General features: G+C 59.6%; 96 protein-coding genes, 2 tRNA genes and 1 riboswitch (1 of these 99 running past the window's edge). Of the genes, 69 read left to right on the top strand and 29 right to left on the bottom strand.

Annotated features, from left to right (window positions below):
- The 15 genes from rfaC to KGB03_RS02025 all read left to right on the top strand — a co-directional run.
- On the top strand, nucleotides 1-103 hold the final stretch of the coding sequence (gene rfaC / locus KGB03_RS02095) for a lipopolysaccharide heptosyltransferase RfaC (RefSeq protein ID WP_218536928.1). 959 nt of this gene lie to the left of the window's left edge; only the last 103 of its 1062 coding nucleotides appear in the window; its start codon lies beyond the left edge, outside the window; its stop codon occupies nucleotides 101-103.
- Entirely contained in the window at nucleotides 103-1224 is a 1122-nt protein-coding gene (locus KGB03_RS02090; RefSeq protein WP_223526140.1) for a glycosyltransferase family 4 protein, read from the top strand. Before rfaC ends, KGB03_RS02090 begins: the two co-directional genes overlap by 1 nt.
- Complete coding sequence (rfaP, locus tag KGB03_RS02085) at nucleotides 1224-2030, top strand: lipopolysaccharide core heptose(I) kinase RfaP (RefSeq protein WP_192409945.1); 807 nt, start codon at nucleotides 1224-1226, stop codon at nucleotides 2028-2030. Before KGB03_RS02090 ends, rfaP begins: the two co-directional genes overlap by 1 nt.
- Nucleotides 2030-2764 (top strand): lipopolysaccharide kinase InaA family protein, encoded by a 735-nt coding sequence (locus KGB03_RS02080; protein ID WP_223526138.1) that lies wholly within the window; start codon nucleotides 2030-2032, stop codon nucleotides 2762-2764. The genes rfaP and KGB03_RS02080 overlap by 1 nt, the downstream gene beginning before the upstream one ends.
- Entirely contained in the window at nucleotides 2761-3513 is a 753-nt protein-coding gene (locus tag KGB03_RS02075) for a lipopolysaccharide kinase InaA family protein (RefSeq protein WP_223526136.1), read from the top strand. The genes KGB03_RS02080 and KGB03_RS02075 overlap by 4 nt, the downstream gene beginning before the upstream one ends.
- Nucleotides 3513-4964, top strand: a complete 1452-nt coding sequence (locus KGB03_RS02070; protein WP_223526134.1) for a lipopolysaccharide kinase InaA family protein — start codon at nucleotides 3513-3515, stop codon at nucleotides 4962-4964. Before KGB03_RS02075 ends, KGB03_RS02070 begins: the two co-directional genes overlap by 1 nt.
- 225 nt (nucleotides 4965-5189) lie before the next feature.
- On the top strand, nucleotides 5190-5525 hold the full coding sequence (locus KGB03_RS02065; RefSeq protein ID WP_218536934.1) for a YceK/YidQ family lipoprotein: 336 nt from the start codon (nucleotides 5190-5192) through the stop codon (nucleotides 5523-5525).
- A gap of 71 nt (nucleotides 5526-5596) precedes the next feature.
- Nucleotides 5597-6475 carry a DUF3800 domain-containing protein gene (locus tag KGB03_RS02060; RefSeq protein WP_218536935.1) on the top strand — a complete coding sequence of 293 codons (879 nt, stop codon included), beginning with the start codon at nucleotides 5597-5599 and terminating at the stop codon, nucleotides 6473-6475.
- Between the two features lie 227 nt (nucleotides 6476-6702).
- Nucleotides 6703-8460, top strand: coding sequence for a carbamoyltransferase (locus KGB03_RS02055; protein ID WP_111449307.1), 1758 nt, complete (start codon nucleotides 6703-6705; stop codon nucleotides 8458-8460).
- On the top strand, nucleotides 8444-9574 hold the full coding sequence (locus KGB03_RS02050; RefSeq protein WP_218536936.1) for a glycosyltransferase: 1131 nt from the start codon (nucleotides 8444-8446) through the stop codon (nucleotides 9572-9574). Before KGB03_RS02055 ends, KGB03_RS02050 begins: the two co-directional genes overlap by 17 nt.
- Nucleotides 9574-10470, top strand: coding sequence for an antimicrobial resistance protein Mig-14 (locus KGB03_RS02045; protein WP_111449305.1), 897 nt, complete (start codon nucleotides 9574-9576; stop codon nucleotides 10468-10470). Before KGB03_RS02050 ends, KGB03_RS02045 begins: the two co-directional genes overlap by 1 nt.
- Nucleotides 10471-10478: 8 nt before the next feature.
- Nucleotides 10479-11909 carry a PIG-L deacetylase family protein gene (locus tag KGB03_RS02040; RefSeq protein WP_223526132.1) on the top strand — a complete coding sequence of 477 codons (1431 nt, stop codon included), beginning with the start codon at nucleotides 10479-10481 and terminating at the stop codon, nucleotides 11907-11909.
- Nucleotides 11906-12862 carry a glycosyltransferase gene (locus KGB03_RS02035; protein ID WP_192409952.1) on the top strand — a complete coding sequence of 319 codons (957 nt, stop codon included), beginning with the start codon at nucleotides 11906-11908 and terminating at the stop codon, nucleotides 12860-12862. Before KGB03_RS02040 ends, KGB03_RS02035 begins: the two co-directional genes overlap by 4 nt.
- 39 nt (nucleotides 12863-12901) lie before the next feature.
- Nucleotides 12902-13669 (top strand): glycosyltransferase family 2 protein, encoded by a 768-nt coding sequence (locus KGB03_RS02030; protein ID WP_192409953.1) that lies wholly within the window; start codon nucleotides 12902-12904, stop codon nucleotides 13667-13669.
- A 25-nt stretch (nucleotides 13670-13694) separates the two neighbouring features.
- Nucleotides 13695-14822, top strand: coding sequence for an O-antigen ligase domain-containing protein (locus KGB03_RS02025; RefSeq protein WP_223526130.1), 1128 nt, complete (start codon nucleotides 13695-13697; stop codon nucleotides 14820-14822).
- 42 nt (nucleotides 14823-14864) lie between these two features.
- On the opposite strand, the gene KGB03_RS02020 is transcribed toward KGB03_RS02025, so the two are convergent.
- Nucleotides 14865-15506: a toluene tolerance protein gene (locus KGB03_RS02020; RefSeq protein ID WP_218536940.1), complete on the bottom strand. Its 642-nt coding sequence runs from the start codon at nucleotides 15504-15506 to the stop codon at nucleotides 14865-14867.
- A gap of 115 nt (nucleotides 15507-15621) precedes the next feature.
- On the opposite strand from KGB03_RS02020, the gene msbA reads away from it, so the two are divergent.
- Together msbA and hldE are read left to right on the top strand one after the other, a co-directional pair.
- Entirely contained in the window at nucleotides 15622-17424 is a 1803-nt protein-coding gene (msbA, locus tag KGB03_RS02015) for a lipid A export permease/ATP-binding protein MsbA (RefSeq protein ID WP_192409956.1), read from the top strand.
- A gap of 123 nt (nucleotides 17425-17547) precedes the next feature.
- Complete coding sequence (gene hldE / locus KGB03_RS02010; protein WP_223526128.1) at nucleotides 17548-18972, top strand: bifunctional D-glycero-beta-D-manno-heptose-7-phosphate kinase/D-glycero-beta-D-manno-heptose 1-phosphate adenylyltransferase HldE; 1425 nt, start codon at nucleotides 17548-17550, stop codon at nucleotides 18970-18972.
- A 45-nt stretch (nucleotides 18973-19017) separates the two neighbouring features.
- On the opposite strand, the gene KGB03_RS02005 is transcribed toward hldE, so the two are convergent.
- From KGB03_RS02005 to KGB03_RS01990, 4 genes are all read right to left on the bottom strand, one after another.
- Entirely contained in the window at nucleotides 19018-19986 is a 969-nt protein-coding gene (locus tag KGB03_RS02005; protein WP_008146227.1) for a hypothetical protein, read from the bottom strand.
- Nucleotides 19987-20018: 32 nt separating this feature from the next.
- Nucleotides 20019-20831 carry an aldo/keto reductase gene (locus KGB03_RS02000; RefSeq protein WP_223526126.1) on the bottom strand — a complete coding sequence of 271 codons (813 nt, stop codon included), beginning with the start codon at nucleotides 20829-20831 and terminating at the stop codon, nucleotides 20019-20021.
- Nucleotides 20828-22006, bottom strand: coding sequence for an NAD(P)/FAD-dependent oxidoreductase (locus KGB03_RS01995; RefSeq protein ID WP_223526123.1), 1179 nt, complete (start codon nucleotides 22004-22006; stop codon nucleotides 20828-20830). Before KGB03_RS01995 ends, KGB03_RS02000 begins: the two co-directional genes overlap by 4 nt.
- A 215-nt stretch (nucleotides 22007-22221) precedes the next feature.
- Nucleotides 22222-22554: a DMT family transporter gene (locus tag KGB03_RS01990; RefSeq protein ID WP_008146221.1), complete on the bottom strand. Its 333-nt coding sequence runs from the start codon at nucleotides 22552-22554 to the stop codon at nucleotides 22222-22224.
- 103 nt (nucleotides 22555-22657) lie between these two features.
- On the opposite strand from KGB03_RS01990, the gene KGB03_RS01985 reads away from it, so the two are divergent.
- Nucleotides 22658-23560: a LysR family transcriptional regulator gene (locus tag KGB03_RS01985; RefSeq protein WP_223526121.1), complete on the top strand. Its 903-nt coding sequence runs from the start codon at nucleotides 22658-22660 to the stop codon at nucleotides 23558-23560.
- 11 nt (nucleotides 23561-23571) lie between these two features.
- Nucleotides 23572-24849 (top strand): lipid IV(A) 3-deoxy-D-manno-octulosonic acid transferase, encoded by a 1278-nt coding sequence (gene waaA / locus KGB03_RS01980; RefSeq protein ID WP_218536946.1) that lies wholly within the window; start codon nucleotides 23572-23574, stop codon nucleotides 24847-24849.
- 125 nt (nucleotides 24850-24974) lie between these two features.
- On the opposite strand, the gene KGB03_RS01975 is transcribed toward waaA, so the two are convergent.
- A complete protein-coding gene (locus tag KGB03_RS01975) occupies nucleotides 24975-26408 on the bottom strand; it encodes a TolC family outer membrane protein (protein WP_111449291.1) in 1434 nt (477 codons plus the stop codon).
- A 192-nt stretch (nucleotides 26409-26600) separates the two neighbouring features.
- Nucleotides 26601-26706, top strand: a riboswitch (TPP riboswitch).
- A gap of 165 nt (nucleotides 26707-26871) precedes the next feature.
- On the opposite strand from KGB03_RS01975, the gene thiC reads away from it, so the two are divergent.
- Both thiC and cytX read left to right on the top strand, forming a co-directional pair.
- Nucleotides 26872-28761 carry a phosphomethylpyrimidine synthase ThiC gene (gene thiC, locus KGB03_RS01970; RefSeq protein ID WP_218536947.1) on the top strand — a complete coding sequence of 630 codons (1890 nt, stop codon included), beginning with the start codon at nucleotides 26872-26874 and terminating at the stop codon, nucleotides 28759-28761.
- 187 nt (nucleotides 28762-28948) lie between these two features.
- Entirely contained in the window at nucleotides 28949-30241 is a 1293-nt protein-coding gene (cytX, locus tag KGB03_RS01965) for a putative hydroxymethylpyrimidine transporter CytX (protein WP_223526119.1), read from the top strand.
- Here cytX and KGB03_RS01960 read toward each other — a convergent pair.
- Nucleotides 30210-30956, bottom strand: a complete 747-nt coding sequence (locus KGB03_RS01960; RefSeq protein ID WP_223526112.1) for an RsiV family protein — start codon at nucleotides 30954-30956, stop codon at nucleotides 30210-30212. The genes cytX and KGB03_RS01960 overlap by 32 nt on opposite strands.
- Nucleotides 30957-31186: 230 nt before the next feature.
- On the opposite strand from KGB03_RS01960, the gene KGB03_RS01955 reads away from it, so the two are divergent.
- The 9 genes from KGB03_RS01955 to KGB03_RS01915 all read left to right on the top strand — a co-directional run bounded on the left by KGB03_RS01955 (nucleotide 31187) and on the right by KGB03_RS01915 (nucleotide 40608).
- A complete protein-coding gene (locus KGB03_RS01955) occupies nucleotides 31187-31804 on the top strand; it encodes an NUDIX domain-containing protein (protein ID WP_192409965.1) in 618 nt (205 codons plus the stop codon).
- Nucleotides 31795-32247, top strand: coding sequence for a DUF1249 domain-containing protein (locus KGB03_RS01950; protein ID WP_008153350.1), 453 nt, complete (start codon nucleotides 31795-31797; stop codon nucleotides 32245-32247). The genes KGB03_RS01955 and KGB03_RS01950 overlap by 10 nt, the downstream gene beginning before the upstream one ends.
- 98 nt (nucleotides 32248-32345) lie before the next feature.
- The gene (gene cpdA, locus KGB03_RS01945) at nucleotides 32346-33161 is read left to right on the top strand and encodes a 3',5'-cyclic-AMP phosphodiesterase (protein ID WP_223526109.1); all 816 of its coding nucleotides are present in this window, start codon (nucleotides 32346-32348) and stop codon (nucleotides 33159-33161) included.
- 204 nt (nucleotides 33162-33365) lie between these two features.
- Nucleotides 33366-33974: a YqiA/YcfP family alpha/beta fold hydrolase gene (locus KGB03_RS01940; protein ID WP_046056736.1), complete on the top strand. Its 609-nt coding sequence runs from the start codon at nucleotides 33366-33368 to the stop codon at nucleotides 33972-33974.
- 54 nt (nucleotides 33975-34028) lie between these two features.
- Nucleotides 34029-35933, top strand: coding sequence for a DNA topoisomerase IV subunit B (gene parE / locus KGB03_RS01935; RefSeq protein ID WP_223526107.1), 1905 nt, complete (start codon nucleotides 34029-34031; stop codon nucleotides 35931-35933).
- Nucleotides 35933-36922, top strand: a complete 990-nt coding sequence (locus KGB03_RS01930) for an esterase-like activity of phytase family protein (protein ID WP_223526104.1) — start codon at nucleotides 35933-35935, stop codon at nucleotides 36920-36922. Before parE ends, KGB03_RS01930 begins: the two co-directional genes overlap by 1 nt.
- Nucleotides 36919-37443, top strand: a complete 525-nt coding sequence (locus KGB03_RS01925) for a TIGR02281 family clan AA aspartic protease (RefSeq protein WP_223526101.1) — start codon at nucleotides 36919-36921, stop codon at nucleotides 37441-37443. The genes KGB03_RS01930 and KGB03_RS01925 overlap by 4 nt, the downstream gene beginning before the upstream one ends.
- A gap of 7 nt (nucleotides 37444-37450) precedes the next feature.
- Nucleotides 37451-39718, top strand: coding sequence for a DNA topoisomerase IV subunit A (gene parC / locus KGB03_RS01920; protein ID WP_008153344.1), 2268 nt, complete (start codon nucleotides 37451-37453; stop codon nucleotides 39716-39718).
- A 176-nt stretch (nucleotides 39719-39894) separates the two neighbouring features.
- The gene (locus KGB03_RS01915; protein WP_111449281.1) at nucleotides 39895-40608 is read left to right on the top strand and encodes a membrane integrity-associated transporter subunit PqiC; all 714 of its coding nucleotides are present in this window, start codon (nucleotides 39895-39897) and stop codon (nucleotides 40606-40608) included.
- A 176-nt stretch (nucleotides 40609-40784) separates the two neighbouring features.
- On the opposite strand, the gene KGB03_RS01910 is transcribed toward KGB03_RS01915, so the two are convergent.
- Nucleotides 40785-42317, bottom strand: a complete 1533-nt coding sequence (locus tag KGB03_RS01910; protein ID WP_218536953.1) for an AhpA/YtjB family protein — start codon at nucleotides 42315-42317, stop codon at nucleotides 40785-40787.
- Nucleotides 42318-42452: 135 nt separating this feature from the next.
- Between KGB03_RS01910 and serB the strand changes: the two genes are divergently transcribed.
- The gene (serB, locus tag KGB03_RS01905; RefSeq protein ID WP_008153333.1) at nucleotides 42453-43667 is read left to right on the top strand and encodes a phosphoserine phosphatase SerB; all 1215 of its coding nucleotides are present in this window, start codon (nucleotides 42453-42455) and stop codon (nucleotides 43665-43667) included.
- Nucleotides 43668-43886: 219 nt separating this feature from the next.
- Here the strand turns inward: serB and KGB03_RS01900 are convergent, their stop codons facing one another.
- Nucleotides 43887-45665: a molecular chaperone gene (locus KGB03_RS01900; protein ID WP_223526099.1), complete on the bottom strand. Its 1779-nt coding sequence runs from the start codon at nucleotides 45663-45665 to the stop codon at nucleotides 43887-43889.
- Nucleotides 45666-45864: 199 nt separating this feature from the next.
- Between KGB03_RS01900 and KGB03_RS01895 the strand changes: the two genes are divergently transcribed.
- Nucleotides 45865-46266, top strand: a complete 402-nt coding sequence (locus KGB03_RS01895) for a hypothetical protein (protein ID WP_042932429.1) — start codon at nucleotides 45865-45867, stop codon at nucleotides 46264-46266.
- A 57-nt stretch (nucleotides 46267-46323) separates the two neighbouring features.
- Here KGB03_RS01895 and asd read toward each other — a convergent pair whose 3' ends face one another.
- From asd to KGB03_RS01880, 3 genes are read right to left on the bottom strand one after another with little or no spacing between them, the layout of a single operon-like run.
- Nucleotides 46324-47184 (bottom strand): archaetidylserine decarboxylase, encoded by an 861-nt coding sequence (asd, locus tag KGB03_RS01890; protein WP_046045706.1) that lies wholly within the window; start codon nucleotides 47182-47184, stop codon nucleotides 46324-46326.
- Between the two features lie 18 nt (nucleotides 47185-47202).
- Complete coding sequence (gene rhdA, locus KGB03_RS01885) at nucleotides 47203-48018, bottom strand: thiosulfate sulfurtransferase (RefSeq protein WP_223526097.1); 816 nt, start codon at nucleotides 48016-48018, stop codon at nucleotides 47203-47205.
- 42 nt (nucleotides 48019-48060) lie between these two features.
- On the bottom strand, nucleotides 48061-49599 hold the full coding sequence (locus KGB03_RS01880) for an HDOD domain-containing protein (protein ID WP_223526089.1): 1539 nt from the start codon (nucleotides 49597-49599) through the stop codon (nucleotides 48061-48063).
- Nucleotides 49600-49765: 166 nt separating this feature from the next.
- Between KGB03_RS01880 and motA the strand changes: the two genes are divergently transcribed.
- The 3 genes from motA (at nucleotide 49766) to KGB03_RS01865 (ending at nucleotide 52568) form a co-directional block, all read left to right on the top strand.
- The gene (motA, locus tag KGB03_RS01875; RefSeq protein WP_111449276.1) at nucleotides 49766-50617 is read left to right on the top strand and encodes a flagellar motor stator protein MotA; all 852 of its coding nucleotides are present in this window, start codon (nucleotides 49766-49768) and stop codon (nucleotides 50615-50617) included.
- 3 nt (nucleotides 50618-50620) lie between these two features.
- Nucleotides 50621-51655 (top strand): flagellar motor protein MotB, encoded by a 1035-nt coding sequence (gene motB, locus KGB03_RS01870; protein WP_223526087.1) that lies wholly within the window; start codon nucleotides 50621-50623, stop codon nucleotides 51653-51655.
- 643 nt (nucleotides 51656-52298) lie between these two features.
- The gene (locus KGB03_RS01865) at nucleotides 52299-52568 is read left to right on the top strand and encodes a hypothetical protein (RefSeq protein ID WP_223526085.1); all 270 of its coding nucleotides are present in this window, start codon (nucleotides 52299-52301) and stop codon (nucleotides 52566-52568) included.
- A gap of 92 nt (nucleotides 52569-52660) precedes the next feature.
- Here the strand turns inward: KGB03_RS01865 and rsgA are convergent, their stop codons facing one another.
- Nucleotides 52661-53692, bottom strand: a complete 1032-nt coding sequence (gene rsgA, locus KGB03_RS01860) for a small ribosomal subunit biogenesis GTPase RsgA (RefSeq protein ID WP_111449267.1) — start codon at nucleotides 53690-53692, stop codon at nucleotides 52661-52663.
- Between the two features lie 107 nt (nucleotides 53693-53799).
- Here rsgA and orn point away from each other — a divergent pair, with 107 nt between their 5' ends.
- Complete coding sequence (gene orn / locus KGB03_RS01855) at nucleotides 53800-54342, top strand: oligoribonuclease (RefSeq protein WP_223526083.1); 543 nt, start codon at nucleotides 53800-53802, stop codon at nucleotides 54340-54342.
- A gap of 255 nt (nucleotides 54343-54597) precedes the next feature.
- The gene (locus KGB03_RS01850; RefSeq protein WP_008153267.1) at nucleotides 54598-55209 is read left to right on the top strand and encodes a trimeric intracellular cation channel family protein; all 612 of its coding nucleotides are present in this window, start codon (nucleotides 54598-54600) and stop codon (nucleotides 55207-55209) included.
- Here the strand turns inward: KGB03_RS01850 and queG are convergent.
- Nucleotides 55191-56270 (bottom strand): tRNA epoxyqueuosine(34) reductase QueG, encoded by a 1080-nt coding sequence (queG, locus tag KGB03_RS01845; protein WP_223526081.1) that lies wholly within the window; start codon nucleotides 56268-56270, stop codon nucleotides 55191-55193. The genes KGB03_RS01850 and queG overlap by 19 nt on opposite strands.
- A 63-nt stretch (nucleotides 56271-56333) precedes the next feature.
- On the opposite strand from queG, the gene KGB03_RS01840 reads away from it, so the two are divergent.
- The 12 genes from KGB03_RS01840 to KGB03_RS01785 all read left to right on the top strand — a co-directional run bounded on the left by KGB03_RS01840 (nucleotide 56334) and on the right by KGB03_RS01785 (nucleotide 71335).
- On the top strand, nucleotides 56334-57833 hold the full coding sequence (locus tag KGB03_RS01840; RefSeq protein WP_223526079.1) for an NAD(P)H-hydrate dehydratase: 1500 nt from the start codon (nucleotides 56334-56336) through the stop codon (nucleotides 57831-57833).
- Nucleotides 57821-58291, top strand: coding sequence for a tRNA (adenosine(37)-N6)-threonylcarbamoyltransferase complex ATPase subunit type 1 TsaE (tsaE, locus tag KGB03_RS01835; protein ID WP_218536961.1), 471 nt, complete (start codon nucleotides 57821-57823; stop codon nucleotides 58289-58291). The genes KGB03_RS01840 and tsaE overlap by 13 nt, the downstream gene beginning before the upstream one ends.
- Nucleotides 58292-59719 (top strand): N-acetylmuramoyl-L-alanine amidase, encoded by a 1428-nt coding sequence (locus KGB03_RS01830; RefSeq protein ID WP_317851224.1) that lies wholly within the window; start codon nucleotides 58292-58294, stop codon nucleotides 59717-59719. It abuts the gene before it with no gap.
- Nucleotides 59716-61626 (top strand): DNA mismatch repair endonuclease MutL, encoded by a 1911-nt coding sequence (gene mutL, locus KGB03_RS01825; RefSeq protein WP_111449261.1) that lies wholly within the window; start codon nucleotides 59716-59718, stop codon nucleotides 61624-61626. Before KGB03_RS01830 ends, mutL begins: the two co-directional genes overlap by 4 nt.
- The gene (gene miaA / locus KGB03_RS01820; RefSeq protein ID WP_218536962.1) at nucleotides 61626-62597 is read left to right on the top strand and encodes a tRNA (adenosine(37)-N6)-dimethylallyltransferase MiaA; all 972 of its coding nucleotides are present in this window, start codon (nucleotides 61626-61628) and stop codon (nucleotides 62595-62597) included. Before mutL ends, miaA begins: the two co-directional genes overlap by 1 nt.
- A 93-nt stretch (nucleotides 62598-62690) precedes the next feature.
- Entirely contained in the window at nucleotides 62691-62951 is a 261-nt protein-coding gene (hfq, locus tag KGB03_RS01815; protein WP_007902656.1) for an RNA chaperone Hfq, read from the top strand.
- Between the two features lie 12 nt (nucleotides 62952-62963).
- A complete protein-coding gene (gene hflX, locus KGB03_RS01810) occupies nucleotides 62964-64265 on the top strand; it encodes a ribosome rescue GTPase HflX (protein WP_111449259.1) in 1302 nt (433 codons plus the stop codon).
- A gap of 96 nt (nucleotides 64266-64361) precedes the next feature.
- Entirely contained in the window at nucleotides 64362-65531 is a 1170-nt protein-coding gene (hflK, locus tag KGB03_RS01805; protein WP_008156982.1) for an FtsH protease activity modulator HflK, read from the top strand.
- Entirely contained in the window at nucleotides 65531-66400 is an 870-nt protein-coding gene (hflC, locus tag KGB03_RS01800; protein WP_008156983.1) for a protease modulator HflC, read from the top strand. The genes hflK and hflC overlap by 1 nt, the downstream gene beginning before the upstream one ends.
- 319 nt (nucleotides 66401-66719) lie before the next feature.
- Nucleotides 66720-67907: an ATP phosphoribosyltransferase regulatory subunit gene (locus KGB03_RS01795; protein ID WP_111449258.1), complete on the top strand. Its 1188-nt coding sequence runs from the start codon at nucleotides 66720-66722 to the stop codon at nucleotides 67905-67907.
- Nucleotides 67908-67961: 54 nt separating this feature from the next.
- Nucleotides 67962-69251 carry an adenylosuccinate synthase gene (locus KGB03_RS01790; protein WP_074873214.1) on the top strand — a complete coding sequence of 430 codons (1290 nt, stop codon included), beginning with the start codon at nucleotides 67962-67964 and terminating at the stop codon, nucleotides 69249-69251.
- 149 nt (nucleotides 69252-69400) lie between these two features.
- Nucleotides 69401-71335 (top strand): methyl-accepting chemotaxis protein, encoded by a 1935-nt coding sequence (locus tag KGB03_RS01785; RefSeq protein ID WP_223526077.1) that lies wholly within the window; start codon nucleotides 69401-69403, stop codon nucleotides 71333-71335.
- 123 nt (nucleotides 71336-71458) lie between these two features.
- On the opposite strand, the gene KGB03_RS01780 is transcribed toward KGB03_RS01785, so the two are convergent.
- The 4 genes from KGB03_RS01780 to KGB03_RS01765 form a co-directional block, all read right to left on the bottom strand.
- Nucleotides 71459-73024 (bottom strand): ABC transporter permease, encoded by a 1566-nt coding sequence (locus tag KGB03_RS01780; protein ID WP_223526075.1) that lies wholly within the window; start codon nucleotides 73022-73024, stop codon nucleotides 71459-71461.
- Nucleotides 73024-74034: an iron ABC transporter substrate-binding protein gene (locus KGB03_RS01775; protein ID WP_111449255.1), complete on the bottom strand. Its 1011-nt coding sequence runs from the start codon at nucleotides 74032-74034 to the stop codon at nucleotides 73024-73026. The genes KGB03_RS01780 and KGB03_RS01775 overlap by 1 nt, the downstream gene beginning before the upstream one ends.
- A gap of 294 nt (nucleotides 74035-74328) precedes the next feature.
- Nucleotides 74329-74415, bottom strand: a tRNA-Leu gene (locus KGB03_RS01770).
- Between the two features lie 166 nt (nucleotides 74416-74581).
- Nucleotides 74582-74668: transfer RNA gene (locus tag KGB03_RS01765), tRNA-Leu, on the bottom strand.
- A gap of 226 nt (nucleotides 74669-74894) precedes the next feature.
- Between KGB03_RS01765 and rnr the strand changes: the two genes are divergently transcribed.
- The 7 genes from rnr (at nucleotide 74895) to dnaB (ending at nucleotide 82193) form a co-directional block, all read left to right on the top strand.
- Nucleotides 74895-77525 carry a ribonuclease R gene (gene rnr, locus KGB03_RS01760; protein ID WP_223526073.1) on the top strand — a complete coding sequence of 877 codons (2631 nt, stop codon included), beginning with the start codon at nucleotides 74895-74897 and terminating at the stop codon, nucleotides 77523-77525.
- Nucleotides 77522-78289, top strand: coding sequence for a 23S rRNA (guanosine(2251)-2'-O)-methyltransferase RlmB (gene rlmB / locus KGB03_RS01755; protein WP_223526071.1), 768 nt, complete (start codon nucleotides 77522-77524; stop codon nucleotides 78287-78289). Before rnr ends, rlmB begins: the two co-directional genes overlap by 4 nt.
- Nucleotides 78290-78599: 310 nt before the next feature.
- Nucleotides 78600-79022 carry a 30S ribosomal protein S6 gene (gene rpsF, locus KGB03_RS01750; RefSeq protein ID WP_003217491.1) on the top strand — a complete coding sequence of 141 codons (423 nt, stop codon included), beginning with the start codon at nucleotides 78600-78602 and terminating at the stop codon, nucleotides 79020-79022.
- A 28-nt stretch (nucleotides 79023-79050) separates the two neighbouring features.
- Nucleotides 79051-79281 (top strand): 30S ribosomal protein S18, encoded by a 231-nt coding sequence (gene rpsR / locus KGB03_RS01745; protein ID WP_002551829.1) that lies wholly within the window; start codon nucleotides 79051-79053, stop codon nucleotides 79279-79281.
- A 36-nt stretch (nucleotides 79282-79317) separates the two neighbouring features.
- Nucleotides 79318-80211 (top strand): hypothetical protein, encoded by an 894-nt coding sequence (locus KGB03_RS01740; protein WP_056746335.1) that lies wholly within the window; start codon nucleotides 79318-79320, stop codon nucleotides 80209-80211.
- A 19-nt stretch (nucleotides 80212-80230) separates the two neighbouring features.
- Nucleotides 80231-80677 carry a 50S ribosomal protein L9 gene (gene rplI / locus KGB03_RS01735; RefSeq protein WP_003197251.1) on the top strand — a complete coding sequence of 149 codons (447 nt, stop codon included), beginning with the start codon at nucleotides 80231-80233 and terminating at the stop codon, nucleotides 80675-80677.
- A gap of 121 nt (nucleotides 80678-80798) precedes the next feature.
- Nucleotides 80799-82193: a replicative DNA helicase gene (dnaB, locus tag KGB03_RS01730; protein WP_033055553.1), complete on the top strand. Its 1395-nt coding sequence runs from the start codon at nucleotides 80799-80801 to the stop codon at nucleotides 82191-82193.
- A 30-nt stretch (nucleotides 82194-82223) separates the two neighbouring features.
- Here the strand turns inward: dnaB and KGB03_RS01725 are convergent, their stop codons facing one another.
- Nucleotides 82224-86189 (bottom strand): dermonecrotic toxin domain-containing protein, encoded by a 3966-nt coding sequence (locus tag KGB03_RS01725; protein WP_223526069.1) that lies wholly within the window; start codon nucleotides 86187-86189, stop codon nucleotides 82224-82226.
- A 227-nt stretch (nucleotides 86190-86416) separates the two neighbouring features.
- Between KGB03_RS01725 and KGB03_RS01720 the strand changes: the two genes are divergently transcribed.
- From KGB03_RS01720 to KGB03_RS01705, 4 genes are all read left to right on the top strand, one after another.
- On the top strand, nucleotides 86417-88720 hold the full coding sequence (locus KGB03_RS01720; RefSeq protein ID WP_111449251.1) for a YgiQ family radical SAM protein: 2304 nt from the start codon (nucleotides 86417-86419) through the stop codon (nucleotides 88718-88720).
- A gap of 386 nt (nucleotides 88721-89106) precedes the next feature.
- Nucleotides 89107-92382: a DUF2126 domain-containing protein gene (locus tag KGB03_RS01715; RefSeq protein WP_111449250.1), complete on the top strand. Its 3276-nt coding sequence runs from the start codon at nucleotides 89107-89109 to the stop codon at nucleotides 92380-92382.
- Nucleotides 92383-92470: 88 nt separating this feature from the next.
- Complete coding sequence (locus KGB03_RS01710; protein ID WP_223526067.1) at nucleotides 92471-94957, top strand: circularly permuted type 2 ATP-grasp protein; 2487 nt, start codon at nucleotides 92471-92473, stop codon at nucleotides 94955-94957.
- Nucleotides 94957-95847, top strand: a complete 891-nt coding sequence (locus KGB03_RS01705) for a transglutaminase N-terminal domain-containing protein (RefSeq protein ID WP_192409989.1) — start codon at nucleotides 94957-94959, stop codon at nucleotides 95845-95847. Before KGB03_RS01710 ends, KGB03_RS01705 begins: the two co-directional genes overlap by 1 nt.
- A gap of 223 nt (nucleotides 95848-96070) precedes the next feature.
- Here the strand turns inward: KGB03_RS01705 and KGB03_RS01700 are convergent, their stop codons facing one another.
- Entirely contained in the window at nucleotides 96071-96262 is a 192-nt protein-coding gene (locus KGB03_RS01700) for a hypothetical protein (protein ID WP_008157021.1), read from the bottom strand.
- 68 nt (nucleotides 96263-96330) lie between these two features.
- Nucleotides 96331-96918, bottom strand: coding sequence for a TIGR00730 family Rossman fold protein (locus tag KGB03_RS01695; RefSeq protein ID WP_008157022.1), 588 nt, complete (start codon nucleotides 96916-96918; stop codon nucleotides 96331-96333).
- A 343-nt stretch (nucleotides 96919-97261) separates the two neighbouring features.
- Between KGB03_RS01695 and azu the strand changes: the two genes are divergently transcribed.
- Nucleotides 97262-97708 (top strand): azurin, encoded by a 447-nt coding sequence (gene azu, locus KGB03_RS01690; RefSeq protein ID WP_111449246.1) that lies wholly within the window; start codon nucleotides 97262-97264, stop codon nucleotides 97706-97708.
- A 65-nt stretch (nucleotides 97709-97773) separates the two neighbouring features.
- Here the strand turns inward: azu and nadE are convergent, their stop codons facing one another.
- The 3 genes from nadE to KGB03_RS01675 form a co-directional block, all read right to left on the bottom strand.
- Complete coding sequence (gene nadE, locus KGB03_RS01685) at nucleotides 97774-98601, bottom strand: ammonia-dependent NAD(+) synthetase (RefSeq protein ID WP_111449245.1); 828 nt, start codon at nucleotides 98599-98601, stop codon at nucleotides 97774-97776.
- A gap of 4 nt (nucleotides 98602-98605) precedes the next feature.
- Nucleotides 98606-99832: a nicotinate phosphoribosyltransferase gene (gene pncB / locus KGB03_RS01680; RefSeq protein ID WP_192409991.1), complete on the bottom strand. Its 1227-nt coding sequence runs from the start codon at nucleotides 99830-99832 to the stop codon at nucleotides 98606-98608.
- Between the two features lie 231 nt (nucleotides 99833-100063).
- Nucleotides 100064-100975 carry a LysR family transcriptional regulator gene (locus KGB03_RS01675; protein ID WP_074873261.1) on the bottom strand — a complete coding sequence of 304 codons (912 nt, stop codon included), beginning with the start codon at nucleotides 100973-100975 and terminating at the stop codon, nucleotides 100064-100066.
- A 174-nt stretch (nucleotides 100976-101149) separates the two neighbouring features.
- Between KGB03_RS01675 and KGB03_RS01670 the strand changes: the two genes are divergently transcribed.
- From KGB03_RS01670 to KGB03_RS01635, 8 genes are all read left to right on the top strand, one after another.
- Nucleotides 101150-102640 (top strand): aldehyde dehydrogenase family protein, encoded by a 1491-nt coding sequence (locus tag KGB03_RS01670; protein WP_008153370.1) that lies wholly within the window; start codon nucleotides 101150-101152, stop codon nucleotides 102638-102640.
- Nucleotides 102641-102794: 154 nt separating this feature from the next.
- Entirely contained in the window at nucleotides 102795-104078 is a 1284-nt protein-coding gene (locus tag KGB03_RS01665) for an NAD(P)/FAD-dependent oxidoreductase (RefSeq protein WP_223526064.1), read from the top strand.
- 364 nt (nucleotides 104079-104442) lie between these two features.
- The gene (locus KGB03_RS01660; RefSeq protein ID WP_111449242.1) at nucleotides 104443-105576 is read left to right on the top strand and encodes a branched-chain amino acid ABC transporter substrate-binding protein; all 1134 of its coding nucleotides are present in this window, start codon (nucleotides 104443-104445) and stop codon (nucleotides 105574-105576) included.
- A 172-nt stretch (nucleotides 105577-105748) separates the two neighbouring features.
- Complete coding sequence (locus tag KGB03_RS01655; protein ID WP_111449241.1) at nucleotides 105749-106663, top strand: ABC transporter permease subunit; 915 nt, start codon at nucleotides 105749-105751, stop codon at nucleotides 106661-106663.
- Nucleotides 106664-106666: 3 nt separating this feature from the next.
- Nucleotides 106667-107950 (top strand): high-affinity branched-chain amino acid ABC transporter permease LivM, encoded by a 1284-nt coding sequence (gene livM, locus KGB03_RS01650; RefSeq protein ID WP_111449240.1) that lies wholly within the window; start codon nucleotides 106667-106669, stop codon nucleotides 107948-107950.
- On the top strand, nucleotides 107947-108822 hold the full coding sequence (locus KGB03_RS01645) for an ABC transporter ATP-binding protein (RefSeq protein WP_111449239.1): 876 nt from the start codon (nucleotides 107947-107949) through the stop codon (nucleotides 108820-108822). The genes livM and KGB03_RS01645 overlap by 4 nt, the downstream gene beginning before the upstream one ends.
- Complete coding sequence (locus KGB03_RS01640; protein ID WP_008153378.1) at nucleotides 108819-109535, top strand: ABC transporter ATP-binding protein; 717 nt, start codon at nucleotides 108819-108821, stop codon at nucleotides 109533-109535. Before KGB03_RS01645 ends, KGB03_RS01640 begins: the two co-directional genes overlap by 4 nt.
- A gap of 853 nt (nucleotides 109536-110388) precedes the next feature.
- Complete coding sequence (locus tag KGB03_RS01635; protein WP_038978733.1) at nucleotides 110389-111156, top strand: SDR family oxidoreductase; 768 nt, start codon at nucleotides 110389-110391, stop codon at nucleotides 111154-111156.
- Between the two features lie 118 nt (nucleotides 111157-111274).
- Here KGB03_RS01635 and KGB03_RS01630 read toward each other — a convergent pair whose 3' ends face one another.
- From KGB03_RS01630 to ureE, 5 genes are all read right to left on the bottom strand, one after another.
- Nucleotides 111275-112408: an AGE family epimerase/isomerase gene (locus KGB03_RS01630; RefSeq protein WP_223526062.1), complete on the bottom strand. Its 1134-nt coding sequence runs from the start codon at nucleotides 112406-112408 to the stop codon at nucleotides 111275-111277.
- Between the two features lie 262 nt (nucleotides 112409-112670).
- Nucleotides 112671-113243: a HupE/UreJ family protein gene (locus KGB03_RS01625; RefSeq protein WP_223526060.1), complete on the bottom strand. Its 573-nt coding sequence runs from the start codon at nucleotides 113241-113243 to the stop codon at nucleotides 112671-112673.
- 34 nt (nucleotides 113244-113277) lie between these two features.
- Nucleotides 113278-113892, bottom strand: coding sequence for an urease accessory protein UreG (gene ureG / locus KGB03_RS01620; RefSeq protein ID WP_074873292.1), 615 nt, complete (start codon nucleotides 113890-113892; stop codon nucleotides 113278-113280).
- A gap of 37 nt (nucleotides 113893-113929) precedes the next feature.
- Nucleotides 113930-114604, bottom strand: a complete 675-nt coding sequence (locus KGB03_RS01615; protein ID WP_223526058.1) for an urease accessory protein UreF — start codon at nucleotides 114602-114604, stop codon at nucleotides 113930-113932.
- A complete protein-coding gene (gene ureE / locus KGB03_RS01610; protein WP_111449234.1) occupies nucleotides 114601-115101 on the bottom strand; it encodes an urease accessory protein UreE in 501 nt (166 codons plus the stop codon). The genes KGB03_RS01615 and ureE overlap by 4 nt, the downstream gene beginning before the upstream one ends.
- Nucleotides 115102-115343 lie beyond the last annotated feature (242 nt).

Raw genomic sequence — 115343 nt, 5'->3', positions numbered from 1 at the left:
GTTTGACCTTAAACGCGAGTGGCCACTGTGCTTCACGCGTCTGAATCCCGAGCGTGTCGCGACCCGACTGAGCACGTTGTTACTGGCTGAGGAGCTGCGCTGATGCAATTGGCATTCGTCTTGTACAAGTACTTTCCATTCGGGGGCTTGCAGCGCGACTTCATGCGCATCGCTTTGGAATGTCAGCAGCGCGGCCATCAGATTCGGGTCTACACGCTGATCTGGGAGGGCGACATTCCGCCGGGTTTCGAAGTGTTGGTGGCGCCGGTCAAGGCGTTCTTCAATCATCGACGCAACGAGAAACTCAGCGAATGGATGGAAGCGGACCTGGCCAAGCGTCCTGTGGATCGGCTGATCGGCTTCAACAAAATGCCGGGTCTGGACGTCTACTACGCCGCCGATGGCTGCTTCGAAGACAAGGCACAGAACCTGCGCAACTCGCTGTACCGTCGTTGGGGCCGCTACCGACACTTCGCCGAGTACGAGCGCGCCGTGTTCGCCAAGGATGCCAAGACCGAAGTGCTGATGATTTCCGAAGTCCAGCAGCCACTGTTCATCAAGCATTACGACACACCGCTTGAGCGCTTCCATTTGCTGCCGCCGGGCATTTCCCAGGACCGTCGTGCGCCAGCCAATGCCGCCGGGATCCGTGCCGACTTCCGTCGCGAATTCAACCTCAAAGACGATGAGCTGCTGCTGGTGCAAATCGGCTCCGGGTTCAAGACCAAGGGCGTGGATCGCAGCCTCAAGGCGCTGGCCGCATTGCCCGCCGATCTGAAGAAACGCACCCGGCTGTTTGTAATTGGCCAGGACGACCCCAAATTATTCCAGATGCAGAGCGCCACACTGGGGCTCGGCGATAACGTGACGTTCCTTAAAGGCCGCAGTGACATCCCGCGTTTTCTGCTCGGCGCCGATCTGTTGATTCACCCGGCGTACAACGAAAACACTGGGACTGTGTTGCTCGAAGCCCTGGTGGCCGGGTTGCCGGTGCTGGTGAGTGCGGTGTGTGGTTACGCCCATTACATCGCCGAGGCCGACGCCGGTCTGGTGCTGGACGAGCCTTTCGATCAGGCGCAGTTGACCCAGTACCTGACCGGTATGTTGAGCGACGCTCAAGCACGGGCGGCCTGGAGCCGCAATGGTCTGGCCTTCGCCGAGACGGCCGACCTCTACAGCATGCCGCAGCACGCGGCCGATGTGATTCTGGCGGAGCACGCTTAATGAAGTTGATGCTGGCTGAACCGTTCAAGAGCCTCTGGGCCGGACGCGACCCGTTCGCCGAAGTCGAGAACCTCCAGGGCGAGGTATACCGCGAACTTGAAGCGCGCCGGACCCTGCGTACCGAAGTCAATGGCAGTGGCTTTTTCGTAAAGATCCACCGTGGCATTGGCTGGGGCGAGATCTTCAAGAACCTGCTCACCGCCAAGCTGCCGGTGCTCGGTGCCGGCCAGGAATGGAAGGCTATCCAGCGCCTGCAAGAAGTCGGCGTGCCGACCATGACTGCCGTGGCTTATGGCGAGAAGGGCCGCAACCCGGCGGACCAGCATTCGTTCATCGTCACCGAAGAACTGGCGCCCACTGTCAGCCTCGAAGACTTCAGCATCGACTGGGTCAAGCACCCGCCCGAGCCAAAACTCAAGCGCGCGCTGATCGCGGAGGTCGCGCGCATGACCGGCATGATGCACCGCGCCGGGGTCAACCATCGCGACTGCTACATCTGCCACTTTCTGCTGCACACCGACAAACCGGTGACGGCCGACGATTTCAGGCTCTCGGTGATCGACCTGCACCGCGCGCAGACCCGTCCGACGATTACCCGGCGCTGGCGCAACAAGGACCTGGCGGCACTGTATTTTTCGGCGCTGGACATTGGCCTGACCCGTCGCGACAAACTGCGTTTCCTCAAGGGGTATTTCCAGCAGCCCCTGCGCCAGATTCTGGGTGAAGAAGCCGGGTTGCTGGCCTGGCTCGAAGGCAAGGCCAACAAACTCTACGACCGTAAACAGCGATACGGAGATGCGCTCTGATGGCGGGTTGGACACTGGAGCCTGAGTACAGCGATCTGGCAGAAGATTTCGGCAGTCTTGAGGCAGTGTTTGCGCTTCAGGGTGAGCGCCTGACGCGCGACCTGTTGTCCGAGGTCATTCGCGTTCAGCGCAATGGCGTCAACTATTACGTCAAACGCTACGTGGGTGCGGGCAAAGGTCTGCGCCGTTACCTGGGCAAGCCTCGGGTGAAAGCTGAGTGGCAGAACCTCAAGCGCTTCGCCAAGTGGGGCATTCCTACCGCTGAAGTGGTGGCCTGGGGTCTGGAACGTCGCGGTGCGGCGTACGATCGCGGGGCGATGATCACCCGTGAGCTGCCGCATACCGAAGACTTGTCGGCCCTGGCCGAGCGGCATGATCCAAAGCTGGCGGACCGCGCCTGGGTCGATAACGTCAGCCGGCAGCTGGCGGGTTATACCCGGACCATGCACGACCACCGCTTCACCCATAACGATTTGAAGTGGCGCAACCTGCTGATCGACGATGAGCCCCGGCTGTTTTTGATCGACTGCCCCAATGGCGATTTCTGGCGCGGCTTTTGGCTCAAGTACCGGATCACCAAGGACCTGGCCTGTCTGGACAAGGTCGCCAAGTATCACTTGTCGGCGACCCAGCGCCTGCGCTTTTACCTGCAATACCGCCAGTCTGATCGGCTGAATGCCGCCGACAAAAAACGGATTCGGCACGTGGTGAGATTTTTCGAGGGGCGCGAATGACTGATTTTCTGGCGGCCGAAGACCGTGCGCTGCTTGAGCGTCACGGCCTCGGCACCTTCGACGCACTCTGGGCCAAGCAGCTCGACGCTGTGGATGAGCCCAACACCGGTCGCGGTGGCTGGAGTAGCGTGTTTCGGCTGGATCTGGAAGGTCATGGCTACTACCTCAAACGCCAGAGCAACTACCAGATGCGCACCTTGCATGCGCCCTTTGGTGAGCCGAGCTTTGCCCGTGAATTTCGCAATATCAGTCTCTATGAAAAGCTCGGTATTCCAGCGTTGAAAGCGGCGTTTTTCGGTGAGCGCAAAGTCGACGGCGAAGTCCGGGCGATTCTGCTGACCCGTGCCCTGGACGGTTGGGATGATCTGGATTCACTGTTGCAACGCTGGTCGGACCTGAGTTCGGCGCAGCATTCGGCCATTCTGAAGGCCTGTGGGCAATTGGCTCGTCGCCTGCACGGCGCGCGTCAGGTTCACGGTTGTTTCTACCCCAAGCACATTTTTCTCCAGGCCACCGGTGACGGTTACCTGGCCCAACTGATCGACCTGGAAAAGACCCGGCCGTTGCTGTTTGGTCTGCGTGATCGGGCCAAAGACCTGGAGCCGTTGCTGCGTCGGTCGCCTGAGTGGAGCGAAGCGCAGTTGCGCGAGCTGCTGGCTGCCTATCTGGATCAATCGCAAGACAGTTCGCTGATCGACAGCTGGTTTGCACGGCTGACCGCGCGTCGCACTCATAAGGAGACGCGCTGATGCGTTTGTCTGAACTGAAAAACGCAGGACGCAGCCCGAGCCTGCCGCTGAACATTCCATTGGCTGATGCCGCCGGCCCTGCCGAGTTGCAGTTGCTAAGTCTGTTGCGAGTGTTGCCGGGACAGCGTTATGTCGGTGCCGGCGTCTGGCGTGGCCGGCCGGTGCTGGCCAAGTTGCTGGTCGGCAGCAAGGCAGCGCGGCATTTCCAGCGTGAGCTGGACGGCGTGCGGTTGCTGGCGGCTCAGGGGTTGACCACGCCATTGTTGCTGGCTGATGGCCTGAAGGACGGCGAGGGCGGCTGGCTGCTGTTCGAGTTCATCGAGGGCGCCGAAAGCCTCGGTGAAACCTGGAAACAGGTCGAGCATTTGCCGGTGCTGGCGGATATGCAAGGGGCTGTGCTGGCCGAGGCGTTGGGCGCTATCGGCCAAATGCATCGCAAGGGGCTCTGGCAGGAAGACCTGCACCTGGACAACCTCTTGCGCCAGCGCGGCCGGTTGTATTTGATCGATGGCGGCGGCGTCTGCTCCGAAACACCTGGCCAACCGCTGTCGCGGCAGAAAGTCCTGGAAAACCTCGGGGTGTTTTTCGCCCAGTTGCCCAAGTCGCTGGAGCCCTACACCGAAGAATTGCTGGTGTATTACCTGCTGAGCAACGGCGAACATGCCTTGCCGATGGAAGCGCTGCAAAAGCAGATCAGCAAGGTTCGCAGCTGGCGTCTCAAGGACTACCTGATCAAGATTGGCCGCGAATGCACGCTGTTCAGTGTCCAGCGCGGAGCGTTCGGCTTACGGGCGATTCGCCGCGCGGAAGAGGCGGCGATGCTGCCGGTGCTGGCGCAGGCCGATACGTTGCTCGATCAGGGCCATCTGTACAAGACCGGCGGCGCGGCGAGCGTCGGCAAGGTCGAGGTGGCGGGTCGTGCGCTGGTGGTCAAGCGCTACAACATCAAAGGTTTTGCCCACTGGCTCAAACGCTTCTGGCGCCCGAGCCGTGCCTGGCACTCCTGGCGCGAAGGCAATCGCCTGGCGTTTCTCGGCATCGCCACGCCCAAGCCATTGGCGTTGCTGGAGAAGCGTTTTCTCTGGTTGCGCAGTCGGGCTTATCTGGTGACCGAGTATTTACCGGGGCCGGACATCATCGAGCGCTTTGCGCCTTATGTCGAAAGCGGTGAGGCACCGGAAGCCGAATTGCTGGCGCTGGATCATTTGTTTGCCGAGCTGATTGGCGAGCGGATCAGTCACGGGGATTTCAAGGGGCATAACCTGTTCTGGCAGGACGATCGCTGGGCGCTGATCGATCTCGATTCGATGTGTCAGCATGCCTCGCTCAGCAGCTTCGCCCCGGCGTATGCGCGGGATCGGGCAAGGTTCATGCGTAACTGGCCTGAGAGCAGCGCGCTGTATCAGGTCATTGATCAGCGTTTGCCCAAGGATATCTCTAGCGCTGCCTGAATCCCTTCGCGAGCAAGCCCGCTCCCACACTGGATCTATGTAACGCCGAAGATCCCCTGTGGGAGCGGGCTTGCTCGCGAAGAGGCCGGTACATCCAGCGAAAAAGCTGTGAATGTCAAAAGGGGACAGGTTCTTATGAAATGTCCTACATGATCTGAAGAACCCGTGAACTGTGCCCTGAATAGCCGCGATGCTAGTTTGCCTGACGTTCACGGAGGGCAGATTTTGACAATAAAAACGACGGTGTTACTGAGCGCTTTCGCACTGGTTTTATCAGGCTGCGGAACCGCTGTTACGGTGCTGCAGGATGACGAAGACGCGGCTCGTAGTCTTAGAAAGCAAAAGACCTACTGTCAATCCATCCCGCGCATCTACAGCGGCCTGGCCTACGACTTTTGCGTATTGAACGCAGCGCCTGATCCCACGGGTATTCTTTTGCCGTTCGTATTGGTGGATTTCACCCTGTCGGGTGTTTTCGATACCGTCCTCCTGCCCTATACGGTTTACCGCCAGGCTACCGACGGCAATCTCAGCATCTATTGGCGAGCAGGCCGCGGGTAACGCTTTTGTATTCCGGCGTGTCAGTGCTACACCTGACGCACTTGGCTCGAAGAACAAAAGGTGAATAGCTCGTGTCGACCCCGATTTTGCCCTCTCAACAGTTTTTGCTTTTTGAAAACGAAAGCGAAGCTGAAACTAATGTTGAGACGGAAAAGCTCTTACCTCCGTCCGGAAGGTACAGCGATTTCATAATCTATGTGGATGAGAGCGGCGATCATGGGATGCAAACATTAGATCCAAACTATCCAATGTTTGTGCTGGCATTTTGTGTGTTTCATAAAAGGCATTATTGCGAAAAGGTAATTCCTGCCCTTCAGAAGTTCAAATTTAATCATATGGGTCATGACCTGATCGGTCTGCATGAATTGGAAATTCGAAAAGAAAAGGGCGCGTTCTCCAGTCTTTTCACATCAAGGCAACACAAACATGCCTTTCTCGATGAGTTGACGGGAATCATTGAGGCCAGCAATTTCGTCCTGATCAGCTGCGTTATCGACAAAGCCGCTCTTCGCGAAAAGCAAGGTCCTGTCCACAATCCTTATCACCTCGCGCTCGGATTCTGCCTTGAAACGCTTTATGAGTATTTGCAGGAAAAGAATCAACAGAGCGTTTTAACTCATGTGATTTTCGAGCGTCGAGGGAAACGTGAGGATAATGAGCTTGAACTGGAGTTTCGTCGCATGTGCGATGGCGCGAACAGATTGGGCATACAACTGCCGTTCGACATCGTCTTTGCAACCAAACAAGTGAATTCCACGGGGTTACAGCTAGCGGATCTTGTTGCAAGACCCATTGGTATGAGCGTTTTGCGGTCGGGGCAAGAAAATCGTGCCTTTGACGTGCTCAAGCGCAAGTTCTACTGCAGTGGTGGGCGTAACAATGTGGGAGAGGGTTTCGAGAATTGGGGGTTAAAAATTTTCCCTCTCTCAGAAAGCGAAAAGCCCCGGTGAAACTCACCGAGGCCGCAACGCCGACCGGGATCCCCCAGTCCATTTGCGCAGGAGTCTATGTCGAGGTCCGTCATCTGTCAACGCGCCAGCTTGCCACTTCCCGCTAGAGGCTTGCCGTCGCTTTTAAGCTATAATCCCGCCCTTTAGCTGCCACTCGCCCTTTGCGAGGGCACATTAATCTTTGAGGCGCTTTGCGCCTGCATGCAGACTAAAGAGGCTAGACCCCTGTGGCATTGACGATTCTTGGCCTGTCCGGCGCCCTTAGCCATGATCCTTCCGCAGCGTTGTACATCGACGGCAAGCTGGTCGCGGCGGCTGAGGAAGAGCGCTTTGTGCGCGATAAACATGCAAAGAACCGCATGCCCTACGAGTCGGCGAAGTTCTGCCTCGAGCAGGCCGGCATCAAGCCATCCGACGTTGATGTGGTAGCGATCCCGTTCGCGCCGATCAGCCTGTTCGGCAAGGCTCGCTGGCATTACGCCAAACGTTACTGGTACGCCCCGGACCGCGCGCTCGACGCAATCCTGATGGGCAACCGTCGCTACAAGCGCTATCGCAACAAGATTGTCTGGTGCCTCGAGCAATTGGGTTTCGATCCGAAGAAAATCAAGATCGAGCCGGTCGAGCATCACCTGGCTCACGCCTCTAGCGCTTATCACTGCTCCGGTTTCAAAGAGAAAACCGCGATCCTGGGGATCGATGGCAAGGGTGAGTACGCCACGACCTTTTTCGGTTACGGCGAAAACGGCAAGATCCACAAGATCAAGGAATTCTTCGATCCGGACTCCCTCGGCGGCCTGTACGGCGCGATCACCGAGTTCCTCGGTTTCGAGATGCTCGACGGTGAGTTCAAGGTCATGGGCATGGCGCCGTATGGTGACGCCAGCAAATACGATTTCTCGCGCCTGGCTTCGTTCGAGAACGGCGAGCTGGTGATCAACACCGACTACGCCAACGTCATCGGCCTGCGTCGTTATAAAGAGAAAGGCAAAGGTTTCTACTTCTCGCCGAAGCTGATCGAGTGGCTGGGGCCGAAGCGCGAAGGCGACATCGCTGACGAGCCGTACATCCATTACGCCGCGAGCATGCAAGCGCTGTTCGAAAAGATCTCGCTGCAGATGATCGACCATTACCTGGGCGACGTGCTCAAGGAAACCGGCAAGCTGGCCTTCGCCGGTGGCTGTGCGTTGAACGTCAAGCTGAACCAGAAAATCATCGCCCGCGATGACGTTAAAGAACTGTTCGTGCAGCCAGCGTCCGGCGATGCCGGCACCGCGGTCGGCGCGGCGGCCTATGTGTCCCACGCCCGTGGTGTGCCGGTCGAGAAGATGGAACACGTCTACCTCGGCCCGTCGTACACCAACGAAGACGTGCTCGCCGCGTGTGCCCGTCACCCGAGCAAGCCGGTCTGGCGCAAGCTTGAGAACATGCCGGAAAACATCGCCAAAATCATGGTCGATGGCAACCCGGTAGCCTGGTTCCAGGGCCGCATGGAGTTCGGTCCGCGCGCCTTGGGCGGTCGTTCGATCATTGGTTGCCCGAGTGCGACTGGCGTGGCTGACCGCATCAACCACCAGATCAAGTTCCGCGAGCGCTGGAGGCCTTTCTGCCCGTCGATGCTCGACACCGTGGCCCCGCAGATGATCAAGGTCGACCACCCGGCGCCGTTCATGACCTTCACCTTCGAAGTGGCAGAAGAGTGGAAAACCCGCGTACCGGAAGTCGTCCACGAAGACGGTACGTCCCGGGCCCAGGTGCTCAAGCGCGAATACAACCCGCGTTACTACGACATGATGAAGGCGCTGGAAGTACTGACCGGCAACGGCGTGTCGCTGAATACCTCGCTCAACCGTCGTGGCGAACCGATGATCTGCTCGCCAACGGACGCCCTGAACATGTTCTTCGGTTCCGATCTACAGTATCTGATCATGGAAGACATCCTGGTGGTCAAAGAGGGCGCGGACGCATATGACACGCTCGGCTGAACGCCATGTGTTGCAGTTCTGTCACGGCTATGACGGGCCGTTTCTGGACTGCGCCCGGCAGTACGCCAGCCTGTTCGCGGGGACCGGTTATCGGGTGACCACGGTGTTTCTGACCGGGGCTGCCGATGCCGAAGTTGCCGCGGGCTGCGCTTGCGATGAAGTGCTGTTCATGGAATACAGCTCCAAGGCCATTCGTGGCCTGAAGCTGGGCGCCATCAGCGATCTGCGCAAGATCGCTGCCTCGCGCAATTTCAGTTTTTGCATCGCTCACCGTTTCAAGCCTATTTATATCGCCTTGCTCGGCACGTCGTTGCCGGTGATTGGCGTGCATCACGCGTTTGACGATTACAAGCGCGGCACGCGCAAACTCTTCGCCAATATTTTCCGCAAGCGCCTGAGCCTGCTCGGGGTTTCCGATGCCGTGCGCGACGACATGCGCCATTGCCTGCCGAAGTGGCCGACGGCGCGGATTCAGACGCTCTATAACCGTATCGATGTGCAGACCTTGCAGGACAGCCAGGTGTCGGTTCGCGAGGCCCGGGAAACCCTCGGCCTGGCGCCGGATGCCTGGGTTGTCGGCAATGTCGGACGGCTGCATCCGGACAAGGATCAGACCACGCTGCTGCACGGTTTTGCTGCGGCATTGCCGGGTTTGCCGGCGAGCAGTCAATTGGTGATTCTCGGTGCCGGTCGACTGGAACAGGACCTCAAGGCCCTGGCCCGTGAGTTGGGCATTGGCGACCGGGTGCTGTTTCTCGGGCAGGTGCCTGAAGCACGGCGTTATTTCCGTGCCTTCGATGTGTTCGCCCTGAGTTCCGATCACGAACCGTTCGGCATGGTGCTGCTGGAAGCCATGGCTGCCGGCGTGCCCTTGCTCGCCACGGCGTGTGGCGGGGCGAAGGAAGTGGTCGAGGGTGTCGGTATTCTGTTCCCGCTGGGCGATGCCGAACACTTGGCTCAAGGACTGCAACATCTGGCCGCGATGGACGAGCAGCAGCGTCACCAGTGTGCCGAGCTGATGCTCGATCGCTTGCGTGAGCGCTTCTCCGACCGCGCGGTACGCGATGCCTTCTGGCGTTTGCCGCACGTTACCGAACTGGCGCCGAGGGGCTGATGCTCAACCGATTTCAAGGCTGGCGCGAACGTGGCTGGGCGGTAGTCGACGCCTCGACATATGCCCAGGCCTGGCAACGATATGGCGGCAGCGTCGCCACTCATCCCATGGTGGTCGAGCGGCTTTCGCAGTTGGCCGACATTCCTGTGCGCTACCTGGCCTGGGAGCAAAACGGTGAAGTCAAAGCCGCGATCCCGACCTGGGGGCGCGACCTCGCGTTGTCCAAGGACGTACTCAAACGCTGCGGTAAAAAAGGCCTGTTCGACCTCGGTAATGCCGAGTTCATCCTGCCGGCCGCAGCCGATGCACAAGCGCCGCTACGTCATCGTGGACGCTACCTGTCGGCGCTGAATGAAGGCCGCTTCACCGGCATCAAGTTGCAGGCTGAACAGTTGGCGATGGCCCGCACTCCCGAAGAACTGTCGAAGAAGTTTCGCTACAACCAGCGCCGTGAATTGCGATTGCTGGAAGAAGCGGGCGGAGTGGTTCGGCCGGTCGCCGAGTTTTCCAGCAGTGAACTGGCGGCGATCTATTGCGACCTGTTCCAGCGTCGCTGGGGCTTCCCGGCGACGGGGGCCGAGCGCATGGCTGAGGTCATCGAGTTGCTGCGTGATTTGCTGATCGGCTCGGTGATTTTCCTCAACGATGCGCCAATAGCGATTCAACTGGTCTACCGTGTCGAGACACCGCAGTGGATCAGCGTCGAGTACATCAATGGCGGCGTCGATCCTGAAACCCGCGAATTCAGTCCGGGCAGCGTGCTGAGTTTTCTCAATACGCAAAGCGCCTGGGAGCATGCCCGGGCGTTGGACAAACCCTTGCGCTTTTCTTTCGGCCGCGCCGACCGTGAATACAAGGATCGCTGGTGCAATCCTGTGCCGGTGTTCACCGTATGAGTCAGCCCATGAACCGCAAACAGCAATTGCTCAAGCGCCATCGGCGCAACAAACGCATCGGTCTGCTCATCGCGCTGGTGCTTTTGATTGCCATGGGTGTGCTGGTGAGCTGGTGGCTGCCGTTGGTGCTCGCGGTTCTGGGCTGGATTGCCCACGAGGCATGGTTTGCCGACCATTTGTTTTATTCGCCCAAAGACGATTATCAGTACAGCTTTCCACCGTACACCCAGCAGCCCAAGGTTCATCTTGACGGTGAGCGTTTGCGCCTGGACGACGCTGTCATGCTGGTCGACGACGCCACGCTGGTCTTGGCGCTGCGGATAAAAAGCACTTGGCTGGGCCGCTTCATCGATCCCGTGGTCGAGTTGTCGGGGGGGGACCACCCGGACCGGCAAACGTTCGAGCGTGGTGTGAACGGCCTGCGTTACCTCAACCTCAGTGGTCAGGCGCACGTTCTGTCGCAAGGTGAGTTACGCCTGCGCGGGCGATTCTGCCGACTGCTGGGTGAGCCGGTGCTCAGGGTGTTCGAGCATCCGGATTACAGCCGTCAACGGGTGATGGTGATCGCGCCCCATGCCGACGATGCCGAGTTGGCCGCATTCGGCTTGTACAGCAGCGCCAGTCAAAGTTGGATCGTGACCCTGACCGCCGGTGAAATAGAGGCCGGGCACTATCAGCAGATGGGGCTCAATGGTGTCGAAGCGTCTCGGTTGAAAGGCTCGCTTCGCGCCTGGGACAGTCTGAGCGTACCGCTGTGGGGCGGTGTACCTCAGGAACGCTGCATTCAGTTGGGGTATTTCTGCCTGCAATTGCCCGCCATGCAAAGCACGCCGACCGAGGCCGTGGTGTCCCGTGAGGCACAACTGGGGGATACCCGATATTTTCGACGGTTCAATCCGTTTGCCCTGGGCAGTGACGTCGATGGCATACCGTCCTGGAACAATCTGCTGGCCGACCTGAGTGAGTTGATCGAGCGTATCCAGCCTCAGGTCATCGTTTTGCCACATCCGCGTTTCGACCCGCACCCAGACCATCTATGCTCACAGCAAGCGGTGATGCAGGCACTGAACGGTACAGCCTGGCAGCCCGAAACCTTATTGCATTACGCCAATCATCTACACGACAACGATCGCTGGCCAATGGGTGATGCCGGTACCGGTGTAACACTGCCGCCACAGATCAATGATCACGAACCGTTGCGGCCCTGGGCGCTTTGTTTGTCGGCTGAAAAGCAGTGGCACAAGGCTATGTCGTTGGGCATGATGCACGACCTTCAGCCCCGACTTCCCCTCAAGCGTCTACTTCGCCGGGCGATACAACGCTGTCTGGCGGCCCGACGCTGGCCGGCTTTCGGCGAAAACGAGTTCTTCCGTAAAGCGGTGCGACGCCACGAATTATTCTGGGTCCAAGAGCTGTCTGGAAAGAGAGAGACCAATTGAAAGTTCTGTTTCTGGTGCAGAAAGAGCAGCGAGCGATCCTCGATCGACTGTATGACGGTATCGCCGAGCATTGCGACTGCGACAAGCGTGAGCTGACCAGCGCGGAGCAGGACGACTTGCGTGGATATTTTCGCAAGCATGTCGATGTGACCCGCTACGACCGGATTGTTTTTTTCCTGCGCTTCAAAAAAGAAATCAGACAGGTGAGGTTCATACAAACCCTGCCCAATCTGGTTATTCTGGAACACGATGCGTACCAGAACTACATCCCGTGCAAGTACACCGGCAAGTTCAGCGCCCATTACCGCAAGCTGCCTTGGGCGCGGGTGATCAGCTCGGGCTTCATGGTCAGCCAGCGCTTGCGCGAGGAAGGGTTTGACGCGCATTTCGTGCCCAAGGGCTACGATCAGGCACTGTTGCAAAACTGCCAGCGTGAACGGGATATCGAGCTGGGTTTTGTCGGCAGTCTCAACAGCGTGGCGTATGCCGGGCGCAAGGCCATGCTCGAGTCCGTGGCCGAAGTGGAAAACCTGCTGATCACCCGCACCAAGTCGGGTGAAGAATACTGCGAGACGTTGAGCCGGATCCGTTACTTCGTGAGTGCCGACGTCGGCATGGGCGAATACATGATCAAGAATTTCGAGGCCATGGCCTGTGGTTGTGTGCTGTTTGCTTACGATCAAGGGGAAGCCGAGAATCGCGCGCTGGGGTTTGTCGATATGCACAACATCGTGCTCTATCGAACCCGCGACGAACTCAGGGAAAAACTGGCGGTGTTGCGCGAGTCCCCCCAGCTGACCGAGACCATTTCATTGGCCGGACAGGCTTTGGTAGAGCAGCGTTACACGTTCCGGGCTGTAGGGCATGCGATTGTCGACGCCCTGCGTGCGCCGCTGCGCGAGCATGTCCCGCTAGGCTGGAAAGAAAAATTACGCTTGTCGCTGGGGCTGTGAAGCCGGGCAATTAAACAACCTATGGTGCGGTGCAAATAAATGCTGTTCAGCGAGACTAGCGACATTTCGGTTGTAATCACTAGTTGCGGTCGCTTCGATCTGTTGAAGCGTACCCTCGAGACGTTCGACCGGTTCAACACGGCTCCCATCCGTAAGGTGTTCATTACAGAGGACTCCGGCGACAGCGCCGTAGAGGCCTGTATTCCGGAGCACTGGAGGGCGCATACCCAGTTCTTCATCAACAAGCCACGCCTGGGGCAGTTGCGGTCCATCGATGCCGCTTATGCTCAGGTTCAGACATCGTGGATTTTCCACTGTGAAGACGACTGGGACTTCTACCGCGAAGGGTTCATCGAAGAGTCCCAATGCCTGCTGGAGGAAGATCCGCAGGCACTGCAAGTGTGGCTGCGCAGCTTCAATCATGACCTGATGGTTCACAGCCCTTACGTGTTCCTGAACGAGCGCAAAGTCAGCCATGGCATTCCTTTCTACGTACTGGGCTCGCAAAAAGCCGAGTGGCAAGGTTTTTCCTTTAATCCAGGGCTGCGCCGTCGCGCGGATTACTTGATGCATGCACCGTATTCCGGATTTTCCGGGGAGAAAGACCTGTCGCGTCTGTATGCTGGCGAAAACCGCTACGCGTTGATTCTGGAAAATGACGCGGTGTTACACACCGGTTTCGGTGAGCATGTGGTGGTCCCGAAGGAGCGGGAGAACAAATTACGGCGTAAACGTCTCGATCGGCTGAAGCTGATCGCAGCTCTTATCTTGGGTCTGGCAATAGGTTGGGTGCTACATGGAATTTAGCGGCATGAGGCCAGGAAAGAACACCATGGTGTATTTCGGAACGGCGCTCTGTTTGTTCCTTTTGAGCTTTGTGGTGGGCTGGTCGTCGAAGTGGACCAACAACCTGTTCTACGCCTTGATGGTATTGCCGGGCCTGATCTTCCTGATCAAGGAACGCGGTGCGGGCTTGCTCAAGGAGCCGCTGGCGTGGGGTTGGCTGGCGTTCATTCTATGGTTTCTGGTGCCTGCGACGATTGCAGGGCAGATGCAGTTCTACAAACACGTCTTCTATGTACTGATGTTCGTCATGGTGGCCGGCGCCTTCACCGATCCGCAGTTCTTCCGCAGTGCGGCGTTTGTTCGCGCTCAGTTCTGGATTCTGACGTTGTACATTTTCGGCAGCGCGCTCTACGGTTGGGCCACCGGTGAGTTCGCCGTCGGCGGTCGGGTGGCGCTGCTTCCGGCGCGCCTGGAGAACGTCATCTACGCCAGCATTTGGCTGTTCTGTGCGTTGGCGCTGGCGCTGCCAATCTGGCTCAGGGACCGAAAGTACATCGAAGCTGGCCTGGCCATCGTTTTGTCAGTGTTCGCGGTAGCCTTCGTCCTGCAGACGCGTACTGCGTTTGTGGGGGCTGTGTTCCTGTTTAGTCTCTGGGTGCTTTACGGTATTTACCACAAGCCGCGGCTGGTAGGCGGTGCGGTGGCAATTTGCGCAATCGTTTTAGGCCTGCTGTTCCTGGTGGTGCACAACGAAGCCTGGTACCAGTCCCTCTGGAACCGAGGTGATTCATATCGCATCGAGATTTTCCATATCATGGTCGGCGAGTGGCGCCACTGCGGCTGGGCACTGGGCTGTGGCATCAACTTCCACACCACCCAGGTACTCGATGGCTGGATGCCGATTCAGCATCCGCACAACATTTTCGTAGCACTGGGGCTGTACAGCGGCGGAGTCGCTCTGGCGTTGTTCGTAGCGCTGATGGCCGCCTCCCTTTGGCAGGCCTGGCGTCTGCGCGACGTGTGGGGTATGTACCTGGCGTGTGCGCTGGTGATGCTGAACTTCGATGGCAGTTTGCTGATTGGTAACCCTGACGAGTTGTGGCCACTGGTACTGCTGCCCGCAGCGATGATCCTGTCTCGCGTGCTGAAGGCGCGACAACCCGCGCTGGCGTAATGCCTGGCCTTCGCTTCCTCCCCGGAAGCGAAGGCGCTCAGATCATTTTTGCAGGGCGACGCTCAGCTCCTCCGGGGAGCAGATGCTCTGGGTCTGGCCATAATTGTGCATGAAGACTTCGCCGCGATCGTCGAGCAACCATTGCCGATCTTGCGGGTAGCGCACCATATGCTTGAAGTTGCGCAGCCGCAGAGTCTTGCGCAGCGGACGTCGATACACCCGCATGTCGGCGATGTCGATCAGGCCCAGCTGATGCTCGGGTGTGAGCACGATGTTGCCCAGGTGCGCCGAGCGAAAATAAATCCCCCGCTCATGCAAAGTGGCCATGAAGACCCCCAATTGGCCGCGCAACGGATCGGCATCGCCCTCAATGTCCAGCAGCTGACGCAGGGTCTGGCCCGGCAGTGGATCGTAGTGCACGGCATCGCGCTCGATACTCGCAATACGGTAAACCTGACGAATCGACGGGCAGGGGATGTGCCGTTCACGCAACGCATCGCAGTTGTCGGCAAAGCGTTTGGCGTACGGGTACCACGCGGCCGACGTCAGCAGGCGTTTGCGGCGAAACAGTTTGAGTATTGAACCGTCCGTCAACCGCAGAACCTTGTCCCCCGAACCATCCGCTTCAAGGACTTGTGCTCCCTCGCGCAGGGCGAGATATCGGGTGTGATCAAGCGCTTGCATCAATACTCCGGGTTGGGCGCCGTGAGGCATGGATAGCCGGCCATGTTACCGCAGCTCAGCGACTAAAATGGCCTGTGTTACACTCGCGGGCTCTTTTCTCATACAACGGGTTCTCATGACCAGCCCTGATTCGCCTGCGCCGTCGAGCTTGAAGATTTACCTGCGCCTGCTGTCGTATGTGCGCCCGTACTGGGGCATGTTTGCCATCAGTATCGTCGGCTTTGTGATTTTTGCCTCGACGCAGCCCATGCTCGCAGGGATTCTCAAATATTTCGTCGATGGTCTGAGCAACCCTGAAGCGGTGCTCTTCCCGACTGTTCCCTACCTGAAAGACTTGCAGTTGCTGATGGCCGTGCCGCTGCTGATCATCCTGATCGCCGCCTGGCAAGGCCTGGGATCGTTTCTGGGTAACTATTACCTGGCCAAAGTGTCGTTGGGGCTGGTCCACGACTTGCGTGTCGAGCTGTTCAACAAGTTGCTGGTATTGCCCAATCGTTATTTCGACACCCATAACTCCGGGCACCTGATTTCGCGCATCACCTTCAACGTGACCATGGTCACCGGTGCTGCCACGGACGCCATCAAAGTGGTCATTCGTGAAGGCCTGACCGTGGTGTTCCTGTTTGCTTACCTGTTGTGGATGAACTGGAAACTGACCCTGGTGATGCTGGCGATCCTGCCAATCATCGCGATTATGGTGAGCAGCACCAGCAAAAAATTCCGCAAGCAGAGCAAGAAAATCCAGGTGGCGATGGGCGACGTGACTCACGTGGCCTCCGAAACCATTCAGGGCTATCGCGTGGTGCGCAGCTTCGGTGGCGAGAGCTATGAAGAACGTCGTTTCGCCGAAGCCAGCCAGGGCAACACCGACAAGCAACTGCGCATGACCAAGACCGGTGCGGTCTACACGCCCATGCTGCAATTGGTGATCTACACCGCCATGGCAGTGCTGATGTTCCTGGTGCTGTTCCTGCGCGGCGATGCCACCGCCGGTGACCTGGTGGCCTACATCACCGCGGCGGGCCTGCTGCCCAAGCCGATTCGGCAGCTGTCGGAAGTCAGCTCGACAATTCAGAAAGGCGTTGCCGGTGCCGAGAGCATTTTCGAGCAACTGGACGTCGAGCCCGAGATTGACCAGGGTACCGTCGAGCGTGATCGCGTCAGCGGCCACCTGGAAGTGCGCAACCTGAGCTTCACCTATCCAGGGACCGAGCGTGAAGTGCTGAAGAACATCAGCTTCACGGCGGCACCGGGGCAAATGATTGCCCTGGTCGGTCGCTCGGGTAGTGGCAAGTCGACCCTGGCCAGCCTGATTCCGCGCTTCTATCACCACGAAACCGGCGAAATCATGCTCGATGACGTGGAAGTCGAAGACTATCGTCTGCGCAATCTGCGTCGACACGTGGCGCAGGTGACGCAGCATGTAACCCTGTTCAACGACACCATCGCCAACAACATCGCTTACGGTGACCTGGCCGGCGCACCACGTGCCGACATTGAAAAGGCTGCCAAGGATGCTTACGCGATGGACTTCATTGCGGAGATGCCGCAGGGCCTGGACACCCAGGTCGGGGAAAACGGCGTGTTGCTGTCCGGTGGCCAGCGTCAGCGCCTGGCGATTGCCCGGGCCTTGTTGAAGAACGCACCGTTACTGATTCTCGACGAGGCAACGTCGGCGCTCGACACCGAGTCCGAGCGGCACATTCAGGCGGCACTGGATCAGGTCATGAAAGGTCGCACCACACTGGTGATTGCTCACCGGTTGTCGACCATCGAGAAAGCCGACCTGATCCTGGTCATGGATCATGGCGAAATCGTCGAGCGCGGCACCCACGCTCAACTGCTGGCGCAAAACGGCTACTACTCCCGCCTGCATGCTATGGGCCTGGACGAGCCGGTTACTGCGGGTATCGCCTGACCCCCGCTGGCCGCCACCGAGGGGTGGCGGCCGCAAAAAATCCTCTCATTAATGCCATGCGCAAGCCCACGCCAACCCTGTGTTAATATCGCGCCCCTGTTCATTTTGTATGTGGGTTGCTCCATGAAGTTGTCCATGCCGCGATTCGATCAAGCCCCTGTCTTGGTGGTCGGCGATGTCATGCTCGACCGTTACTGGCATGGTGGTACCTCACGGATTTCCCCTGAGGCGCCGGTACCGGTAGTCAAGGTCGAGCAAATCGAGGACCGCCCGGGCGGTGCCGCCAACGTTGCGTTGAACATTGCCGCCCTCGGCGCACCGGCCTCGCTGGTCGGCGTGACCGGCGACGATGAAGCCGCCGACAGTCTGGCCAATAGCCTCAAAGGCGCTGGCGTACGGGCGTTGTTCCAGCGCATTGCGCACCAACCGACCATCGTCAAGCTGCGGGTCATGAGCCGTCACCAGCAACTGCTGCGTATCGACTTCGAAGAACCGTTCGCCACCGACGCGCTGGCGTTGGGCGAGCAAGTCGACGAATTGCTCGAAGGCATCAAGGTGCTGGTGCTGTCCGACTATGGCAAAGGCGCGCTGAAAAACCATCAGGTGCTGATCCAGGCGGCCCGTGCCCGTGGCATTCCGGTGCTGGCCGATCCCAAGGGCAAGGATTTCTCGATCTACCGTGGTGCGAGCCTGATCACCCCGAATCTCAGCGAATTCGAAACCATCGTCGGCGGTTGCGCCGATGAGCACGAACTGGTGAGCAAGGGCGCGCAGCTGATGCACGACCTTGACCTTGGCGCATTGCTGGTCACCCGCGGCGAACACGGCATGACCCTGTTGCGTCCGGATCATCCGGCGCTGCACCTGCCGGCCCGTGCCCGTGAAGTGTTCGATGTGACCGGTGCCGGCGACACGGTGATTTCCACCTTGGCGGCCGCCATTGCCGCTGGTGAAGAACTGCCCCACGCGGTGGCCCTGGCCAACCTGGCGGCGGGTATCGTGGTCGGCAAACTCGGTACGGCAGCCATCAGCGCGCCGGAACTGCGTCGCGCCATCCAGCGTGAAGAAGGTTCGGAGCGCGGCGTACTCGGCCTGGAGCAACTGTTGCTGGCGGTCGATGATGCGCGTGCGCATAAAGAGAAGATCGTCTTCACCAACGGCTGCTTCGACATTTTGCACGCCGGCCACGTGACCTACCTCGAACAGGCGCGGGCTCAGGGCGATCGCTTGATCGTTGCGGTCAACGACGATGCGTCGGTCAGCCGCCTGAAAGGCCCGGGTCGTCCGATCAACAGCGTCGACCGTCGCATGGCCGTACTGGCAGGTCTGGGCGCCGTGGATTGGGTGATCAGCTTCGCTGAAGGCACTCCGGAAAACCTGCTGCGTGAGGTCAAGCCGGATGTGCTGGTCAAGGGCGGGGACTACGGAATCGAGCAGGTTGTCGGCGCGGACATCGTGACCGCTTACGGCGGAAAGGTGAAAGTGCTGGGGCTGGTGGAAAACAGCTCGACTACCGCGATTGTCGAGAAGATCCGCAAGTCCGAGTAACACTGATCGTTCCCACGTCGAACACGTCTGCGTGGGAACGATCAATCAGGAGCTGACCTTTTTCCGCGGTACGATTCTCTTCAACAATTGCTTCGCCTTCCCACGTAATCGCGCCAAACCTGAATCTTTCCCCGGCGGGCTCAAGCCCTGCTGCCGCACCCAATCCTTCCAGCGAATCCGCTCATCCCTCACCAGCCAGCCTTCCTGCTGGGCAAAACTCTCTGCCAGGTACAACCCGCGAGTACTCGCCGGGTACAGCTGATCCTTTTTCAAGGTGTAGAGCTCGGCCATCGGTTGGCCATCCTGCAGCGGCATCAAGTACAAATCGGGACGTTTCCGATCGAGCCGGGCCACCAGTTGATCGCCTTCCAGTCGCTCGTCGACATGGAACAGGCTCAGGGATTTAGCCTCCTTGGGCACGTCGAGGCGCAAGTCATAGATCAATTGCAGCGAGGCCGTCGGCAAATGCACGTAAGCCCGCGGACGTTCGATCAACTGCATCTTGGCGCAACGCACCGGCCGCGCCGAACCGGACAACGGCGTCAGGCGAAACGGCAGGGCTTCACGGTAATGCAGCGCGGACGAGTAGGGCGCCGGCAGCCAGGTGTCATTGAAGCGACCGCCGAGCCAGCCTTCCGGGGTTTCCAGCAGGCACTCTTCGGCAATTTCCTGAATCGCGGTGTGCAGCGGCAGGTTCAGCTCATGGGCGGGCACGTAACCGGAGATCAGCTTGAGCACCACGTCGCCGCGGTCTTGCCGACGCTGACGCACCAACACCCAGTAATCGCGGTTCTGCCAATGCAGGGTCAGGCGCACCGAAACCCCGAGATTGGCCAGCTCAAGCGAAAACCGCTGAGTGTCGGCGACCGTCACCGGGCGGCGCCGTTGCAGCGTCTGGGAGAAATTGAGTGGCATCCCGACGCTTTGATAACTCAGGCCTTCGGGAGTCGCTTCGACGAATAACGGCAGGGTCTTGAAGTTGCTCGGGTTCTTTCTTATGAGCGTACGCGGCATGTCGGCTCCTGCTTAAGGCCGCGTGGGCGGCATCAGTTTCGACGTAGGACCTGGGCAACGGTCGCGACGTTATGGGCGAGGTGCAGCGGATTGATGGTCCCGACAATAGCACTGGCAACACCCGGATGTTCAAACAACAACTCGAAGCTGGCGCGGACAGGGTCCACCCCCGGGCTCAGGCAAACATGACCGCTGGCGAGGGCTTTTTTGACCAGAATGGCTTTGCCGTGAGCAGCAGCATAGTCAATGACCGGCTTCTCGTTCTGCTGGTTCAGATTGTAGGTGACCATCGCGCAATCACCTTGTTCCAGAGCCTTCAAACCACCTTCGACGGTTTTGCCGGAAAAACCGAAGCCGCGAATCTTGCCTTCGCTCTTCAGCTCGGCGAGGGTCGCATAGACTTCACAGTCGTTGAGGATGGCCAGGTCGTTGCCGTCGGAGTGCACCAGCACCAGATCGATGAAATCCGTTTCCAGCCGTTGCAGACTACGTTCCACCGACCGCCGGGTGTGGGCGGCGCTGAAATCGTGCCTCGACTGGCCGTCGGCAAACTCTTCGCCGACCTTGCTGACGATCACCCAGTCCTGGCGCTGACCCCGCAGCAACGGACCTAGGCGTTCTTCGCTGCGACCATAGGCCGGGGCCGTGTCGATCAGGTTGATGCCCAGGTCGCGCGCGAGTTTGAGCAGCATGCGCGCTTCGTCGTCATCGGGAATCTGGAAGCCGTTGGGGTATTTCACGCCTTGGTCACGGCCGAGTTTGACCGTGCCCAGCCCCAGTGGCGAAACCAGTAGGCCGGTGCTGCCCAACGGGCGGTGCAGATTGTGCAGGGTCGGTTGGCTCATGGCAGCAATTGCTCCCAGGCAGGGACGCCCATCGGCGGTTTTGGCAGGTCGGGCAGCGGCGCCACCGGATGGCTTGGCTGGATGCCGTCGCGCTGCAAGGACGCGATGACGCGATCAGCAAAGTCCGGAGCCAACGCCAGTTTGGTTGGCCAACCGACCAGCAGCCGGCCTTCTTCGGCAAGGAATGCATTGTCAGGACGGGTCAGTCCCGATTGCAACGGCTCGGCGCGATCCACTCGAAGGGTGGCCCATTGCGCTGTGCTCAGGTCGATCCATGGCAGCAACTGGCCGAGTTCTTTCTGCGCGGTGGCAATTTGCTCGGCGGGTTCGCGGGCGACACCTTCGGCTTCAGCGATATCGCCGCCCAGGTACCAGACCCATTGACCATCGGCGGCCGGATGGGTGGTCACGGTAATGCGCGGCTTGGTGCCGCCACCCAGGCAGTGGGCATACAGCGGTTTGAGCCCCGGACCCTTGACGATGATCATGTGCAACGAACGGCGTTGCATGGCGGGCTGGCTCAATCCCAGGGCTTCGAGCAGCGCTGCCGTGCCAGCGCCGGCGCTGAAGACGATGCGCTGGGCACGAATCTCGCGCTCGTCGACCTTCAGGCCGACCAGTTTTCCACCCTCCAGCAACGGTTCGATGTTCTGACCGGCAAGCAGGCCGTCACCCGCCAGATCGGCCAGGCGCCGGATCAGGCTCGGCACATCGATCACCAGTTCCGCCAGACGATAGACCTTGCCCTTGAAGCGCTTGTCTTGCAGGGCGGGCGGCAATTGCTCGCCCTTGACCTGATCGACACGGCCGCGCACGGCCTTGCTGGCGAAGAAACTGGTGAGATTGCCGGCGATCGTGCCGGGGGACCAGAGGTAATGGGCTTCGGACAGCAGGCGCACGCCGGTCAGGTCCAGTTCGCCGTTACCGGCCAGGGCTTCGCGCCAGCGCCGAGGCATGTCGGCGATGGCTTCCGAGGCGCCGGTCAAGGCGCCATGCAATGCGTACTTGGCGCCGCCATGGATGATGCCTTGGGATTTCAAGCTTTGCCCGCCACCGAGGCTGGCGCTTTCCACCAGCACGGTCGAAAAACCCTGGCGGCGCAGGCGCGCATTCAGCCAGAGGCCGGCGACACCAGCGCCGACAATCAAAACGTCGGTGGAAATAACGGATGGCATGCAGCGACCTCAGTATTCAAGACGAGGGCGCAGTATACAGACTCGACGAAGAGGGGATTTGTTGGTGATCAACAGGTCAAACGCAAAACCCTGTGGGAGCGGGCTTGCTCGCGAAAGCGGTATGTCAGGCGACATTTGTGTCGGCTGGCACACTGCATTCGCGAGCAAGTCGGATCGCCGCACCGCCGCTCCCACACTGGATCGTGATTCAGGTCTTAATGCCCGGCGGTTTTGGAGAAGAGTTGGATGACAACGACGCCCAATACGATCAAGGCCATCCCCATCATCGCCGGCACATCCAGTTTCTGCCCGTAGATGAACAGCGCCGCAACGCTGACCATCACGATCCCCATGCCGGCCCACACCGCGTAAGCCACGCCCACCGGAACGCTGCGCACCACCAGCGTGAGCATCCAGAAGGCGATGCCATAACCGACAATAACCAGAATCAGCGGCAGCGGGGTGCTGAAGCCTTTGACCGCTTTCATCGAAACGGTGGCGATCACTTCGGCGCAGATGGCAATGGCCAGGTAGTAGTAAGCGGTCATAGGTGCATCCTCGTGTGAAGTGTTGCTTTCTGAGGTCGGCATTTTAGAGATTCCCCAGATGCGGTAAAGTCATTACCTATCTGTTCTGAAGATGGGTTGAGCCATGAACACGCAATGGAATCTGGAGCAACTGCGGCTGTTTGTCAGCGTAGCGGAGCAGCGTTCGTTTTCTGCGGTAGCGCGGGATCAGCGCAAGGCGCAGTCGGCGGTCAGCAGTTCGATTGCGCTGCTGGAAGAGGACCTGGGCGTCAGCCTGTTCGACCGTAGCAGCGGCCGCCAGCCGAAGCTCACCGCGGCCGGTAACGCGTTGCTGGATGAGGCGCGTGAAGTGCTGCGTCAATGCGAACGCCTTAACGGTCGGGCGCTGGCCATGATGCGCGGCCAGGAGGCGCGTTTGCGTGTGGCCCAGGATGAGGCGATGCCTTATCAGCCGATCATCGAAAGCTTCGAAGCCCTGGCTCAACAATTTCCCAGCCTTGAAGTGCAACTGACCAGCGCGGCCCAGGGCGATGTCGCGCGCAAACTGGTGGAGCGTCGGGCCGATCTGGGGTTGCTGTTTTATCACGACCAGATTCCCGAAGCGCTCGAGCGGCGGGTGTTGGGCAGCGTTGAAATGGTCACGGTGTGCGGCGTCGGGCATCCATTGGCGAAGCAGGCTCAGGTCGATTGTCAGCAACTGGCGCAGCATCGTCAGTTGCTGATGTCCACACAGTCGAGTGTCTATCCCGGAAGCGAACCGGCCAGCCCGCAAGTCTGGCGGGCCGACAGTTTTTACGTGATGGCTGAATGGCTGGTGCGCGGCCTCGGCTGGGCCTGGCTGCCGCGCCACGTGGTGCAGTACCCGGCGTATCAGGGCCTAATGATTGAACTGGTCAGTGAATGGACCCCGCCAGCGCTGGTGGTGGAGCTGGTCTGGCGCCGCGATGAGCCTCTGGGGCCGGCGGCTCGTTGGCTGGCGGAACGTTTTGCCGTGCACTTGCAGACGATCGGTGAAAAAAGCCGATAAACTCCGCCGCCATGAATAGAACTCTCTACACCGCGCTGTTTTACCTGGGGCTGCCACTGGTAGCGATTCGGCTGTGGCTGCGGGCGCGCAAGGCGCCGGCGTACGCCAAGCGCATTGGCGAACGTTTCTCCCTCGGGTTACCGGCGATGAAAACGGGCGGCATCTGGGTGCACGCGGTGTCGGTGGGCGAAAGCATTGCCGCGGCGCCGATGATTCGCGCCTTGCTGCAACGTTATCCACAGTTGCCCATTACCGTGACCTGCATGACCCCGACCGGATCGGAGCGCATCCACGCGCTGTTCGCCAATGAACCGCGCATCCAGCACTGCTATTTGCCTTACGACTTGCCTTGCGCAGCGAAGCGATTCCTTGATCGGGTCCAGCCGAAACTGGCGGTGATTATGGAAACCGAGCTCTGGCCGAACCATATCCATCAGTGCGCCAGGCGTGGGATTCCCGTGGCCCTGGCCAATGCGCGACTGTCCGAGCGTTCGGCCAAGGGCTATGGCCGCTTCGGCAAACTGACCCAGCCGATGCTCGCCGAGATGAGCCTGTTCGCGGTGCAGACCGAGACCGAGGCCCAGCGCTTCCGCAATTTGGGTGCGCGTTCGCAAACCGTGGAAGTGACCGGCTCGATCAAGTTCGACCTGACCATCGACCCGGCACTGCTTCAGCGTGCCGCCGAGTTGCGTGCGCAATGGCAGGCGCAGGAGCGTCCGGTGTGGATTGCGGCCAGTACGCACGAAGGCGAAGACGAAGTAGTGCTGGCGGCTCATCGCCAGTTGCTCGCCAATCATCCCGATGCGTTGCTGATTCTGGTGCCGCGTCATCCAGAGCGTTTCAACCCGGTGTTCGAGCTGTGTCGGCAACAGGGTTTCGCCACGGTCCGTCGCTCCACTGGCGACCCGGTCACCGCGCAAACTTCGGTGCTGCTGGGCGACACCATGGGCGAGTTGCTGTTTCTGTATGCGCTGGCGGACAGCGCGTTTGTCGGCGGCAGTCTGGTGCCGAACGGCGGGCACAACCTGCTGGAGCCGGCGGCTCTGGCCAAACCGGTGTTGAGCGGACCGCACCTGTTTAACTTCCTCGAAATCGCCGCGCAACTGCGCAGTGCCGGGGCGTTGCAGGAAGTGGAGGATGCCGAAGGTCTGGCGCTGGCGGTGCAGCGGCTGTTCGAGTTGCCGCGCGATGCGCAGCGGATGGCGGAGGCGGGGCTGAAAGTCATGCGCACCAATCAGGGCGCGTTGCAGCGGTTGCTGGATGGGTTGGGGCGGTTGATCGAGCGTTAGACCGGGTTGTCTTCATTCGCGAGCAAGCCCGCTCCCACATTGGATCTCCTGCGAACACAAAATTTGTGTAGGGCAGGGGCTAATGTGGGAGCGGGCTTGCTCGCGAATGCTTTTTGCTTTTGCTGTCAGGGGCGGGCTTTGAGTTGCTCCGCCGCAGCCTTCGCCAGATCCGGCGGCAGGAAGTCTTTATCCGGGTTGTAATCAGCCTTGAGATAGCGCGCCAGGTCCTGCAAATCCCCTGGGTTCAACGTGCCCGCGGCCTGTTTCAAACGCAGGTTGTCGAGGATGTAGTCGTAACGCGTGTTGTTGTAGTCGCGCACCGAGGTGTACAGCTGACGCTGGGCATCCAGCACGTCGACGATGTTCCGTGTGCCCACCTGATAACCGATTTCGGTCGCTTCCACCGCGCTCTGGTTGGAGATGATCGACTGCTTGCGCGCCTGTACCTGCTCAACGTCGGTGTTCACTGCGCGATGCAGATTGCGGGTGCTTTCCACCACTTGCCGGCGCAGGGATTCACGTTGCTGCTCGGACTGATCCAGCTGCGCATACGATTGACGCACCTGGGAATTGATCAGGCCGCCGCTGTAGATCGGGATGTTCAGTTGCAGGCCAACCGTCGTTTGCTCGACGTTGCCACCGTAAGGCTGGCCGAAGGCGTTCGGGTTGCTGAAGCCCAGAGCGTCGTTGTCACCTTTCTCGTATTTCGCCACGGCATCCACGGTGGGCGCATGGCCGGCCTTGCGCTGCTTGAGGGTTTCTTCGGCGGCGCTGACGGCGTAGTTGCTCGCGAGCAGATTGAGGTTCTGTCTGGCTGCCGTATCGACCCAGGCCTTGGCGTCGTTCGGTGCTGGCGGCAGGATCGGCAAGGTATGGGCAATGCCCCAGATCGAGTTGTACTGACGGTTGGTCAGGGTGATCAGCGCTTCGAACGCATCATCGACCTGGCGCTGGGCGACGATTCGGTTGGCGCGGGCGGTGTCGTAGCTGGCTTGCGATTGCAGCACATCGGTTTTGTCCGAGAGACCGACGTCGAAGCGTTCGTTGGACTGATCGAGCTGGCGTTTGAACGCGGCTTCTTCGGCCTTGGTTGACGCCAGGTTGTCCTGGGTTCGCAAGACATTGAAGTAGCTGACGGCAGATTGCAGGATCAGGTTTTGCTGGGTTGCCGAGAGCTGCAACGCAGCCTGTTCGTTAACGTCTTTGGCGGCCTGGAACTGGAACCAGCGATCAGCACGGAACAGCGGTTGCGCCAGGGTCGCCTGATAGGAATGAGCATTGCGGTTGGCGGTAGCCGAAGGCTGATCGATCACCGTGCGTACGTTGGCAAGTTCGGCGCCGCCAGAGAGATTGGGCAGCAGCCCGGCGCGGGCCTGGGGCACGACTTCTTTCTGGGCGCCATATTGAGCGATGGCTGCAGCAAGGTCGGCGTTGTTGTCCACCGCTTCCTGATAGACGCTGACCAGATCGTTCTTGGTCGATAAGGGCGCTTCTGCTGCCCAGGCCATTCCATTGGACGCACAAGACACGGCAAGGGCCAGTGAAAGTTTGCGCAGCATGAGGCCATCCCTAAAAAATTACGCTGATAATTTGAGCGCCAAGGCTACGGCGCGGCTCATACAGCGTCAAGGTGCGGTATGGCGTAGCGAGTGTAGTTGTGCGCAACGGCCGCAACAATCCTGTAATTGCGCCATTCATCATGGTGTTTACTGCGGTGTTGGCGTTCTTTGCCGGTTGTGTCTAGACTGACCGGGTTCTTGTCGGGGTGCCTTGCTATGAGGCTGAGATCGAATAATTTCGGATCCCGTTGAACCTGATCAGGTTAGCGCCTGCGTAGGGAACAAGATTTCTCGTCACCCGGCGAGTCCTCTTGTGCTTCGTCCGGGATGTTGTTCGACAATCGAACACCCCTCGAGCACTGAGCACAGCACAGCTGGTTTTCCCAGCGCTCGTGCGTCCATTCGTTACAGGTTCGCTCCGACAAAAAATCCACTGCCTGGATGTGTGTCTGGAGAGCCCGTGATGACTACAAAATCAAAAATCGCAACCAACTTGAGTGACTCGGCCAAGGTCGATCAGCAATCGGTTCAGCCGTTTACCCGCTCGCAAAAAATCTATGTTCAGGGCTCTCGCCCGGACATCCTCGTGCCGATGCGCGAAATCAGCCTTGATGTGACCCCGACCGACTTCGGCGGTGAGGTCAACGCGCCGGTCGTTGTGTACGACACTTCGGGCCCGTACACCGACCCCAACGTCATCATCGACGTGCGCAAAGGTCTCGCCGATGTACGTTCGCCGTGGATCGAATCCCGTGGCGACACCGAGCGCCTGCCAGGTCTGAGTTCCAGCTTCGGTCAGGAGCGCCTCGCCGATGCGGAGCTGACCAAGCTGCGTTTCGCCCACGTGAACAACCCGCGCCGTGCCAAGGCCGGTGCCAACGTCAGCCAGATGCACTACGCCCGCAAAGGCATCATCACCGCCGAGATGGAATACGTCGCCATCCGCGAAAACATGAAGCTTGAAGTGGCCCGCGCCGCTGGCCTGCTGGACCAGCAACACGCCGGTTACAGCTTTGGCGCCAGCGTGCCGAAAATCATCACCCCCGAATTCGTCCGTGAAGAGATCGCCCGCGGTCGCGCGATCATTCCGGCCAACATCAACCACACCGAACTGGAACCGATGATCATCGGCCGTAACTTCCTGGTGAAGATCAACGGCAACATCGGCAACAGCGCTTTGGGTTCGTCCATCGAAGAAGAAGTGGCGAAACTGACCTGGGGCATTCGCTGGGGTTCGGACACGGTCATGGACCTGTCCACCGGCAAACACATTCACGAAACCCGCGAGTGGATCATCCGTAACTCGCCGGTGCCGATCGGTACCGTGCCGATTTATCAGGCCCTGGAAAAAGTCGGCGGCGCCGCAGAAGACCTGACCTGGGAGCTGTTCCGCGACACGCTGATCGAACAGGCCGAGCAGGGCGTCGACTACTTCACCATCCACGCCGGAGTACTGTTGCGCTACGTGCCGCTGACCGCCAAGCGCGTGACCGGCATTGTGTCCCGTGGCGGTTCGATCATGGCCAAGTGGTGCCTGGCGCACCACAAAGAAAACTTCCTCTACACCCATTTCGAAGACATCTGCGAAATCATGAAGGCCTACGACGTCAGCTTCTCGCTGGGCGATGGCCTGCGTCCGGGCTCGATTGCCGACGCCAACGATGCGGCGCAATTCGGTGAGCTGGAAACCCTCGGCGAGCTGACCAAGATCGCGTGGAAACACGACGTGCAATGCATGATCGAAGGCCCGGGCCACGTGCCGATGCAGTTGATCAAAGAGAACATGGACAAGCAGCTGGAATGCTGCGACGAGGCGCCGTTCTACACCCTCGGCCCGCTGACCACGGACATCGCACCAGGCTACGACCACATTACCTCGGGTATCGGCGCGGCGATGATCGGCTGGTTCGGTTGCGCAATGCTCTGCTACGTGACGCCCAAGGAACACTTGGGTCTGCCGAACAAGGATGACGTGAAGACCGGGATCATCACCTACAAGATCGCCGCGCATGCCGCCGATCTGGCAAAAGGGCATCCGGGCGCGCAGATCCGCGACAATGCCTTGAGCAAGGCGCGTTTCGAATTCCGTTGGGAAGACCAGTTCAACCTGGGCCTCGATCCGGACACGGCTCGTTCGTATCACGATGAGACCCTGCCGAAGGATTCGGCCAAGGTCGCGCACTTCTGCTCCATGTGCGGGCCGAAATTCTGTTCGATGAAGATCACCCAGGAAGTCCGCGAATACGCGGCCAACCAGCGCATCGAAACCGTTGATGCCGAAGTCGCCCAGGGATTGGCGGAACAGGCCGAGCGGTTCAAACAGGAAGGCAGTCAGCTGTACAAGAAGGTTTGATCTGACCTGTGATTGACGGCGTCTGTGCTGCCGTCTTCGCGAGCAAGCCCGCTCCCACATTGGATCTCAGTCGTACACAAGATTTGTGTTCGCAGGAGATCCAATGTGGGAGCGGGCTTGCTCGCGAAGGCGTCAGACCAGGCACCGAATATCTCAATGACACACTTATCCCTCTGAGATAACACCCTTGAGCATTCAACCCAGCACGTATTCCCCTGATATTGCGGTGCCCACAGACAAACGTGTCTTCGGCGGCCGCGATCTGTTTTCCTTGTGGTTCTCCCTCGGCATCGGCCTGATGGTCCTGCAGACCGGCGCTCTGCTCGCGCCAGGTCTGGGCCTGTCCGGCTCGTTGTTGGCCATCTTCCTTGGCACGCTGGTCGGTGTTCTTTTGCTGGCGGCGGTCGGCGTGATCGGCAGCGACACGGGTCTGTCGTCGATGGCCGCGCTCAAACTCAGCCTCGGTGCAAAAGGCGCGAGCCTGCCGGCCGTGCTGAACCTGCTGCAACTGATTGGTTGGGGCTCGTTCGAAATCATCGTCATGCGTGACGCCGCCAGCCTGCTCGGCGCGCGGGCGTTCAGCGAAGGCAGCCTGCTGTCGAATCCACTGCTGTGGACTGTGTTCTTTGGCGGTTTGGCGACCTTGCTGGCCGTCAGTGGTCCGCTGACGTTCGTCCGTCAGATCCTGCGCAAGTGGGGCATCTGGTTGCTGCTGGCCGCGTGCATCTGGCTGACCTGGAACCTGTTCGCCAAAGCCGATCTGGCTGCGTTATGGGCGCAGGCCGGTGATGGTTCGATGCCGTTCGCCGTGGGCTTCGACATTGCCATCGCCATGCCGCTTTCGTGGTTGCCGCTGATTGCCGACTACTCGCGTTTCGGCAAGCGTGCGAAAAATGTGTTTGGCGGCACGGCAGTGGGTTTCTTTGTTGGCAACTTCTGGCTGATGAGCCTGGGCGTGGCCTATACCCTGGCGTTTGCGCCGAGCGGTGAAGTGAATGCCTTGCTGTTGGCATTGGCGGGTGCGGGTCTGGGGATTCCGCTGCTGCTGATCCTGTTGGACGAGTCGGAAAATGCCTTCGCCGACATTCACTCGGCGGCCGTTTCCAGCGGAATTCTGCTGCGCATGAAGGTCGAGCATCTGGCGCTGGCCATCGGCGTGATCTGCACGCTGATCGCGTGCCTGGCGCCGCTGGCCCAGTATCAGAACTTCCTGCTGTTGATCGGTTCGGTGTTTGCGCCGCTGTTCGGCGTGGTGCTGGTGGATCACTTCATCCTGCGCAAACGCAGTGCTCGCGTTGCGTCAGCCGCATTGCGCTGGCCGGCGTTGCTCGCCTGGTTGGGCGGGGTAAGCACCTATCATTTGCTGGCTAATCTGTACCCGGACATCGGCGCAACCCTGCCGTCACTGATTCTGGCAGGGCTGCTGCAACTCGTACTGGGTCGGGCCTTCAGTTACGGCCAGGAAACAGCTCGGGCTTGAGAATGCCGTTCAGGCGAGGGTAAGGGATCTTCAGTTCGACGTGACCCAGCGCGTAAGGTGCGATGGAGCTCACTTCGTACTTGAGGATCACCCCGCCGTACGTCAGCGCAACGTTTTGGGTTTTGACGAAGGGCCAGCTCTTCACGAACTCTGGCTCCTGATCGAGTTTGGTGCTGATCAGCCAACTGTTGTGCGCCACCTGCGCGGCTTTCCAGAACGCCTCTTCCTGCCCCGGCACCAACATGTCCGACAGCGTCAGCACTTTGTGTTGCTGGCGCGAATAGTTGATGAAACTGCGGCCCGGCGTGCCATGGGCGCCGCCGGTGTCCAGGTAGCTGGAAAATTCGACGATCACCAAGCCGTCATGCTGCTCACGTACCTTGGCTTGCAGGTAGCTGCTGTTACGCGGGCCGGCACTGCTCAAAAATTGCTCGCGATACGCTGCCAGCGTCGGCGCCACCGGGGCGTCGGGCGAGGTGCGGGTCAATTGCAGCAGGCGTTTTTCGACGATGCCGTCCAACTGCGGTTCGGCAGGGAAGTGCAGCGTATCGATGTTCACCAGCGGGCAGTCAGCTGTTGTGCAACCCGGTTTCAGCTGTTCGGATGCATCGCGGGTAGTTTCCAGCGGCGTCCGGTAGTTGGGTTGGAACAAACTCTGGCAGGCGCCCAGGGTCAGGGCGATTGCAGCCACGGAGGCGATTTTAAAAAGCGACATGGGCGTCCTTCATAAAACAGGGAAAGGCAAAAAGTTATCCGCTTCGACTATCAACGAAGCAGTCAGTTCGCCACTAAGCTAATTAGAGTTGGTTTCGCCCTCACCGTCTATCCCGCTGACTGGAAAGGGGCTGCATCAAAGGTCGCGGGCGCGTTAGGATGGCGCGAAGTCGAGGTTGCAAGTAACAAACAAGGAGCCTCATAACGGATTTGCAGTAAACGAGGATTGTCATGACTGATTTTGCCAACGCCATACCGACCGCCATTGATATCGTTCGGCGCGAAAAGTGCTATGAGGGCTTTTACAAGCTCGATCGTGTGCACTTGCGCCACGAATTGTTTGCCGGTGGCATGAGTCGCGAGATCAATCGTGAAGTGTTCGTTCGCCACGATGCGGTGTGCGTGCTGCCGTACGATCCGCAGCGCGATGAAGTGGTGTTGATCGAGCAGTTTCGCGTCGGCGCTGTGGGCAAAACCGACAATCCATGGCTGATCGAACTGGTCGCCGGTCTGATCGACAAGGATGAAGTGCCGGAAGAAGTTGCTCACCGCGAAGCGCAGGAGGAAGCTGGGCTTGTGTTCGGGGCGCTCTGGCCGATGACCCAATATTTTCCATCGCCGGGCGGCAGCAATGAATTTGTGCACTTGTACCTGGGTCGTTGCGACAGCACCGGCGTCGGCGGCCTGCATGGGCTGGAGGAAGAAGCAGAAGATATCCGCGTCACGGTCTGGGCGTTCGAAGATGCCCTGCAGGCCGTACGCGACGGACGAATTGCCAACGCGGCCAGCATCATTGCCTTGCAATGGTTAGCTTTGAACCGCGTTGAAGTGAGGGGGTTATGGTCGTAAACAAACTGCGCGATCGCTACAGGGTCGACCTCGTGGGGCTGCAAGCCTCCTGCGAGGCCAACTACGCGCGCCTGATGCGACTGCTGCCGGACATGCGCAACGAGCCGGAGGCGCGGCGCATTGCCGTGACCCACGGCGACCAGATGCTCGGCGTGCTGGCCCTCGAAGTCCTTCAAGTCTGTCCGTACACCACAACCTTGCAAGTGCGCCAGGAACACAGCCTGCCGTGGCTGCCGGTGCCGCAACTGGAAGTTCAGGTCTATCACGACGCGTGCATGGCCGAAGTCGTCAGCGCCGAACATGCACGACGCTTTCGCGGCATCTATCCTTACCCGAATGCCTCAATGCATCAGCCGGACGAAAAGGCCCAGCTGAATATGTTCCTGGGTGAATGGCTGAGCCATTGCCTGGCCTGCGGACACGAGTACGCCGTCGTTCGATAGATGTGAACTGCGTCAGCTTCACAGGTTTCCCCTTTTGATCATCCCCCAGCATAATTGCGGCACTCATCCATCCCGTGATTCAGCCCTGGGAGAACGCCTTGCCGAGCGTATCCACATTGACCACCGCCGATTCGGCGTTGCTGGTGCAACTGTCCGACAGTCATCTGTTTGCCGAGGCGGACGGGACGTTGTTGGGCATGAATACCCGTGACAGCCTGCAAAAAGTCATTGAGCTGGTGCGGCTTCAGCAGCCGCAGATCGACCTTATCATTGCCAGCGGTGATCTTTCTCAGGACGGAACGCTGGAGTCCTATCAACTGTTTCGCGACCTGACGCGGCAACTCGATGCGCCAGCGCGCTGGATTCCCGGCAATCATGATGAGCCGCAGATCATGGCTGAGGCTGCCGTGCAGAGTGCCTTGCTGGAGCCGGTGGTGGATATCGGTAACTGGCGCGTCACGTTGCTCGATTCAGCCGTACCGGGTTCGGTGCCGGGGTATTTGCAGGATGAGCAGCTACAGTTGCTGGCCCGCTCGTTGAGTGAGGCGCCGGAGCGGCATCATCTGGTGTGTTTTCACCATCATCCAGTGTCGATTGGCTGTGCGTGGATGGAACCCATTGGATTGCGCAATCCAGACGCTTTGTTTGCCGTGCTGGATCGGTTTCCGCAGGTGCGCGCTGTTTTATGGGGGCATGTGCATCAGGAGATCGACCAGGATCGCAATGGCGTCCGGCTGATCGCCTCGCCTTCGACGTGTATTCAGTTCGAACCGGGCAGTGATGATTTCAAGGTCAGTGATCAGGCACCGGGGTATCGGTGGTTGCGACTGTTGCCGGATGGCCAGTTGGAAACCGGCGTGGAACGTGTCACCGGCTTCGACTTCCAGGTGGATTACGGCTCCAACGGCTACTGACTTTTTTGTCATTCAGCAGGACCGAGTCGCGGCTTTCGCGAGCAAGCCCGCTCCCACAGGGGATTTGTGAACGACACAGATCCAATGTGGGAGCGGGCTTGCTCGCGAAGACGTCGGCACAGACACCCTCATTTCTGCGGATGTCCCCGATTCCCCCGACACCCTGTAAACTGCGCCTCTTTACCCGACGCACAGGGAGCTCAAATGTCTGGTTCGATCCTTTATATTCACGGTTTCAACAGCGCGCCTTCGTCTAAAAAGGCCACGCAGTTGGTACAAGTAATGGAACGTCTGGGCTTGAGCGATCAGTTGCGCGTCCCGGCCTTGCATCACCATCCGCGTGAGGCCATCGGTCAGCTAAACAAGGCGATTGAGGAGCTTGGGCGGCCACTGCTGGTCGGCAGCTCACTCGGCGGCTACTATGCGACTCACCTGGCCGAGCGCCATGGCCTCAAGGCCCTGTTGATCAACCCTGCCGTCAGTCCGCACCGGATGTTCGACGGGTATCTGGGGACGCAGAAAAACCTGTATACCGATGAGGCCTGGGAATTGACCCACGACCACGTGACGGCCCTGGCCGAGCTGGAAGTGCCGGCGCCCCAGGACCCGCAGCGGTATCAGGTGTGGTTGCAGACCGGCGATGAAACGCTGGACTACCGCCTCGCCCAGCAGTATTACCGGGCCTGTGCCTTGCGCATCCAGGCCGGCGGCGACCATAGCTTCCAGGGTTTTGCCGCGCAATTGCCGGCAATGTTGAGTTTTGCCGGCATCGGCGCAGATTTGTATCAGGCGATTGATTTCACTGCACTGTGAGTCGTCACCTCTTTTTCACAGAACACTCTTTTTACAGGCGGACGACGAGACCCCATGGCCACTCCCAGCGCTAGCTCTTATAACGCAGACGCCATCGAAGTCCTCTCGGGCCTCGACCCGGTGCGCAAACGCCCCGGCATGTACACCGACACCAGTCGGCCGAACCACCTCGCCCAGGAAGTCATCGACAACAGCGTCGACGAAGCCTTGGCCGGGCACGCGACCTCGGTGCAGGTCATCCTGCACGCCGATCACTCCCTGGAAGTCAGCGATGACGGCCGTGGCATGCCGGTGGATATCCACGCCGAAGAAGGGGTGTCGGGCGTCGAGCTGATCCTCACCAAGCTCCATGCGGGCGGCAAGTTTTCCAACAAGAACTACCAGTTCTCCGGCGGTCTGCACGGGGTAGGTATTTCTGTGGTCAACGCCTTGTCGAACGAAGTCCGGGTGCGCGTAAAGCGTGACGGCAACGAATACCAGATGACTTTCGCCGACGGTTACAAGAAAACCGAGCTGGAAATCATCGGTACCGTCGGCAAGCGCAACACCGGTACCAGCGTATTCTTCGCGCCGGACCCGAAATACTTCGATTCGCCGAAATTCTCCATCAGCCGCCTCAAGCACGTGCTCAAGGCCAAGGCCGTTCTGTGCCCGGGGCTGCTGGTCAGTTTTGAAGACAAGGCCACCGGCGAGAAAGTCGAATGGCATTACGAAGACGGCCTGCGCTCCTATCTGGTGGACGCGGTCAGCGAATTCGAACGCCTGCCGGACGAACCGTTCTGCGGCAGCCTGGCCGGTAACAAAGAAGCGGTCGATTGGGCGCTGCTGTGGTTGCCGGAAGGTGGCGACAGCGTTCAGGAAAGCTACGTCAACCTGATCCCGACGGCGCAGGGCGGTACCCACGTCAACGGGCTGCGTCAGGGCTTGCTCGATGCGATGCGTGAGTTCTGCGAATTCCGCAGCCTGCTGCCACGCGGCGTGAAGCTGGCGCCGGAAGACGTCTGGGAACGCATCGCTTTCGTGCTGTCGATGAAGATGCAAGAGCCGCAATTCTCCGGCCAGACTAAAGAGCGTCTGTCGTCCCGTGAAGCGGCGGCATTCGTTTCCGGTGTGGTCAAGGACGCGTTCAGCCTGTGGCTCAACGCCAACCCGGAAACCGGCCTGTTGCTGGCGGAACTGGCGATCAACAATGCCGGCCGTCGTCTGAAGGCCAGCAAAAAGGTCGAGCGCAAGCGCATCACGGCGGGGCCGGCACTGCCGGGCAAACTCGCCGACTGCGCCGGGCAGGACCCGATGCGTTCCGAGCTGTTCCTGGTGGAAGGTGATTCCGCCGGCGGTTCGGCCAAGCAGGCGCGAGACAAGGAATTTCAGGCGATCCTGCCGTTGCGCGGCAAGATTCTGAACACCTGGGAAGTCGATGGCAGCGAAGTGCTGGCCAGCCAGGAAGTGCACAACATCGCCGTGGCCATCGGTGTCGATCCGGGCTCGGCGGACATCGCTCAGCTGCGTTACGGCAAGATCTGCATCCTCGCCGACGCCGACTCCGACGGTCTGCACATCGCCACGTTGCTGTGCGCGTTGTTCGTCCAGCATTTCCGCCCGTTGGTGGATGCCGGTCACGTCTACGTCGCGATGCCGCCGTTGTACCGTATCGACCTGGGCAAAGAGATTTACTACGCCCTGGACGAAGCCGAGCGCGATGGCATCCTCGATCGTCTGGTGGCCGAGAAGAAACGCGGCAAGCCGCAGGTCACACGATTCAAAGGTCTGGGTGAAATGAACCCGCCGCAGCTGCGCGAAACCACCATGGACCCGAACACTCGGCGTCTGGTGCAGCTGACGCTGGACGATTTTGAAGCGACCTCGGAAATGATGGACATGCTGCTGGCGAAGAAACGCGCCGGTGACCGCAAATCCTGGCTGGAATCCAAAGGCAATCTGGCCGAGGTTCTTGGCTGATGCGGGTTGGCTTTGCCCTGGCGTGTGCGTTACTTCTGACCTCGGTTTCGGTGTTTGCCGAACCGGTGCCGGAACTGCGCCTGTTGTCCGAGCATCCCGTTGACGGTATGCGCGGCGGCAACCTGTCAGGGTTGGCCCAGTGCGGCAAGGATATGTGGACGGTGTCGGATCGCGACGACGATCAGATTTACCGGCTCGATACCCGCGACAGGGTATGGCAAGCCGAAACCGTGGGCATCGGCGTGCCGCCGGTGCCAGACAGCGGTTTGCCCTGGGGCCTGCGTTCGCGGACCTGGCTGGCGTCGTTTGTCCGTGGCGGGGATCTGGATTTTGAAGGCATCACCTGCGACAGCGCCGGTAACCGCTATATCGTCAGCGAATCCCATGCGGCGATTCTGCAAGTGCCGCCCGTTGGGCCATCGTCCTGGCTGAAGATCTCGCCGATGCTGATTCGCGAAGCCCGGGCCAGCGGCATGCTGCTGCACTTCAATGCGTTGTTCGAGGGCCTGGCGATCAATCCGGCGGGCGATCAATTGTGGCTCGCCGCCGAGCGTCAAAGCCGTGGCTTGTTGTTGATCAAGCGCAAACAGACGGTATGGGATTGCGATGGTGGCTGTGTGTTGCTGAGCGAAGCCGGGAAAGAAATGCAGCCGGCGCAGTTTCCCCAAGCCAAAGCAGTGTCCAGAGACTTTTCCGACCTGTCGCTGTTCAACGGCAAGCTGTTTACCCTTGAGCGCAACGCTTACCAGATCTGCCGCCGTGATCCGGTGACGGCCAAGGTCGAGCGCTGCTGGTCGTTTGCCGATGAAGCCTTGCAGGCGCATCGCCGCTATTCAAATCCTTACGGCCTGACCGAAGCGTTGATTGTTGACGCCGAGGGCGCGTGGATTGGCACCGACAACAACAACGATGCCCGTGCCGATGGCGAGGAACGTCCGATCGTTTGGCGCTTTGCCGCGCCTGAAGGCGGCTGGAGCGCCAAGCCGTGAGCCAGCAAACGCCGGGTAAACGCGCCGGTCGGGTATTTATGGTGTTGGCCTGGTGCGCGGCGCTGTTTCTGGCGACGCGGTTTTTCGGTCAGAGGGAGGCGCGTCAGCAGAACCCCAACACCGTCATCAGCTCTGAGCAGGGCGAAGGTTTTATCGAAGTGAAACTGGCCAGCAACACACAGGGTCACTTCGTCGCCAGCGGCCAGATCAACGGCCAGCCGGTGGATTTCATGCTCGATACCGGGGCGACCGACGTGTCGATCCCGGCGGAATTGGCCGAACGGCTGAAACTGGAAAAAGGCTTCGGGGTGACCCTGAGCACAGCCAACGGTCGAACCCAGGGTTACCGAACCCGCATCGACCGGCTGCAACTGGGCGACATTGTGCTGCGTGATGTGCGCGCCCTCGTCGTGCCAGGCCTGGATGGCAAGCAAGTGCTGCTCGGTATGAGCGCGCTGAACAAACTTGAATTTACCCAGCGCGGTGGCACCATGCTGCTGCGCCAGACAACGAACCGATGAGGCCCGCATGAGCGACTCCCTTGATCTCAGCCTGGACGGTGTAGAACGCCGGTCACTGGCTGACTTCACCGAAAATGCCTACCTCAACTACTCCATGTACGTGATCATGGACCGTGCCTTGCCGCATATCGGCGACGGCCTGAAACCGGTACAGCGGCGCATCATCTACGCGATGAGCGAGTTGGGGCTGGACGCCGATTCCAAGCACAAGAAATCGGCGCGTACCGTCGGTGACGTGCTTGGTAAATTCCACCCGCACGGCGACTCGGCCTGCTACGAAGCCATGGTCCTGATGGCTCAGCCGTTCAGCTATCGCTACACGCTGGTCGACGGCCAGGGTAACTGGGGTGCGCCGGATGATCCCAAGTCCTTCGCCGCCATGCGTTACACCGAAGCGCGGCTGTCGCGTTATTCCGAAGTGCTGCTCAGCGAACTGGGCCAGGGCACTGCGGACTGGGGGCCGAACTTCGACGGCACCCTCGACGAGCCGCTGGTGTTGCCGGCGCGTTTGCCGAACATCCTGCTCAACGGCACCACCGGCATCGCGGTGGGCATGGCCACCGACGTACCGCCGCACAACCTGCGCGAAGTCGCCACGGCGTGCGTGCGTTTGCTCGATGAGCCCAAAGCCACGGTCGAACAGCTCTGCGAACACATCCAGGGCCCGGATTACCCGACCGAAGCGGAAATCATCACGCCGCGCGCCGACCTGCTGAAAATGTACGAAACCGGCAAGGGCTCGGTGCGCATGCGCGCCGTGTACCACATCGAAGACGGCGACATCATCGTCACGGCGCTGCCGCATCAGGTGTCTGGCGCCAAAGTGCTGGAACAGATCGCGGCCATGATGCAGGCCAAACCGTCGAAAGCCCCGCAGATCGCTGACTTGCGAGACGAATCCGACCACGAAAACCCGTGTCGGATCGTGATTATTCCGGGCGCACGCAAAAACTTTGACCACGATGCATTGATGACCCACCTGTTCGCCAGCACCGAGCTGGAGTCGAGCTACCGGGTCAACATCAACATCATCGGTCTGGACGGCAAGCCGCAGTTGAAAAATCTGCGCGCGTTGTTGGTCGAGTGGCTGGAATTCCGGGTTCAGACCGTGCGTCGTCGCCTGCAATTCCGCCTCGACAAGGTTGAGCGTCGCCTGCACCTGTTGGACGGTTTGTTGATCGCCTACCTCAACCTGGATGAAGTGATCCACATCATCCGCACCGAGGAGCACCCGAAAGCCGCGCTGATCGCACGTTTCGCCCTGAGCGAAATCCAGGCCGACTACATCCTCGACACCCGTTTGCGTCAGTTGGCGCGACTGGAAGAAATGAAGCTGCGTGCCGAGCAGGATGAACTGCTCAAGGAGCAGGCCAAGCTGCAAGCCCTGCTGAGCAGCGAAGCCAAGCTGAAAAAACTGGTGCGCACCGAGCTGATCAAGGACGCCGAAACCTACGGCGACGACCGTCGCTCGCCAATCGTCGAGCGCGCCGAAGCCAAGGCCCTGACCGAGCACGATCTGCTGCCGAACGAGAAAGTGACCGTCGTCCTGTCGGAAAAAGGCTGGGTTCGTTCCGCCAAGGGCCACGAAATCGACGCCACCGGGCTTTCCTACAAGGCCGGGGATGGTTTCAAGGCCTTGGCGCCCGGACGCTCCAACCAGTTTGCGGTGTTTATCGATTCCACCGGTCGCAGCTATTCGGTGGCCGCGCACACGCTGCCATCGGCCCGAGGCCAGGGCGAACCGCTGACCGGTCGTCTGACGCCGCCGCCAGGGGCGAGCTTCGAATGCGTGCTGATGCCGGAAGACGATTCGCTGTATGTAATTGCGTCCGACGCCGGTTACGGTTTCGTGGTAAAAGGTGAGGACCTGCAAGCCAAGAACAAGGCGGGTAAGGCGCTGTTGAGTCTGCCGAACAACGCCAAGGTGATTCTGCCGCGTCCGGTGGCTGATCGTGAGCAAAACTGGCTGGCCTCGGTGACCACCGAAGGTCGCCTGCTGATCTTCAAAATCAGCGATCTGCCACAATTAGGTAAAGGTAAAGGTAATAAGATCATCGGGATTTCCGGCGAGCGTGTTGCCAGCCGGGAAGAATATGTCACGGACATCGCCGTTCTGCCGGATGGCGCCACATTGGTGCTGCAGGCCGGAAAACGTACCTTGTCACTAAAAGCGGACGACCTCGAACACTACAAAGGTGAGCGTGGACGTCGTGGGAACAAATTGCCACGTGGCTTTCAGAGGGTAGATGCGCTGCTCGTCGAAAACCTCAATTAGGCGTCCTAGAGCGCTCGATCTACGATTTAACGCGTAGATCGACGCTTTGGCGCTGGAGTCGGAACGCATATTCACGGATGATATGGCCTTTCAAGCGCCGGCGTGGCCGAGCGTTCTTCATATTTATTGAGTATTTTCACTGTGGTTAGCCTTGTGGCAACCACCTGGATGGGACGATGACTGCTCTGCGCCTTCCTTTTATTTTGATGCTCGCTGGCGTACTTGGCCTGGCGGGTTGCAGCGTTCACCAACCGGTGTCGCTGTATCAGCTGGACAGCGGAAGTCCGGCTCAGCCTGCGCAAAGCGCGGGCATGGCTGTATTGCTGGGTCCGGTAACGGTAGCCGATTATCTGCAACGCGAAACGTTGTTGCAGCGACAGCCGGATGGCAGCCTGCAAGCGTCGGCTGACGGTCGTTGGGCGGGTAGCCTGTCGTCGGATATCGATCAACTGCTGCTGCGTCAGGTCGCCGGTCATCTGGACAGCCAGCGCGTAGTGCTGGCGCCAGCGACAGTGGGCTTCACGCCGGATGTGCAGGTTCTCCTGACGATTACTCGCCTGGACTCGGGTGAGGCGCAACCGGCGATCCTTGATGCGCAATGGCGTCTGATCGACCGTCGTGGCCAGGTTCGTGATAACCGCATCATTCACCTGCAAGAGCAACATGCCGGTGGCACGGCGGCTCAGGTTCAGGCTCAGGGTGTGTTGTTGCAGCGTCTGGCCCAGCAACTGTCGACGGCGCTCAAGCCGCTGGCGAATCAGCCGCCGATTGCCGAAGCGCCGCGCAAACCATCGCCTAAGCCTGTGGCCCCTGCTGCCGAGCAGGACAAACAACCGAAGATCCCGATGGCTTCGCCGATTCGGACCGATATGGAAGTGTTCAGGTTCTAAGCCTGGATGGATTCAACACAAAGCCTGCAGAGATGCGGGCTTTGTTGTTTCTGCAGGTTGGGGATCTTCGGTGCTTCTGAAGGCCTCATCGCGAGCCTGCTCGCGATGAGGCCAGAGCAGGCAATAAAAAGCCCGCAGACGATTACTCGTCTGCGGGCTTTTTCATAACGGGGCTATTACGCCCGACGTTCGTGCATCCGCGCCAGTTGCCGCTCAAGCATCGACGGATAAGGCTCCATCAGCCGCTCTACGCAACAAGCGCCTTCCGGGCTTGCGATCGGTCGGATTCGAGCGCGCTGGCGGATCAGCGCGTCGTCACCGATCTTGCGCTCCACCAGCAACAGGTTGCGGCTGTGTTGCGACAGGGCCAGCGCATCCTGGGCGGTTTCGGTCAGCAGTAGATCGATCTGGCTCAGGCCAAACAGTTCGTCACCCAGGGTCAGGCCCAGTTGCAATTGCAGAGTGATGCCGCTGTCGGCGACTTCGATCTGCAACTGATGGCCCAGAGCCCGCAACAATTCACCGCAGCAGATGGCATTGGTCAGGTAGTCGTCGCCGCTGTCTTCGGTATGGAACAACATCAGCGTGCTGCCATCGTTCAGGGTGTGCAGCTCGCTCTGGTAGAGCGAGGCGGCCTGATCGAGGCAGTCGCGATAGCGTTTGAGCAGTTCTTCCAGGCGTGTGCGGGGCAGACGACGCAGCTGATCCTGAGCGCCCAGTTGCACGGCCAGCACTGCGCTGTGCTGCGGCACGTTCGACAGTTGCGGTTTGGCTAGCGGTTTCGGTGCGGTCGAAGCTGATTCATCGCGCAAGTCGGCAAATGCATCGTCGTCATCATCGTCTTCAACGGTGCTGACAATGCGCCGTGGCGCAGGTTTGAGACCGGCCACAGGCTTGGATTCATCGAAACTCGGGTCACGCAAATTGCGCACTTCGAAGGTTGGCTCGTTATCGTCGGCGTCTTCGTAGTCGCTTTCGTCGTATTCAGGCTCGGGAGCAGGTTCCGGCTCGGCGGGCTCTGGTGCGAAGTCGGCGTGCAGCTGACGGGCCAGATCGCCGATCTCATCCTGACGCTCGGTGGCCGGGGTGTGTTCGTCGATATGGCGCAGCCACACCCGCAATTGCAGCAACGGCGTGGAGATGTGCCGACCCAGGCGCAGGCTCAAGGCCAGGGACAGCGCCAGCAGAATCGCGCTCAAAATGCCCATGCTTTGCAGGCTGATGGTCATCGGCTGCTGGAACTGATCCATGTCCAGGCTGATACGCAGTTGCCCGGCGGTCACATCCTGGAAAGTGATCTTGCTCTGGTACATGCCTTCGGCTTCGCCCAGCAGGCTGTGCTTGGGGCGCTGACCGGCTTCGGCGAGGATGCGGTTATCCACGCTGTAGATGGCAGCGTGAGCCACCAGCTTGTTTTTGGTCAGGTTGTTGAGCAGTACATTGAGACTGAGGATGTCGTTGGACACCAACAGCTCCGTGGCGGACGTGGCAGTCTGGGTGGTCAGGCTTTCGCCCAGCGCATCCGCCTGCTCGTGCATGGCCTGCTTGAACTGCAAACCCATCACGCAGGCATAGATCACCAGGGCCAGAGCGACCAGGATCACGTTATGGCTGGCGATGCGCAATGCAATCGGTACACGGCGGTGGCGCAGTGCACGGAAGATCAGCAGAAAGAAGTTATCGGTTTTTACTGGCGTGGGCCGGTTCACTTGAGCTCGGCTCTTTTGTCCGTGGAGTTGACGCGCAGTATAGCGACAGGCCCTAGACCGTCAAAGCGCTCACGGTGCCCGATGGTCACTGAAAGTGGGTAGAATGCGGTTTTTTTCCACCTGCGGGGGTGCGCCTTGCGCGAAATCGTCCTGATAAACATCACGGGAGTCGACCGTCCGGGTCTGACTGCGGCCATTACCGGCGTTCTGGCCCAGGGTGGTGTGAACATTCTCGACATCGGTCAGGCGGTGATCCACGACACCTTGTCGTTCGGCATCCTGGTTGAAATTCCTGACACCGAGCAAGGCAAGTCGGTGCTCAAGGACATCCTGTTCACGGCGTATAAGCTCGATCAGCAGGTGCGTTTCACGCCGGTGTCCGAAGAGGATTACCAGCAGTGGGTTGGCAATCAGGGCAAGAAACGCCACATCGTGACCCTGCTGACTCGCAAAGTGACCGCCGGGCAATTGCAGGCCGTGAGTTCGATTACCGCCAAATATGGCCTGAACATCGACCACATCGATCGTCTGTCGGGGCGCATGCCGCTGGACACCCCGGCCGATCAGGGCAAGGGCTGCATCGAGTTTTCCGTTCGTGGCGAAGCGGCGGATCCGCAAGCGCTGCGGGCCGAATTCCTCAGCGTCGCGCAGGAACTGAACGTCGACATCGCCTTCCAGGAAGATTCACTGTTCCGTCGTAACCGTCGCCTGGCGGTGTTCGACATGGACTCGACGCTGATCGAAGCCGAAGTCATCGACGAACTGGCCAAGGCTGCCGGTGTGGGCGATCAGGTGTCTGCGATCACCGAGCGGGCGATGGCCGGCGAATTGGACTTCCGCGCCAGCTTCAAGGAGCGCCTGGCCTTGTTGAAAGGGCTGGACGTCAGCGTGCTGGATTCCATCGGCGCCTCCCTGCGTCTGACCGAAGGTGCCGAAACACTGTTCGCCGAACTCAAGCGTCTGGGCTACAAGACCGCCATCCTGTCGGGCGGCTTTACCTACTTCGCCAAGCAATTGCAGGCCAAGCTGGGCATCGACTACGTGTTCGCCAACGAACTGGAAGTCGTGGACGGCAAAGTGACTGGCGTGGCGGTCGAGCCGATTGTTGATGCGCAACGCAAGGCGGATCTGCTGAAGGAACTGGCGCACAAGGAAGGTTTGCGTCTGGAGCAGACCATTGCGGTCGGCGACGGCGCCAACGATTTGCCAATGCTGGCGATTGCCGGGTTGGGCGTGGCGTTCCGTGCCAAGCCGCTGGTCAAGCAGTCGGCGAAGCAGGCGATTTCGACCCTTGGGCTGGATGGCGTGCTGTATCTGCTGGGTTTCCGGGATCGCGACGGGCAGCTTTAAGTCTTGCATTGACTAAAAGGGCCTCTGTGGTGAGTAATGCTGTTCACTTAAGCGCGGGTGTTCACATTTGTGGCGAGGGGATTTATCGGAATGCCGCACCACCCCGTTCGGCTGCGAAGCAGTCGTAATCCAGACAACTTAGTCTGTCTGAAAAGACGCTGGGGCCGCTTCGCAGCCCAACGGGGACAAGTCCCCTCACCACAGGGATCTGCTACTCCCTCAAAGTGTTTTCCACAACGAATCAAAATCCTCCTCAGCGCCGCTCACTGCGGCGTTGTCGTTTTTCGCGGCCTCCAGCGGGCGGTAGGCGAACTGATTGAAGCTGTTGGTGCTCGCCACCCGCCGCTCCAGCCCGACCCGACGTTCCTCGCCGTGGGTATTGATCATGACCTTGTTGCCCTCCTGAAAGGGCAGGCGCGGCGCGAGCAGGGTGGCCGGCAGGTCGATGGCGCTGATTTGCGGCAACAACAGGCCTCGAAGGTACTGGCTGTGGTCATCACGGGTGCGCACCAGTTGCAGGCCGCAAGGCTCGGCGCAGGGCGCAACCTGCTCGATGCCCATTTGCGTGCCGCCACCGCGCACCTGGCGGATCCAGCGCACCACCGCGATGCTCCAACCCTGACCGGCAGAATCCTCAATGCCGACCATCTCGCCCGCCTGTAACTCGGCCGGCACAGCGCCGGGCCAGGCCAGGCAGTAACCGCCGGGGCTGTGATTGATCACTGACAGAACATGGGTCGGGAAGTGCTGATTGCGGTCGGATGCTGCGTGGCTGTCGTCATTCTGAAGCTGCGGGTATTCGATCTCTTCGTAGGGCAACAGAGCATCTGCATTGCCTTGGGGCGCGGCGTCGAAGGCCTGGTGCCATTGGTCCTTTTCCCGGCCGGTCGCTGACGTTACCGAAAATTGTGCAGGCCGGGCGCCGTGGTTTTTCAGGATGTCGCTGAATGAGCGTTGCCCACCCAGATAAAAGTGCAGCGCACTCATGCCAATGCACAGGGTCAACGTGCCTTGGCCAACGGTGCGCTGGAAACTGCGCTCGGCCGTCTGGCCCCAGGCGGCATGAAGGTGTTGCAACGTGTCCAGGCTTAACCCTGTCGGCACGGGCAATGGCGATGAACTGTCGTTTTTTTGCAAGTGAGCTTCAATTGCCGCGACCAACGGCTGCGGATCAATCCCCAACAAGCTCTCCTGCTGCTCGGCGCGGAACTTGGTGCGGTAACGCGGTCCGGTGTCGAGGTCTGGCGCGACGGCAAATAACCCAGTGGCCGGTTTGCCGGGTTGCAGCTTGATCCATTGGCTCCAGGGTTCCAGCACTTCGGCCACCCGGGCAATCTGGTGCTGGCGCAGTTGGTTGCAGCGTGAGGCGCCCAGCAGCAAGGCGACCACGTACGTCTGTTCGATGCTCAGGGTTTGCGTCTGATTGGCCAGCTCATCGCGCAGGCTCGTGTGCTGGAGCCGGTGCGCGCAGGCGATCCGGTAGAGTTGATGCAGCTCAAGCCACAGGCCTTCCGGCACGGGGCAATAGAGTTTGGTCGCGCGAATCAGCGACCCGTTCAGGCAATGGAGCGCCCGTTGCAGCGCCTGGGTCAGCAGCGGCGCACGGTCCTTGCTGAACGTTGGTGTGATGCGCACAACGATCTGTTTATAACCAATGGCCAAGTGACTTTGCAGCGCCTGGCAGAGGTTGGCGATCTTGCGGGAACGCTCGTCGAGGACAATCGACTGATGCAGGAAATGCTGCTCAAGGTGTTTGCAGACGTAATACACCTCGGGCCGCAGCAGCTCGAGCAATTGCAGGCGATTGTCACTGGGCGTGAATAGCTGGTTGAGTTCGCTCAAGCCTTGATACAGCTGGCGAGCGGTTTCGCCGATGTTGGCTTTGGGCAGATTGGCGATCCAGCGCTTGAGGTCGCGCGGGGTGGCTTCACAGAATGACAGACGCACCTGCAGCGGGACGGGCGCGCGTAGCAAAAGATGGGGGCTGGTCTCATTCATGCCGTGGAAAAACTCCAACCGGTAAATGGGCAGTGAATGACCTGACTGTAGCAGCTATGGGTTTTTACCGTTTGTCTGTCAGTCGAGTGTCATCCGGGCGTACTACTAATCTGACAGTCGTGCGACTGGATACGCACGGTCGTACGGCCTGCTGCCTACGCAGGGCAGGTCTCTTTGTAACTTCAAGGAGATGAAGTTTATGTCTAGATATGTAGTGGCAAATCAATGGGGCGGTAGTTCGGCACCCTGGCATCCGGGCGGAGACTGGACGCTAGGCGCGCGGGACAACCAGAACGTTGTCGCGATCGAGATCAAATCGGGCGATGGCGGCAAGAGTTTCACCGGCACCATGACGTATGCGGGTGAAGGTCCCATTGGCTTCAAGGCTCAGCGCACGGGCCAGAACCAGTACAACGTTGAGAATCAGTGGGGCGGCAACGACGCTCCATGGCATCCGGGTGGCAAATGGGTCATCGGCGGCCGTGATAATCAGAACGTTGTGGCGTTGAGCGTGACCTCCAGTGATGGAGGGAAAAACCTCAGTGGCACCAATACCTACGCCAACGAAGGGCCGATCGGCTTCCGTGGACAGATAGAGTAACGGCACCCACCGAAATGTCCGGCCCCGCGAAGACGTTCGCGGGGTTCGGATCAGTGATCAGGCTTTTGCCAGGCCCATGCCCTGGCCCATCTGCACCGGCGAACCGGCCGCCAGTTCTTCAGCCCACTTCACTTGATCAGGCCCGAACAGCACGACAGCGGTCGAACCCAGTTTGAAGCGGCCCAGTTCTGCACCTTTCTCCAAATGGATCGGTGCACGGGCAGCTTCGTCGTAACGGAAGGTTTTCAGCTCGCGTTTCGGCGGCGTGACCAACCCGGCCCAAACGGTTTCGATCGACGCAACGATCATCGCGCCCACCAGCACCACGGCCATCGGCCCGCGCTCGGTGTCGAAAATGCACGCCACACGCTCGTTGCGGGCGAACAGTTCCGGAACGTTTTCGGCGGTGGTCTGGTTGACCGAGAAGATCCGGCCGGGGATGTAGACCATCTCGCGCAGGGTGCCGGCCAACGGCATGTGCACGCGGTGGTAGTCCTTCGGCGACAGATAAATAGTCGCGAAGTCACCGCCCATGAACGGCGCTGCGTTGGCAGCGTCGCCGCCCAGCAATTCCAGCACGCTGAAGCTGTGGCCCTTGGCCTGGAACACTCGACCGTGTTCGATCGGGCCCAGTTGGCTGACCGCGCCGTCGGCCGGGCTGAGGATCGCGCCAGGCGTCTCGTCCAGCGGGCGAGCGCCGTCTTTCAAGGCGCGAGTGAAGAACGCATTGAAGTGCTCGTAAGCGGTCAGGTCTTCGACCAGCGCCTGCGACATGTCCACCTGATAACGCTTGGCGAACCAGGCGGTGAAGGCGTTCTTGAACCAGCGTACGCGGCATTCGGCGATGCAGCCGGCCAGGCGCGACAGCAGGTGATGGGGCAGCAGGTATTGGCTGAGGATAAACAAACGCTTATTCATTAACTGTCCTTAAAAACCTTAAATCTCTACGGGCGTATCGGGGTGGTTGCCCCATTCGCCCCAGGAACCGGCGTAGCCTTTGACCCGCGGATAACCGAGGGATTTGGCCACCAGATAGGTGAAGCCAGAACGATGGTGTGTCTGGCAGTGGGTAATCACTTCTTTGTCTTTGCTGATCCCGAGTTTTTCCAGGATCTGCGGCATGTCGGTGCGGATACGCAGGTTGCGCGCCTGATCCATGCCCGCGGTCCATTCGAAATTGACCGCGCCGGGAATGTGCCCGGCCTTGGCTGCCAGGACTTTCTCTCCGGAGTACTCCAGCGGCCCGCGTGCGTCCCAGATCGCCAGATCGGCGGCACCGAGACGGCTTTGCAGGTACTCGCGGGTGGCCGTGGGTTCGTCGTGCAGGGTCAGCGCAACCGGGCCGCCGACCGGCGCCGGGATCTGGATCGACATGGGCAAGCCTTCTGCCAGCCAGGCCTTCAGGCCGCCGTCGACATAGTGGTACTTGCTGTGGCCGATGACATCCAGCAGCCAGATAAAGCGCCCGGCCCAACCGCCGCCTTCGTCGTCATAGACGACATAGACCGCATCGGGGTTGTGTCCCAGCTCACCGAACAATGCTTCGAGCGCCGCTTGCGGCGGTATCAGCCCCGGCGCAGGTGGGTGACCGAGTTGCGTGCGTTTCGGATCGACAAAGCGCGCACCGGGGATATGCCCTTCGGCATAGCGGGCGCTGCTGGTCAGGTCCACCAGAATCAGTTCGCGGGCGTCAAGACGAGGGAGCAAGTCGCTCGGCTCGATCACCAGCGGCAAGCCAGAGAAGTCAGGCATGTGAGGTCTCCAGAGCACAAAAGGGAGGATTGTATAGCAGCGTCATTGGCCGCGCTGACTAAAGCTGTGCAGTGCCTTTTCGATGCACTGCGCGGTTTTGCCGAAGGCTTGTACGGTGATTTCCGAGAACGGCCCGCCGCCCTGATCCGCCACTACAATCATGATCACCCGACCATTATTGACCAGTGAACGCAGCAGCAAGTGTTCGCCGCCGAACTGTGAGCGCAGGCTGGCCGGCAGCATGGCCGAGAATTGTGCGTTGTTGGCCGGCGTCAGGCGTACCTGGGCCTGTTGCGAAAGCAGGCGTTGCAGCACGGTGCTCTGGCTGACGACGAAGTTCAGACCGGCCACTTCTTTTGGCAGCCCGGCCGTCTGATGCACCCGCAGATTGGCGTGAGTACGGTCGGCCATCAGGATCATCACCCGCCGCATGCCGCACGCGACCAAAGCGTCCCGGGCAGAGGTGGTCAAGTGCATGGCATTGGTGAAGCGGCTGGGCTCGACCAGCAACTCGGCACACTGTCTGCGCCATTTCGCCAGGTCTTCGGCCGTCGGCGCCGGGGCCGGCAGCAAGCCTGCGTGCACGCGGTTCATGCCCCACGGCCAGATCAGTGAAACGGCCGGGTGCCAAAGATCTGGCATGGCGTGATGGCGGGCGCTGTTGGCGGCCTGTTGGTGCAACTGCTGCTGCACCTCGTCCATCGGCATTTGCAGGTAAAGGCTGGTCAGGTACTGCCAGCGTTCACTGTGCGGACTGTCCCAGGCCTGTTGCGCCGACAGCGCCAGACCGTTGGCCAGCAGCACCGTATTGGCCGGTTGATTGAGCCAGCGGCGCAGGGTCGGATCGTCATCGAGGCGGTTCTGCTGGCGCAATGGATGATCGCTGTCGCGCGCGATGCGCAGCACTTTCACCAGCTCACGTTGCTCGTTGAGCAGCAGCCGGTACCCCTGCTGCACCCAGATCGGCAGGCGCCAGATGTCCACGAGCGCCAGGCAGATATCCAGCAGGCGCACGCCGAACAATTGCTTTTCGACTTTGTGCGCCGACTCGCCTTTGTGGATGACCCGCAGCTCCCATTCTTCGAGCAGCTGCGGATGAGTCAACGCCATCGGCCACAGCGGCGAGAGAAACAGCAGGCTGCCCCAGTGGATGTCCTGCCACAGCCGCGCCAGGCGACTGGCGAAAAAACCGTTGGCCTGTTGGGTCGCGTGCTGGCTGATCAGCTGTAGCTGACGCAGGGCGATCGGGATCTCCGATTGCGGTTGGGCAGGCAACCGGGCGAGCAGTTCTTCGGTGCGCTTCAAACCGAGGCGATTGATCGCCACCTCAAGGTTTTCCGCAGGCTCGGTCATGCTGCCGTGGGTGTGGCGATTGGCTTCGCGAATCACGCTCAAGGCCAGCGCCGGGCTGTCCTGTATCAGTTCGGCGATATCGCGCAGGGAGCTGCGACTGTTGGCGATGGCCTTGCAGACACGGTCATGACTGGCTTGCGGAACCGGCAGGCGCACGCCATCGAGAAGCTTGACCCAGCCTTCGAGAGTGGTCGGTTTTGGAGTTGGAACGTTCGTTTCGTTAGCCATGTCTGGACGCGATCATCGTCTGCATTACCTATGCCCGGAGCGGGCCAAATTGGCTTTTCGCCTGAACTGGCTATAGTCTGGCGCAGTTTTGCCGATAAGTAGAAGAAGAGATTTTTTAACTTCCGAATATGACCTTGAACCCGACTCAGTAAGTGCTCTCCTACCTATGGCTAAATTAATCGGCATCATCGTCGTATTCGCGAGCGTGCTCGGCGGATACGTGCTCTCCCACGGCAAAATTGCCGCCCTGATTCAGCCCTTCGAGGTGATGATTATTGGTGGTGCGGCCCTCGGTGCATTCCTGCAGGCCAACCCTGGTTACATGACCATGCACGTGCTCAAGAAATCCTTGGGCATGTTCAGTTCGCGTTTCAACCACACTTTTTATCTGGAAGTGCTGGGCCTGATCTACGAGATCCTCAACAAGAGCCGCCGCGAAGGCATGATGGCTATCGAGGGCGACATTGAAGACGCCGCTGCGAGCCCGATCTTCGCCAAATACCCTGCGGTATTAAAAGACGAACGCATGACCGCGTTCATCTGCGATTACCTGCGCATCATGTCCTCCGGCAACATGGCGCCCCATGAGCTTGAAGGCCTGTTCGACATGGAGCTTTACAGTCTCAAGGAAGACCTCGAGCATCCATCCCACGCGGTGAACGGCATTGCCGACGCCATGCCGGGTTTCGGTATCGTCGCGGCGGTACTCGGTATCGTGGTGACCATGGCTTCCCTGGGTGAAGGCGATCAGAAATCCATCGGCCTGCACGTCGGTGCGGCCCTCGTCGGTACCTTCTTCGGTATTCTCGCGGCGTATGGTTTCTTTGGTCCGCTGGCTCACTCCCTGGCCCACGATGCCAAGGAAGAACTCAACATCTACGAAGCCATCAAGGCCTCGCTGGTCGCTTCGGCTTCCGGCATGCCGCCATCGCTGGCGGTAGAGTTCGGTCGTAAAGTTCTGTACCCGGCGCACCGTCCTAGCTTTGCTGAGCTGGAACAAGCGGTCCGCGGACGTTAAGTCATGGAAAATAACCAGCCGATAATCATCAAGCGCGTCAAGCGCATCGCCGGCGGGCATCACGGGGGCGCCTGGAAAATCGCCTTCGCGGACTTCGCGACGGCGATGATGGCGTTCTTCCTGGTGCTGTGGCTGCTGTCGACCGCAACGCCTGAACAGAAGATCGCCATCGCCGGTTACTTCAAGGACCCGGTCGGCTTTTCCGAAAGCGGCACGCCGTACATCATCGACCTGGGCGGCACACCGACCCTGGCGCCGGAGAACACCCTCAACCCCGAGGTGAAATCCCAGCCGCAGCCAGACAAGGTGACCATCGACGCCGAGCAGGTTGAAGGCATGGCCGAGCAGGTCGAGAAGGAGCGTCTCGAACTGTTGCTGCAAGAACTGCAGACCAAGGTCGAAGAGAACCCGCAGCTGAAGAAATTCAAAGACCAAATCAGTTTCGAAATCACGCCGGACGGTTTGCGCATCCAGATCGTGGACGCCGAAAACCGGCCGATGTTCGACTCAGGCTCAGCTCGTCTGAAACCGTACTTCGAAGACATCCTGCTGGCCATGGCCGACACCATCAAAGCAGTGCCGAACAAGATCAGCATCAGCGGCCACACCGATGCCAAGCCGTACACGGGCACCGGTGACTTTGGTAACTGGGAGCTTTCGGCCAACCGTGCCAACGCCGCCCGTCGTGCGCTGGTCGCCGGCAGCTATCCGGATGCGCAGGTGGCGCGCGTCGTCGGTTATGCCTCGTCGGCGTTGTTCGATCGCGAGCACCCGTTCAATCCGGTCAATCGCCGTATCGACATTATTGTGCTGACCAAGAAAGCCCAGCGTGCCATCGAAGGTTCGCAAGGTGCGGAACCGGCTCCAGAAACAACGCCGGCGCAAGGGCAGGGCGGCCCGGGCGAAGTACCCGCCAAGCCAGCCGACCCGAACGCGTTACCGGCAGATAAAGAGCCGTTGCCGGCGCATGAGCTTCGTGAACGGTTGAATTTGTTCGACAACCCGGCGCCGAAGCCGGGTGAACCGCCCAAGCAGTGAGCCATGAAAAAGCCGACAGAGATGTCGGCTTTTTTTTGCGGCTTTCACTGGTTTGGAAGCCACTTCATTTTCAGCGTGGGCACGGTCCCTGTGGGAGCTGGCTTGCCTGCGATAGCGGCCTTATGGCTGGCGTGAGTTTTTGGGTACATATCTATTTCTGCGGTAACGGCCGCCTATGGTTTCGCTTTTACAGCGAGTCACTTGGAAAAGCGCCAAGTAACCAAGCGCTTTTGCCCCTTTCGATCGGTGCCTCGCCTAGGCTCGGCATGCCCTCGCTCCGGTCCTGCTCCGTGGGCCCGCCGCCATCGGCCATCCATGGCCGGGGGCGGCTAACCCGGCATCCATGCCGGGTTGCCCACTGCGCAGAACCTCCACTCGGCCTCTCGATATAGGTTGTCCGTTCCTTCCTCTTTCATACTTCGGTGTCTGGAAGTCAGTTTTGATCAAGGAAGGAACATGCACCTGTGGGCGCCGGCTTGCTGACGATGATTAGTAGTTGTAGGAACGATCTGAAAATTTGTGTCGGGGTTTTCAGTCGTACAAGCATCAGCCTATAGTTCCGCCGTCGCTGCCAACGCGGTGACCGATCTTAGCCGGTCGGACCACAGATGAAATCTCTCGAAATTATCCGGAGTTTTGACCCATGGCTAAGTATCACCCGCTCCAAGGCAACTTCAGCGTCGGCCCGACGCTGTACATCGACACCGAAGCCCGCGCTTCCGATCTCCTCGAAACCGCCGTCCACCGACTCAAAGCTGCGCGCAATCTGCTCAACAGCGTCACCTGCCTGTGCGTCAAAGAAGCCGAAGGTCACGACCTGGAGCATTTCGCCAACGCCGCTCACATGCTGGTTCAGGATGGCTGTGACGCCTTGGATGCGTTGGGCTGGAAGCTGGAAAAAGCAGGATCCTGAAACCAAAAAAGCCGCGAGATGATCGCGGCTTTTTTATTTCTGCAGGAAGCTGCCGATCATTTTCGTGGCGTCACGAAAATGATCCCGGCTACTTAATAGCTGGTTTCCGGCAAACTCGCGATGATCGAGCGATAGCTGTTCATCCGCTGCTGCTGCACGCGGCCTTCTTCGAGAGCTTTGAGCAAGGCGCAACCCGGCTCGCGGTCGTGCTTGCAGTCGCGAAAGCGGCAGGTGCCGATCAAGTCGTTGAACTCGATGAAGCCGGCTTCGACGTCGGCACGGCTGACGTGGCCCAGGCCGAATTCGCGGATACCCGGGGAGTCGATCAACTCGCCGCCGCCGGGGAAGTGGAACAGCCGCGCGGTGGTGGTGGTGTGAGTGCCCTGGCCGGAGAGCTCGGACAGCGGGCCGACACGGGCTTCGACTTCAGGCAACAGGGTGTTGACCAACGAGGATTTGCCGACGCCGGACTGGCCGACGAACACGCTGATGTGCCCGTCCAGTTGTGCCTGCAATAACTCCATGCCGTTGCCGTGGTGCGCCGAGACTTCCAGCACCGGATAACCCAGCGTGCGGTAAACCGCCAGCAAGGCATTCAGCGCGGGGGCGTTCTGCTCGTCGATCAGGTCGAACTTGTTGAGCAGCAGCAGCGGACGAATCCCTGCGTGCTCAGCAGCGACCAGATAACGGTCGATCAGGTTGGCATGAGGCTCGGGCAGCGGCGCGAAGACGATGACGATCATGTCGACGTTGGCCGCTACAGGCTTGAGCTGGCCACGGCTGTCCGGACGGCAGAGTTCGGTTTTACGCGGCAGTTGCGCCACGATCACGCCGATGCCCTGGTTGCCGGCACGCCAGACCACCTGATCGCCGGTCACCAGCGCCGGCAGGTTGGCGCGCAAGTGACAACGGAATACCTGGCCGGCCAGATCGCCATCGAGGGCTTCGACTTCGACCTGCACACCGAAGTGCGCGATCACCAGGCCGGTCTGTTCCGGACCCAGATCGCCACCCTCAAGTGCCTCGACAGCCGAGGACTCGCGTTTGGCGGCGCGGGCAGCGCGTTCGCCCTGAATCTTTTCGATGCGCCAGTTTTGACGACGATTGAGTTGGCGTTTGGCCATGGGTGTTCCGTATCAAGAATGCAGCGATTAGGTAAAACGGCCGCGAGTTTAGCACGCCCGGCCGCCGCCCTAGGCTAAACTGCGCAGCATTGCCTAGGAGCCGACACATGCAAAACCCGCAGAATCTGATCTGGATCGACCTGGAAATGACCGGTCTGAACCCTGATGCCGACGTCATCATTGAAATGGCCACCATCGTTACCGACAGCGACCTGAACACCTTGGCCGAAGGTCCGGTGATCGCTATCCATCACAGCGACGAAATTCTCGCTGGCATGGACGAGTGGAATACCCGTCAACACGGCGGCTCCGGGCTGACCCAGCGCGTTCGCGACAGCCGCATCAGCATGGCCGAAGCTGAAGCCGAAACCATCGCTTTCCTGGAAAAATGGGTGCCGAAGGGCAAGTCGCCGATCTGTGGCAACAGCATCTGCCAGGATCGTCGCTTCCTTTATACGCACATGAAATCCCTGGAAAGCTTCTTCCATTACCGCAACCTGGATGTGTCGACTCTGAAAGAGTTGGCCGCACGCTGGGCGCCGGACGTGCGCGACAGCTTCAAAAAGGGCAGCACTCACCTGGCCCTGGACGATATTCGCGAATCGATCGCCGAGCTGCAGCACTATCGCAAGAACTTCATCAAGTTCTGATGCAGAGCAGCGAAGGCCTTTGTGGTGAGGAGGCTTTCTGTGGTGAGGGGATTTATCGAAACGTCGCACCGCCCCGTTCGGCTGCGAAGCAGTCGTAAAACCGGCGAATGCGTTGCCACTGAAAGAATGCAGGGGAGCGCTTCGCACTCCAACGGGGATAAATCCCCTCGCCACAGGTCTCAGTGTCTGTTTTGCCCTCTTTTGGTGCCGGGACTAAATGGCTAGACTGCGCGCCTTCCTGCAAGGACCGCCACCATGTTGCTGATGCTTTACCTGATCGCCATTACCGCCGAAGCCATGACCGGTGCTCTGTCTGCTGGCCGTCGCGGAATGGACTGGTTTGGCGTGGTGCTGATTGCCTGCGTCACGGCTTTGGGCGGCGGTTCGGTGCGTGACGTGCTGCTTGGCCACTACCCGCTGACGTGGGTCAAACACCCGGAATACCTGGTGCTAACCTCGGTGGCGGCGATGTTCACGGTCTTCGCCGCACGCTGGATGCGCCATCTGCGCTCACTGTTTCTGGTGCTCGATGCCGTGGGCCTGGTGGCATTCACCCTGATCGGCTGCATGACCGCGCTGGAAATGGGCCACGGCATGCTCGTCGCGTCCGTCAGCGGTGTGATCACCGGGGTTTTCGGCGGCATCCTGCGCGACATTTTCTGCAACGACATCCCGCTGATCTTCCGCCGCGAACTCTACGCCAGCGTCTCGTTCGCTGCGGCGTGGTGCTACATGCTCTGCATTTACCTGCAATTGCCGGGTGAACAGGCGATTTTGATCACGCTGTTTGGCGGCTTCCTGCTGCGGTTGCTGGCGATCCGGTTTCACTGGGAAATGCCGAAGTTCGTTTATAACGACGAAGCCTGACGTTTGGCGTGTTGCTTGAGCGCCCACTCCACATGCTCTCGCACCAACTCCGACGGGTAATCCTTACGAGCCTTCAACGCTTCCAGCACTGGAATGCTCGACGGAGCATTGCCCAGGCCAACCGCCAGGTTTCGCAGCCAACGCTCATAACCCGCCCGGCGTAACGGCGAACCTTCAGTGTTGCTGAGAAACTTCTCCTCATCCCACATGAACAGCTCTGCCAACTCCGCGTTGTCCAGATTGTGCCGTGGCTTGAAGTCGCTTTCGCCGGACGGACGGGCGAAGCGGTTCCACGGGCAGACAATCTGGCAGTCATCACAGCCAAATACCCGATTGCCGATCAGTGGCCGCAAATCTTCCGGGATCGCGCTTTTCAGTTCGATGGTCAGGTAGGAGATGCAGCGTCGGGCATCCAGCATGTACGGGCCGACGAAGGCGTTGGTCGGGCAGATGTCGAGGCATGCGGTGCAACGGCCGCAATGTTCGGTAGCGTGAGGCGGGTCAACCGGCAGCGGCAGGTCGACGAACAGTTCGCTGAGAAAGAAGTAACTGCCGGCCTTGCGATTCAAGACCAGGGTGTTTTTGCCGATCCATCCCAGACCGGCCTGTTCCGCGATGGCTTTTTCCAGCACCGGCGCGCTGTCGACGAAGGCGCGGAAACCAAACGGGCCGATTTCGGCCTGGATTTTATCGGCCAGTTGTTGCACGCGTTTACGGATCAATTTGTGGTAATCGCGGCCCAAGGCATAACGCGAGACGTAGGCTTTTGCAGGTTGTGCCAGGCGTTTGGCCATTTCGGTGTCGCCCGGCAGGTAGTCCATGCGCAGGGAAACCACCCGAAGCGTGCCGGGCACCAGCTCTTCCGGGTGTGAGCGTTTGCTGCCGTGAGCGCCCATGTAGTCCATTTCGCCGTGGTAGCCGGCCGCGAGCCAGCGTTCCAGGTGCTGCTCATGCTCGGCCAGGTCGAGGCCGCTGATGCCGACTTGCTGAAAGCCCAGCTCGCGGCCCCAGTCCTTGATGGATTGGGCGAGGGCGGGCAGGTCTGTGGTAATTGCGGGCATGAGGCGAGAGAAACCGGAGCTGAGGTGCGTATAATTCTGCCAGACATCGGAGCCCGAAGACGCATGCCGCACACTAAAGATGATTTACCCGACGCGCTGTATAGCGCCGCGCAAGTGCGAGCCCTCGATGCAAGCCTCATCGCGGCCGGCACACCGGGCTTCGAATTGATGCAGCGCGCGGCGCGGGCGACCTGGCGTGCGCTGGTCCGCCATTGGCCGTCGGCGAATGAATTGAGTGTCATGGCCGGTCATGGCAATAACGCTGGCGACGGTTATCTGGTGGCCGTACTGGCCCGACGTGCCGGCTGGCATGTGCGGGTGTTGGCGGTCGGTGATCCCAAGCGTTTACAGGGTGATGCGGCATCAGCCCATGCCGAGGCCGTGTCCGAAGGTGTCGCGGTGCAAGCTTTCAGTGCACAGTCAGAATTGCGCGGTGTCGTACTGGATGCCTTGCTCGGCACCGGTCTGACGGGTGAAGTGCGAGCACCCTACGCGGGCGCCATTGCGGCGATCAACGGCAGCGGGCTGCCGGTTGCGGCGGTGGATATCCCTTCGGGGGTGTGCGCTGATACCGGCCGAATACTCGGCGCTGCGGTGCGGGCTGACCTGACGGTGACGTTCATCGGCCTGAAACTGGGTCTGTTCACTGGCGATGCTGCAGACGTGGTTGGGGCGTTGGTGTTCAACGATCTGCAGGCCTCCCCCGAGTCGTTTAACGGCGTCGCCATCAGTGCACGTCGCCTGACGGCCAGTTCGTTGCCGCGTCTGGCGGGCCGTGCTCCAACCTCCCATAAAGGCAAATTCGGCCACGTCCTGCTGGTCGGCGGTGATCGCGGCTTTGGTGGCGCCATCCTGCTGAGCGCACAAAGTGCCCTGCGCAGCGGTGCGGGCATGGTGTCCGTGGCCACGCGCAGTGAACATGTTCCGGCCGCGCTGGCGAGAATTCCTGAAGCCATGGTGTTGGGCACTTCGTCGGCCAATCAACTGATGGAACTGCTGCAAAAGGTTTCCGTGCTGGTTGTCGGCCCAGGCTTGGGTCAGGCTTCCTGGGGGCGCAGCCTTTTGTCGGCGGCTGCCAAGGCGCCGCTGCCGCAAGTCTGGGACGCTGATGCATTGAATCTGCTGGCCGCAGAGCACGTGAGCTTGCCCAAGGACTGCGTGATCACGCCGCATCCAGGCGAAGCGGCGCGCTTGCTGGGGGTGAGCACTGCCGTAGTGCAGGCCGATCGTCCTGCGGCAGCTCACGCATTGAGCAAAAAATATACAGCTGTCGTGGTGCTCAAAGGCGCCGGCAGCCTGATCGCCAGCCCCGATGGGCGTCTGGCGGTGTGTCATCAGGGCCATCCTGCGATGGCCACCGCCGGTTTGGGTGATGTGCTGGCCGGTCTGGTCGGCGCGTTGCTGGCGCAAGGCATGGAGGCGTTCGACGCCGCCTGCCTGGCCGTCTGGCTGCACGCCAATGCTGGTGCGCAAGAAGGTAAATCGGGCCGTGGGCTGGCGGCCAGTGATCTGATCCCAGCCATTCGTCAGTTGTTGGAGGAGCAAGCACCGTGTCTGAAATAACCCTGTACCTGGCTGATGAAGAGGCGATGACCGCATTTGGCGGGCGCATCGCAAAAACCACTCAAGGGCACGGTCTGATTTTTCTGGAAGGGGACCTGGGGGCGGGGAAAACTACGCTGTCTCGGGGCATCATTCGTGGCTTGGGGCATGTAGGCGCGGTAAAAAGTCCGACCTTCACCCTGGTCGAACCCTACGAGATTGGCGAAATCCGGGCCTTCCATTTCGACCTCTATCGCTTGGTCGACCCTGAGGAACTGGAATACCTCGGTATCCGCGACTACTTCGAAGACGACGCGTTGTGTCTGATCGAATGGCCCGAAAAGGGTGCAGGCTTTTTGCCAAAGCCTGACCTGACCATTACCATTGGCCCGCAAGACAGCGGGCGTTCGCTGAAAATTTTGTCCCAGGGCTCGCGTGGCGAGTCGTGGTGTGCCGCTTTGGCATTGGAAACCAATTAAATGATGGGGTTAGGTATGCGCTTTCGCGCGATGGTAGCTGCCGTAGGATTGTTGTTTTTGGCGGTGACCGTCGACGCTGTGGCCGAGACGAAGGTCAACAGCGTTCGCCTGTGGCGGGCTCCGGACAACACACGACTGGTGTTCGATCTGAGTGGTCCTGTCCAGCACAGTGTATTTACCCTGACCGCCCCGGATCGGCTGGTCATCGACATCAATGGCGCGACTCTGGGGGCGCCGCTGAGCGTCAACAGCTCGAACACGCCGATCACCGCCATGCGCTCGGCTCAACGTACGCCAACCGATCTGCGGGTGGTCATCGACCTGAAAAAAGCCGTGACGCCGAAAAGTTTTACCTTGGCGCCAAACGCCCAGTACGGCAATCGCCTGGTGGTCGACTTGTTCGACAACGCCGCCGATGCCGCGCCAATTCCGGCGCCGACCAACGTCGCGACGGTAGCCCCGGTGCCGGTCACTCCGGTAGAGCCTGCGGTGAAGCTGCCGCCAGCTCCGGCCGGCAAGCGCGACATTATTGTGGTCATCGATGCCGGTCACGGCGGCGAAGACCCGGGCGCCTCCGGCTCTCGCGGTCAGCGCGAGAAAGACGTGGTGTTGGCCATCGCCCGCGAATTGCAGCGTCAGGTCAGCGGCATGAAAGGCTTCCGCGCCGAACTGACCCGCACCGGCGACTACTTCATCCCACTGCGCGGCCGTACCGAAATCGCCCGCAAGAAGGGCGCCGACCTGTTCGTTTCGATCCACGCCGATGCCGCGCCTTCGGCCGCAGCCTTCGGTGCCTCGGTGTTTGCCCTGTCTGATCGCGGTGCTACCTCGGAAACGGCCCGTTGGCTGGCCGACAGCGAAAACCGTTCCGACTTGATCGGTGGTGCCGGCAACGTCAGCCTCGACGACAAGGACCGCATGCTGGCGGGCGTGCTCCTTGACCTGTCGATGACGGCTTCCCTGACTTCTAGTCTGAACGTCGGCCAGAAAGTCCTGAGCAACATCGGCCGTGTCACGCCGCTGCACAAACAGCGCGTGGAGCAGGCCGGGTTCATGGTGCTGAAGTCGCCGGACATTCCATCGATCCTGGTGGAAACCGGGTTCATCTCCAACGCCAACGAAGCGTCCAAGCTTGCCGCCGCGAATCACCAGCAAGCGCTGGCGCGTTCGATCAGCAGCGGCGTGCGCCAGTTCTTCCAGCAGAACCCGCCACCGGGCACCTACATTGCCTGGCTGCGTGATTCCGGCGGGATCGCCCAAGGTCCTCGTGACCATCGCGTGAGCCCCGGCGAGACGCTGGCGATGATTGCCGTGCGATATCAGGTGTCTGCGGCCACGCTGCGCAGCGCCAACAACCTGTCGAGTGATGAGCTCAAGATCGGTCAGCACTTGACCATCCCCGGCACTGAACTGGCGGCCAAAGAATGAACCAGGTGCTGACCAACACGGCTCGCATCGAGCTGCTCAGCCCGCGACTGGCGAACCAGATTGCCGCCGGTGAGGTGGTTGAGCGCCCGGCTTCGGTGATCAAGGAGCTGCTGGAAAACAGCCTCGACTCCGGCGCCAGGCGTATCGATGTCGATGTGGAGCAGGGCGGCGTCAAGCTGCTGCGGGTGCGCGACGATGGCAGCGGCATTTCTGCCGATGACTTGCCGCTGGCCCTGGCGCGACACGCCACCAGCAAAATCCGCAACCTGGAAGACCTCGAGCAGGTCATGAGCCTGGGCTTTCGCGGTGAAGCCCTCGCGTCGATCAGCTCCGTGGCGCGCCTGACCCTGACGTCCCGCACCAAAGAGGCTGATCAGGCCTGGCAGGTCGAAACCGAAGGCCGGGACATGGCGCCTCGCGTGCAGCCGGCGGCCCATCCGGTGGGCACGTCGGTGGAAGTGCGTGACTTGTTTTTCAACACCCCGGCGCGCCGCAAGTTTCTGAAAACCGAAAAAACCGAATTCGATCACCTGCAAGAAGTGATCAAGCGTCTGGCGTTGGCGCGTTTTGACGTGGCGTTCCATCTGCGCCACAACGGCAAGACCATCCTCAGCCTGCATGAAGCCCATGACGACGCGGCCCGTGCCCGGCGTGTGGCGGCGATTTGCGGCTCGGGTTTCCTCGAGCAGGCGCTGCCGATCGAGATCGAGCGCAATGGCCTGCATTTGTGGGGCTGGGTTGGCTTGCCGACGTTCAACCGCAGCCAGGCAGACTTGCAGTATTTCTTTGTGAACGGCCGTGCGGTACGCGACAAACTGGTGGCCCACGCGGTGCGTCAGGCCTATCGCGACGTGCTGTTCAACGGCCGGCACCCGACGTTCGTGCTGTTTTTCGAAGTCGATCCGGCAGGCGTTGACGTCAACGTGCACCCGACCAAGCACGAAGTGCGCTTCCGTGACGGGCGCATGGTTCACGATTTCCTCTACGGCACCCTGCACCGCGCCTTGGGCGATGTGCGGCCGGAAGACCATCTGGCCGCGCCTGTCGCGACGGCCATCGTTCGACCTACCGGCATTGATGCTGGCGAGTTCGGGCCACAGGGCGAAATGCGTCTGGCGGCCAATGCCTTGCTGGAACAGCCTCAGGCCCAGCCGTCGTTCAATACGCCGGCCGGCTCGGGCGCGGGTGCCGGTTATCAATATCAGTACTCGCCGCGCCCTCAGTCCGGCGTGCCGGTGGCTGAGGCCCAGGCAGCTTATCGCGAGTTTTTTGCGCCATTGCCAGAAGCCAACGCAGTAGCGCTGCCGGCCGGGCAGGACGACATTCCGCCGCTGGGTTATGCACTGGCGCAGCTCAAAGGCATTTATATTCTTTCGGAAAACGCCCAAGGCCTGGTGCTGGTGGACATGCACGCGGCTCACGAGCGGATCATGTACGAACGCCTGAAAATCGCCATGGCCAGCGAAGGCCTGAGCGGTCAGCCGCTGCTGGTGCCGGAGTCCCTGGCGGTCAGTCAGCGTGAAGCCGATTGCGCCGAAGAACACGTCGCGTGGTTCCAGCGCCTGGGCTTTGAATTGCAGCGTCTGGGCCCGGAATCCCTGGCCATCCGGCAGATCCCGGCACTGCTCAAGCAGGCAGAAGCCAATCGATTGGTCAGTGACGTCCTCGCGGACCTGATGGAATACGGCACCAGCGACCGGATTCAGGCGCACCTGAACGAGCTGCTCGGGACCATGGCTTGCCATGGCGCGATTCGGGCGAATCGACGCCTGGCCCTGCCGGAAATGAACGGTCTGCTGCGGGACATGGAAAACACCGAACGCAGCGGTCAATGCAACCATGGCCGACCGACCTGGACCCAATTGGGCCTGGACGATCTGGACAAACTGTTTTTGCGCGGTCGTTGATGAGCCAGCTCCCTCCTGCGATTTTCCTGATGGGGCCGACCGCCGCCGGCAAGACCGACCTGGCCATCGAACTCACCAAAGTCTTGCCTTGCGAGTTGATCAGCGTCGATTCGGCGCTGGTCTACCGTGGCATGGACATCGGCACCGCCAAGCCTTCAAAAGAGCTTCTGGCTGAATTTCCACACCGGTTGATCGATATTCTCGACCCGGCAGAGAGCTATTCGGCCGCCGATTTCCGTCGTGATGCCCTCCAAGCCATGGCCGAGATCACCGCGCGGGGCAAAATTCCGCTGCTGGTGGGCGGCACAATGCTCTATTACAAGGCTTTGGTTGAAGGTCTGGCAGACATGCCGGCGGCCGATCCGGATGTCCGCGCACAGATCGAAGAAGAAGCTGCACGCCTTGGCTGGCAAGCCTTGCACGATCAATTGGCAGTCATCGATCCGCAATCTGCGGCGCGTATTCATCCGAACGATCCGCAGCGACTTAGTCGAGCACTGGAAGTTTATCGTGTCAGCGGTCAGAGCATGACTGCACTAAGGTTGCAACAATCTGCGCAAAGTACTGAAGCAGCCGCCTCGGGACTGCAACAATTGCCCTATACTGTCGCGAACTTGGCCATTGCTCCGGCAAATCGCCAGGTATTGCACGAGCGAATTAAACAAAGATTCACGAATATGCTGGAACAGGGATTCATTGACGAGGTCGTAGCCCTGCGTAAGCGAAGTGACCTGCATGCCGGGTTGCCGTCTATACGTGCAGTAGGCTACCGACAAGTCTGGGACTACCTGGATGGCAAGCTGACGCAAGCCGAGATGCAGGAGCGTGGAATCATTGCCACGCGCCAATTGGCAAAGCGTCAGTTCACCTGGCTGCGCAGTTGGGCTGATTTGCACTGGTTGGACAGCCTCGATTGCGACAATCTGCCGCGCGCCTTGAAATACCTTGGGACCATCTCCATATTGAGCTGAGTCCTTGCAATTGCCGTCTATCCTTGGGGGTGTGACGGCCACAAGCCATTGTTTACCTATTTTTTATTTTGAATCCTTAAAGGAGTGCGGCACATGTCAAAAGGGCATTCGCTACAAGACCCTTACTTGAATACTTTACGTAAAGAGAAAGTGGGGGTTTCCATCTACCTGGTCAACGGGATCAAGCTGCAAGGCACGATCGAGTCTTTCGACCAGTTCGTTATCCTGCTGAAAAACACCGTCAGCCAGATGGTTTACAAACACGCTATCTCTACAGTGGTGCCGGTTCGTCCAATTCGTCTGCCTAGCGCAACCGAATCCGAAGCAGGTGACGCTGAGCCAGGTAACGCCTGATAGGAGTCTCCTTTGTTCTTTGAGCGCCACGGTGGTGGTGAGCGAGTAATCCTCGTTCACTTGGATGGACAGGACCCTGAGGCGCGCGAAGATCCGCAGGAGTTTCAGGAACTGGCTAATTCGGCGGGCGCCGAGACCGTTGCGTTTTTTAACGTGCCGCGTCATCGGCCAACCGCCAAATTCCTGATTGGCAGCGGCAAGGTCGAGGAACTGCGCGACCTGGTCAAGGCCGAAGAGGCCGATCTGGTGATTTTCAATCACATCCTCACGCCCAGTCAGGAACGTAACCTCGAACGTGTTTTCGAGTGTCGCGTGATCGACCGTACCGGTCTGATTCTCGATATTTTCGCCCAACGCGCCCGTACCCATGAAGGCAAGCTCCAGGTAGAACTGGCCCAGCTTGACCACATGAGCACCCGGCTGGTTCGTGGCTGGACCCACCTTGAACGTCAGGGTGGTGGTATCGGCATGCGTGGCCCGGGTGAAACCCAACTCGAAACCGACCGCCGTTTGCTGCGGGTTCGTCTGCGGCAGATCAAGGGTCGGCTGGAGAAAGTGCGCAGTCAGCGCGAACAGTCGCGACGTGGGCGTATGCGTGCGGATATCCCTACGGTGTCGCTGGTGGGGTATACCAACGCCGGTAAATCCACGCTCTTCAATAACGTGACGAAATCCGACGTTTACGCGGCTGACCAATTGTTTGCCACGTTGGACCCGACCCTGCGCCGTCTGGAGCTGGACGATCTGGGGCCGATTGTCCTGGCGGACACTGTAGGTTTCATTCGCCATTTGCCCCACAAGCTGGTCGAGGCCTTTCGGTCTACCCTCGAAGAGTCGAGCAACTCAGACCTGCTGTTGCACGTGATCGATGCGGCCGAACCCGATCGCATGTTGCAGATCGAGCAGGTGATGGTGGTGCTGGGCGAGATTGGTGCCCAGGACTTGCCGATCCTCGAGGTCTATAACAAACTCGATTTGCTTGAAGGCGTTGAGCCACAAATCCAGCGCGACGAAAACGGCAAACCCCAGCGGGTATGGCTGTCGGCGCGTGATGGCACTGGTCTGGAATTGCTTGAACAAGCCATTGCCGAGTTACTCGGCAGTGATTTGTTTATCGGCACCTTGCGCTTGCCGCAACGTTTTGCTCGACTGCGTGCGCAGTTTTTCGAACTCGGTGCGGTGCAGAAAGAAGAACACGACGAAGAAGGCATCAGCCTGCTGGCCGTTCGCTTGCCGCGGGTCGAGTTGAATCGACTGGTGAGTCGCGAAGGTCTGCAACCGATGGAATTCATCGAACAACACACTTTGCAATAAAAGCCTGAAAAAGCGGTTGTGCCGCGGTGACAGGCATTCTGTAGCATTGGTCGGCGCGCCGTGGGTGCGTCTTTGCTTTATCAGATGGAGAGCGCTATGGCTTGGAATGAGCCGGGTGGCAACTCGAATAATCAGGATCCTTGGGGTGGCAAACGCCGCAATAACGGCGACCGCAAGGGACCACCGGATCTCGACGAGGCCTTCCGAAAGCTGCAGGAAAGCCTGAACGGGTTGTTCGGTGGTGGTAAGAAACGCGGTGATGACGGTGGCGGTTCGGGCAGGAGTGGCGGCTTCGGCGGTCTGCTCGGCATCGGCCTGGTCGTGTTGGCGGCCGTGTGGCTGTACAGCGCGGTCTATGTAGTCGACGAGCAGGAGCAAGCCGTGGTGCTGCGCTTCGGCAAGTACTACGAAACCGTTGGCCCGGGCCTGAACATCTACTTCCCGCCGATCGATCGCAAGTACCTGGAAAACGTCACGCGTGAGCGTGCCTATACCAAGCAGGGTCAAATGCTGACTGAAGACGAGAACATCGTCGAAGTGCCGCTGACCGTGCAGTACAAGATCAGCAACCTGCAGGACTTCGTGCTGAGCGTTGATCAGCCGGAAATCAGCCTGCAGCACGCGACCGAAAGTGCCTTGCGCCATGTGGTGGGTTCCACCGCGATGGACCAGGTGCTGACCGAAGGTCGTGAATTGATGGCCAGCGAAATCAAGGAGCGTCTGCAACGCTTCATGGATACCTATCGCACCGGTATCACCGTCACTCAGGTCAACGTACAGAGCGCAGCCGCACCGCGTGAAGTGCAGGAAGCCTTCGATGACGTGATCCGCGCCCGTGAAGACGAGCAGCGTTCGCGTAACCAGGCTGAAACCTACGCCAACGGTGTCGTGCCGGAAGCCCGTGGTCAGGCTCAGCGCATCATTGAAGATGCCAATGGTTACCGTGACGAAACCGTCTCGCGCGCCAAGGGTGAGGCTGATCGCTTCACCAAGCTGGTGAGCGAGTATCGCAAGGCACCTGAAGTGACCCGTCAGCGTCTGTACCTGGACACCATGCAGGAAGTCTTCAGCAACACCAGCAAGGTTCTCGTGACCGGCAACAAGAATGGCCAGAGCAATCTGCTGTACTTGCCGCTGGACAAGATGGTCGAAGGCGGTCGCAACACCAGCACTTCGGTGACCGGCGCGGCAGCCACCAGCAATGAAGCGAATGTGCGTGCAGCCGATCTGCAGCAACAGCAAGCACGTACCAGGGAGAGTCGCTGATGAGCAATAAATCGCTGATCGCCCTTATTGTCGGCGTCGTCGTGGCGATCGCTGCCTGGAACTGCTTCTACATCGTGGCTCAGACCGAGCGTGCGGTGCTGCTGCAGTTCGGTCGTGTAGTCCAGACTGATGTTCAGCCGGGCCTGCATGTGAAAGTGCCTTACGTTAACCAGGTGCGCAAATTCGACGCACGCCTGATGACGCTGGATGCACCGACACAACGCTTCCTGACGCTGGAAAAGAAAGCCGTCATGGTCGATGCCTACGCCAAGTGGCGCGTGAAAGATGCCGAGCGCTTCTACACCGCGACTTCCGGCCTCAAGCAGATTGCTGACGAGCGTCTTTCCCGTCGTCTGGAGTCGGGCCTGCGTGACCAGTTCGGTAAGCGCACGCTGCATGAAGTGGTTTCCGGTGAGCGTGATGCGCTGATGACCGATATCACGGCTTCGCTGAACAAGATGGCGGAAAAAGAGCTGGGCATCGAAGTTGTCGATGTTCGGGTCAAGGCCATCGATCTGCCGAAGGAAGTGAACCGCAGCGTGTTCGAACGCATGAGTTCCGAGCGTGAGCGTGAAGCTCGCGAGCACCGCGCCAAGGGTAACGAGCTGTCGGAAGGCATTCGTGCCGACGCTGATCGTCAACGCCGCGTGTTGCTGGCTGAAGCCTATCGTGAATCTGAAGAGGTTCGTGGTGATGGTGATGCCCAGGCCGCTGCGATCTACTCCAAGGCCTACGGCCAGGATCAGGAGTTCTACGGTTTCTACCGTAGCCTGCGTGCCTACCGTGAAAGCTTCGCGAACAAATCCGACGTCATGGTCCTGGACCCAAGCAGCGACTTCTTCCGTTACCTGGAAAAAGCCAAGCCTTGATACGTCGTTGACCTGAATCATCCCCCGCCTGGCGGCTAACGCCTCGGGCGGGGTGATCCTTTGGGAAAACGTGTGTATGATGCGGCAGCCGGGAAATTCCCGGCTTTTTTGCGTCTGCACGTTTGATTGCTGTTTTTTATGCAGGCGTCCGAGTTGAAATGACTCGACAGGTTTTTCGAGGAAAGTGGTTGGTGAAGCCGATTTCAGGCTTTTCGCCGCGTCGTTCATGCGCGTTGTTTGTGCGCATGAGCCGATCATTTTCTGCTTCACTCAAGGCTCGCCCAAAGGCTTGCCGCCCGGATCATAGGGGAATGGCGTAATGGCAACGGTAGACCGCTGGCTGCTGCCAGATGGCATCGAAGAAGTACTGCCACCAGAAGCGGCGCGCATTGAAGTCGCGCGTCGTCAGGTGTTGGATCTGTTCCAGAGCTGGGGTTACGAGTTTGTCGTGACTCCCCATATCGAGTACCTGGAATCCCTGCTGACCGGCGCGGGCCAGGACCTCGATCTGCGTACCTTCAAGGTCATCGACCCGCAATCGGGCCGGCAGATGGGGTTCCGTGCCGACATTACGCCGCAAGTGGCGCGCATCGATGCGCACACCTTGCGTCGCGAAGGCCCGAGCCGTCTGTGCTATGCCGGTAGCGTGCTGCACGCTCAACCGCGCGCCTTGTCGTCCTCGCGCAGCCCGATCCAGCTGGGTGCCGAGTTATACGGCGATGCCAGCCCGAGCAGCGACGTGGAAGTCATCAGCCTGATGTTGGCTATGCTGCAACTGGCCGATGTGCCGGATGTGCACATGGACCTCGGTCATGTGGGTATCTACCGCAGCCTGGCTCGCGCCGCCGGTTTGTCCGGTGAAGTCGAGCAACAGTTGTTCGACGCGTTGCAACGTAAGGCCATCGACGAGGTCATTACCTTGACCGAAGGCCTGCCTGCCGATCTGTCGGGCATGTTGCGGGCGCTGGTTGACCTGTGTGGCGGCCGTGAAGTCTTGAGCGCTGCCCGCGAGCGTCTGGCGGATGCGCCGGCGCCAGTACTGGCCGCTCTGGACGACTTGCTGGCGATTGCCGAGCGTCTGTCCACGCGTTTCCCCGAGTTGCCGTTGTATTTCGACCTGGGCGAGTTGCGCGGCTACCACTACCACACCGGTGTGGTGTTCGCGGTGTTCGTACCGGGTGTTGGCCAGTCCATTGCTCAGGGCGGTCGTTACGACGACATCGGTGCCGACTTCGGTCGTGCCCGTCCGGCAACCGGCTTCTCTACCGATTTGAAAACCCTGGTGACCCTGGGGCGTGCTGAGATCGAGTTACCGTCTGGCGGTATCTGGATGCCTGACAGTACGGATGCAGCACTCTGGCAGCAGGTTTGCCAGTTGCGCAGTGAGGGTCAGCGTGTCGTTCAGGCGTTGCCTGGGCAACCTTTGGCCGCCGCCCGTGAAGCGGACTGCGACCGGCAATTGATTCAGCAGAACGGGCTTTGGCAAGTATCGCCACTGGCTTCTTGAGTTTTCCTGTCGGCTGCGGCCGGCACCAAGTTTGCGCGAATGAGGACAAGTGTTATGGGTAAGAATGTCGTAGTCCTGGGCACCCAATGGGGTGATGAGGGCAAAGGCAAGATCGTTGATCTGCTGACCGAACATGCTGCCGCCGTAGTGCGCTACCAGGGTGGCCACAACGCTGGTCACACCCTGGTGATCGATGGCGAAAAAACCGTCTTGCACCTGATCCCGTCGGGCGTGCTGCGCGAAGGCGTGCAGTGCCTGATCGGCAACGGCGTGGTGGTTGCACCCGACGCTCTGCTGCGGGAAATCATCAAGCTGGAAGAGAAAGGCGTACCGGTGCGCGAGCGCCTGCGTATCAGCCCGTCCTGCCCGCTGATCCTGTCCTTCCACGTAGCGCTGGACCAGGCCCGTGAAAAGGCCCGTGGCGAACTGAAGATCGGTACGACCGGTCGCGGCATCGGCCCGGCGTACGAAGACAAGGTTGCACGGCGTGGCCTGCGTGTGGGCGACCTGCTCAACATGCCGCGCTTTGAAGACAAGCTGCGCGAACTGGTGGACTACCACAACTTCATGCTGGTGGGTTACTACAAAGAGCCTGCCATCGAGTTCGAAAAAACCCTGGCCGAGTGCAAAGAATACGCTGAACTGCTCAAGCCGCTGATGCTGGACGTGACGGCCGAGCTCCACGACCTGCGTCGCGCTGGCAAAGACATCATGTTCGAAGGCGCCCAAGGTTCGTTGCTCGACATCGACCACGGTACCTATCCGTACGTGACCAGCTCCAACACCACCGCTGGTGGCGTGGCGACAGGTTCGGGCGTTGGTCCGATGTTCCTGGATTACATTCTGGGCATCACCAAGGCTTACACCACTCGCGTAGGTTCGGGTCCATTCCCGACTGAGCTGTTTGACGAAGTGGGTGCTCACCTGGCCAAACAAGGTCACGAGTTCGGCGCTACCACCGGCCGTGCCCGTCGTTGCGGCTGGTTCGACGCCGTTATCCTGCGTCGTGCTATCGATGTGAACAGCATCTCGGGCATCTGCCTGACCAAGCTCGACGTGCTCGACGGCCTCGAAACCATCAACATCTGCGTCGGCTACAAAGATGCGCAAGGCAATGCCGTTGCCCCGACTGATGCTGACAGCTACGTGGGCCTGCAGCCTGTGTACGAAGAAGTGCCGGGCTGGACCGAGTCGACTGTGGGTGCCAAAACCATGGAAGAGCTGCCAGCTAACGCCCGTGCTTACATCAAGCGCGTCGAAGAGCTGATCGGTGCGCCGATCGACATTATTTCGACGGGCCCGGACCGCAACGAAACCATCGTTTTGCGTCATCCGTTCGCTTAATAAGTCGTTGATGTAAAACACAAAGGCCCCTCATTTGGGGCCTTTGTCGTATCTGCCTGTCGGGCGGCACGACCTTTGCTGTGATGTTGATTAAAAGCATCGCTTCCAGTGCGCCATCAATTTAATGGCGCCAAGCAGAGGGATTTTAAGTGTCAGCCATTCTCTCACTGTTACAAAGCCGTCTTCTGCGGCCGGTGTTCGTTACCCTTGGTATCGCCCTTTTGGTGCAAGTGCTTGTAGCTGTCGCCCTGACCCGGAGCACAGTGACCGCACTGGAAGCTGATTTAGGTGTTCGCCTGGGTGCTGACAGTCAAAAGCTCTCCGGGGAACTGGAGCAGGCAGGGCGTGAAGTCACGTCGAGCCTCGACAGCCTCTCTACCAGCACGCGTCAACGTCTGACGGCGGGTTTGTCCTCGCGATTGAAGGACGAGCAAGCACAACTGCGTGCAACGCTGGAGAAGGATCTGAAGGACTCCGCCAACGATATGGCGCAGCTTCTGGCTTCGGTCGCACCTCGCGCCATGTGGGACAGCGACGTTCCAACCTTGTCCGAATTCGCCCGCCGGGCCCAGCGCAATCCCAACGTGCTGTTCGTGATCTACGACGACGCTACTGGCCAGCACCTGACGCGCTATCTGAACCGCGAGAACCCGATCAACAAAGCGCTACTGGAGAAAGGCCAGGGCGAGCGCGCATTGGACAAAGTGCTGGATGCGGCGAAGAGCGATCCATCGGTCTACTACCTCGAAGCCTCAATCAGCCCCAATGGCGTGGAAATCGGCAAGGTCTTGATGGGGGTTTCCACCGCTTCCGTGGAAGTCGATCTGGCAGCCCTCGACAAACGCTTTTCGGCACTGATCGCCAGCAGTGATCAACTGGTCGGCGACAGCCTCAAAGGTGCGGCGGCTGATAGTGCTGCAGCGATGGGCGCGCGTCTGAAGTCGGCGCAGTCCACGGCTTCAGCGATGCAGGCCAACACCACCAGCACCGTGCAGGAGGCGGCAGGTACTTTGCGCTGGCGCATCGGCATGGGGCTCGCGTTGGTCGGTTGCGGTGTGCTGCTGTTGCTCGCGGTGGTGCTGGGTCGTCGAGTGGTCAATCGCTTGAAGCTGCTCATCGCTGCCATGGATGACCTGGCGGCGGGCGAGGGCGACCTGACCAAGCGGGTGCAGATCAACAGTAAGGACGAAATCGGCGACATGGCCTCGGCGGTCAATCGCTTTGTGGATAAGTTGCAGCCGATCGTGCGCGAAGCGGGCGATGTGGCTCAGCGTACCGGTGTGGAAATCGGCGCGATGACCTTGCGCAATGCCGGGGCCGATAAAGCGGCGGGCATGCAGCGCGATGAAGTGGCCGAGAGCCTGCGTGCGTTGTCGCAAATGGCTGATGAAGCCCAGTCAGAAAGTCATGCCATGCAGGCGGCCTTGCAGCAAGTGGTGGATATTCGTTCGGCGACGGATGAAAACACGCGGACGTCGGCGAAAGTCGGCAGCCTGATCGAGGCGTTGGCCGGGCAGGTCGACACCGGGGCGAAAGTCATCGAGCGGCTGGCGCAGCAGAGTGAGCAAATTGAAGTGGTGTTGACGGTGATTCACGGGATCGCCGAGCAGACCAACCTGCTGGCGCTGAACGCGGCGATCGAAGCGGCGCGTGCGGGCGAGACCGGTCGCGGGTTTGCCGTGGTCGCCGATGAAGTGCGAGCGCTGGCGAGCAAGACGCAGAGCTCCACTGGCGACATTCAGGCGCACATCGTTGCCTTGCAACAAGGTGCGCGTGAGGCGGTGGCAGCGATCGGTCAGGCCGGGCGCCAGGCCAGCGAAGGTTTGCTGGTGCTGCGTGACAGTGCGCGGTTGCAGCAATCAGTGCAGGCGTCGGTCGAGCAGGTTCATGCGGCGATTGGTCTGGCAACGCAGGCAGCGGCGCATCAGGCGCAAGGCGCGCAAGCGGTGCGTGGTCGGGTTGAAACCATTCATGCGCAGGCTGAGAAAGCGGCTCAAGCGGTGGTGGAAACCACGGCCAGCGGCAAGGTACTGGATGGATTGGCGGCGCAGTTGAAGGCGAGTCTGGGGCAGTTCAGGGCTTAAATGTGTATCGACTGGGCGGGCCTCTTCGCGAGCAAGCCCGCTCCCACAGTGATTGTTGGTGGACACAAGATTTGTGAACACTTCAGATCAAATGTGGGAGCGGGCTTGCTCGCGAAGGCAATCTCAGCGGCTCAGATACATCCGGGTAGTCAGCAGATAAACCGGCAACCCCGACACCAAAATCAACAACGCCGCATAAGGCGCCGCCGCCGCAAACTCCACATTCGCGGTATGCGCCCAGACTTCCGTCGCCAGGGTGTTGAGCCCGGTCGGGCTCAGCAGCAGCGTCGCCGTCAGTTCCTTCATCGCATCCAGAAACACCAGCGCAAACGCTGCGCCCAGCGCAGGGAAAATGATCGGCAACGTCACCCGATAAAACGCACTGAAAGACGATGCGCCCAGCGTGCGCGCAGCCTCTTCCAGTTGCGGCGCAGCCTTGTTCAGCGCCGTACGAATCGGCGCCTGAGCCAGCGGCAAAAACAGCAACGCATAGGCGATCAGCAACAATGCCGAAGTCTGGTACAGCACGGGCACATAGTGCAGGGCGAAATACACCAACGTCAGTGCGATCACCAGTCCTGGCAGCGCATGCAGCAGATACGGCAAGCGTTCGGCCCAGATCGCCAATTGGCCCTTGTGGCGCACCACCAGCAATCCCACCGGCACTGCCAGCACCAGGCACAGCGCCGCGCCGCCCAGTGACAACGCCAGGGAGGAGAGCAGCGCCTCGCTGATCGCCGCCACCGGGAATGCTGCCGACGAACCCACTGCTAGCCAGTACGCCAGCATCCCGAGCGGAATACCGCTGCCGATGATCGCCAGCGCCAGGCAATAAAGTTGTCCGGCGGCAGCCCAAGGCCCCAGCCGAACCTGCTCCGCATGCCGAGCCGCGCCCTGACCGGTACGCACGTGTCGACCCTTGCCGCGTACGCGCAGTTCCAGCCACAACAGCATCAGACACAGCGCCAGCAACACGGCGGAAAGCATCGCAGCATTCGCGTTACTGAATTCCAGTTCGAACTGTTGATAGATTGCGGTGGTAAACGTCTGCAGGCCGATGATCGATAGAGCACCGAACTCCACCAGCATGTGCAGCGCGATCAGCAGCGAGCCGGCGAGCAGTGATGGCCAGAGCAGCGGCAGGGTAATTCTGAAAAACACGCCCCAGCGATTCTGCCCCAGTGTACGGGCGGACTCTTCGAGGGAGGGATCGAGATTACGCAGGGTCGCCGCGATCGGCAGAAAGATCAGCGGATACTTGGACAGGGTCATCACCAGGATCGCCCCGCCCAAGCCTTCGAAATGTGCACTCAGTGAGACCCAGGTAAAGCTGCTGACAAACGCCGGTACCGCGAACGGCAGGCACAGAATCACGCCCCACAAGCGCCGCCCCGGCAAGTTGCTGCGCTCAAGCAGCCAGGCCAGTGACAGGCCGATCACGCCACAAGCGAGCGTCACACCGACCATCAGCGCCAACGTGTTGCGCAGCAGGCCAAACACATAAGGGCGCCACAACAAATGCAGCGCCTCAGCCCAGCCGGCCTGCCAGGTTTTGAGTCCGACATACGCCAGTGGCAACAGGCTGAGCACCACCAGCAGCAAAACCGGTAGCAGCAGCCAGATCGATGGCCGCTTGCGCCGTGGCACGTAACCCCCGCGCGCGACGGGGGCGGATAACGATACGCTCATCAGTTCAAGCCAACGTCACGTTCCAGGTCCAGGGCTTGCTCGGCATTGCCGAGATCGGCTGGCGTGACCTTCGGTGCCTCAAGTTCGCTGAACGGCTTGAGCCCGCGATCCGATTCCATGCCTTTGTGCAGCGGGTATTCGGCGGTGGTCTGGGTGATCACGCGCTGACCTTCTTCGCTGGCCATGTAAGCGAGGAATTGCTGGGCTTCTTTTGGATGTTTGCTGGATTTCAGCACGGCCGCACTGGAAACAGTGATCAGCCCGCCGACGTCGCCGCCGGTGAAGTAATGCAGTTTCGAATCGAGCTGACCTTTTTCACGCTGCAAGGCGAACCAGTAGTAGTTGTTCACCAGCACGGTAGCGACTTCGCCGTTTTCCACTGCCTTCAATGCAACCATGTTGTTGCTGTAGGTCTTGCCGAAAGCACGCAAACCGGTCAGCCATTCTTCGGCCGCGTCCATGCCGTGCACTTTGATGATTGCCACGGCCTGTTCCTGGAACGCGCCACTGGTGGGCACGAAGCCGACCTTGCCTTGCCATTTCGGATCGGAGAACTCCATGACCGACTTGGGCAGGTCTTTTTCGTCAATCAGCTTGGGGTTGTAGGCGACGACGCGGACTCGCGCGGTGATGCCGATCCAGGTGCCGTTGCCGGCGACGTAGTCTTTGGGCAGAACGGCCAGGGTGGCAGCATCGGTCTGCGCCAGCAGGCCTTGTTCGCCGAGTTTGTTCAGTGGTGGCGATTCTTCGGTGTAGATCACGTCGGCAGGGGAGCGAGCACCTTCTTCGACGACCTGGCTGGCGAGCTGGTTGCTGCTGCCTTTGCGCACATTGACGTGAATCCCGGTCTTGGCTTCGAAGGCTTTGGCGATGGCATCGCCGACTTCTTTGTGTTGACCGTTATAGAGTGTCAGGGAAACCGGTTCGGCGGCTTGGGTGAGGGGGGTGGCGAGTGCCAGGCCGAGCAGGGTCATGGTCAGGCCGCGGCGCAGGGTATTTCGAAACATCATTCGCAAGGTTCCTCACTATCGCATTGCAAAAACTTGAAACAATGATAAACGATATTGTTTCTCAAGTGCGCCTTGCGGGGCGAAGACGGCTCTGCTAGAGCGGGCTCGGGCATAACGCTCAACCTGTAGGAGCTAAGCTTGCTCGCGATGGCGATCTCAAGGACGCCATCGCTGGCAAGCCGTGCTCCTACAGAAGGCACGCAGTGGCTCTCATAAGATTTTTGAAAGCCAGAAACGCAAAAACCCGCTTTCGCGGGTTTTTGTGAAATTTCAGATCGACTCTGAAATTTGAATTGGTGCCCAGAAGAAGACTCGAACTTCCACGACCTTGCGGTCACCAGCACCTGAAGCTGGCGTGTCTACCAATTTCACCATCTGGGCATAATCTTCAGCGTCGCCGCTGTTGATGTGGCGCACTATACGGAGAGCTTTTTGATCTGTAAACCCCTGATTTAGTTTTAATAATTCAGGGGCTTAGAATGCAAAAAACCCGCTTTCGCGGGTTTTTGTATGAGCCTTGAAATTGATCTAATCTCAAGCTCGAAATTGGTGCCCAGAAGAAGACTCGAACTTCCACGACCTTGCGGTCACCAGCACCTGAAGCTGGCGTGTCTACCAATTTCACCATCTGGGCATTATCGACAATGCGTCTGCGTCGTCGATGGCGCGCACTATACGGAGCGTCTTTTTAACTGTAAACCCCTGAAGTCGAAAAAACCTGGAAAATTTTACCAGTGGCATTTAATTCAGCTTCGCGCTGTCGATAAAGGGCTTTAGATGGGCTCTCATAGCCTGAAATTTCCCGTTTCATTACGCCTATGCCAAACTAACCCGCATATAGACAAGGTGAAAACTCTCTAATGGCCGATTGGCAGTCCCTCGATCCCGAGGCCGCTCGTGAAGCGGAAAAATATGATAACCCTATTCCTAGCCGCGAACTGATCCTTCAGCATCTTGCTGATCGGGGTTCGCCTGCTAACCGCGAGCAGCTGGTCGAAGAGTTTGGTCTGACCACAGAAGACCAGATCGAAGCCCTGCGCCGCCGCCTGCGCGCCATGGAGCGCGACGCTCAACTCATCTATACCCGTCGCGGCACCTATGCGCCGGTGGACAAGCTCGACCTGATCCTGGGCCGCATCAGCGGTCACCGTGACGGCTTCGGCTTTCTGGTCCCGGACGACGGCAGTGACGACCTGTTCATGAGCCCGGCGCAAATGCGTCTGGTGTTCGATGGCGATCGTGCCCTGGCCCGTGTTTCCGGCCTCGACCGTCGCGGTCGCCGCGAAGGCATGATCGTAGAAGTGGTTTCACGTGCCCACGAGACCATCGTTGGCCGTTACTTCGAAGAGGGCGGTATTGGTTTCGTCGTTGCGGACAATCCGAAGATCCAGCAAGAAGTGCTGGTGACCCCGGGTCGTAACGCCAACGCCCAGATCGGTCAGTTCGTCGAGGTGAAGATCACTCACTGGCCGACGCCACGCTTCCAGCCGCAAGGCGATGTGGTTGAAGTCGTGGGTAACTACATGGCGCCGGGCATGGAAATCGACGTTGCCCTGCGCACGTACGACATTCCTCACGTCTGGCCTGAGGCTGTGCTGAAAGAAGCCGCCAAGCTCAAGCCTGAAGTCGAAGAGAAAGACAAAGAGAAGCGCATCGACCTGCGTCATCTGCCGTTCGTGACCATCGACGGTGAAGATGCGCGTGACTTCGATGATGCGGTCTACTGTGAAGCCAAGCCGGGCAAGCTGCGCCTGTTCTCCGGCGGCTGGAAGTTGTACGTGGCGATTGCCGACGTTTCCAGCTACGTGAAAATCGGTTCGGCGCTGGACAACGAGTCCCAGGTTCGTGGCAACTCGGTGTATTTCCCCGAGCGCGTCGTGCCGATGCTGCCTGAGCAGCTGTCCAACGGCCTGTGCTCGTTGAATCCGCACGTCGATCGTCTGGCCATGGTTTGCGAGATGACCATCTCCAAATCCGGCGAGATGACCGACTACTGCTTCTACGAAGCGGTGATTCACTCCCACGCTCGCCTGACCTACAACAAAGTCAGCGCGATGCTGGAAACGCCGAAACTCACCGAGGCGCGTGAGCTCCGTGGCGAGTACAACGACGTTCTGCCGCACCTCAAGCAGCTTTACGCGCTGTACAAAGTGCTGCTGGCCGCTCGTCACGTGCGTGGCGCGATCGATTTCGAAACGCAGGAAACCCGGATCATCTTCGGGACCGAGCGCAAGATTGCCGAAATCCGTCCGACCGTTCGTAATGATGCGCACAAACTGATCGAGGAATGCATGCTGGCGGCCAACGTGGCCACCGCCGAATTCCTGAAAAAGCACGAAATCCCAGCGCTGTACCGCGTCCACGATGGCCCGCCACCGGAGCGTCTGGAAAAACTGCGCGCTTTCCTTGGCGAGCTCGGCTTGTCCCTGCACAAAGGCAAGGACGGCCCGTCGCCGAAGGACTACCAGGCATTGCTGGCGAGCATCAAGGATCGTCCGGATTTCCATCTGATCCAGACCGTTATGCTGCGTTCGTTGAGCCAGGCGGTGTACAGCGCCGATAACCAGGGCCACTTCGGCCTGAATTACGAAGCCTATACCCACTTCACCTCGCCGATCCGCCGCTACCCGGACTTGCTCACGCACCGGGCGATTCGCAGCGTCATCCATTCGAAAATGGACACCCCGCACGTTCGCCGTGCTGGCGCGATGACCATTCCGAAAGCGCGCATCTACCCGTACGACGAAGCGATCCTGGAGCAGCTCGGCGAGCAGTGCTCGATGAGCGAGCGCCGTGCCGACGAAGCGACCCGCGACGTCGTGAACTGGCTCAAGTGCGAGTTCATGAAAGACCGTGTGGGCGAGTCGTTCCCGGGTGTGATCACTGCCGTGACCGGTTTTGGTCTGTTCGTCGAACTGACCGATATCTACGTCGAAGGCCTGGTGCACGTCACCGCGCTGCCGGGCGATTACTACCACTTCGATCCTGTGCACCACCGCCTGGCCGGTGAGCGTACCGGTCGCAGCTTCCGTCTTGGCGATACCGTTGAAGTGCGCGTCATGCGCGTCGATCTTGACGAGCGCAAGATCGACTTCGAGATGGCTGAAAAAACCATCAGCGCGCCGATTGGTCGCAAGAAGCGCGGGACTGAAACCTCTGCTCCTGCTGCAAAAACAGCCGCGGAACCGGCCCCGGCTAAAACCGGTCGTCGTCCTGCCAAGGAAAAGGCTGTCGAAGCCTATCGCCCGAGCGATGCTGCGGCGAAAAATGCCGAATTGCGCAAAAGCCGCGAATTGAAGCAGGCGTTATTGTCTGAAGCGAAAAGCGGCGGTAAAGCGGCGTCTGGGGGAAAGACCGGACGGTCGGCGCCTGACAAGGCTCCCGGCGGCAAGCCAGCCAAACCGAGCAAACACCGTAAAGGCCCGCCAAAAGCGGGTTCTGCGCCAGCCGCCAAAAGCGGCGGGGCGCGTAAACCGAAGGCCAAGTCATGAGTCAGTTGGAAAAGATCTACGGCGTGCACGCTGTAGAAGCGTTGCTGCGTCACCACCCAAAACGCGTCAAGCAGATCTGGTTGGCCGAAGGCCGCAGTGATCCGCGTGTTCAGACGCTGATCGAGCTGGCTAACGAAAATCGCGTGGCCGTTGGCAACGCCGAACGCCGTGAGCTGGATGCCTGGGTTGAAGGCGTGCACCAGGGCGTGGTGGCAGAGGTGAGTCCGAGCCAGGTCTGGGGCGAGGCGATGCTCGACGAGTTGCTCGATCGCACCGAAGGCGCACCGCTGTTGTTGGTGCTCGATGGCGTGACCGATCCGCACAACCTCGGCGCTTGCCTGCGTTCGGCCGATGCGGCCGGTGCTCTGGCGGTGATCGTTCCGAAGGACAAGTCGGCGACGTTGACCCCGACGGTACGTAAAGTGGCTTGCGGCGCGGCGGAGGTGATTCCGTTGGTTGCGGTGACCAATCTGGCGCGCACCCTGGAAAAGCTCAAGCAGCGTGGCTTGTGGGTTGTCGGTACGGCGGGCGAGGCTGAGCAGAGTCTGTATCAGCACGACATGACCGGCCCGACCATCCTGATCATGGGTGCTGAAGGCAGCGGTATGCGTCGCCTGACCCGCGATCTTTGCGACTACCTGGTGCACCTGCCGATGGCCGGTAGCGTCAGCAGCCTCAACGTTTCCGTGGCGACCGGCGTCTGCCTGTTTGAAGCCCGGCGCCAGCGCGTCGTCAAGGCTGCCGGAACCGCCAAGAAGTCCTGATCCAGCGGTAACCCCCTCCTGTGGGAGCTAGCCTGCTAGCGATGGCGGAGTCACATTCAACATCAATATTGAATGTTTTTTCCTCATCGCTAGCAGGCTAGCTCCCACAGTGGTTTGTGTTTTGGGCAAATAGTCGTGGCTGTTCAAATAATCACCAATTGCCTTGCACCTCTTCTGTCCCTTCTCTACAATTGCGCCCCTTGCTGTGACGGCAGGCACGCATGTGTCTATCGCAAGCAAGTCCATAAGTGTCATTCACTCCTTGTCTGACCGCTTTTGAGCGGCAGGCTACAACCCGTAAGGAGCATTCATGCGTCATTACGAAATCATCTTTTTGGTCCACCCGGATCAAAGCGAGCAAGTCGGCGGCATGGTAGAGCGTTACACCAAGCTGATCGAAGAAGACGGCGGCAAAATCCACCGTCTGGAAGATTGGGGTCGTCGTCAACTGGCCTACGCAATCAACAATGTTCACAAGGCTCACTACGTGATGCTGAACGTTGAATGCACTGGCAAGGCCCTGGCCGAGCTGGAAGACAACTTCCGCTACAACGATGCAGTGATCCGTAACCTGGTCATCCGTCGCGAAGAAGCCGTTACCGGCCAATCCGAGATGCTCAAGGCTGAAGAAAACCGCAGTGAGCGCCGTGAGCGTCGCGACCGTCCTGAGCACGAAGGCGCTGAAAGCGCTGACAGTGATGACAGCGACAACAGCGATAACGCTGACGAGTAATCCACGGACCTTTTGAGGAGCCTATTACATGGCACGTTTCTTCCGTCGTCGTAAATTCTGCCGCTTCACCGCTGAAGACGTGAAAGAGATCGATTACAAAGATCTCAACACTCTGAAAGCTTATGTATCCGAGACCGGCAAAATCGTTCCAAGCCGCATCACCGGTACCAAAGCACGTTATCAGCGTCAGCTGGCCACCGCTATCAAGCGCGCCCGCTTCCTGGCCCTGCTGGCCTACACCGACAGCCACGGCCGCTGAGACCGGGCAGTCGACACGTAGCAAAGGATTGAAAGCATGCGTGCCATAGCTGAGTTCATCATGCGCGGCCGTATGCAGGCCACTCTGGTAGTGGCCGGATGCGCAACATTGCCGTTGTTGTATTGGTTGGGTGCTGCCGCGGGTTGCCTTGTGCTCCTGCGGCGCGGATTGAAGGACGCCCTGGGCGTTCTTGCTCTGGGACTGCTGCCGGCGTTGATCTGGTGGCTTTACTCCGATGACCCACGGGCACTTCTGGTGCTGCTGGGGTCTTGGAGCCTTGCGTTGGTTTTGCGCGCAAGCGAATCCTGGAACCGCGTGCTGCTGGTCAGCATAGCGATGGGAGTGGTGTTTTCAGTGGTGCTGGGGACGGCTTTTGGTCCCCAAATCGAGATGCTGGCGCAGGCTTTGATAAAAGTCATGCCGTCGCTACTCGGTGATGTCTACCAGAAGTTGTCGGTAGACGAGCAAGCGCATTTTGCGTCCCTGATCGCACCGGTCCTGACCGGCCTGATTGCGGCCTTGTTGCAAATCGTCAGTGTGCTGAGCCTGCTTGTCGGGCGCTACTGGCAGGCGTTGTTGTACAACCCGGGTGGTTTTGGTCGCGAGTTTCGCGCCATCCGATTCCCGCTGGGGCTGGCGATGTTGCTGCTGGCGTTCATGCTTCTGGGACCGAACATCGGTCCACAGATGGCCATGTTGACGCCGTTGTGCAGTGTACCGCTGGTGTTCGCCGGGCTGGCCCTGATTCACGGGCTGGTGGCGCAAAAGCGACTGGCCAGGTTCTGGCTGGTGGGGTTGTACGTCACGCTGTTGCTGTTCATGCAGCTGATCTATCCGTTGCTGGTGGTCTTGGCCATCGTCGACAGCCTGATTGATTTTCGCGGTCGTTCGACGCCGAAAGACGTCGATAGCGCGAACGGTGAAGGTTAAAAGTTAAGAGGATTTTCACATGCAACTGATCCTTCTGGAAAAAGTCACCAACCTGGGCAACCTGGGTGACAAAGTGAACGTTAAGGCTGGTTACGGTCGTAACTACCTGCTGCCTTACGGCAAAGCTACCGCTGCGACCGCTGCCAACCTGGCTGCGTTCGAAGAGCGTCGTGCTGAGCTGGAAAAAGCCGCAGCAGATCGTAAAACTTCGGCTGAAAGCCGCGCTGCCCAACTGGCTGAGCTGGAAGTGACTATCACTGCCACCGCTGGCGACGAAGGCAAGCTGTTCGGTTCGATCGGTACTCACGACATCGCTGATGCACTGACCGCCTCTGGCGTTGAAGTTGCAAAAAGCGAAGTTCGTCTGCCGAACGGCACTATCCGCAACGTAGGCGAATTCGACGTAGCCGTGCACCTGCACGCCGAAGTTGAAGCCACCGTACGCGTTGTCGTGGTAGCGGCTTAAGCAGCACTTGTCGGCTGGTGCCCTCGGGTGCTTGCCGGTAACATCGGGCACGATCCTGTTTACAGGTCGTGCCCTTTGTCTTTCTGCAGTTCCTGATTTTCACATCTAATTCCAAGTGGCCATGAACGATATCTCCGCTCCCGAGCAATACGATCTGCAAACCGCTGCCCTGAAGGTGCCGCCGCATTCCATCGAGGCCGAACAGGCCGTGCTCGGTGGTTTGATGCTGGACAACAACGCCTGGGAACGCGTGCTTGATCAGGTGTCGGACGGCGATTTCTATCGACATGACCACCGTTTGATCTTCCGCGCGATCGCCAAGCTCGCTGACCAGAACTCGCCGATCGACGTCGTGACCCTTGCCGAGCAATTGGACAAGGAAGGTCAGACGTCGCAAGTCGGCGGCCTCGGATACCTTGGCGAACTGGCAAAAAACACGCCGTCCGTCGCCAACATCAAGGCATATGCCCAGATCGTTCGTGCGCGGGCGACGTTGCGGCAGTTGATCGGCATCGCCACCGAAATCGCCGACAGCGCCTTCAACCCGGAAGGCCGCTCGGCTGAAGAGATTCTCGACGAAGCCGAACGGCAGATTTTCCAGATCGCCGAGGCTCGGCCAAAAACCGGCGGCCCGGTGAGCGTGAACGACCTGTTGACCAAGGCCATCGACCGCATCGACACCTTGTTCAACACGGACAACGCCATTACCGGCCTGTCCACCGGTTATACCGATCTCGACGGTATGACCAGCGGCCTGCAGCCGTCTGACCTGATCATCGTCGCCGGCCGTCCATCCATGGGTAAAACCACCTTTGCGATGAACCTGGTGGAAAACGCCGTGCTGCGCAGCGACAAATGCGTATTGGTTTACTCGCTGGAGATGCCAGGCGAATCGCTGATCATGCGTATGTTGTCGTCCCTCGGCCGGATCGATCAGACCAAGGTTCGTGCCGGTCGCCTGGAAGACGACGATTGGCCGCGCCTGACATCGGCGGTCAACTTGCTCAACGATCGCAAGCTGTTCATTGACGATACGGCCGGTATCAGCCCCTCGGAAATGCGCGCACGGACCCGGCGTCTGGTGCGTGAACACGGCGATATCGCGCTGATCATGATCGACTACCTGCAATTGATGCAGATCCCGGGTTCTGGCGGTGACAACCGGACCAACGAGATTTCCGAGATTTCCCGTTCCTTGAAAGCCCTGGCCAAGGAATTCAACTGCCCGGTGGTGGCGTTGTCCCAGCTCAACCGCTCCCTGGAGCAGCGACCGAACAAACGCCCGATCAACTCCGACCTCCGGGAATCCGGAGCGATCGAGCAGGATGCCGACGTCATCATGTTCGTGTACCGGGACGAGGTGTATCACCCGGAAACCGAGCACAAGGGCATCGCCGAGATCATCATCGGCAAGCAGCGGAACGGCCCGATCGGTACGTCACGACTGGCGTTCATCGGTAAGTACACCCGCTTCGAAAACCTGGCGCCGGGCAGCTACAACTTCGACGACGAGTAACGTCAAGGGTGTCCGGTTGATAGCTGTGTTTCAGGCGAACAGGGCTCTGATCGCTTGCTCGGTGTAGCCATAGTTCCAACGCAGCTCGTTATCGACGGGAATGTCGTCGGTGGCAAAGAAGGCGTACAGCAAGTATTTTTCTTTGCTTGCGCCTTGGGCTTGAACCACCACATGGAACGGCACGGCTTCGACGTTGTAACCCGTTGTTGCCTGTCGTGCCGGCTTGCCCTGTTCATACTCGAAGAGAGTATTCATTCGGGATAGCACATTGTCTCCAGACAACAGAACGGTAGAGGGTCTGGCGTGGGTGAACAGCTTCCCGGGCAGTACATCGATGAGGAATGGGTCCTTTCTGGCGACACCGACATAACCGGGTATCAATCCTCCCCCATAGACCCCAAGAATCTCCCCTTTAACCAGCGGCTTTTTGTTGCTCACCATGTCTTGCCCGATCAAGGTCCTTTCCTCAGGCATCTTGCAGTCGGCGGCGGTGAATGTGCGTAGTGTCAGCTTCTCTTCGTACAGGTTGGCTACGTCTTCGAAGCCCTCCCATTGAATGTAAGGTTTGATTGCCGCGGCCTGGTAGCGGGTACCCCCATCAGCCGATCTGGCCTGCTGCTGAATTTGTTTGATGCGTAACGGTTGCCCTTTCAAATCACGGAGGGGGTAACGGCCGTTGTTGGCACGATCATAATTGCCGCGTGTGTTGATGGCCTGTTGAAAGGATCTGATGCTGGACATTCGCTCTCGTTCGGCGGCAGTGAATGGCACAGGCATGATGTATTCGGTGGCGCTGTGATAGCTGCCGCTTGCCTCCTCCGGAATATCGAGGTGCCTGGACGAGCCAACGCCCGGAGTGCCGCCCGGTAAGCCGCTATCGGTATCGATCTCCCAACCACCCCCAGCCTTTTTCCGCACATAGGGCTTGTACGCTCGATAGGGGCTGCGCGCATCGATGACTTGCCAACCCGGTTTGGCGTATTGCACTTGATAGTACAGGCGGTTTTCCTGCACGTAATACGTGTGCGTGCCGCCTTGTAGGGGGCGCTGTTCATAAACGCCATCTGCGCGCAGCGACAGGTTCGTCGGTGTTTCTTGCCGGGCAAAATAGGTATCAAGAGGCAAGCCTGGGGTTACGGGCTCGGTAGCCCATGACGCATCAGCTTCCCGAATAGCCAAAGGTTGTTTGTGTAAATGCTCAATGACGTTGTTGAGCGCGGTTTTGACACGGTCAGTCCAGCGATTGGCGATGGCAAAGCGTTCGGCTTCAGGCAGGGCCGCTTTGATCGAGGTATAGAGGTCGGCCAATCCATTAAGCGAATTTCCCGCCGCATCGTAAGCCCTGTACTGCGTGCCGACTCGAACCAGAACTCTGCGATGAACGGCTGTGTCACTGCCGACGCTGCTCAGCAATGTGCCGTTGAGAGTTGCATCACGCATTTCGATGTGCACCGAGTCGGCCCAGTCAGGCAAGTGCTTGAGGTTCGTGAGGATGAGTTTGTCGGTGTCGAGCGGGCGAGCCGAATCAAGATAAAGCCCCTCATAAGTACGTGCTGTTTCGACTTCTTTGGAATATTCGGCTGCTTCCTTTTCCATGAGTGGCAGCAACTGCCGTTCCCGCACGATTTGTTGTTTTTCCAGTGCGCTGAGGCTGAGTGTCATTTGTTGCAGATAGCTTTTTGGCAGCGTTGGATACTTGGTGCGAATGTGTTCCTGAATCGAGTTTTCCGGTTGATCGGTCAACGCATAAACTTTTGAAAACAGCAGAGCTTTTGTTGCCGCAAGTTTGATCTCGAGACACTGCGCCAGGCGCTCTGCGTTAGAGGCAGTGGAGGGCGCCAGCCCTTTGAACAGCTCACTGAGCTCTTCAGTTTCCAGCTTCTCGACAACAGCGTCAGTCAGTTCGCCGTTTCTGAGTTGGGCATAGGTCAATCTAAGTTCTGGCAGTGTTGCATTGGCGGAGTCACCAAAAGCAAAGAGTGTTTCAGTCCCGTCGACTACGGTCAGGTATCGAGTGGTTGGCCAGCCGCTCAGTGTGGTGAGCAGGTGCAGCAAGATGAACGGTGAGTAAGCGCCGGTTTTAGTACCTTTGCTGCGTTCTATCTTGAAATCATTTATTTCCTGCCTCAAATCAAAGCGCTTCAACACATCGGTCAGCAGGGCCGGCGGACGTTGGGTGTTCAGATGAAGTTCAATGAGAGCCAATCTGTCTAATCCGCAGACCAGCAGAATGGGCTCGACGGCTTCTTGGCGGATATTGCGTGCGACAGGGCCAAGACGCCTGATCAGTTTCAACCCATCCCAAGTGCGCGGGTCCTCGTGCAGATGGCGCCATCCGGCGGCATCGTTTTGTACCATCTGTGGTGCATACCCGTTTGGATCAGAAGGGTGTTGCAGCTCCCACTGCCGGGTGGCGATGTTGACCTTTACTTCATAGAAATGGTCTTCCAGTGCTACATAGGTTTTTGCGTTGTGTTTATACAAACCTTGAGCGTTGGGATGGATGTTTTCAGGGAGTTGAAGTGTATTCCGATAGGGCATCAGATCGGGGTGCCAGAGTCGTTCGCTATTGTCGCTCAACCTGATTTTCACCAGGTGAGTGGCGATCCCGGTGGTTTTTATTGCGCCTGCCGTGATGATGCCCAGAGCCGCGGCGTCTGCGACGTCGAGCAGATCATTCAACGCTTCATCGGTATCGCCACGACTCCAGGCGGCAACGCCGTGATAGACCGAGTGAAGTAACTGCAACGCTGTTACCGCCAGCATCACTTCACCGATGACCGGTATGAAGGACGCGGCGAAAAATAACAGCGACTCTCCTGCTGCCTCGAGCTCCTGACGTTTTTTCAAGCTGCTGGCGGTGTTGGCATCTGCCGTGGGGACCGCCAGTACACGTGCATCAGCTTTCAGGTGGGCAATGCGTTGCTTGAAGGCCGTTTCATAGATGTCACCGGCCATATCGACACGCACTAAGGGTTTGGCAAAAGACGGATTACCAAGGCGGGTTTCGCCTGACCACAAAGTGCCTGTGGTCAGCGGCGTTCCCTGGCGCTCAAACGGAATGAAGCGATTGAAGAATTTGCGGTAAGAGGGTGTGTCCAGCTTAATTGCCAAGGCTTTTTGAAGCGCGTTATATGAGTCATATCGTTTGATCGCGTTATCGGGATCATCGGGAATGTAAAGGACGTGTTTGATCTGAGGCCATTTATCCCGAAGTATCACGATGCCCGGAAGGGCTATGCCGTCCAGAGTCAGCTGTGAACAGATCAAGTCCTTGTGGCTGCCGGCGTGGCTCAGTTCGAGTAATAGCGTGTAAAGATCTTTGTTGATGGATTTCTTCATCAGGGCGATGTGGATCGCCGCCTCAAAAGTATTTTGATCGTCGTTCCTGATCAGGGCCTTTATCTGGTTTGCCGAGTGAGTGGCGGTTGTTCCCGCCGTTGCGCAAGGTTCCAGTATTTCGCTGATGTGTCTCTGGTACTGCATGCCGATGTCCAGCTCGCGACAAACCCCGGCGAAGTTTTCTGGGCTGACAGCGCTTTTTTTCTTTTCGACGTACCCGGACAAATAGATGGCCGATCCCGCTTCAAAACCACCGCTCTGGGCTTCGGAAGGTTCGAAGTTCTGCAAAGCGGCGTCTACAAGCGTTTGTTCGGTGGTTTTATGATGTGTTTTGATCAGCCCCAGGAGATGGGAGTTCTTCCACTCGCGCAGCAGTGTGGATTTTTCAGCGTCCAGCGATCCCAGGTGCCCTGTAAGCTTTTCACTCAACAAGGATCGGGCAAAGTTCACGGGGTTTTTCAGATCCTCGAAGACTGAGGCCAACGCCTGCCTGGCGGCATTGCTTTTGAGCAGGCAAGCGCGAAACGTTTTGCGTTGTTCGGCGGATCCCTCGACTAGCCAGCCAGGCAGCTTGCTCTGGATGAAACTTGCGTGAGCAGATAGGGCCGCAGGGGTAGGTGCGGGGGCTGTATTGTGTAAAGTCGAATCGTTCAAGGGCGCTCCGTGGCTCTGGATAAGCCAGTCTGATAATTGAAGCGCCAGATTACTCGCGGGTTTTTTGCTTGAAGAATCTCTATGTAGTGACCTGTGCCCGGCGAAATGTGCTGTATCGGTCAAGGGGGCAGGCCTGAGGGTAAAAGCCGACCGCTGTTGTCGGAATTGGTTATTTTTTGTGCTATATTCCGCGCCCGCGATTTTTCATCTCAACACCGGTCATCGTCATGCAAACAGCCAAGCCGTTATTTGACTATCCCAAGTACTGGGCCGAATGTTTCGGTCCAGCGCCATTCCTGCCGATGAGCAGGGAGGAGATGGATCAGCTTGGCTGGGATTCATGCGACATCATCATCGTCACCGGTGATGCGTACGTTGACCATCCGTCGTTCGGCATGGCAATCATCGGCCGGCTGCTGGAGTCGCAAGGCTTCCGCGTCGGGATCATTGCCCAGCCGAACTGGCAGTCCAAAGACGACTTCATGAAGCTCGGCGAGCCGAACCTGTTCTTCGGTGTCGCGGCCGGCAACATGGACTCGATGATCAACCGCTACACCGCCGACAAAAAAATCCGCTCCGATGACGCCTACACCCCTGGCGGCATGGCGGGCAAACGTCCGGACCGCGCGAGCCTGGTTTACAGCCAGCGTTGCAAGGAAGCCTACAAGAACGTGCCGATCGTTCTCGGTGGCATCGAAGCGTCCCTGCGCCGCATCGCCCACTACGATTACTGGCAGGACCGGGTTCGCAACTCGATCCTGATCGACGCCAGCGCCGACATCCTGCTCTACGGCAACGCCGAGCGTGCGATCGTCGAAGTCGCCCAGCGTCTGTCCTACGGTCACAAGATCGAAGACATCACCGACGTACGCGGTACCGCATTCATTCGTCGCGACACCCCGAAAGACTGGTACGAAATCGATTCCACACGTATTGACCGTCCGGGCAAGATCGACAAGATCATCAACCCGTACGTGAACACCCAGGACACCCAAGCCTGCGCCATCGAGCAGGAAAAAGGTCCGGTTGAAGACCCGAGTGAAGCCAAGGTCGTGCAGATTCTGGCCAGCCCGAAGATGACTCGCGACAAGACCGTGATTCGTCTGCCTTCGGTTGAGAAAGTCCGCGGTGACGCAGTTCTGTATGCTCACGCCAACCGCGTGCTGCACCTGGAAACCAACCCGGGCAACGCCCGTGCGCTGGTGCAGAAGCACGGCGAAGTCGACGTCTGGTTCAACCCGCCTCCAATTCCAATGACCACCGAAGAAATGGACTACGTGTTCGGCATGCCCTATGCGCGCATTCCGCACCCGGCGTACGGCAAGGAAAAGATCCCTGCCTACGACATGATCCGCTTCTCGGTGAACATCATGCGTGGCTGCTTCGGTGGCTGCACTTTCTGCTCGATCACCGAGCACGAAGGCCGGATCATCCAGAACCGTTCCGAAGAGTCGATCATTCGCGAAATCGAAGAGATCCGCGACAAGGTCCCCGGCTTCACCGGCGTCATTTCCGACCTCGGCGGCCCGACCGCGAATATGTACCGCATCGCCTGCAAGACCCCGGAAATCGAATCCGCGTGCCGCAAGCCTTCGTGCGTGTTCCCGGGCATTTGCCCGAACCTGAACACCGATCACTCGTCGCTGATTCAGCTGTACCGCAGCGCCCGTGCCTTGCCGGGTGTGAAGAAGATCCTGATCGCTTCCGGTCTGCGCTATGACCTCGCGGTCGAGTCGCCGGAATACGTCAAAGAGCTGGTGACCCACCACGTCGGTGGTTACCTGAAGATCGCCCCGGAACACACCGAGGAAGGTCCGCTCAATCAGATGATGAAACCGGGCATCGGCAGCTATGACAAGTTCAAGCGCATGTTCGAGAAGTACTCCAAGGAAGCCGGGAAAGAGCAGTACCTGATTCCGTACTTCATCGCCGCTCACCCGGGCACCACCGACGAAGACATGATGAACCTGGCCCTGTGGCTCAAGGGCAATGGCTTCCGTGCCGACCAGGTGCAAGCGTTCTACCCGTCGCCGATGGCCACCGCCACCGCGATGTACCACTCGGGCAAGAACCCGTTGCGCAAAGTCACTTACAAGAGTGACGCCGTGACCATCGTCAAGAGCGAAGAGCAGCGTCGTCTTCACAAGGCCTTCTTGCGTTATCACGACCCGAAAGGCTGGCCGATGCTGCGTGAGGCGCTGACCCGCATGGGCCGCGCCGACCTGATCGGGCCGGGCAAGAACCAGTTGATCCCGCTGCACCAGCCGGCAACCGACAGCTACCAGAGCGCCCGTCGCAAGAACTCGACGCCGGCTGGCAGCCACAAAGTTGCGGGTGAGAAGACCACCAAGATCCTGACCCAGCACACAGGCTTGCCACCGCGCGCCAGCGATGGCGGCAATCCGTGGGACAAGCGTGAACAGGCCAAGGCAGCGGCATTCGCCCGCAACCAGCAGGCGGCCAAGGATCGCAAGGACGCGGCCAAAGGCAAGGGTCCGAAGCCTGCGCGCAAGCCGGTTGTACCGCGCTAAACCTCGCTTGAGCTGAACAAAACGCCAACCTTCGGGTTGGCGTTTTGCGTTGTGCGCCACGGAAAACCGGGGCGATGGGCCGGAAGCTGTGTTGGGGCAACTGGCCTCTTCGCGAGCAAGCCCGCTCCCACAGTGATCTCTGTCGTTCACAAATTCTGCATCCACAGAAAACCCTGTGGGAGCGGGCTTGCTCGCGAAGAGGCCTGTATTGGCGCCGACAATGCAGCTGAACGCCACAAATCCGTGCAATCGACGCAAACCAAATTCCCGCATCGCCCGATTTTGGTGCTGTACTGCCTCAAGCAACCGGAGAAAGCGCCAGCGCTGCTGGATGGCATAAGTCTTGCGCGCTTTCCAATACGCTTAAGGCTCGCAGGAGGCACGCCGTGTCGATCCATGTCGCATTGCACCACGTCACGCATTACCGCTACGACCGCGCCGTCGAGCTCGGTCCGCAGATCGTTCGTCTGCGCCCGGCCGCCCACAGTCGCACGCGGATACTGTCCTACGCGCTGAAAGTCTCGCCCGAGCAGCACTTCATCAACTGGCAGCAGGACCCCCAGGGCAATTACCTGGCGCGGTTGGTGTTCCCGGAGAAAACCGATGAGCTGCGGATCGAAGTCGATCTGCTGGCAGAGATGGCGGTCTTCAATCCGTTCGACTTCTTCCTTGAGCCCTACGCGGAAAAGATCCCTTTCGCCTACGCCGCGGATGAGCGCAAAGAACTGGCGCCGTACCTGGAAACCTTGCCCCTGACGCCAAAGTTCAAAGCGTATCTGGATGGCATCGACCGCACGCCGCTGCCCAGCGTCGATTTCCTCGTCGCACTCAACCAGCGCCTGAGCGAAGACATTGGCTACCTGATCCGCATGGAACCAGGTGTGCAAACGCCCGAACACACCCTGGAACATGCCTCCGGTTCCTGCCGCGACTCCGCGTGGTTGCTGGTGCAGCTGTTGCGCAACCTCGGTCTGGCGGCGCGTTTCGTCTCCGGCTACCTGATTCAACTGACCGCAGACGTTAAAAGCCTCGACGGCCCGTCGGGCACTGACGTGGACTTCACCGACCTGCACGCCTGGTGTGAGGTCTATTTGCCCGGTGCCGGCTGGATCGGCCTGGACGCGACCTCTGGGCTGTTTGCCGGTGAAGGACACATTCCGTTGGCCTGTAGTCCCGATCCGGGCTCTGCGGCACCGATCAGTGGCTTGGTTGAACCGTGCGAGTGCGAATTCACCCACGAAATGTCCGTGGAGCGGATTTGGGAAGCGCCACGGGTAACAAAACCCTACAGCGAAGACCAGTGGCTGGCGATCCAGGCCTTGGGTCGGCAGATCGATGCCGACCTGTTGGAAGGTGACGTACGCCTGACCATGGGCGGCGAACCGACGTTTGTTTCCATCGACGATCCAGACGGCGCCGAGTGGAACACGGCGGCACTGGGGCCAGACAAGCGGCGTCTGTCCGCCGAACTGTTCCAGCGCATGCGTAAGCACTACGCGCCCAAAGGTCTGGTGCATTTCGGTCAGGGCAAGTGGTACCCCGGCGAGCAATTGCCGCGCTGGTCACTGAACTGCTACTGGCGCCGCGACGATGTGCCGATCTGGCACAACAGCGCGTTGATTGCCGATGAGCAGCAAGACTACGGTGCCAATGGTGAGTTGGCCGGACGCTTTCTGGCGAGTGTCGCCGAACGCCTGAAAATTCCGACACGTTTTGTGTTTCCGGCCTACGAAGACAATTTCTATTACCTCTGGCGCGAAGGCACTTTGCCGCAGAACGTCAGCGCCGAAGACTCACGTCTTGAAGAGCCTCTGGAACGTGCACGCCTGCGCAAAGTCTTCAGCCAGGGTCTGGACAAAGTCATCGGCCAGGTCCTGCCGCTGGCGCGCACCGCCAAGGGTGATCAATGGCAAAGCGGCCGCTGGTATCTGCGCGATGAGCATTGCCGACTGGTGCCGGGGGATTCGCCGCTGGGCTATCGCTTGCCGCTCGGCTCGCAGCCTTGGGTGAAAGCGGCGGAGTACCCGTTCATTCATCCTGTGGACCCGAATCAGGATTTCCCTGCACTGCCCGACACTGCGCAACTTCAGAGCCAAGGCGAGCCTGCAGTTGCTGATGAGCGCACGCCAAAGATCGACGAATCCGCCGACTGGCTGACCCGCACGGCGTTCTGCGCGGAAGCACGAGAAGGGCGGTTGTACCTGTTCATGCCGCCGCTGGACCGGGTCGAGGATTATCTGGAACTGGTCAGCGCCATCGAAGCCACCGCCGAAGAATTGCATTGCCCGGTGTTGCTGGAAGGCTATGAACCGCCGAGCGATCCGCGCCTGAGCAACTTCCGGATCACGCCCGACCCGGGTGTGATCGAGGTCAACGTGCAGCCGTCCGCCACATGGGATGAACTGGTCGAACGCACCGAATTTCTTTATGAAGAAGCGCGCCAGACCCGACTGACCACCGAGAAATTCATGATCGATGGCCGGCACACCGGCACCGGCGGCGGTAACCATTTCGTACTGGGCGGCGCGACACCGGCTGACTCACCGTTTCTACGCCGCCCCGATCTGCTGCGCAGCCTGATCAGCTACTGGCATAACCACCCGTCCTTGTCCTACCTGTTTTCGGGATTATTCATCGGCCCGACGTCTCAGGCGCCACGGGTCGATGAAGCGCGCAATGATGCGTTGTATGAACTGGAAATCGCCTTTGCCCAGATGCCTGAACCGGGCGAGGAGTGCGCGCCGTGGCTGGTGGATCGGTTGCTGCGCAACCTGCTGATCGACGTGACCGGCAACACGCACCGTGCCGAGTTCTGCATCGACAAGCTTTATTCACCTGATGGGGCGACGGGGCGTCTGGGGTTGCTCGAATTGCGCGCCTTTGAAATGCCGCCCCATGCGCGCATGAGCCTGGCGCAACAGTTGTTGCTGCGGGCGCTGGTGGCGCGGTTCTGGCGCGAGCCCTATGCACCGCCGAAGCTGGCGCGCTGGGGCACTGAGCTGCACGATCGTTTCCTGTTGCCACACTTCATCGAACAGGATTTCGCCGACGTCATCGTCGACCTTAATGCCGCCGGTTATCCCGTGCGCGCCGAGTGGTTTGCGGCGCATCTGGAGTTTCGTTTCCCCAAGGTCGGCGATTACGCGGTCAGCGGGATCGAGCTGCAATTGCGCCAGGCGCTGGAGCCCTGGCATGTGCTGGGTGAGGAGGGCGCAGTCGGCGGCACGGTGCGTTATGTGGATTCGTCGCTGGAACGCTTGCAGGTCAAACTCACGGGCCTGCCGCCGCAGCGTTATCTTCTGACCTGCAATGGCATCCCGGTGCCATTGCAACCCACCGGCCGGGTCGGCGAGTTTGTCGCTGGCGTGCGCTTCCGCGCCTGGCAACCGGCCAACTGCCTGCAGCCGACCATCCCGGTCCACGCGCCACTGGTGTTCGACCTGCTCGACACCTGGATGCAGCGCTCGCTGGGTGGCTGTCAGTACCATGTTGCCCATCCGGGCGGGCGCAACTACGACAGCTTGCCGGTGAACGCCAATGAGGCGGAGAGCCGTCGAATGGCGCGTTTTTTCCGCATCGGACATACGCCTGGGAAACTTCCTATACCCAATATGGAAATTAACGACGAGCTACCGATGACTCTCGATTTACGACGTTTCTAAACCGTACGCGACGCTCGGATTTTTCGTATATCCGGGCGTCATGAGCCTGCGTTAGTCTGACCGTTCTTTGCTGTCTGCCGAGCTTTCCATGCCTGACCTGCTTGACCGCTACCCGCTGACGGCGGGCACTTATCATGAACTGCTCGACGACAGCGGCGCGGTGCGCCCGCACTGGCGTCGGTTGTTCGACCAATTGCAACGCAGCACACCAACGCAATTGGTGCAGCGTCAGGCGTTGCTGACCCGGCAGATCCAGGAAAACGGCGTGACCTATAACGTCTACGCCGATCCCAAGGGGGCGGATCGACCTTGGGAACTTGATCTGCTGCCGCACGTGATTGCGGCTGATGAATGGCAGCAGTTATCGGCCGGAATCGCCCAGCGGGCACGCTTGCTCAATGCTGTGCTGGCAGATCTGTACGGCCCGCAACGGTTAATCGCTGAAGGTCTGCTGCCTGCCGAGCTGGTTTTCGGTCACAACAATTTCCTCTGGCCCTGTCAGGGCATTACGCCCCCCGACGGGGCTTTTCTGCATCTGTACGCCGTGGATCTGGCGCGTACGCCCGACGGTCGCTGGTGGGTCACGGCGGATCGGACGCAAGCACCGTCCGGTGCCGGTTATGCGCTGGAAAACCGCACCATCGTGTCCCGGGCCTTTCCCGAGCTGTACCGCGACCTGAAAGTGCAACACCTGGCCGGGTTCTTCCGCACGCTTCAGGAAACCCTGGCCCGTCAGGCGCCCAGTGATGACGAAGCGCCGCTGATCGTGCTGCTGACGCCGGGACGTTTCAACGAAAGCTATTTCGAACACCTCTATCTGGCGCGCCAGCTCGGTTACCCACTGGTAGAGGGCGGCGACCTGACCGTTCGTGATGCCACGGTGTACCTGAAAACCTTGAGCGGACTGCGCCGGGTCCACGCGATCATGCGGCGGCTCGACGATGATTTCTGCGATCCGCTGGAGCTGCGCACTGACTCGGCCCTTGGTGTGCCGGGGTTGCTGGAAGCGGTACGCCGAGGTCGGGTGCTGGTGGCCAACGCCCTCGGTAGCGGCGTGCTGGAGTCGCCGGGGTTGTTGGGCTTCCTGCCGAAGATCAATCAATTCCTGTTCGGTGAAGAATTGATCCTGCCTTCCATCGCGACCTGGTGGTGCGGTGAAGCGCCGGTGCTGGCCCAGGCCCTGGAAAAATTGCCGGAGTTGTTGATCAAACCGGCTTTCCCGTCACAGAGCTTTGCTCCGGTATTTGGCCGTGATTTGAGTGAAAAACAGCGTCAGGAACTGGCTGAGCGCATGCAGGCCCGGCCTTACGCCTATGTCGCGCAAGAATTGGCTCAGCTTTCTCAAGCGCCGATCTGGCAGGCTGAAGACGGTTATCTGCAACCTCGGGCCATTGGCATGCGCGTGTACGCAGTGGCCAGCCGTGAGGGCTATCGGGTGTTGCCCGGCGGCCTTACCCGGGTTGCCGCCGAGGCTGACGCCGAAGTGGTGTCGATGCAGCGCGGTGGCGCGAGCAAAGACACCTGGGTGTTGGGCGATCGCCCGCCGAGCGGTGAGCAATGGAAAACCCAACGCACGATCGGTGTGCACGACCTGGTAAGGCGTGATCCGTACCTGCCGTCGCGGGTGGTGGAAAACCTGTTCTGGTTCGGCCGTTATTGCGAACGCTGTGATGACAGCGCGCGGCTGCTGCGAATCATGCTGGCGCGGTATGTCGATGGCGATGACCCGCAAGCCCTGGAGGCGGCGGTCGATCTGGGCGAACGGTTGATGTTGTTGCCCGATGAAGGGGAGTTGCCGCAGCGTTTGCTGGCGGCATTGCTCGGCGATGACTGGTCGTTCAGCCTGCGCTCCAACCTGCAGCGTTTGCAGTGGGCGGCCTCGCAGGTGCGCGGCAAGCTCTCGCGGGAAAACTGGCAAGCGCTGGTGGAGCTGCAGCGCGAGGCCTTGGAGCTGGAAGCCGAAGAGCCGGATTTCGGCGAGTTGCTGGATTTCCTCAACCATCTGGTGATGTCCCTGGCGGCGTTATCCGGTTTCGCCCTCGACGACATGACCCGGGACGAAGGTTGGCGCTTCCTGATGATCGGGCGCCGGATCGAACGTCTGCAATTTCTCAGCGCCAGCCTGGCGGCATTTCTGCGCGGCGCCGGTGCTTTCGATCAGGCCGGGCTGGAGTGGCTGCTGGAACTGGGCAACAGCAGCATCACCTACCGATCGCGCTATCTGGCGGTGGCGCAATTGATCCCGGTGCTTGACCTGTTGCTGCTCGACGAGCAGAACCCCCACGCCGTGCTGTTTCAGTTGAAACTGGTGACTCGTACCTTGAAACGCTTGAATGACGACTTCGGCGTGCCTCGCGAAGCGGGGTTGCCGCAGTTGGTGGAACGCCTGGCACAGTTCGATCTGGGATGTCTGGAGAACTCGCTGTTTGGCGCAGCCAGCGTTCGGGCCGCCATTGAGGGGCTGGCCGATCTGTTGCAAGAGATCGCCGACGCCAGCGGGCAAGTGTCGGATCGTCTGGCCCTGCGCCACTTCGCCCACGTCGATGATGTCAGCCAGCGCACGGTGTCCGTCTGATGAGCGCCCATTACCAGATTCTCCATGACACCCATTATCACTACGACAGCCCGGTGTCCCTGGCTCAGCAGCTCGCGCACCTGTGGCCGCGTGCATGTGCCTGGCAGCGCTGCACCGAGCAACAATTGCAGATCAGCCCCGACCCGACGACCCGCCGCGATGAACTGGATGTGTTCGGTAATCCGCTGACCCGGTTGGCGTTCGAGCGGCCTCATGATGAATTGCTGGTCAATGCCCGGCTCACCGTCGAAGTGCTGGCCCGGCCTGCGCTGGATTTCAATCAATCCCCCGCGTGGGAAGAAACCCGCAACGCGCTGACCTACAGCAGTCAGCCGCTTTCCCCCGAATTGCTGGAAGCGTGTCGTTACCGGTTCGAATCGCCCTACGTGCATTTGAAGCGCAACTTCGTCGAGTTTTCCGAAAGCTGCTTTCCATCGGGTCGGCCGCTACTGTTGGGTGTTCAGGCGCTGATGGAGAAGATCTTCAGCGAGTTCACCTTCGATGCCGAGGCGACCCAAGTGGCGACGCCGCTGGTGGAAGTGCTGGAGCGCCGGCGCGGTGTTTGTCAGGACTTCGCTCACCTGATGCTCGCCTGCGTACGCTCCCGTGGGTTGGCGGCGCGGTACATCAGCGGCTACCTGCTGACCCGGCCACCATCGGGCCAGCCGCGCCTGATCGGCGCCGATGCGTCACATGCCTGGGTTTCAGTGTTTTGCCCGGTACTCGGTTGGGTGGATTTCGACCCGACCAACAACGTGCAGCCGGCGCTGGAACACATCACCTTGGCCTGGGGCCGGGATTTTTCCGATGTATCGCCGTTGCGCGGGGTGATTCTGGGTGGCGGTAATCATGACCCGGAAGTCCGCGTCACAGTGATGCCGCTGGAGTGACCACGATCCACTGTGGGAGCGAGCCTGCTCGCGATAGCGGAGTATCAGTCAAATAATTGCTAAATGTGCCGCCGTCATCGCGAGCAGGCTCGCTCCCACATGGGAATGTGCAAGTCAGTTCTGGAGGGGACATTTCAGATGGGACTGTGAGGGTCAGCAAAAGAACTGCTGACCCTGGACACAGATCCGGTGGGCCTGATCAGATCATCGGGCCCTGAGGGTCTCAGGCGTCGGGCGCCTGATCTTTCGGTGCTTCAACAGCGTCTTCTGCGGCCACTTCACCTTCTGCATCCGGGTTCAGTGCGGCGGCTTCTTCTTCAGCTGTAGCTTTCTTGCGCTGAAGCTTTTCCTCTTTCTTCTGCTCCTTGGCCAAGTCTCTCTGACGTTTGGCGAAGGAATAATTGGGTTTAGCCATGGGCGATCCTCTGGGGTCGAAGGTGAGGTTGAGCGGCGCGTATTCTGCCCTGTATCGATGCCCAGCCGTTAGCTGGGTTTTTGCTCGATCCACTTTGGCACCACTGTCGGCTGCCAGGCATCCAGCTCATCAAGCAGGGTTTGCGGCGATTCGCTCACTTGCAGCATGTCACGGTGCGGTTCGCGAACGAAGCCTTCACCGACGATATGATCGAGAAAAGACGTCAACTTGCTGTAGAAACCGTTCACTTCCAGCAGCCCCAGCGGTTTTCCATGATAGCCGAGCTGGCCCCAGGTCCAGACTTCGAACAGTTCTTCCAGCGTGCCCAGGCCGCCGGGCAGGGCGATAAAGGCGTCGCTGAGCTCGGCCATTCGCGCCTTGCGCGCATGCATGCCGTCGACCACTTCCAGGCGAGTCAGGCCGCTGTGACCGATTTCCTTGTCTTTGAGGCTTTGCGGGATGATCCCGATCACTTCACCACCGGCCGCCAGCGCAGCATCGGCGACGATGCCCATCAGCCCGACGGCGCCACCGCCATAGACCAGAGTCAGCTTACGCTCGGCCAATGCTCGCCCCAAGGCGACAGCCGCTTCACGATAAGCCGGGTTGGTGCCAGTGCTGGCACCGCAAAATACACAAACGGACGCTAAAGACATGCCTTACTCCATGGTCAGGATGGTCACAGAGTAAAGGCAGGCACGCGGCGTTCCAAGGTCTACACTTCGCGTTCAGGTGTTTCAAAGGTTCCGCTGGCGCCACAGGCATAGGCGGCGAGCAAACTGCGCAACAGGCTGTTAAGGGACATGACTGACACTCCAGATGGGTGAGGACGAGCTGATGATAGGGCCGCCCCAGACGTCTGGCTGGTAGATTGTTTCGATAGGTGTCATAGCCCGAAAGTTGTATACAATTTTTGATTCAGGTCATAGGAACTTGCGAAGTTTTCAGGCAGTCTTCTGTCCATTCGCACTTTTATTAACCCTGCCTTGGAGATTCACCATGTTTGCCAAACTTGTTGCAGTATCCCTGCTGACACTGGCCAGCAGCCAATTGATGGCTGCCGAGTGCAAGGTCACTGTCGACTCGACTGACCAGATGTCCTTCGATACCAAGGAAATCAGCATCGACAAGAGCTGCAAGACGTTCACCGTGGAGCTGAAACACTCCGGCAGCCTGCCGAAAAACGTCATGGGGCATAACTGGGTGCTGAGTAAAACAGCTGATATGCAGCCAATTGCCACCGATGGTCTGAGTGCAGGTATCGAGAAGAACTACCTGAAAGAAGGTGATGCTCGCATCATCGCGCATACCAAAATCATTGGTGCTGGCGAAACGGATTCGGTGACCTTCGACATCTCGAAACTGGCTGCTGGCGAAAGCTACGGTTTCTTCTGCTCGTTCCCGGGCCACATCTCGATGATGAAAGGCACTGTTGTCCTGAAGTGATCGAATCGAACGCATAAAAAAAGCGTCCCAAGTGGACGCTTTTTTGTGCCTGTCTGTTCGCCCAATCAAGGTGCAAACGGCATCACTCGCTTGTGATGAGTCTTTTTATAGGTGTCGCAGATGATCTTGAACGCTTCCTCGCGCACCGGTTCGCCGTGCAGGAACGCGTCGATCTCGGCATAGGTCACGCCGTGGGACGCTTCATCCGGCTTGCCGGGCGACAAGTCTTCCAGGTCGGCCGTGGGGATTTTTTCCACCAGCGACTCCGGCGCGCCGAAGCTGCGGGCGATGTCCCGGACCTGGTTTTTCACCAGACCGCTCAGTGGAGCCAGGTCGCACGCGCCATCACCGAACTTGGTGAAGAAGCCCATCACCGCTTCCGCTGCGTGGTCAGTGCCGATCACCAGGCCGTGGGCTGCGCCGGCGATGGTGTATTGGGCGACCATGCGCATCCGCGCCTTGGTGTTGCCGAGCACGAAATCCACCGAGACTGCGTGCTTGCCTTCAAACGCTGCGACTTCACTGGCCAGGGATTTGACCGCCGGGCCAATGTTCACGGTGTGGCGCTCGTCCGGGGCGATGAAATCCACCGAGGCCTGGGCGTCGTGTTCGTCGAACTGGGTTTCGTACGGCAGGCGCACGGCGATGAACTTGTAGCTGTTGTCGCCGGTGCGTGTGCGCAGTTCGCGCATGGCACGCTGGGCCAGCAGACCGGCGGTCAGGGAATCGACGCCGCCGCTGATGCCGAGCACCAGGGTCTTGAGCCCGGAATTGACCAGGCAATCCTGGATGAAGGTAATCCGCCGGGTGACTTCAGCCTCGAGGGCGGCCTGGTCGGCGAACGGCGGCTGGACCTTGAGCTGTTCAGCAATCTCACGCTGTTCGGCTTGCATGAATTCACTCCTTGCTTGATGTGCTGGAAATGGCAGCAGGTACTTTGAAAACGTGTCGCAAATAGGCGACGAAATTCGGGTCTTTGCAGTGAGTCTTGCCAGGCTCATCGGAAATCTTTGCCACGGGCTGGCCGTTGCAGGCGGCCATTTTAAGCACGATATTCATCGGTTCGACACCCGGAATATCGCACGTCAGGTTGGTGCCGATACCAAAGCTGACATTGATCCGACCGCGCAGCGCCCGAAAAATCTCCAGGGACCTTGGCATTGTCAGGCTGTCGGAGAACACCAGCGTCTTGCTCATCGGGTCGATACCCAGCTTGTGATAATGCGCGATGGCCTTTTCCGCCCAGAGCACCGGATCCCCGGAATCATGGCGCAGGCCGTCAAACAGTTTGGCGAAGTACAGGTCGAAATCGCTGAGAAAGGCATCGGTGGTGATGCAGTCGGTGAGGGCGATCCCCAAAAGGCCACGGTACTCGCGGACCCAGCAATCGAGGGCGGCAATCTGACTGTCGATCAGCCGCGGGCCGAGTTGCTGATGGGCCATGATCCATTCGTGGGCCATGGTGCCCAACGGTTTCATGTCCAGTTCCCGTGAAAGGTGCACGTTGCTGGTGCCGACAAAACGACCGGGGAAATCGTGCTTGAGCACGTTCACCACTTCTTCCTGCACGCGGTACGAGAAGCGACGACGAGTGCCGAAATCGGCGACCTGCAATTCGGACAATTCCTGCGCGCTGGCGTTGGCGGTGAGCCAGTCGAACTTGCGGTAGAGCTGCTCACGCGCCTGTTCCAGGACGACTTCACGGTAGCGATAGCGGTTGCGCACCTCGCTGACGATGGACAGCAGCGGCACTTCGAACAGGATCACGTGCAGCCATGGCCCGCGCAGGCGGATGAACAGCTCGCCGTTTTCGATACCGGTGTGGATGTAGCGCAGATTGAAGCGGAACAACCCGAGAAAACGCAGGAAATCCGGCTTCATGAAGCTGATGCGCTCCATGAAGCTCAACTGGTCGGCGCTCAGGCTCAACTCGGCAAGGCGCTCGATCTGGAAGCGGATTTCCGCCAGGTACGGGCGCAAATCTTCACTGTTACGGCAACGAAACTCCCATTCGACTTCCACGTTCGGGTAGTTGTGCAGCACCGCCTGCATCATCGTCAGTTTGTAGAAGTCGGTGTCGAGCAGGTTCTGCACGATGCGATCGCCAAACACGCTCTCGCTCATAACGGGGGTTCTCCAGGCTGGCCGCGGCCCGTGGCAGCGACGTTGCAGCTGTTTCAATGAATGGGGCTAGTGGCGCATATCAGCAGTAAGGATTGCCAGTGATTTTTTAAACCGCCACGGTTTACTGTGGGAGCGAGCCTGCTCGCGAAAGCGGTCTTTCAGTCACATCTATGTTGAATGTGCCGCCGTCTTCGCGAGCAGGCTCGCTCCCACAGGTATTGTGGTGTAACCCTAAATTTGTGCTGTCTCCGGGCTATCAATCTGCTCCAGCATCCACTTCACAAAATCGCGCACCTTCGGCACTTCCGCCGAGTGCTCCGGATACGCCAGGTAATAGGCGTCGGTGCTGGGCATCGCGTGCTGCCAGGGTATGACCAGTTTGCCGTCGGCCAATTCCTCTTCCACCAAAAAACGCGGCAACAGCGCCACACCGCAGCCGACCTGGGCTGCGCGGATGCACATATAAAAGGTTTCGAAACGCGGGCCGTGGTAGCTGTGTTCGGTGTGGTAGCCCTGACTGTCGAACCAGTCGTGCCAGGCCTGGGGCCGGGAGGCGTTTTGCAGCAGGACCAGGTCGGTGAGTTGCGTAGGATCGGTGAACGGCGTGTCCGGCAGGCTGCCCGGTGCGCAGACCGGCACCAGTTCTTCGCCGAACAGCTTCAGGCATTCAGTGCCGGGTCGTGAGCCCTGGCCGAAATAAAACGCCAGGTCGCTGCGACCTTGCAACAGATCGTCGGCTTCCTGTTCGCTGCACAGGTCCAGGTGGATCGAGGGATGGCGCAGACGCCAGCCTTTCAGACGTGGCACCAGCCAGCGCGCGCCGAAGGTCGGAGGCGTCGAGACGCGCAGGACTTCGGTTTCACCGCCGTAGGAGCGCAGGTAGTGGGTCGACATCTCAACCTGTGTGAGGATTTTTCTTACCTCCACCAGGTACAAGTCGCCGGCCGGGGTCATTTGCAGGCGTCGGCGCACCCGGCGGAACAACAGGTGCTGCAGCAATTCTTCGAGTTGCGCGACCTGTTTGCTCACAGCGCTCTGGGTCAGGTTCAGCTCTTCAGCCGCCCGGGTGAAGCTCAAATGCCGGGTGACGGCCTCAAAACACTGCAGCGCGGTGATCGACGGCAAGTAGCGTTTATTCAGCATGGGTTGTCCTTTTTCTTGTTTCTTTCTTACCAGCAATTCGCAGCATGAATAAACGGAATGATATCTCTCTTAAAGGTCGTTTGTTGGGTAACGTCGGGAGCGCTAAAACTACAGGCCTCACCAGCCGAATCAATCCGGCTGCACGTTTTCTGTTTTTTGCTTGAGGAGTGACCCATGGTTGCCGCATTGCTTGATCGTCTTGGTGTGAACCCGGCCCTGTACCAGAACGGCAAAGTGCCGGTGCATTCGCCGATCGATGGCAGCCAGATCGCCGCCGTGAACTGGGAAGGCGCCGCTGAAGTCGAGCAGCACATCAGTCGTGCAGATCATGCGTTCGAATTGTGGCGCAAGGTCCCGGCCCCGCGCCGTGGCGAACTGGTCCGCCAACTGGGCGATATCCTGCGCGAGTACAAGGCCGACCTCGGCGAGTTGGTGTCCTGGGAAGCCGGCAAGATCACTCAGGAAGGTCTGGGTGAAGTTCAGGAAATGATCGACATCTGCGATTTCGCCGTCGGCCTGTCCCGTCAGCTGTACGGTTTGACCATCGCTTCCGAGCGTCCTGGCCACCACATGCGCGAAACCTGGCACCCGCTGGGCGTCGTTGGCGTCATCAGCGCATTCAACTTCCCGGTCGCAGTCTGGGCCTGGAACACCGCGCTGGCGCTGGTCTGCGGCAACCCGGTGATCTGGAAACCGTCGGAGAAAACTCCACTGACCGCACTGGCCTGCCAGGCACTGTTCGACCGCGTACTGAAGAACTTCAGCGACGCGCCGCCGCACCTGAGTCAGGTGATTATCGGCGGTCGCGATGCCGGCGAAGCCCTGGTCGATGACCCGCGTGTCGCGCTGATCAGCGCCACCGGCAGCACCCGTATGGGCCGTGAAGTGGCGCCGAAAATCGCCGCACGTTTCGCTCGCAGCATTCTGGAGTTGGGCGGCAACAACGCAATGATCCTCGGCCCAAGCGCCGACCTGGACATGGCCGTACGAGCCATCCTGTTCAGCGCCGTCGGCACTGCCGGTCAGCGTTGCACCACGTTGCGTCGCCTGATTGCCCATGAATCGGTGAAAGAAGAAATCGTCACCCGCCTGAAAGCCGCGTACTCCAAAGTGCGTATCGGCAACCCTCTGGAAGGCAATCTGATCGGTCCACTGATCGACAAACACAGCTTCGAAAACATGCAGGACGCGCTTGAGCAGGCCTTGAGCGAAGGCGGCCGGGTGTTCGGCGGCAAGCGCCAACTGGAAGACAAATTCCCTAACGCTTATTACGTCTCGCCGGCCATCGTTGAAATGCCGGAGCAGAGCGATGTGGTTTGCCACGAAACCTTCGCGCCGATTCTGTACGTGGTCGGTTACAAGGACTTCGATGAAGCGCTGCGCCTGAACAACGCCGTGCCACAAGGCCTGTCGTCGTGCATCTTCACCACTGACGTGCGTGAAGCCGAGCAGTTCATGTCGGCGGTAGGCAGCGACTGCGGCATCGCCAACGTCAACATCGGCCCGAGCGGTGCGGAAATCGGCGGGGCGTTTGGCGGCGAGAAAGAAACGGGCGGCGGTCGTGAATCCGGTTCCGATGCATGGCGCGGCTACATGCGCCGTCAGACCAACACCGTGAACTATTCGCTGGAATTGCCGTTGGCTCAAGGCATTACCTTCGACTAAATCTCGAGTCGAACAGTGATCCCCTGTGGGAGCGGGCTTGCTCGCGAAATCGGTCTGTCAGTCACATTAATGTTGGATGTGCCGCCGCCTTCGCGAGCAAGCCCGCTCCCACACTTGAACTGTGTATCTGTTAGGTTTTTGTTGGAGTCTGGCAATGCCGTTACGCGAAGAGTGTCTGTGGGAAAAACTGACGCCGCAAAGGCCTGACAACACGGCGCTCAAGGGCGAAGTGACGGTCGATGTCTGCGTCATCGGCGCCGGTTTTACCGGTCTGTCGGCGGCGGTGCATCTGCTGGAAAAAGGCAAAAGCGTCTGTGTACTGGAAGCCCATCGCGCCGGTCATGGCGGATCGGGGCGCAACGTCGGGCTGGTCAATGCCGGGATGTGGATTCCACCGGACGAGATCGAAGCCGGTTTTGGCGAGGCGGTCGGCAGTCAGCTCAATCGCATGCTCGGTGCGGCACCGTCCCTGGTGTTCAGCCTTGTGGATAAGTACAACATCGACTGCCAGCTGCGTCGCGAAGGCACGCTGCACATGGCGCACAACGCCCGTGGCGAAGCGGATTTGCGCAGTCGTGAAGAACAATGGAAACGTCGTGGCGCGCCGGTGGAACTGCTGACCGGTCAAGCCTGCGAACAAGCAACAGGCACCAAAAAGATCGCCGCTGCGCTGCTCGATCGACGTGCCGGCACGATCAACCCAATGGCTTACACGACGGGGCTGGCCAAAGCGGCCATCGGTCTCGGCGGTCAGTTGTTCGATCATTCCCCGGTGACCCGACTCGAACGTCAGGGCCAGCACTGGTCGGTACAAACCGCTCAGGGTTCGGTGCTTGCCGAGCAAGTGGTGATTGCCTCCAACGCCTACACCGAAGGTGACTGGACGCAATTGCGGCGTAACTTCTTCCCCGGTTATTACTATCAAGTGGCGTCGGTCCCGCTGACCGAAGAGGCTGCGCAGCAAATTCTCCCCGGTGGCCAGGGTTCCTGGGACACCCGCCAGGTCCTCAGCAGTATTCGTCGCGATAAGGACGGCCGTCTGCTGCTCGGCAGTCTCGGTAATGGCAATCAGAAACCGACCTGGTTTCTCAAAGCCTGGGCCGACCGGGTTCAGCAGCACTATTTTCCTTATCTCAAACCGGTGGAATGGGAGTGCACCTGGACCGGTTGCATCGCCTTCACCCCCGATCATTTGATGCGTTTGTTCGAGCCAGCGCCCGGTTTAGTGGCAGTCACCGGTTACAACGGCCGGGGCGTCACGACTGGCACGGTGGTCGGTAAAGCCTTTGCCGATTATCTGTGTAACGGTAATCCTCAAGCGCTGCCGATTCCCTTTGCGCCCATGCAGCCATTGGCGGGTGTGGGATTGCGCAGCTGTCTGTACGAGGCCGGATTCTCGCTGTATCACGCAGGCCAGTGCCTGCGGATCGTTATTTGATTGTTGAAATTTGTTGCTGAAAGCGGCGCTTTTTCGCGCAGCGGCTAGCCTGTAAAAGGTGCGGGTTGTAGCAGTTGCGCACCAGCAGTGTGCACTTCGGTGACGCACGTTGTTACAGGCTGGTTGCACGTCGTTTGGCGCCGCGGTTGCAATGATGGCGCGCTAGGGTTGCGCCTTTAAAAATAAATGGTTTCACCTTCCGCGGTTTAGACGGTTGCACGCCCAATGAAAATGGGATCGAAACAGTCGAAATAACAATAAAGCAGCGACTTTTTTCAGAATAAAAAACCGATGGCACGGCCCTTGCTCTGAGCATTCAGGAAGTCGCAGTGCCAACTAAAAAAAACCCTTGGAGCACCACCTCATGTCCCAGACGTTTTACAAAAAAGGCTTTTTGGCCCTCGCAGTGGCAACTGCGTTGGGTGTTTCTGCGTTTGCACAGGCTGATGTGAAAATCGGTGTGGCGGGACCTATGACAGGCGCCAACGCGGCATTTGGCGAGCAGTACATGAAGGGTGCACAGGCTGCGGCCGATGCGGTCAACGCAGCGGGCGGCGTAAACGGGGAAAAAATCGTACTGGTCAAAGGCGATGACGCCTGCGAACCGAAACAGGCTGTGACGGTCGCCAAGGACCTGACCAACCAGAAAGTCGCTGGCGTAGTCGGTCACTTCTGCTCCTCCTCGACCATCCCGGCTTCGGAGATCTACGACGAAGCGGGCATCATCGCGATCACTCCAGGCTCCACCAACCCACAAGTTACCGAACGCGGCCTGAGCGCCATGTTCCGTATGTGCGGTCGTGACGACCAGCAAGGCATCGTGGCCGGCGACTACATCGTCGACGTGCTCAAAGGCAAGAAAGTCGTGGTGCTGCACGACAAAGACACCTACGGTCAGGGTCTGGCGGACGCCACCAAGGCACAACTGGTCAAGCGCGGCGTAACGCCAGTGTTGTACGAAGGCCTGACCCGCGGCGAGAAAGACTTCAGCGCCGTGGTGACCAAGATCCGTGCGGCCGGTGCCGACGTGGTCTACTTCGGCGGCTTGCACCCGGAAGCTGGTCCACTGGTTCGCCAACTGCGTGAACAAGGCCTCAAAGACGTCAAGTTCATGTCCGATGACGGCATCGTGACCGACGAGCTGGTGACCACCGCCGGTGGCCCGCAAAACGTTGACGGCGTGTACATGACCTTCGGCGCCGACCCGCGCCTGCTGCCTGACAGCAAGACGGTAGTGGACGAGTTCCGCAAAAAAGGCACCGAGCCTGAAGGCTACACCTTGTACGCCTACGCTTCGGTTCAAACCCTGGCTGCAGCTTTCAACGGCGCCAAGTCCAACAAGGGCGAAGACGCTGCCGCGTGGCTGAAGAAGAACCCAGTCAAAACCGTCATGGGCGAGAAGACCTGGGACAGCAAAGGCGACCTGAAAGTCTCCGACTACGTGGTTTACCAGTGGGACAAGGACGGCAAATACCACCAGCTGGAAAAACAGAAGTGATATGAACTGCTGATCTGCCCGGGGCCTGGTGCACCGGGCAGATCAATCAACATGTCCGTGCAGTACCTGTCTTTTCTCGTAGAGCTGCACACAACCGTGTTGCGCCGGCGGCTGAACCCCGGTCCGTTGCAACCCGCTTCTGTGCAGTCTCTCAAATGCGTGAGATTGCGTTATGGATGGTATTTTCCTGCAGCAACTGGTCAACGGCCTGACCCTCGGGTCGGTCTATGGCCTGATCGCCATCGGCTACACAATGGTCTATGGCATCATCGGCATGATCAACTTCGCCCACGGCGAGGTTTACATGATTTCCGCTTACCTCGCGGCAATCAGTCTGGCTCTGCTGGCTTACTTCGGTATTGAATCCTTCCCTCTGCTGATGCTCGGCACCCTGGTCTTCACCATCATCGTCACGGCGGTGTATGGCTGGGTCATCGAGCGCGTCGCCTACAAACCGTTGCGCAACTCCACACGACTGGCACCGCTGATCAGCGCCATCGGTATTTCGCTGATCCTGCAAAACTATGCACAGATCGCCCAGGGCGCCCGTCAACAAGGCGTACCTACACTGCTGACCGGTGCATGGCGAGTTGAAGTCGGGAGCGGCTTCGTACAACTCACCTACACCAAGATCTTCATTCTGGTCGCCGCGTTTGTCGGGATGGGCCTGCTGACCTACGTCATCAAGTACACCAAGCTCGGCCGCATGTGCCGCGCGACCCAGCAAGACCGCAAGATGGCCTCGATTCTAGGGATCAACACCGATCGAGTGATTTCCTATGTGTTCATCATCGGTGCAGCAATGGCGGCCCTGGCCGGCGTGTTGATCACCATGAACTACGGCACGTTCGACTTCTACGCAGGCTTCGTCATCGGCATCAAGGCGTTCACCGCTGCGGTACTTGGCGGCATTGGTTCGCTGCCTGGCGCCATGCTCGGCGGGATCATTCTCGGGATCTCCGAGTCGCTGTTCTCAGGTCTGGTGAACTCGGACTACAAAGACGTTTTCAGCTTCTCGCTGCTCGTTCTCGTTCTGGTCTTTCGGCCCCAAGGCCTGCTCGGCCGTCCTCTTGTGTCGAAGGTGTAAGCGATGTCTTCAACCACTAAAAAAACCATTGATGTCAAAAGAAGCCTGGTTGACGCGATTCTTGCCGGCCTTGTCGCCCTGATTGTGTTCGGCCCGATTGTCGGCATTGTCCTTGACGGCTACGGCTTCAACCTGCAGCCGACGCGCGTGGCCTGGATCGTTGCGATTGTCATGGCCGGCCGCTTTGCCCTGAGCCTGTTCCTGCAATCCCCCAAGGGCCTGAAAATCCTCGAAGGCTTTGAAAGCACCGGCTCCGGGGTTCATGTACTGCCACCCGATTACAAAACCCGCCTGCGCTGGATCGTGCCGCTGGTGATTGTCATCGCCGTGGTGTTCCCGTTCTTCTCCAACTCCTACCTGTTGGGCGTGGTCATCCTCGGACTGATCTACGTGTTGCTGGGCCTGGGGTTGAACATTGTGGTCGGTCTGGCTGGTCTGCTCGACCTGGGTTACGTGGCGTTCTACGCCATCGGTGCCTACGGTTTGGCGCTCGGATATCAATACCTGGGGCTGGGCTTCTGGACGGTGCTGCCGCTGGCGGCGATCACTGCGGGCCTTGCCGGTTGCATCCTCGGTTTCCCGGTGCTGCGCCTGCACGGTGACTACCTGGCGATCGTGACCCTGGGCTTCGGTGAAATCATCCGTCTGATTCTCAACAACTGGCTGTCACTGACTGGCGGCCCAAATGGTATGCCGGCCCCGTTGCCGACGTTCTTCGGCCTCGAGTTCGGCAAAAGAGCAAAGGACGGCGGCGTACCTTTCCATGAGTTCTTTGGCATTGCCTACAACCCGGATGTGAAGTACTACTTCATCTATGCGGTGTTGTTCCTGGTGGTATTGGCCGTGCTGTACATCAAGCACCGCCTGACTCGCATGCCGGTCGGTCGCGCCTGGGAAGCCTTGCGTGAAGATGAAATCGCTTGCCGTTCCATGGGCCTGAACCATGTTTTGGTGAAGCTCTCGGCGTTCACCATCGGTGCATCGACGGCCGGTCTGGCGGGTGTGTTCTTCGCCACCTATCAAGGTTTCGTCAACCCGACCTCGTTCACCTTCTTCGAATCGGCATTGATCCTCGCCATCGTGGTACTCGGCGGCATGGGCTCGACCATCGGCGTGGTGATTGCGGCGTTCGTGCTGACCGTCGCCCCGGAACTGCTGCGGGGGTTCGCGGAATATCGCGTGCTGCTGTTCGGCGTCCTGATGGTGTTGATGATGATCTGGCGACCGCGCGGCCTGATTCGGATCAGCCGTACCGGTGTGACCCCGCGTAAAGGAGTAGCGCCATGAGCGAAGTCGTACTCTCGGTCGAGAAGCTGATGATGCACTTCGGCGGCATCAAGGCGTTGAACGATGTCAGCCTGAAGGTCAAGCGCAACTCGATCTTCGCCCTGATCGGCCCCAATGGCGCCGGCAAAACCACCGTGTTCAACTGCCTGACCGGGTTCTACAAGGCCTCGGGCGGCAAGATCGAACTCAACGTGCGTGGCGAGCGGACCGATGTCATCAAAATGCTGGGTGAACCGTTCAAGGCGACTGATTTTGTATCGCCGAAAAACTTCATCAGCCGGCTCCACTACAAGATGTTCGGCGGCACTCATCTGGTGAACCGTGCCGGCCTGGCGCGGACCTTCCAGAACATTCGCCTGTTCAAGGAAATGTCGGTGCTGGAAAACCTGCTGGTGGCCCAACACATGTGGGTCAACCGCAACATGCTGGCCGGCATCCTCAACACCAAGGGCTATCGCAAGGCTGAAAGCGATGCGCTGGACCACGCGTTCTACTGGCTGGAAGTGGTGGATCTGGTGGACTGCGCCAACCGTCTGGCCGGTGAGCTGTCCTACGGTCAGCAACGCCGTCTGGAAATCGCCCGGGCCATGTGCACCCGGCCGCAGATCATCTGCCTCGATGAACCGGCCGCCGGCCTCAACCCTCAGGAAACCGAAGCGCTGAGCGCGATGATCCGGCTGCTGCGCGACGAGCACGATCTGACCGTGGTGCTGATCGAACACGACATGGGCATGGTAATGAGCATTTCCGACCACATCGTGGTGCTGGACCACGGCATCGTCATCGCCGAGGGCGGGCCTGATGCGATTCGTAACGATCCGAAAGTGATTGCGGCCTACCTGGGCGCCGATGAAGAGGAAGTGGTGCTATGAGCCAACCCATCCTCGAACTGAAGGATCTGGATGTGTTTTACGGGCCAATCCAGGCTCTGAAGAATGTCTCGCTGCACATCAATGAGGGGGAAACGGTCAGCCTGATCGGCTCCAACGGCGCCGGCAAATCGACCCTGCTGATGTCGATTTTCGGTCAGCCGCGGGCGGCGGACGGGCAGATCATCTATCAGGGTGTGGATATCACCCACAAGTCGTCCCACTACATCGCGTCCAACGGCATCGCTCAATCGCCGGAAGGCCGGCGGGTGTTCCCTGACATGACCGTCGAGGAAAACCTGCTGATGGGCACCATTCCTATCGGTGACAAGTACGCCAAGGAAGACATGCAACGCATGTTCGAGTTGTTCCCGCGACTCGAAGAGCGGCGCACCCAGAGGGCGATGACCATGTCCGGCGGCGAGCAGCAAATGCTCGCTATCGCACGTGCGTTGATGAGCCGGCCGAAACTGTTGTTGCTTGACGAGCCGAGCCTGGGTCTGGCGCCAATTGTGGTGAAACAGATCTTCGCAACCCTGCGGGAGCTGGCCAAAACCGGCATGACCATCTTCCTGGTGGAGCAGAACGCCAACCACGCCCTCAAACTGTCGGACCGGGCGTACGTGATGGTCAACGGCGAGATCCGCCTCACGGGCACCGGCAAGGAGCTGCTGGTCAACGAGGAAGTGCGTAACGCCTATCTCGGCGGCCACTGATTCTGCGTTGTTATGCACAAGCCCCGACGAGCAATCGCCGGGGCTTTTTTACATCTCCCAAACACCACAAATCAATGTGGGAGTGAGCCTGCTCGCGATAGCGATAGGTCAGTCAACGTTGAAGTGACTGATCCACCGCTATCGCGAGCAGGCTCACTCCCACAGGTATCTTCCACAGGTGTCTCTGTGTGCTTTCTGGAAATTGTGGAAAACAATATTCACAAGCTCTCAAAGCGCGACATAAAGCCGCTGCAAATAGTTGTTTTGTCACGGTTTTGACTTGTCCCCGTTTGCTGTGGAGCTGGCTGTGAATAACGTGGGAGTAGCTGGCTGAAAGCCTTTGAAACCGTGGCTTGCAGAGTTGTGGTTGTTTTTTGATCAGGCGTTTTTACAAGACCGCGAGCGGGCTTTGTCAACCTTTTTGTTGGTGACGAAAACGGGCAGAAACAGGGTGCAGCTGCCTGTGGATAAGTCTGTGGTTAAACTCTGGAAAGACTCGGCTGAAGGCCGTAGTTACTGGCTTGGCGCCATCGTCGGTATGACCGGTCAATCGTGCAAAATGCCATGGGCTACACACCCGGCGATCCAGGGTCAAGCAAAAAAATTTCCAATTTGCCCGCAAAGCCTTGTACACAGCGGCTTACAGCTTTTCCACTTGCCCCCGGAAACTGTGGACCGGCCTGTGGATAAGGTGCGCGCACATGGCTGAAAGCCACGGCAGGTAAGGCGTCGCAACGTTTGATCGTTTTTTGTACAGCTCGTACGGTAGTTGCCGCTGTGGGCAAGGCCGGGCATGCTGGCTGCTGATTTTCTATTCCAGTGGCTGTCGATCAGCCGAAGCAAGGAGAACACGATGTCCAACACCCTGTTTATTACCGGCGCGACCTCCGGTTTTGGTGAAGCCTGCGCCCGTCGTTTTGCCGAGGCCGGCTGGAAACTGGTGCTGACCGGTCGTCGTGAAGAGCGCCTCAATGCGCTGTGCGCCGAGTTGTCGAAGCAGACCGAGGTGCATGGCCTGGTGCTCGACGTGCGTGATCGCAAGGCCATGGAGGAGGCGATTGCCAACCTGCCGCCGTCCTTCGCCAAACTGCGCGGGCTGATCAACAACGCCGGGCTGGCCCTGGGCGTTGACCCGGCGCCCAAGTGCGACCTCGACGATTGGGACACCATGGTCGACACCAACATCAAAGGCCTGATGTACAGCACTCGTCTGTTGTTGCCCCGCCTGATCGCTCACGGTCGCGGTGCCGGCATCGTCAACCTTGGCTCCATCGCCGGCAATTACCCGTACCCGGGTAGCCATGTGTATGGCGCGAGCAAGGCATTCGTCAAACAGTTCTCCCTGAACCTGCGCTGCGACCTGCAAGGTACGGGTGTGCGGGTGAGCAATATCGAGCCGGGCCTGTGCGAAAGCGAGTTCTCACTGGTGCGTTTCGCCGGTGACCAGGAGCGTTACAACGCGACCTACGCCGGTGCCGAGCCGATCCAGCCGCAAGACATCGCCGAGACCATTTTCTGGGTGCTCAATGCCCCGGCTCACATCAACATCAACAGCCTGGAGCTGATGCCGGTGAGCCAGACGTGGAGTGGGTTTGCGATTGAGCGTAATGCCAAGGCTTAAGGCCGCGTAACGGCCATCGCGGGCAAGCCACGCTCCCACAGGTTTTATGTTGAATCGCCATTTCGCGAACGACACAACCCCTGTGGGAGCGGGCTTGCTCGCGAAGGCGATCGCCCAATCAGCGAAGATAGTCGGCCAGTCCGCGATAGCAGGTTGCCAAGTGATAAGGTGTGGTCGACGGCATGTCCCGACGTGTCACATCACCGTTCTCATCACGACACTCATACCAGCCACCCTTGTGCAGGGAATGCTGTTGCAGCGCCTGCAATTGGCGTAGCACCGCGGCCTCGCTGTCTGGCCGCAAGGTCAGGGCACGCAGGTATTCAGCCTGCGCCCAGATTCGCTGTGTAGCGTCCCGAGGTGGGCTGTCCGGTTCCAGGTCGAGCATCGCCCGCACGGCGCCGGTCTGTTGATCGACACCCAGTTGTTCGGTGAACGCAAAGGCGCGTTCCAGAGAAGCATGCAGGGTCGAACCACGCAGCAACGAAGACGACTCCAGCAGGAAATACCACTCGAACTGATGCCCCGGTTCAAACCAGTTATCCACAGCGCCCAGCGGTTTTTCCATCAGCACACAGTGTTGCGGGTCGATAAAACGCTTCTGCATGGCTGTGCATAACTCGACGAGCGCGTCTTGCACGGCGACGTCTTCGCGCACCGACAGCGTGGCGAGGAAAGCTTCGGCCAAGTGCATCAGGGGGTTTTGCAGCGGCCCCGACTCAAGCGAAGACCAGTCACGGTCGAGGCTGGCTTCGTACAGGCCGTCGCCCGTGGCAAAGCGCTGCGCGACCACTTCTAGTGCGGCGTTGAGTACCGATTCCACCCGCGGCTCGCGGACCTTGTCCCAGTAATGGGCGCAGGCGAACAGGATGAAAGCGTGGGTATAGAGGTCTTTGCGCTGATCCAGCGGTGCACCCTGGGGGTCGACGCTATAGAACCAGCCGCCATGCTCGGCATCGTGGAAATGCTGCTGCAGGGAGCGGAACAGCGCTGCGGCGCGCTCTTCGGTGGCCGGTACCTGGCCGATCAGGCTGGAAAACAGGTAAAGCTGCCGCGCGCAGGCCATCGCCCGGTAGCGTTGGGGCGGCAGCGGTTGGTGCTCGGCGTCCAGCGCTTCATAGGGCAGCGCCATGTCGGCATTCCAGCCGGGCCCTTGCCAGAGCGGCACGATCACGTCCAAAAAGTGCTGTTGCACCGAGGCAAACAGAGCGGTCAATTCAGGCTGGGAGGCGGAGCGGGAAACAGGCGGCATTGGCTGGCGTCGTCACGGCAGGGTTGATTGCGCGACATGTTAGCAGAGAGGTCGGCCAGAGAGATGTGGTGTCTATCAGACCGCTATCGCGAGCAAGCTCGGCTCCCACAGAAGTACGCATTCCATTGTGGGAGAGACCGACTGGAGAGAGGCGGTGTCTGTCAGACCGCTATCGCGAGCAAGCTCGGCTCCCACAGGAGTACGCATTCCATTGTGGGAGCTGAGCTTGCTCGCGATGAGGCCATCACAGGCGATAAAGAAATCAACCCGCCAACAACCACACGCCAGTCGCCGCCGAGGCCGCCCCCGCCAGTCGAACCAACGGCGCCACCGCTTGCGGTAACACCCGCACTACGGCGTAACCCAATCCATGCAACGCAGCTGTCGCCGCTACAAACCCCGCTGCATACGCCCAAGGGCTCGACATCTGCGGCAACTCCAGTCCGTGCGCCACCCCATGGAACAGCGCAAACAAAGCGGTTGCCGCAACGGCGAGGCTCAACGGCGGGCGCACGGCCAACGCCACCGCCAGACCCAGCGCCAGCACCGACGCCGCAATCGCGCTCTCCAGCGCCGGCAGGTTCAGCCCTTCAAACCCCAGCAACCCGCCGATCAGCATGATGCCGACGAATGTGCACGGCAGCGCCCAGCGTGCAGCGCCTTTCTGTTGTGCCGCCCACAAACCGACCGCAACCATCGCCAACAAGTGATCGAGGCCACCGACCGGGTGGCTGATGCCGGCGATCAAACCGTTGTCGCCATGCCCCGGGTGGGCGAAGGCGATGGCCGGGGTCAGCAGCAGGGCCATGGCGCCCAGAATGCGTTTAAGTGTCATGGATAGCTTCCTTGTTGATAAAAATTGAGGGCGTTCACGCCGCTATCAGCAGGCCCTGGCGTTCGATGAAGGCAATGATTTCTTCCAGGCCGAGGCCGGTTTTCTGGTTGCTGAAAACGAACGGTTTGCCGTTGCGCATGCGCTTGGTGTCGCTGTCCATCAGTTCCAGCGATGCACCCACCAAGGGCGCGAGGTCGATTTTGTTGATCACCAGCAGATCCGATTTGCAGATCCCCGGCCCACCCTTGCGCGGCAGCTTGTCGCCGGCCGAGACATCGATCACGTAAATGGTCAGGTCGGACAGTTCCGGGCTGAAGGTGGCAGACAGGTTGTCGCCACCGGACTCCACAAGGATCAGGTCCAGCCCAGGAAAGCGGCGGTTCAGTTGGTCCACGGCTTCGAGGTTGATCGAGGCGTCTTCGCGGATTGCCGTGTGCGGGCAGCCGCCGGTTTCCACGCCGATGATGCGCTCTGGCGCCAGGGCTTCGTTGCGCACCAGAAAGTCGGCGTCTTCACGGGTGTAGATGTCGTTGGTGACCACCGCCAGGTTGTAGCGGTCGCGTAGCGCCAGGCACAGGGCCAAAGTCAACGCGGTTTTGCCGGAGCCGACCGGGCCGCCGATGCCGACGCGCAGAGGTTGTGTGTTCATGTGCTTCTCCAAAATAACAGGGCCAAAATAACAGGCCCTAGGAACGGAATAGACGGCTGTACTGGCGCTCATGGGCCATGCACGCCAGGGACAGGCCGAAAGCAGCGCTGCCATAGTGTTCGGGGTTGATTCGGGTGGCGTTCTGCTGAGCCTCTTGCAGCAGCGGCAGCAATTGGCTGGTCAGGCGTTGCGCGGCTTGCTGGCCCAGTGGCAGGGTTTTCATCAGCACCGCCAATTGGTTTTCCAGCCAGCTCCAGAGCCACGCCGCCAGCGCATCTTGCGGGCTGATATTCCAGGCGCGAGCGGCCAGTGCCCAGCCGAGGGCCAGGTGCGGCTCGGGACGTTGTTCGAGAAAAGCACGGGCGGGCGCATCGAGTTCTGGCAAACCGTTGAGCAGTTGCTGCAACGAATAACCCATCTGCCGGCTTTCCTGATGCAGCTCGCGAGTTTCCCGGCTGGCGCGATGTTCTTCGCAGCGTTGCAGCAATTCACCCCAGTTTCCATCAAGGGCAGCCACGCAATGGGCGAGCAGCAACGGCGCTTCGAAACGCGCCAGGTTCAGCAGTAACTGATCACTGATCCAGCGACGGGCGCTGTCAGGATCATTCACCCGGCCGTTATCCACCGCCATTTCCAGACCTTGGGAATAGCTGTATCCGCCAATCGGCAACTGCGGACTGGCCAGGCGCAACAGCGCCCAGGCCGGGTTCATAGCCGCACGCCGAACTGGTGCAGTTTTGGCGGGTAGTTGAAGTCCTCATCGCCGTGGCGCGAGTGGTGATGGCCGCCGCCGTAGGCGCCGTGTTCCGGCTGGAACGGTGCTTCAATGTTTTCGACCTTGGCATCAAGCTGTTCGAGCATGGCCTTGAGCACGTAGTCGTCGAGCAGGCGCAACCAGCCATCGCCGACTTGCAGGGCGACGTGGCGGTTGCCCAGGTGATAGGCCGCGCGAGTCAGTTCGAAAGCGTTGGCGCAGGTGACGTGCAGCAGTTGTTCGGCCCGGGCACAGACGCGCACGATGCGCCCGTCTTCGGCTTGCAGGCACTCGCCGTCATGCAGCGGTGGCTGACCGCGCTCTAAAAACAGCCCGACGTCTTCACCCTCGGCACTGAAACAGCGCAAACGGCTTTTGCTCCGGGCTTCGAAGGTCAGGTGCAACTCGGCGGCCCAGACGGGTTGAGGGTCGATTCTGCGATGAATCACCAGCATCGGAAGGCTTCCAGCATTGGACGATGCTTAGGCTAGAGCAAGGGGCTTGCCAATCGGGTGATGCGTAGGAAATGCCTGTCGTAACTTGGTGGGAGGGTCAGGATGTTGCAGGAAACTGAATGAACTTGGTGCGCATGATTGTTGAACGCACCAAATTGCAGCGAGGTGGGTGGTTCATGTGGGAGCGGGCTTGCTCGCGAAGGCGGTATTCCAGTCACATAGATGCTGGATGTACCGACGCC

Source organism: Pseudomonas sp. BF-B-26, assembly GCF_019956495.1.
Classification (GTDB): domain Bacteria; phylum Pseudomonadota; class Gammaproteobacteria; order Pseudomonadales; family Pseudomonadaceae; genus Aquipseudomonas.
This window is presented reverse-complemented; position numbering and strand designations above follow the sequence as displayed.

Coding starts and splice junctions, on each gene's coding strand:
- mutL (WP_111449261.1), top strand. CDS start 59,716: ATGAACCAGGTGCTGACCAACACGGCTCGCATCGAGCTGCTCAGCCCG.
- KGB03_RS01930 (WP_223526104.1), top strand. CDS start 35,933: ATGCGGGTTGGCTTTGCCCTGGCGTGTGCGTTACTTCTGACCTCGGTT.
- ureG (WP_074873292.1), bottom strand. CDS start 113,892: ATGAACACACAACCTCTGCGCGTCGGCATCGGCGGCCCGGTCGGCTCC.
- rpsF (WP_003217491.1), top strand. CDS start 78,600: ATGCGTCATTACGAAATCATCTTTTTGGTCCACCCGGATCAAAGCGAG.
- rfaP (WP_192409945.1), top strand. CDS start 1,224: ATGAAGTTGATGCTGGCTGAACCGTTCAAGAGCCTCTGGGCCGGACGC.
- KGB03_RS01630 (WP_223526062.1), bottom strand. CDS start 112,408: ATGCCGCCTGTTTCCCGCTCCGCCTCCCAGCCTGAATTGACCGCTCTG.
- KGB03_RS01700 (WP_008157021.1), bottom strand. CDS start 96,262: ATGGCTAAACCCAATTATTCCTTCGCCAAACGTCAGAGAGACTTGGCC.
- KGB03_RS01960 (WP_223526112.1), bottom strand. CDS start 30,956: ATGTCGCTTTTTAAAATCGCCTCCGTGGCTGCAATCGCCCTGACCCTG.
- KGB03_RS01670 (WP_008153370.1), top strand. CDS start 101,150: ATGGTTGCCGCATTGCTTGATCGTCTTGGTGTGAACCCGGCCCTGTAC.
- livM (WP_111449240.1), top strand. CDS start 106,667: ATGTCTTCAACCACTAAAAAAACCATTGATGTCAAAAGAAGCCTGGTT.
- rpsR (WP_002551829.1), top strand. CDS start 79,051: ATGGCACGTTTCTTCCGTCGTCGTAAATTCTGCCGCTTCACCGCTGAA.
- KGB03_RS01675 (WP_074873261.1), bottom strand. CDS start 100,975: ATGCTGAATAAACGCTACTTGCCGTCGATCACCGCGCTGCAGTGTTTT.
- KGB03_RS01660 (WP_111449242.1), top strand. CDS start 104,443: ATGTCCCAGACGTTTTACAAAAAAGGCTTTTTGGCCCTCGCAGTGGCA.
- rplI (WP_003197251.1), top strand. CDS start 80,231: ATGCAACTGATCCTTCTGGAAAAAGTCACCAACCTGGGCAACCTGGGT.
- KGB03_RS01915 (WP_111449281.1), top strand. CDS start 39,895: ATGACTGCTCTGCGCCTTCCTTTTATTTTGATGCTCGCTGGCGTACTT.
- orn (WP_223526083.1), top strand. CDS start 53,800: ATGCAAAACCCGCAGAATCTGATCTGGATCGACCTGGAAATGACCGGT.
- KGB03_RS01705 (WP_192409989.1), top strand. CDS start 94,957: ATGAGCGCCCATTACCAGATTCTCCATGACACCCATTATCACTACGAC.
- KGB03_RS01840 (WP_223526079.1), top strand. CDS start 56,334: ATGCCGCACACTAAAGATGATTTACCCGACGCGCTGTATAGCGCCGCG.
- KGB03_RS01795 (WP_111449258.1), top strand. CDS start 66,720: ATGGCAACGGTAGACCGCTGGCTGCTGCCAGATGGCATCGAAGAAGTA.
- KGB03_RS01645 (WP_111449239.1), top strand. CDS start 107,947: ATGAGCGAAGTCGTACTCTCGGTCGAGAAGCTGATGATGCACTTCGGC.
- KGB03_RS01615 (WP_223526058.1), bottom strand. CDS start 114,604: ATGAACCCGGCCTGGGCGCTGTTGCGCCTGGCCAGTCCGCAGTTGCCG.
- dnaB (WP_033055553.1), top strand. CDS start 80,799: ATGAACGATATCTCCGCTCCCGAGCAATACGATCTGCAAACCGCTGCC.
- motA (WP_111449276.1), top strand. CDS start 49,766: ATGGCTAAATTAATCGGCATCATCGTCGTATTCGCGAGCGTGCTCGGC.
- KGB03_RS01955 (WP_192409965.1), top strand. CDS start 31,187: ATGACTGATTTTGCCAACGCCATACCGACCGCCATTGATATCGTTCGG.
- KGB03_RS01975 (WP_111449291.1), bottom strand. CDS start 26,408: ATGCTGCGCAAACTTTCACTGGCCCTTGCCGTGTCTTGTGCGTCCAAT.
- hflC (WP_008156983.1), top strand. CDS start 65,531: ATGAGCAATAAATCGCTGATCGCCCTTATTGTCGGCGTCGTCGTGGCG.
- msbA (WP_192409956.1), top strand. CDS start 15,622: ATGACCAGCCCTGATTCGCCTGCGCCGTCGAGCTTGAAGATTTACCTG.
- ureE (WP_111449234.1), bottom strand. CDS start 115,101: ATGCTGGTGATTCATCGCAGAATCGACCCTCAACCCGTCTGGGCCGCC.
- KGB03_RS02020 (WP_218536940.1), bottom strand. CDS start 15,506: ATGCAAGCGCTTGATCACACCCGATATCTCGCCCTGCGCGAGGGAGCA.
- KGB03_RS01880 (WP_223526089.1), bottom strand. CDS start 49,599: ATGGCTAACGAAACGAACGTTCCAACTCCAAAACCGACCACTCTCGAA.
- KGB03_RS01665 (WP_223526064.1), top strand. CDS start 102,795: ATGCCGTTACGCGAAGAGTGTCTGTGGGAAAAACTGACGCCGCAAAGG.
- KGB03_RS01740 (WP_056746335.1), top strand. CDS start 79,318: ATGCGTGCCATAGCTGAGTTCATCATGCGCGGCCGTATGCAGGCCACT.
- KGB03_RS02075 (WP_223526136.1), top strand. CDS start 2,761: ATGACTGATTTTCTGGCGGCCGAAGACCGTGCGCTGCTTGAGCGTCAC.
- KGB03_RS01775 (WP_111449255.1), bottom strand. CDS start 74,034: ATGATGTTTCGAAATACCCTGCGCCGCGGCCTGACCATGACCCTGCTC.
- motB (WP_223526087.1), top strand. CDS start 50,621: ATGGAAAATAACCAGCCGATAATCATCAAGCGCGTCAAGCGCATCGCC.
- KGB03_RS01625 (WP_223526060.1), bottom strand. CDS start 113,243: ATGACACTTAAACGCATTCTGGGCGCCATGGCCCTGCTGCTGACCCCG.
- pncB (WP_192409991.1), bottom strand. CDS start 99,832: ATGAGCGAGAGCGTGTTTGGCGATCGCATCGTGCAGAACCTGCTCGAC.
- KGB03_RS02000 (WP_223526126.1), bottom strand. CDS start 20,831: ATGAGCCAACCGACCCTGCACAATCTGCACCGCCCGTTGGGCAGCACC.
- KGB03_RS01940 (WP_046056736.1), top strand. CDS start 33,366: ATGTCTGGTTCGATCCTTTATATTCACGGTTTCAACAGCGCGCCTTCG.
- KGB03_RS02080 (WP_223526138.1), top strand. CDS start 2,030: ATGGCGGGTTGGACACTGGAGCCTGAGTACAGCGATCTGGCAGAAGAT.
- KGB03_RS01635 (WP_038978733.1), top strand. CDS start 110,389: ATGTCCAACACCCTGTTTATTACCGGCGCGACCTCCGGTTTTGGTGAA.
- KGB03_RS01895 (WP_042932429.1), top strand. CDS start 45,865: ATGTCTAGATATGTAGTGGCAAATCAATGGGGCGGTAGTTCGGCACCC.
- KGB03_RS02005 (WP_008146227.1), bottom strand. CDS start 19,986: ATGCCGCGTACGCTCATAAGAAAGAACCCGAGCAACTTCAAGACCCTG.
- KGB03_RS01985 (WP_223526121.1), top strand. CDS start 22,658: ATGAACACGCAATGGAATCTGGAGCAACTGCGGCTGTTTGTCAGCGTA.
- hfq (WP_007902656.1), top strand. CDS start 62,691: ATGTCAAAAGGGCATTCGCTACAAGACCCTTACTTGAATACTTTACGT.
- azu (WP_111449246.1), top strand. CDS start 97,262: ATGTTTGCCAAACTTGTTGCAGTATCCCTGCTGACACTGGCCAGCAGC.
- parC (WP_008153344.1), top strand. CDS start 37,451: ATGAGCGACTCCCTTGATCTCAGCCTGGACGGTGTAGAACGCCGGTCA.
- KGB03_RS01995 (WP_223526123.1), bottom strand. CDS start 22,006: ATGCCATCCGTTATTTCCACCGACGTTTTGATTGTCGGCGCTGGTGTC.
- KGB03_RS01900 (WP_223526099.1), bottom strand. CDS start 45,665: ATGAATGAGACCAGCCCCCATCTTTTGCTACGCGCGCCCGTCCCGCTG.
- rsgA (WP_111449267.1), bottom strand. CDS start 53,692: ATGGCCAAACGCCAACTCAATCGTCGTCAAAACTGGCGCATCGAAAAG.
- KGB03_RS01790 (WP_074873214.1), top strand. CDS start 67,962: ATGGGTAAGAATGTCGTAGTCCTGGGCACCCAATGGGGTGATGAGGGC.
- KGB03_RS01830 (WP_317851224.1), top strand. CDS start 58,292: ATGATGGGGTTAGGTATGCGCTTTCGCGCGATGGTAGCTGCCGTAGGA.
- rhdA (WP_223526097.1), bottom strand. CDS start 48,018: ATGCCTGACTTCTCTGGCTTGCCGCTGGTGATCGAGCCGAGCGACTTG.
- KGB03_RS02050 (WP_218536936.1), top strand. CDS start 8,444: ATGACACGCTCGGCTGAACGCCATGTGTTGCAGTTCTGTCACGGCTAT.
- KGB03_RS01695 (WP_008157022.1), bottom strand. CDS start 96,918: ATGTCTTTAGCGTCCGTTTGTGTATTTTGCGGTGCCAGCACTGGCACC.
- KGB03_RS01720 (WP_111449251.1), top strand. CDS start 86,417: ATGCAAACAGCCAAGCCGTTATTTGACTATCCCAAGTACTGGGCCGAA.
- KGB03_RS02070 (WP_223526134.1), top strand. CDS start 3,513: ATGCGTTTGTCTGAACTGAAAAACGCAGGACGCAGCCCGAGCCTGCCG.
- KGB03_RS01990 (WP_008146221.1), bottom strand. CDS start 22,554: ATGACCGCTTACTACTACCTGGCCATTGCCATCTGCGCCGAAGTGATC.
- miaA (WP_218536962.1), top strand. CDS start 61,626: ATGAGCCAGCTCCCTCCTGCGATTTTCCTGATGGGGCCGACCGCCGCC.
- KGB03_RS02045 (WP_111449305.1), top strand. CDS start 9,574: ATGCTCAACCGATTTCAAGGCTGGCGCGAACGTGGCTGGGCGGTAGTC.
- queG (WP_223526081.1), bottom strand. CDS start 56,270: ATGCCCGCAATTACCACAGACCTGCCCGCCCTCGCCCAATCCATCAAG.
- rlmB (WP_223526071.1), top strand. CDS start 77,522: ATGAGTCAGTTGGAAAAGATCTACGGCGTGCACGCTGTAGAAGCGTTG.
- nadE (WP_111449245.1), bottom strand. CDS start 98,601: ATGCAAGCCGAACAGCGTGAGATTGCTGAACAGCTCAAGGTCCAGCCG.
- waaA (WP_218536946.1), top strand. CDS start 23,572: ATGAATAGAACTCTCTACACCGCGCTGTTTTACCTGGGGCTGCCACTG.
- KGB03_RS02025 (WP_223526130.1), top strand. CDS start 13,695: ATGGTGTATTTCGGAACGGCGCTCTGTTTGTTCCTTTTGAGCTTTGTG.
- KGB03_RS01710 (WP_223526067.1), top strand. CDS start 92,471: ATGCCTGACCTGCTTGACCGCTACCCGCTGACGGCGGGCACTTATCAT.
- KGB03_RS01950 (WP_008153350.1), top strand. CDS start 31,795: ATGGTCGTAAACAAACTGCGCGATCGCTACAGGGTCGACCTCGTGGGG.
- KGB03_RS01850 (WP_008153267.1), top strand. CDS start 54,598: ATGTTGCTGATGCTTTACCTGATCGCCATTACCGCCGAAGCCATGACC.
- KGB03_RS01655 (WP_111449241.1), top strand. CDS start 105,749: ATGGATGGTATTTTCCTGCAGCAACTGGTCAACGGCCTGACCCTCGGG.
- KGB03_RS02040 (WP_223526132.1), top strand. CDS start 10,479: ATGAACCGCAAACAGCAATTGCTCAAGCGCCATCGGCGCAACAAACGC.
- KGB03_RS02090 (WP_223526140.1), top strand. CDS start 103: ATGCAATTGGCATTCGTCTTGTACAAGTACTTTCCATTCGGGGGCTTG.
- KGB03_RS01780 (WP_223526075.1), bottom strand. CDS start 73,024: ATGAGCGTATCGTTATCCGCCCCCGTCGCGCGCGGGGGTTACGTGCCA.
- KGB03_RS02030 (WP_192409953.1), top strand. CDS start 12,902: ATGCTGTTCAGCGAGACTAGCGACATTTCGGTTGTAATCACTAGTTGC.
- parE (WP_223526107.1), top strand. CDS start 34,029: ATGGCCACTCCCAGCGCTAGCTCTTATAACGCAGACGCCATCGAAGTC.
- hldE (WP_223526128.1), top strand. CDS start 17,548: ATGAAGTTGTCCATGCCGCGATTCGATCAAGCCCCTGTCTTGGTGGTC.
- thiC (WP_218536947.1), top strand. CDS start 26,872: ATGACTACAAAATCAAAAATCGCAACCAACTTGAGTGACTCGGCCAAG.
- KGB03_RS01865 (WP_223526085.1), top strand. CDS start 52,299: ATGGCTAAGTATCACCCGCTCCAAGGCAACTTCAGCGTCGGCCCGACG.
- KGB03_RS01640 (WP_008153378.1), top strand. CDS start 108,819: ATGAGCCAACCCATCCTCGAACTGAAGGATCTGGATGTGTTTTACGGG.
- asd (WP_046045706.1), bottom strand. CDS start 47,184: ATGAATAAGCGTTTGTTTATCCTCAGCCAATACCTGCTGCCCCATCAC.
- rnr (WP_223526073.1), top strand. CDS start 74,895: ATGGCCGATTGGCAGTCCCTCGATCCCGAGGCCGCTCGTGAAGCGGAA.
- hflK (WP_008156982.1), top strand. CDS start 64,362: ATGGCTTGGAATGAGCCGGGTGGCAACTCGAATAATCAGGATCCTTGG.